The 115,343-nt window shown below is 61.5% G+C and carries 98 protein-coding genes and 1 pseudogene (2 of these 99 only partly in view); 49 read left to right on the plus strand and 50 right to left on the minus strand.

Features of this window, described 5'->3' with window-relative positions; translation table 11 throughout:
• On the minus strand, nucleotides 1-564 hold the 5' portion of the coding sequence (locus tag AB8B31_RS18230) for a hypothetical protein (protein ID WP_131703332.1). The gene continues 12 nt to the left of window position 1, outside the view; the window shows 564 of its 576 coding nt (coding positions 1-564); it begins with the start codon at nucleotides 562-564; its stop codon lies beyond the left edge, outside the window.
• Between the two features lie 153 nt (nucleotides 565-717).
• Entirely contained in the window at nucleotides 718-1,953 is a 1,236-nt protein-coding gene (locus AB8B31_RS18235; RefSeq protein WP_131703333.1) for a tyrosine-type recombinase/integrase, read from the minus strand.
• A 376-nt stretch (nucleotides 1,954-2,329) separates the two neighbouring features.
• Here AB8B31_RS18235 and AB8B31_RS18240 point away from each other — a divergent pair, with 376 nt between their 5' ends.
• The 3 genes from AB8B31_RS18240 to AB8B31_RS18250 all read left to right on the plus strand — a co-directional run bounded on the left by AB8B31_RS18240 (nucleotide 2,330) and on the right by AB8B31_RS18250 (nucleotide 5,060).
• Nucleotides 2,330-2,524: a hypothetical protein gene (locus tag AB8B31_RS18240; protein WP_018243545.1), complete on the plus strand. Its 195-nt coding sequence runs from the start codon at nucleotides 2,330-2,332 to the stop codon at nucleotides 2,522-2,524.
• A gap of 554 nt (nucleotides 2,525-3,078) precedes the next feature.
• Nucleotides 3,079-4,122 (plus strand): porin, encoded by a 1,044-nt coding sequence (locus AB8B31_RS18245; protein WP_018243546.1) that lies wholly within the window; start codon nucleotides 3,079-3,081, stop codon nucleotides 4,120-4,122.
• Nucleotides 4,123-4,565: 443 nt separating this feature from the next.
• Nucleotides 4,566-5,060: a hypothetical protein gene (locus AB8B31_RS18250; protein WP_020572931.1), complete on the plus strand. Its 495-nt coding sequence runs from the start codon at nucleotides 4,566-4,568 to the stop codon at nucleotides 5,058-5,060.
• A 156-nt stretch (nucleotides 5,061-5,216) separates the two neighbouring features.
• Here AB8B31_RS18250 and AB8B31_RS18255 read toward each other — a convergent pair whose 3' ends face one another.
• Nucleotides 5,217-5,942 carry a hypothetical protein gene (locus tag AB8B31_RS18255; RefSeq protein ID WP_026188526.1) on the minus strand — a complete coding sequence of 242 codons (726 nt, stop codon included), beginning with the start codon at nucleotides 5,940-5,942 and terminating at the stop codon, nucleotides 5,217-5,219.
• Nucleotides 5,943-6,176: 234 nt separating this feature from the next.
• On the opposite strand from AB8B31_RS18255, the gene AB8B31_RS18260 reads away from it, so the two are divergent.
• On the plus strand, nucleotides 6,177-6,689 hold the full coding sequence (locus AB8B31_RS18260) for an MgtC/SapB family protein (RefSeq protein WP_018243549.1): 513 nt from the start codon (nucleotides 6,177-6,179) through the stop codon (nucleotides 6,687-6,689).
• Nucleotides 6,690-6,745: 56 nt separating this feature from the next.
• Here AB8B31_RS18260 and AB8B31_RS18265 read toward each other — a convergent pair whose 3' ends face one another.
• Both AB8B31_RS18265 and AB8B31_RS18270 read right to left on the minus strand, forming a co-directional pair.
• Nucleotides 6,746-6,928 (minus strand): hypothetical protein, encoded by a 183-nt coding sequence (locus AB8B31_RS18265; RefSeq protein WP_018243550.1) that lies wholly within the window; start codon nucleotides 6,926-6,928, stop codon nucleotides 6,746-6,748.
• Nucleotides 6,929-6,987: 59 nt separating this feature from the next.
• Nucleotides 6,988-7,218 (minus strand): hypothetical protein, encoded by a 231-nt coding sequence (locus tag AB8B31_RS18270; RefSeq protein ID WP_018243551.1) that lies wholly within the window; start codon nucleotides 7,216-7,218, stop codon nucleotides 6,988-6,990.
• Nucleotides 7,219-7,572: 354 nt separating this feature from the next.
• Here AB8B31_RS18270 and AB8B31_RS18275 point away from each other — a divergent pair, with 354 nt between their 5' ends.
• A complete protein-coding gene (locus tag AB8B31_RS18275) occupies nucleotides 7,573-8,664 on the plus strand; it encodes a DUF475 domain-containing protein (protein WP_018243552.1) in 1,092 nt (363 codons plus the stop codon).
• 94 nt (nucleotides 8,665-8,758) lie between these two features.
• On the opposite strand, the gene AB8B31_RS18280 is transcribed toward AB8B31_RS18275, so the two are convergent.
• The 7 genes and pseudogenes from AB8B31_RS18280 to AB8B31_RS18310 all read right to left on the minus strand — a co-directional run bounded on the left by AB8B31_RS18280 (nucleotide 8,759) and on the right by AB8B31_RS18310 (nucleotide 15,324).
• Nucleotides 8,759-8,929, minus strand: a complete 171-nt coding sequence (locus tag AB8B31_RS18280; RefSeq protein ID WP_018243553.1) for a hypothetical protein — start codon at nucleotides 8,927-8,929, stop codon at nucleotides 8,759-8,761.
• A 260-nt stretch (nucleotides 8,930-9,189) separates the two neighbouring features.
• Nucleotides 9,190-10,707: a tripartite tricarboxylate transporter permease gene (locus AB8B31_RS18285; RefSeq protein ID WP_018243554.1), complete on the minus strand. Its 1,518-nt coding sequence runs from the start codon at nucleotides 10,705-10,707 to the stop codon at nucleotides 9,190-9,192.
• Nucleotides 10,708-10,795: 88 nt separating this feature from the next.
• Nucleotides 10,796-11,287 (minus strand): tripartite tricarboxylate transporter TctB family protein, encoded by a 492-nt coding sequence (locus tag AB8B31_RS18290; RefSeq protein ID WP_018243555.1) that lies wholly within the window; start codon nucleotides 11,285-11,287, stop codon nucleotides 10,796-10,798.
• Entirely contained in the window at nucleotides 11,284-12,228 is a 945-nt protein-coding gene (locus tag AB8B31_RS18295) for a Bug family tripartite tricarboxylate transporter substrate binding protein (RefSeq protein WP_018243556.1), read from the minus strand. The genes AB8B31_RS18290 and AB8B31_RS18295 overlap by 4 nt, the downstream gene beginning before the upstream one ends.
• 379 nt (nucleotides 12,229-12,607) lie before the next feature.
• Nucleotides 12,608-13,654 (minus strand): ABC transporter substrate-binding protein, encoded by a 1,047-nt coding sequence (locus AB8B31_RS18300; RefSeq protein WP_018243557.1) that lies wholly within the window; start codon nucleotides 13,652-13,654, stop codon nucleotides 12,608-12,610.
• Between the two features lie 95 nt (nucleotides 13,655-13,749).
• A pseudogene (locus AB8B31_RS18305) lies at nucleotides 13,750-14,271 on the minus strand (GNAT family N-acetyltransferase); the annotation flags it as partial.
• A gap of 183 nt (nucleotides 14,272-14,454) precedes the next feature.
• Entirely contained in the window at nucleotides 14,455-15,324 is an 870-nt protein-coding gene (locus tag AB8B31_RS18310) for an ornithine carbamoyltransferase (protein ID WP_026188527.1), read from the minus strand.
• A 434-nt stretch (nucleotides 15,325-15,758) separates the two neighbouring features.
• On the opposite strand from AB8B31_RS18310, the gene AB8B31_RS18315 reads away from it, so the two are divergent.
• The 14 genes from AB8B31_RS18315 to AB8B31_RS18380 all read left to right on the plus strand — a co-directional run bounded on the left by AB8B31_RS18315 (nucleotide 15,759) and on the right by AB8B31_RS18380 (nucleotide 39,773).
• Nucleotides 15,759-17,627, plus strand: coding sequence for an adenylate/guanylate cyclase domain-containing protein (locus AB8B31_RS18315; RefSeq protein WP_018243560.1), 1,869 nt, complete (start codon nucleotides 15,759-15,761; stop codon nucleotides 17,625-17,627).
• Between the two features lie 97 nt (nucleotides 17,628-17,724).
• Nucleotides 17,725-18,402, plus strand: a complete 678-nt coding sequence (locus AB8B31_RS18320; RefSeq protein ID WP_017967883.1) for a response regulator — start codon at nucleotides 17,725-17,727, stop codon at nucleotides 18,400-18,402.
• The gene (locus AB8B31_RS18325) at nucleotides 18,399-19,781 is read left to right on the plus strand and encodes a sensor histidine kinase (RefSeq protein WP_018243561.1); all 1,383 of its coding nucleotides are present in this window, start codon (nucleotides 18,399-18,401) and stop codon (nucleotides 19,779-19,781) included. The genes AB8B31_RS18320 and AB8B31_RS18325 overlap by 4 nt, the downstream gene beginning before the upstream one ends.
• 103 nt (nucleotides 19,782-19,884) lie before the next feature.
• Nucleotides 19,885-23,211: a DUF2126 domain-containing protein gene (locus AB8B31_RS18330; protein WP_018243562.1), complete on the plus strand. Its 3,327-nt coding sequence runs from the start codon at nucleotides 19,885-19,887 to the stop codon at nucleotides 23,209-23,211.
• A 37-nt stretch (nucleotides 23,212-23,248) separates the two neighbouring features.
• The gene (locus AB8B31_RS18335) at nucleotides 23,249-25,666 is read left to right on the plus strand and encodes a circularly permuted type 2 ATP-grasp protein (protein ID WP_018243563.1); all 2,418 of its coding nucleotides are present in this window, start codon (nucleotides 23,249-23,251) and stop codon (nucleotides 25,664-25,666) included.
• A 5-nt stretch (nucleotides 25,667-25,671) separates the two neighbouring features.
• Nucleotides 25,672-26,550 carry a transglutaminase family protein gene (locus tag AB8B31_RS18340; RefSeq protein WP_032980791.1) on the plus strand — a complete coding sequence of 293 codons (879 nt, stop codon included), beginning with the start codon at nucleotides 25,672-25,674 and terminating at the stop codon, nucleotides 26,548-26,550.
• A gap of 115 nt (nucleotides 26,551-26,665) precedes the next feature.
• On the plus strand, nucleotides 26,666-27,892 hold the full coding sequence (locus AB8B31_RS18345; RefSeq protein ID WP_018243565.1) for a TadE/TadG family type IV pilus assembly protein: 1,227 nt from the start codon (nucleotides 26,666-26,668) through the stop codon (nucleotides 27,890-27,892).
• Between the two features lie 277 nt (nucleotides 27,893-28,169).
• Nucleotides 28,170-30,632: a glycogen/starch/alpha-glucan phosphorylase gene (locus AB8B31_RS18350; RefSeq protein ID WP_018243566.1), complete on the plus strand. Its 2,463-nt coding sequence runs from the start codon at nucleotides 28,170-28,172 to the stop codon at nucleotides 30,630-30,632.
• Entirely contained in the window at nucleotides 30,629-32,836 is a 2,208-nt protein-coding gene (glgB, locus tag AB8B31_RS18355; RefSeq protein ID WP_018243567.1) for a 1,4-alpha-glucan branching protein GlgB, read from the plus strand. The genes AB8B31_RS18350 and glgB overlap by 4 nt, the downstream gene beginning before the upstream one ends.
• Before the next feature lie 19 nt (nucleotides 32,837-32,855).
• Complete coding sequence (glgC, locus tag AB8B31_RS18360) at nucleotides 32,856-34,118, plus strand: glucose-1-phosphate adenylyltransferase (RefSeq protein ID WP_018243568.1); 1,263 nt, start codon at nucleotides 32,856-32,858, stop codon at nucleotides 34,116-34,118.
• 3 nt (nucleotides 34,119-34,121) lie between these two features.
• Nucleotides 34,122-35,564 carry a glycogen synthase GlgA gene (gene glgA / locus AB8B31_RS18365; RefSeq protein WP_018517635.1) on the plus strand — a complete coding sequence of 481 codons (1,443 nt, stop codon included), beginning with the start codon at nucleotides 34,122-34,124 and terminating at the stop codon, nucleotides 35,562-35,564.
• A 6-nt stretch (nucleotides 35,565-35,570) separates the two neighbouring features.
• Nucleotides 35,571-37,202, plus strand: a complete 1,632-nt coding sequence (locus tag AB8B31_RS18370; protein WP_065278073.1) for an alpha-D-glucose phosphate-specific phosphoglucomutase — start codon at nucleotides 35,571-35,573, stop codon at nucleotides 37,200-37,202.
• A 12-nt stretch (nucleotides 37,203-37,214) separates the two neighbouring features.
• Complete coding sequence (glgX, locus tag AB8B31_RS18375) at nucleotides 37,215-39,194, plus strand: glycogen debranching protein GlgX (RefSeq protein WP_115157155.1); 1,980 nt, start codon at nucleotides 37,215-37,217, stop codon at nucleotides 39,192-39,194.
• 90 nt (nucleotides 39,195-39,284) lie between these two features.
• The gene (locus tag AB8B31_RS18380) at nucleotides 39,285-39,773 is read left to right on the plus strand and encodes a MaoC family dehydratase (RefSeq protein WP_018446055.1); all 489 of its coding nucleotides are present in this window, start codon (nucleotides 39,285-39,287) and stop codon (nucleotides 39,771-39,773) included.
• Between the two features lie 15 nt (nucleotides 39,774-39,788).
• Here the strand turns inward: AB8B31_RS18380 and AB8B31_RS18385 are convergent, their stop codons facing one another.
• Genes AB8B31_RS18385 through AB8B31_RS18410 form a run of 6 tightly spaced genes read right to left on the minus strand, consistent with a single transcriptional unit; the run spans nucleotide 39,789 to nucleotide 45,771 of the window.
• Nucleotides 39,789-40,187, minus strand: coding sequence for a VOC family protein (locus AB8B31_RS18385; RefSeq protein WP_028733969.1), 399 nt, complete (start codon nucleotides 40,185-40,187; stop codon nucleotides 39,789-39,791).
• A gap of 44 nt (nucleotides 40,188-40,231) precedes the next feature.
• A complete protein-coding gene (locus AB8B31_RS18390) occupies nucleotides 40,232-40,780 on the minus strand; it encodes a sarcosine oxidase subunit gamma (protein ID WP_130653059.1) in 549 nt (182 codons plus the stop codon).
• A complete protein-coding gene (locus AB8B31_RS18395) occupies nucleotides 40,773-43,766 on the minus strand; it encodes a sarcosine oxidase subunit alpha (protein WP_018446053.1) in 2,994 nt (997 codons plus the stop codon). Before AB8B31_RS18395 ends, AB8B31_RS18390 begins: the two co-directional genes overlap by 8 nt.
• Nucleotides 43,763-44,104: a sarcosine oxidase subunit delta gene (locus AB8B31_RS18400; RefSeq protein WP_018446052.1), complete on the minus strand. Its 342-nt coding sequence runs from the start codon at nucleotides 44,102-44,104 to the stop codon at nucleotides 43,763-43,765. Before AB8B31_RS18400 ends, AB8B31_RS18395 begins: the two co-directional genes overlap by 4 nt.
• Nucleotides 44,105-44,116: 12 nt before the next feature.
• A complete protein-coding gene (locus tag AB8B31_RS18405; protein ID WP_018243576.1) occupies nucleotides 44,117-44,518 on the minus strand; it encodes a hypothetical protein in 402 nt (133 codons plus the stop codon).
• On the minus strand, nucleotides 44,518-45,771 hold the full coding sequence (locus AB8B31_RS18410; RefSeq protein ID WP_018243577.1) for a sarcosine oxidase subunit beta family protein: 1,254 nt from the start codon (nucleotides 45,769-45,771) through the stop codon (nucleotides 44,518-44,520). The genes AB8B31_RS18405 and AB8B31_RS18410 overlap by 1 nt, the downstream gene beginning before the upstream one ends.
• A gap of 252 nt (nucleotides 45,772-46,023) precedes the next feature.
• Here AB8B31_RS18410 and AB8B31_RS18415 point away from each other — a divergent pair, with 252 nt between their 5' ends.
• Nucleotides 46,024-47,040, plus strand: a complete 1,017-nt coding sequence (locus AB8B31_RS18415; protein WP_018446051.1) for a FecR family protein — start codon at nucleotides 46,024-46,026, stop codon at nucleotides 47,038-47,040.
• A 5-nt stretch (nucleotides 47,041-47,045) separates the two neighbouring features.
• On the opposite strand, the gene AB8B31_RS18420 is transcribed toward AB8B31_RS18415, so the two are convergent.
• A complete protein-coding gene (locus AB8B31_RS18420; protein WP_131703335.1) occupies nucleotides 47,046-49,217 on the minus strand; it encodes a CHASE2 domain-containing protein in 2,172 nt (723 codons plus the stop codon).
• Between the two features lie 275 nt (nucleotides 49,218-49,492).
• Here AB8B31_RS18420 and AB8B31_RS18425 point away from each other — a divergent pair, with 275 nt between their 5' ends.
• From AB8B31_RS18425 to AB8B31_RS18445, 5 genes are all read left to right on the plus strand, one after another.
• Nucleotides 49,493-51,094: an adenylate/guanylate cyclase domain-containing protein gene (locus tag AB8B31_RS18425; protein ID WP_018243580.1), complete on the plus strand. Its 1,602-nt coding sequence runs from the start codon at nucleotides 49,493-49,495 to the stop codon at nucleotides 51,092-51,094.
• 178 nt (nucleotides 51,095-51,272) lie between these two features.
• Nucleotides 51,273-51,485 carry a 30S ribosomal protein S21 gene (gene rpsU / locus AB8B31_RS18430; protein ID WP_003585885.1) on the plus strand — a complete coding sequence of 71 codons (213 nt, stop codon included), beginning with the start codon at nucleotides 51,273-51,275 and terminating at the stop codon, nucleotides 51,483-51,485.
• Nucleotides 51,486-51,619: 134 nt separating this feature from the next.
• Nucleotides 51,620-52,489, plus strand: coding sequence for a tetratricopeptide repeat protein (locus AB8B31_RS18435; protein ID WP_018446048.1), 870 nt, complete (start codon nucleotides 51,620-51,622; stop codon nucleotides 52,487-52,489).
• A gap of 447 nt (nucleotides 52,490-52,936) precedes the next feature.
• Complete coding sequence (locus AB8B31_RS18440; RefSeq protein WP_131703336.1) at nucleotides 52,937-54,592, plus strand: sensor histidine kinase; 1,656 nt, start codon at nucleotides 52,937-52,939, stop codon at nucleotides 54,590-54,592.
• A 100-nt stretch (nucleotides 54,593-54,692) separates the two neighbouring features.
• Nucleotides 54,693-55,175, plus strand: a complete 483-nt coding sequence (locus AB8B31_RS18445; RefSeq protein ID WP_018243583.1) for a DUF992 domain-containing protein — start codon at nucleotides 54,693-54,695, stop codon at nucleotides 55,173-55,175.
• Nucleotides 55,176-55,263: 88 nt separating this feature from the next.
• Here AB8B31_RS18445 and AB8B31_RS18450 read toward each other — a convergent pair whose 3' ends face one another.
• The 6 genes from AB8B31_RS18450 to AB8B31_RS18475 all read right to left on the minus strand — a co-directional run bounded on the left by AB8B31_RS18450 (nucleotide 55,264) and on the right by AB8B31_RS18475 (nucleotide 62,034).
• Entirely contained in the window at nucleotides 55,264-56,658 is a 1,395-nt protein-coding gene (locus tag AB8B31_RS18450; protein ID WP_018243584.1) for an NAD(P)(+) transhydrogenase (Re/Si-specific) subunit beta, read from the minus strand.
• A 6-nt stretch (nucleotides 56,659-56,664) separates the two neighbouring features.
• Entirely contained in the window at nucleotides 56,665-57,063 is a 399-nt protein-coding gene (locus tag AB8B31_RS18455) for a proton-translocating transhydrogenase family protein (protein WP_003542949.1), read from the minus strand.
• Complete coding sequence (locus AB8B31_RS18460) at nucleotides 57,063-58,211, minus strand: Re/Si-specific NAD(P)(+) transhydrogenase subunit alpha (protein WP_130653060.1); 1,149 nt, start codon at nucleotides 58,209-58,211, stop codon at nucleotides 57,063-57,065. Before AB8B31_RS18460 ends, AB8B31_RS18455 begins: the two co-directional genes overlap by 1 nt.
• Nucleotides 58,212-58,366: 155 nt before the next feature.
• Entirely contained in the window at nucleotides 58,367-58,591 is a 225-nt protein-coding gene (locus AB8B31_RS18465; protein ID WP_018243586.1) for an aa3-type cytochrome c oxidase subunit IV, read from the minus strand.
• A gap of 244 nt (nucleotides 58,592-58,835) precedes the next feature.
• Nucleotides 58,836-59,588 carry an N-acyl amino acid synthase FeeM domain-containing protein gene (locus AB8B31_RS18470; protein ID WP_003542957.1) on the minus strand — a complete coding sequence of 251 codons (753 nt, stop codon included), beginning with the start codon at nucleotides 59,586-59,588 and terminating at the stop codon, nucleotides 58,836-58,838.
• A 142-nt stretch (nucleotides 59,589-59,730) separates the two neighbouring features.
• Nucleotides 59,731-62,034, minus strand: coding sequence for a putative bifunctional diguanylate cyclase/phosphodiesterase (locus AB8B31_RS18475; RefSeq protein WP_439007486.1), 2,304 nt, complete (start codon nucleotides 62,032-62,034; stop codon nucleotides 59,731-59,733).
• 329 nt (nucleotides 62,035-62,363) lie between these two features.
• On the opposite strand from AB8B31_RS18475, the gene AB8B31_RS18480 reads away from it, so the two are divergent.
• Entirely contained in the window at nucleotides 62,364-62,903 is a 540-nt protein-coding gene (locus AB8B31_RS18480; RefSeq protein ID WP_047622406.1) for a TRAP transporter small permease subunit, read from the plus strand.
• Between the two features lie 21 nt (nucleotides 62,904-62,924).
• Complete coding sequence (locus tag AB8B31_RS18485; protein WP_047622405.1) at nucleotides 62,925-64,418, plus strand: TRAP transporter large permease; 1,494 nt, start codon at nucleotides 62,925-62,927, stop codon at nucleotides 64,416-64,418.
• Between the two features lie 84 nt (nucleotides 64,419-64,502).
• Here the strand turns inward: AB8B31_RS18485 and AB8B31_RS18490 are convergent, their stop codons facing one another.
• A complete protein-coding gene (locus tag AB8B31_RS18490; RefSeq protein ID WP_018243590.1) occupies nucleotides 64,503-65,609 on the minus strand; it encodes a TRAP transporter substrate-binding protein in 1,107 nt (368 codons plus the stop codon).
• Nucleotides 65,610-65,902: 293 nt separating this feature from the next.
• On the opposite strand from AB8B31_RS18490, the gene AB8B31_RS18495 reads away from it, so the two are divergent.
• A complete protein-coding gene (locus tag AB8B31_RS18495; RefSeq protein WP_018243591.1) occupies nucleotides 65,903-66,682 on the plus strand; it encodes a gamma-glutamyl-gamma-aminobutyrate hydrolase family protein in 780 nt (259 codons plus the stop codon).
• Between the two features lie 69 nt (nucleotides 66,683-66,751).
• Here AB8B31_RS18495 and AB8B31_RS18500 read toward each other — a convergent pair whose 3' ends face one another.
• The 3 genes from AB8B31_RS18500 to AB8B31_RS18510 all read right to left on the minus strand — a co-directional run bounded on the left by AB8B31_RS18500 (nucleotide 66,752) and on the right by AB8B31_RS18510 (nucleotide 69,390).
• Nucleotides 66,752-67,708, minus strand: a complete 957-nt coding sequence (locus AB8B31_RS18500) for a 2-hydroxyacid dehydrogenase (protein ID WP_166480792.1) — start codon at nucleotides 67,706-67,708, stop codon at nucleotides 66,752-66,754.
• 29 nt (nucleotides 67,709-67,737) lie between these two features.
• Complete coding sequence (locus tag AB8B31_RS18505) at nucleotides 67,738-68,760, minus strand: LacI family DNA-binding transcriptional regulator (RefSeq protein WP_003542973.1); 1,023 nt, start codon at nucleotides 68,758-68,760, stop codon at nucleotides 67,738-67,740.
• A gap of 117 nt (nucleotides 68,761-68,877) precedes the next feature.
• Nucleotides 68,878-69,390 carry a MarR family winged helix-turn-helix transcriptional regulator gene (locus AB8B31_RS18510; protein WP_018243593.1) on the minus strand — a complete coding sequence of 171 codons (513 nt, stop codon included), beginning with the start codon at nucleotides 69,388-69,390 and terminating at the stop codon, nucleotides 68,878-68,880.
• Nucleotides 69,391-69,475: 85 nt separating this feature from the next.
• Between AB8B31_RS18510 and AB8B31_RS18515 the strand changes: the two genes are divergently transcribed.
• From AB8B31_RS18515 to cysE, 5 genes are all read left to right on the plus strand, one after another.
• Complete coding sequence (locus AB8B31_RS18515) at nucleotides 69,476-70,264, plus strand: creatininase family protein (protein WP_166480791.1); 789 nt, start codon at nucleotides 69,476-69,478, stop codon at nucleotides 70,262-70,264.
• Nucleotides 70,265-70,412: 148 nt separating this feature from the next.
• Nucleotides 70,413-71,525 (plus strand): CobW family GTP-binding protein, encoded by a 1,113-nt coding sequence (locus tag AB8B31_RS18520; RefSeq protein ID WP_018243595.1) that lies wholly within the window; start codon nucleotides 70,413-70,415, stop codon nucleotides 71,523-71,525.
• On the plus strand, nucleotides 71,525-72,514 hold the full coding sequence (locus AB8B31_RS18525; protein WP_166480790.1) for a WD40 repeat domain-containing protein: 990 nt from the start codon (nucleotides 71,525-71,527) through the stop codon (nucleotides 72,512-72,514). Before AB8B31_RS18520 ends, AB8B31_RS18525 begins: the two co-directional genes overlap by 1 nt.
• A gap of 15 nt (nucleotides 72,515-72,529) precedes the next feature.
• Nucleotides 72,530-73,027 (plus strand): GNAT family N-acetyltransferase, encoded by a 498-nt coding sequence (locus tag AB8B31_RS18530; protein WP_047622400.1) that lies wholly within the window; start codon nucleotides 72,530-72,532, stop codon nucleotides 73,025-73,027.
• Nucleotides 73,028-73,123: 96 nt separating this feature from the next.
• Nucleotides 73,124-73,942: a serine O-acetyltransferase gene (gene cysE / locus AB8B31_RS18535; protein ID WP_047622399.1), complete on the plus strand. Its 819-nt coding sequence runs from the start codon at nucleotides 73,124-73,126 to the stop codon at nucleotides 73,940-73,942.
• A 96-nt stretch (nucleotides 73,943-74,038) separates the two neighbouring features.
• On the opposite strand, the gene AB8B31_RS18540 is transcribed toward cysE, so the two are convergent.
• From AB8B31_RS18540 to odc2, 4 genes are all read right to left on the minus strand, one after another.
• Nucleotides 74,039-75,196 (minus strand): GGDEF domain-containing protein, encoded by a 1,158-nt coding sequence (locus AB8B31_RS18540; RefSeq protein ID WP_047622398.1) that lies wholly within the window; start codon nucleotides 75,194-75,196, stop codon nucleotides 74,039-74,041.
• Between the two features lie 163 nt (nucleotides 75,197-75,359).
• Nucleotides 75,360-76,388: a serine hydrolase domain-containing protein gene (locus AB8B31_RS18545; protein WP_047622396.1), complete on the minus strand. Its 1,029-nt coding sequence runs from the start codon at nucleotides 76,386-76,388 to the stop codon at nucleotides 75,360-75,362.
• A gap of 228 nt (nucleotides 76,389-76,616) precedes the next feature.
• Nucleotides 76,617-77,207 carry a GNAT family N-acetyltransferase gene (locus AB8B31_RS18550; RefSeq protein WP_018243601.1) on the minus strand — a complete coding sequence of 197 codons (591 nt, stop codon included), beginning with the start codon at nucleotides 77,205-77,207 and terminating at the stop codon, nucleotides 76,617-76,619.
• Nucleotides 77,208-77,301: 94 nt separating this feature from the next.
• A complete protein-coding gene (gene odc2, locus AB8B31_RS18555) occupies nucleotides 77,302-78,435 on the minus strand; it encodes an ornithine/lysine decarboxylase (protein WP_018517632.1) in 1,134 nt (377 codons plus the stop codon).
• Between the two features lie 527 nt (nucleotides 78,436-78,962).
• Between odc2 and AB8B31_RS18560 the strand changes: the two genes are divergently transcribed.
• From AB8B31_RS18560 to AB8B31_RS18570, 3 genes are all read left to right on the plus strand, one after another.
• Nucleotides 78,963-79,856, plus strand: a complete 894-nt coding sequence (locus AB8B31_RS18560) for a LysR family transcriptional regulator (RefSeq protein WP_018446032.1) — start codon at nucleotides 78,963-78,965, stop codon at nucleotides 79,854-79,856.
• 242 nt (nucleotides 79,857-80,098) lie between these two features.
• Complete coding sequence (locus AB8B31_RS18565; protein ID WP_166480789.1) at nucleotides 80,099-80,740, plus strand: DUF1007 family protein; 642 nt, start codon at nucleotides 80,099-80,101, stop codon at nucleotides 80,738-80,740.
• On the plus strand, nucleotides 80,734-81,810 hold the full coding sequence (locus AB8B31_RS18570; RefSeq protein WP_018243605.1) for a nickel/cobalt transporter: 1,077 nt from the start codon (nucleotides 80,734-80,736) through the stop codon (nucleotides 81,808-81,810). The genes AB8B31_RS18565 and AB8B31_RS18570 overlap by 7 nt, the downstream gene beginning before the upstream one ends.
• 59 nt (nucleotides 81,811-81,869) lie before the next feature.
• Here the strand turns inward: AB8B31_RS18570 and AB8B31_RS18575 are convergent, their stop codons facing one another.
• The 4 genes from AB8B31_RS18575 to AB8B31_RS18590 form a co-directional block, all read right to left on the minus strand.
• On the minus strand, nucleotides 81,870-82,076 hold the full coding sequence (locus tag AB8B31_RS18575) for a hypothetical protein (RefSeq protein ID WP_130653064.1): 207 nt from the start codon (nucleotides 82,074-82,076) through the stop codon (nucleotides 81,870-81,872).
• Nucleotides 82,073-82,768, minus strand: coding sequence for a GNAT family N-acetyltransferase (locus AB8B31_RS18580; RefSeq protein WP_130759031.1), 696 nt, complete (start codon nucleotides 82,766-82,768; stop codon nucleotides 82,073-82,075). Before AB8B31_RS18580 ends, AB8B31_RS18575 begins: the two co-directional genes overlap by 4 nt.
• 145 nt (nucleotides 82,769-82,913) lie before the next feature.
• Nucleotides 82,914-83,633 carry a tellurite resistance TerB family protein gene (locus tag AB8B31_RS18585; RefSeq protein ID WP_112905199.1) on the minus strand — a complete coding sequence of 240 codons (720 nt, stop codon included), beginning with the start codon at nucleotides 83,631-83,633 and terminating at the stop codon, nucleotides 82,914-82,916.
• 112 nt (nucleotides 83,634-83,745) lie between these two features.
• Nucleotides 83,746-84,384 carry a 2-dehydro-3-deoxy-phosphogluconate aldolase gene (locus AB8B31_RS18590; protein WP_166480788.1) on the minus strand — a complete coding sequence of 213 codons (639 nt, stop codon included), beginning with the start codon at nucleotides 84,382-84,384 and terminating at the stop codon, nucleotides 83,746-83,748.
• 154 nt (nucleotides 84,385-84,538) lie between these two features.
• On the opposite strand from AB8B31_RS18590, the gene AB8B31_RS18595 reads away from it, so the two are divergent.
• The 4 genes from AB8B31_RS18595 (at nucleotide 84,539) to trhO (ending at nucleotide 87,530) form a co-directional block, all read left to right on the plus strand.
• Nucleotides 84,539-85,027, plus strand: coding sequence for a CYTH domain-containing protein (locus AB8B31_RS18595; protein WP_018243610.1), 489 nt, complete (start codon nucleotides 84,539-84,541; stop codon nucleotides 85,025-85,027).
• Nucleotides 85,005-85,913 carry a CHAD domain-containing protein gene (locus AB8B31_RS18600; RefSeq protein ID WP_166480787.1) on the plus strand — a complete coding sequence of 303 codons (909 nt, stop codon included), beginning with the start codon at nucleotides 85,005-85,007 and terminating at the stop codon, nucleotides 85,911-85,913. The genes AB8B31_RS18595 and AB8B31_RS18600 overlap by 23 nt, the downstream gene beginning before the upstream one ends.
• A gap of 138 nt (nucleotides 85,914-86,051) precedes the next feature.
• Entirely contained in the window at nucleotides 86,052-86,528 is a 477-nt protein-coding gene (locus AB8B31_RS18605) for a VOC family protein (protein ID WP_166480786.1), read from the plus strand.
• Nucleotides 86,529-86,600: 72 nt separating this feature from the next.
• Nucleotides 86,601-87,530, plus strand: a complete 930-nt coding sequence (gene trhO, locus AB8B31_RS18610; protein ID WP_026188529.1) for an oxygen-dependent tRNA uridine(34) hydroxylase TrhO — start codon at nucleotides 86,601-86,603, stop codon at nucleotides 87,528-87,530.
• A gap of 50 nt (nucleotides 87,531-87,580) precedes the next feature.
• Here the strand turns inward: trhO and AB8B31_RS18615 are convergent, their stop codons facing one another.
• Complete coding sequence (locus AB8B31_RS18615; protein ID WP_166480785.1) at nucleotides 87,581-89,794, minus strand: putative bifunctional diguanylate cyclase/phosphodiesterase; 2,214 nt, start codon at nucleotides 89,792-89,794, stop codon at nucleotides 87,581-87,583.
• A 112-nt stretch (nucleotides 89,795-89,906) separates the two neighbouring features.
• On the minus strand, nucleotides 89,907-91,280 hold the full coding sequence (locus tag AB8B31_RS18620; RefSeq protein WP_166480784.1) for a GH1 family beta-glucosidase: 1,374 nt from the start codon (nucleotides 91,278-91,280) through the stop codon (nucleotides 89,907-89,909).
• Between the two features lie 251 nt (nucleotides 91,281-91,531).
• Between AB8B31_RS18620 and AB8B31_RS18625 the strand changes: the two genes are divergently transcribed.
• Nucleotides 91,532-91,936 (plus strand): DoxX family protein, encoded by a 405-nt coding sequence (locus AB8B31_RS18625; protein ID WP_018243616.1) that lies wholly within the window; start codon nucleotides 91,532-91,534, stop codon nucleotides 91,934-91,936.
• A 76-nt stretch (nucleotides 91,937-92,012) separates the two neighbouring features.
• On the opposite strand, the gene AB8B31_RS18630 is transcribed toward AB8B31_RS18625, so the two are convergent.
• The 5 genes from AB8B31_RS18630 to AB8B31_RS18650 all read right to left on the minus strand — a co-directional run bounded on the left by AB8B31_RS18630 (nucleotide 92,013) and on the right by AB8B31_RS18650 (nucleotide 98,368).
• Nucleotides 92,013-93,200, minus strand: a complete 1,188-nt coding sequence (locus tag AB8B31_RS18630) for a Gfo/Idh/MocA family protein (RefSeq protein ID WP_018243617.1) — start codon at nucleotides 93,198-93,200, stop codon at nucleotides 92,013-92,015.
• A gap of 223 nt (nucleotides 93,201-93,423) precedes the next feature.
• A complete protein-coding gene (locus tag AB8B31_RS18635; protein ID WP_012759029.1) occupies nucleotides 93,424-94,476 on the minus strand; it encodes a sugar phosphate isomerase/epimerase family protein in 1,053 nt (350 codons plus the stop codon).
• A 250-nt stretch (nucleotides 94,477-94,726) separates the two neighbouring features.
• Nucleotides 94,727-95,674, minus strand: coding sequence for a substrate-binding domain-containing protein (locus tag AB8B31_RS18640; RefSeq protein WP_018072728.1), 948 nt, complete (start codon nucleotides 95,672-95,674; stop codon nucleotides 94,727-94,729).
• 84 nt (nucleotides 95,675-95,758) lie between these two features.
• Nucleotides 95,759-96,763 (minus strand): ABC transporter permease, encoded by a 1,005-nt coding sequence (locus tag AB8B31_RS18645; protein ID WP_018243618.1) that lies wholly within the window; start codon nucleotides 96,761-96,763, stop codon nucleotides 95,759-95,761.
• 78 nt (nucleotides 96,764-96,841) lie between these two features.
• Nucleotides 96,842-98,368, minus strand: coding sequence for a sugar ABC transporter ATP-binding protein (locus tag AB8B31_RS18650; RefSeq protein ID WP_018446022.1), 1,527 nt, complete (start codon nucleotides 98,366-98,368; stop codon nucleotides 96,842-96,844).
• A gap of 170 nt (nucleotides 98,369-98,538) precedes the next feature.
• Between AB8B31_RS18650 and AB8B31_RS18655 the strand changes: the two genes are divergently transcribed.
• On the plus strand, nucleotides 98,539-99,570 hold the full coding sequence (locus AB8B31_RS18655; RefSeq protein WP_003543025.1) for a LacI family DNA-binding transcriptional regulator: 1,032 nt from the start codon (nucleotides 98,539-98,541) through the stop codon (nucleotides 99,568-99,570).
• 81 nt (nucleotides 99,571-99,651) lie between these two features.
• Here AB8B31_RS18655 and xylA read toward each other — a convergent pair whose 3' ends face one another.
• From xylA to AB8B31_RS18680, 5 genes are all read right to left on the minus strand, one after another.
• A complete protein-coding gene (gene xylA / locus AB8B31_RS18660) occupies nucleotides 99,652-100,962 on the minus strand; it encodes a xylose isomerase (RefSeq protein ID WP_018243620.1) in 1,311 nt (436 codons plus the stop codon).
• A 154-nt stretch (nucleotides 100,963-101,116) separates the two neighbouring features.
• Nucleotides 101,117-102,571 carry a xylulokinase gene (gene xylB, locus AB8B31_RS18665; RefSeq protein WP_166480783.1) on the minus strand — a complete coding sequence of 485 codons (1,455 nt, stop codon included), beginning with the start codon at nucleotides 102,569-102,571 and terminating at the stop codon, nucleotides 101,117-101,119.
• A 21-nt stretch (nucleotides 102,572-102,592) separates the two neighbouring features.
• The gene (locus AB8B31_RS18670) at nucleotides 102,593-103,618 is read right to left on the minus strand and encodes a LacI family DNA-binding transcriptional regulator (RefSeq protein ID WP_018446020.1); all 1,026 of its coding nucleotides are present in this window, start codon (nucleotides 103,616-103,618) and stop codon (nucleotides 102,593-102,595) included.
• Nucleotides 103,619-103,826: 208 nt separating this feature from the next.
• On the minus strand, nucleotides 103,827-105,425 hold the full coding sequence (locus AB8B31_RS18675; RefSeq protein WP_166480782.1) for a DHA2 family efflux MFS transporter permease subunit: 1,599 nt from the start codon (nucleotides 105,423-105,425) through the stop codon (nucleotides 103,827-103,829).
• Between the two features lie 129 nt (nucleotides 105,426-105,554).
• Nucleotides 105,555-106,772 carry an HlyD family secretion protein gene (locus tag AB8B31_RS18680; protein ID WP_028733938.1) on the minus strand — a complete coding sequence of 406 codons (1,218 nt, stop codon included), beginning with the start codon at nucleotides 106,770-106,772 and terminating at the stop codon, nucleotides 105,555-105,557.
• Nucleotides 106,773-106,923: 151 nt separating this feature from the next.
• Here AB8B31_RS18680 and AB8B31_RS18685 point away from each other — a divergent pair, with 151 nt between their 5' ends.
• The 5 genes from AB8B31_RS18685 (at nucleotide 106,924) to lysS (ending at nucleotide 112,847) form a co-directional block, all read left to right on the plus strand.
• A complete protein-coding gene (locus AB8B31_RS18685; protein ID WP_018446017.1) occupies nucleotides 106,924-107,604 on the plus strand; it encodes a TetR/AcrR family transcriptional regulator in 681 nt (226 codons plus the stop codon).
• Nucleotides 107,605-107,811: 207 nt separating this feature from the next.
• Nucleotides 107,812-108,651, plus strand: a complete 840-nt coding sequence (locus tag AB8B31_RS18690; protein WP_166480781.1) for an AraC family transcriptional regulator — start codon at nucleotides 107,812-107,814, stop codon at nucleotides 108,649-108,651.
• Nucleotides 108,652-108,866: 215 nt separating this feature from the next.
• Nucleotides 108,867-109,616, plus strand: a complete 750-nt coding sequence (locus tag AB8B31_RS18695) for a TerC family protein (protein WP_026188530.1) — start codon at nucleotides 108,867-108,869, stop codon at nucleotides 109,614-109,616.
• A gap of 245 nt (nucleotides 109,617-109,861) precedes the next feature.
• Entirely contained in the window at nucleotides 109,862-111,328 is a 1,467-nt protein-coding gene (gene gltX, locus AB8B31_RS18700) for a glutamate--tRNA ligase (protein ID WP_018243629.1), read from the plus strand.
• A gap of 22 nt (nucleotides 111,329-111,350) precedes the next feature.
• Entirely contained in the window at nucleotides 111,351-112,847 is a 1,497-nt protein-coding gene (lysS, locus tag AB8B31_RS18705) for a lysine--tRNA ligase (protein WP_018243630.1), read from the plus strand.
• Between the two features lie 168 nt (nucleotides 112,848-113,015).
• On the opposite strand, the gene AB8B31_RS18710 is transcribed toward lysS, so the two are convergent.
• Entirely contained in the window at nucleotides 113,016-113,765 is a 750-nt protein-coding gene (locus AB8B31_RS18710) for a hypothetical protein (RefSeq protein ID WP_018243631.1), read from the minus strand.
• Nucleotides 113,766-113,944: 179 nt separating this feature from the next.
• Between AB8B31_RS18710 and AB8B31_RS18715 the strand changes: the two genes are divergently transcribed.
• Together AB8B31_RS18715 and AB8B31_RS18720 are read left to right on the plus strand one after the other, a co-directional pair.
• Nucleotides 113,945-114,853: a LysR family transcriptional regulator gene (locus tag AB8B31_RS18715; protein ID WP_018446011.1), complete on the plus strand. Its 909-nt coding sequence runs from the start codon at nucleotides 113,945-113,947 to the stop codon at nucleotides 114,851-114,853.
• A gap of 117 nt (nucleotides 114,854-114,970) precedes the next feature.
• Nucleotides 114,971-115,343, plus strand: partial view of an ABC transporter substrate-binding protein gene (locus AB8B31_RS18720; RefSeq protein WP_130653079.1) — the beginning only. It continues 788 nt past the right edge of the window; the window shows 373 of its 1,161 coding nt (coding positions 1-373); the start codon lies at nucleotides 114,971-114,973; the stop codon falls past the right edge of the window.

The raw sequence follows: 115,343 nt of genomic DNA on the forward strand, positions 1-115,343 counted from the left end.
GGTGGGATGCAGCAGCGCCACGTCTTCGAGCTTGCGGTTGAACGGCGGTAGGTCGAGGTAGTGCCGCCACTGGAGCCGCAGAACATTATCGGGCTTCAGCTCGACGACGGTCGCTTCGAACCAGCCTTCGAGTGGATCCTCGGTGGCGAGCACCAAACTGCCGACGAGGATCTTCGACCAGTTATCCGGCACGTTGCTCGGAGTCGCAGAATGTCCCTGCTGCGAAACATCAGCAGGTGCGGCTCGGACTTCTTCCGCCCTTGCCCGGTCGGCCTCGGGCAGGTGAGCGGCTATCTGCTTATAGAGGTCCTGCTTCACGAACGGCACGAAGGCCTTGCCGCTATCGAACAGCTTTCCCTTCGGCAGTTTCGGCAGCAGGGAGCGAACAGCATCATTATCGACCTTGAGCGAAAACATTCCCATCAAGCTCGCGGCACGGGATGCGGGTTGGGCATTGGTCGCCGGGAAGAACGACGCGTGGGCTTTGCCGTTGTCGTCACGGCCGAGGATGATGACGGGGTGGGGCAGGCTAATACCGTTAGCGGCAGTTGCAGTCGCGGTCATACAGATCTCCGAAATTAAAGAGGGGCCCAAGGCCCCTCATGATCGAGCCGTGAATTCGGCCCGCATTAACGTTATATCAGAACAATTATAGAAAATCAATTCCAGGTTGAATTTGATCGCTTGAAGCAACCTTTTGATGGCTCTTGAAGCTGCTTATTCGGGCTGTTGTTTTTGCAGCGGTAACTTGCCAAGCATCTGCCGTGCCAGCGACGATGAAGTGGTATCCGCGGCTGCTTTTACCGGATTTGCGGCAAGGTGCGAATATCGCTGCGTTGTTTGCTGCTGACTATGACCGAGTAGCTTCCCCACGATATATAGGCTCTGTCCAGAAGACACCGCTTCGCTCGCGAAATTGTGCCTCAAATCGTGAAGGCGAATATCTGAAATTGCCGCCGCTTTGCATGCCTTTCTCCAGATCTTCTGGATACTGATCGGAATATTGCCTCCTGCTGACGATGGAAACACAAGCGGGCTGTCGGTGCGTCGGGGAATGGTGTCGAGTAAAGAAAGTGCAGCTTCGCCAAGAACTAGGATCTTCTGACCCGTCTTGCTGTCGGGGAGCTTAGCTATGCCGTTTCTCTTGTCGATCCACGGCCATTGTAGATTTAGGGCCTCCCCGCGTCGGCAACCCGTTAGAGCCAGGAAACGAAGTGCGCCGATCGCGAACTCACTAACGCCGTCCGCCGCCAAAGTTGCCAAAGCCTCACCGAGCCGACCAAGCTCTTCTTCCGTCAATTGTCGGTCATGGGTTTTCAGTTTGAATTTTTTCACACTGCGCGCGGGATTTTCCGGTCGTACATCCACGGCGACGGCAAACGACAGCATTGAAGAGAGCAAATCCAATGTTCGATTTGATGTTCCCCTCCCTCCTTTGACAATCGCCCTCCCTCTCGCCTTCGTTTTTTCATCTGCAGCAGTGTCGCCTTTCGCTACTCGCTGATGGAAAAGCTGCACATCAGAGGTTGTTAGGTCAGCGACAACTTTATTTCCCAGAAGAGGCAGGATATGTCGTTTCATCAGCCCCCGCTCGACATCAAGAGTAGATGGCTTTTTGTGATGATTAGCCTCGTTCCAATATCGCTCAGAAAGTTCCCGGATAGTGATGCCTCTGACCCGGGCCGCTTTCTTTTCAAGCACCGGATCTTTCCCGCGCGCAAATTGAGAAAGTAAGCTGAGTGCCTCTTCGCGCGCTTGATCGACGGACCAAGGACTCCCAAACTCGCCGATCGTAGCGCGCCTCGTCCGACCATTCAAACGCGTCTGAACAACAAAGACCTTCTTTCCCTTTGCTGTAACTTTCACTCCGAAACCCTTCGGGCTTTCATCCCAGTAAAATCTATCGGCCGCCTCCGCGTCCAAACCCTCGACAAACTTTTTCGTCAGCTTCATATCCGACCCCGTTGCAGTAAGCACATAGTAAGCGAAATAGCGGGACGTACACAACTCATCGCCGACGAAAATCGTAAATCGATCGTTGACATCGTTGCGTTTTCTTGACTAATCGAGAACTTGAAGGAACGTAGACCATTACATTGACATCGTAGGGGTCACAGGTTCAATCCCTGTCACGCCCACCATCCGATCTCCCTGACATCGTTGACAAATCCCCGCCTTGGGGATTTTCTGTTTCCTGAACCTGGCACGCGATCGAGATCCAGCACTTTGCGCAGCGAGGGCTTGTACGTGATTGGTCCGCGACCATGATCCGGGGGCCGGATTTCAATGGCTGTGGGATAGCCCCCACACGCGGGAAATAGGAGGACGTATGACGCAAAGGACGCGGACACGTAAAGCGATATCCATAATCCTCGGCCTCGCCCTGGCTGGGGCTGGCCTCCTCGGTTTCGGTTATATGCAGTTTCATGTCGTCGAACCCATTAGCATCAAGCTTTGGCTAATTCCGATCACGATCCTCGCGGCTGGGGTAGCGATCCTCTGGGACGATTTCAAAAATCCCTAGCGAGACGACTGCTCTCCCCGTTCGACGCCCGAGCGACCGGCGGCAAGCTGGTGAAAGAGGGCAAATTGAGCAGTTCCAGCAAAAGCGCGTCTTCGTTGCTTCCCGTCGAGGCGACATTCGCCAGTCACCGATCACTGCCGGTGAGAAGCTGTGGCCCGACATCGGTATGTCCTGGGGCATTGTTCGGCTTTGTCCGATTCGTGCAGATTGCAGCGATGGCGTTTTCGCATATGAGGACGTGCTCACGCGATCATCAATTGCATACCGTTGCCGAAGTTCAGCCCCTCGTTGCTCAAGCATTCGGAAGCGCGAGCTTTGTGACGGACAGATGACGGGTTTATGACAAAATGCGTGTGATTTCAGCAACATAGCAGTGACAGCCTGCTGTCACGATCGACAATGTCGTTGCAGTGCAACATCCCCTATGTAACTTCCGCGGCGAGGCAGGCACCGACCCAAAAAGGTGCCGCTTCGGTCACACGGGGTGAAGACACGTAGGGACTGCCGAGCGCAGACGGTCTTCATCCTCTTGCATCTGAACTGGAGGTTATTCCATGAACATCAAGAGCCTTCTTCTCGGCTCCGCTGCTGCACTTGCAGCAGTACCCGGCGCTCAGGCAGCTGACGCTATCGTTGCTGCCGAACCGGAACCGGTTGAATACGTTCGCGTCTGCGACGCCTACGGCACCGGCTACTTCTACATCCCGGGCACCGAAACCTGCCTCAAGATCAACGGTTACGTCCGTTTCCAGGTTGACGTGGCTCCGCACGCCAGCTCGATCGGCGCCGCCGGCGGTGGTTCTGTCGCCAACGACTCGGACTGGGATGCCCGTACGCGTGGTCAGGTTCAGTTTACGGCCAAGAGCGACACCGAATATGGTCCGCTGACCGGCGTCATCGTCATGCAGTTCAATGCTGACAACGCTTCTGCCCAGAAGGCCCAGCTGGACTCTGCTTACATCGACATCGCAGGTTTCCGCGCTGGTCTCTTTTACTCCTGGTGGGACGATGGTCTCTCCGGCGAAACGGACGATATCGGTTCTCCGGTAACGCTGCACAACTCTATCCGTTATCAGTACGAAACCGACGCCTTCTACGCTGGCATCAGCGTCGACGAGCTGGAAGACAGCCCGTTCTATGATGGCGAAACCGCTAACAACTTCGGCGTTGCAGTCGGTCTCGGGGGCAAGGCTGGAGCATTCAGCTACCAGATCACTGCTGGTTACGACACCGACAACGAAGAAGGTGCCGTCCGCGCTATGGGTACGGTTGCTGTCGGTCCGGGCACGCTCGGCCTCGCAGTCGTCTACGCGACCAACCCGAACGCCTATTACAACAAGGCTGAGTGGGCCATCGCTGCTGAATACGCAATCAAGGCGACCGACAAGCTGAAGATCACCCCGGCCGTTCAGTACTACGACAATTACGGCATCACTGCTGGCGAGTTCAACGACGACGTTAACGCCTGGAAGGCCGGCGTAACGATCGACTACCAGATCGTTGAAAACCTCTCGGCAAAGGTTTCGGTTCAGTACCTCGATCCGGACAATGCTGAAGACGTAACCTCGGGCTATTTCCGCCTGCAGCGCGCGTTCTGACAAAAGGCTGCCGGCTAGAACAGGATGTCGTCCGAAAACCGCTCATACTTTTCGGCATCATGCTCTGGACCGGCAGCTACAAATTCCTGATCTGACTGACCTCCGATCGGGAAAGAATGGGCCTGGACTTCCCTGCCTGGGCCCATTCCCCTTGACCAGAAGTGCGTCCAAGATGGCAGGCGCGCGATGAGCGCCTTGCTACGGTCGTGTCACATCGGTTCGTTGCCGATGTCCGGCAGCCTATGTCATTGCTGGACCCTGTAACCAGCAGGCTCAACCAACTTTTGACTCACCTGCCGCCGATCGCCGAGCCCGCCCGGCGGCCGACGAAATTTTTGTGCCTCTGGAATAACGGAGCCAAATTCGGACACAGAGCCATGCCATGGCGAACCGAGCATGAGGTGGTGATTCGCCTCGACAGGACATGGGGTTTTGAGATCGAAATGAAGTTATCCGCGCGTGCCGCCGCCGCAATTTTTTCCGCTGCCTTCGCCTTGCCGGCCTCTGCCGCGCCAGCCGCACCCGCCGAGACTTTTCCCGGCGCGCCTGGCGTCATCACGCTTTCCGGCAAATGCGCCAAGCTTGTTGTCGCCAAGTTCGACGCCACCAAGGGCTGCAAGAACGAGCTTGCCAGCGTCACCCTGGTCAATGGCCTGGTGACCTTCATCTTCACTTCGGATGGCAAGGCGCTCGGCTTCCAGGGCGACGGCGGCGGCATCAAGCCCGCCTCCAACGGCAATGCCCGCCTGCCGCTCAGCCTCGTCACCACGGGTGTCGGCAACAAGATGACCGGGGAGGTCAAGGTTGCCGGCTTCTGCACCTTCGGCAATCCCTATGCCGGTAAGCCGATTGCGATCGAATGCACCGCAGAAAGCAAGGATTCCTCCTTCACCGGCAGCTTCCGCACCGGCGGCAAGCTGGTGAAAAAAGGCAAATAGCCAGAGCAACTCCAGCAAAACTGCGCAGCGGTTTTGCGTCGGGAATCGCCTGAAAACAAAGCGAGAGCGTTTCCGTGCATTCGAGAATGGAAATGCTCTACAGCGCCGCGCGTCTTTTCAGACGCGCAAAGGACGCTGTAGCATTTTGAATTGCCGTCAGGCGCACCAGGCGCTACCGGCAGCCCCCGGCTTGCGTGCCAGTCCCTCATTGATCAGTTGCGCGCCGAAAGAGCGCCCGTCGCGCGAGACGACGCGCGGTGCGCCTGAGGACTCGGTCTTGCCCGCGGCATTCATCGTGAAGGGTCCAGCGTTCAGAAGTGCCAGCAGCCGTGACTTGGCGGCAAAGGCCACCCTGCGTTCGCCGTCACAGCGGGCCTGGTCGACGACAGGGCTTGCCATGTCGGCGATCACGATCTTCTCGCCCTTGTACCAGAACACGCCGCCATCGCCGACGCAATTGATATGGGCGCCCTGCCCGCAATAGCCGAAAGCGACCCTCCCGGTTTCCGAAACGGCAGGAGAGGCCGGGGACGGCACTGCTTTTATCGGCTGGATCATCGGCGTCGGGATCGCGGCCGGCGGCAGCGGCTGCGACTGTGGCACCGGCGATACGGCTTTCGGCATGGGTGCGGCAAGCGCCACCTGCTTCGGAGGCACGTCCTTCCTGACGAGGGGTTTCGGCTCCGCCGTTTCCCGCGTGATCGGCGCCGATTGCCTTGCAAGCATCGGCTGGATGCTCTTCCAATGGTCGTGAGCGACGATGCCACCGATCGCGGCAATGCCGATCACCGCCCAGGGCAGCAATCCGCCACCGCTGCTGCGCGCTTTGCTCTTTCCTCTGGCCGGCGCCTTGCGGCGGCCGCGTGTCGCTGTCTTGGCCATCTGTCCGATTCCCGTGAGGCCGGGATTATCGCTGCCCAATCCTTTCCGAAAGGTTGGCGCGGCGACAGGATGATGCCTGGTTCGGCGATCTTTTCCTCCAATGACAGGAAAGCGCCGGGGCGCACCAGCGGGGCCTGTGCGGCGCCTGAAACACACGACGAGGAAAAAGCTGAACAAATTCCGCGCTTACACGTTAGCCAGCGAAAAATTCCATCTATTCTAGGGGAAAAATCCATGGATCTCATCATCGCCGACATGATACCGGCGTCGCGCATCCACTATCCGGTCATCTTCGCCCGTCTGCTCGGCGCCATCGTCTTCGGCGCACTGATCGGCTTCGAGCGCGAGGCACGCGACCGCCCGGCAGGCTTCCGCACCCATATTCTGATCAGTCTTGCCGCGGCCCTCTTTGCCATCATCTCGATCGAGGCCGTGCACATGCCGGGTTTCGCCGATGACGAGCAGGTGCGTATCGATCCGCTGCGTGTCATCGAAGCCGTAACCGCCGGCGTCGCTTTCCTTGCCGCCGGCATGATCGTCTTTGCCAGAGGTCGGGTGCACGGGCTGACGACGGGCGCCGGCATGTGGCTCTCCGGCGCGATCGGCCTCGCCATGGGCTTCGGCTATTGGCCGATCGCCTTCTTCACGACGCTCGCCGCCATCTGTGTGCTCTTCGCTTTCGGTAAGCTCGAGCAACGATTCGGCTTTAACTCCGGACAGCGTATCGATCGGGATGACCATCAATAGAAAACAAAACGCCCGGCATCATGCCGGGCGTTCGTATCAGCGTGACTGTCTGCTGGTCATTCGGAGCGTGCGGCCGAAGGATCGTTTTTCCCAACCGATGCCGTACCGCCGATGGACGAAAGCGGCTTCTGGCGTTCGCCGATGCCGATATTGATGCGCTCGTCCGCCGCCTCGCGTACGGCCTGCCATTCACTTTCGTGCCGGATGAAGATCTCGCGGGGCACAAAGTTGATCGTCATATGTTTCTCACCCTGTTTCAAATCTACCGTCAGCGCCAAAGAGGCCTCCGGAATATCCGTTATTTCTTGGTGTCAGCATTGCCTTTAATGTCGGGACCACCCTTGGAAAGGTCTGCGCCGGTAACATGGGCGGGCACGTGAATGTCGTGATAGACGCCGGGCGTCAGGGTCAGATCGACATGATGCGGCGGCAGCACCTGCGCCTTCTGCATGCGGTTTGGCTTCGCCCGCTTCATGCGGTCGGACGCCTCCGTGCGCTTGTCGGGAACATGGGTCGAAGTGTGCATCATCGGCCTCCTTTTTTAAGCTCAACAGTGCCCAACGGACGGGCATCAGGATGGTTCCAAAAAAAATTACCCAATCTCGATATGCCTGTCGGCCTTGACTGGCCCGGGAAGCTCATTACCTAGAGCCTATCCTGCAGCCTCCCAGACATCGGCTGACGGGGGAACTTTGGTGCCGGGCCCCTCTGGCGAGAGTTTTTACGGCGCTCTCGTGATGTCGGTACCGCCTGCAGCTTAGCCGGCGGATTTTTCATCGATGAACAAGCTCACCATGCCTGACCCGCATGCCCGTTATGGCATGTCGCGTTTTTCCAATATATCACCCCTCTTCAATGCGATTTGCGGCCGCGAGGTGCGGCCATGAACCAGTCCGTGACCCATAAATCTTCGCTCAGCTATTTCCGCTGGGCTTTCATCGTTACTGCCCTCGGCCTCGTTCTCGGCGCCGTGCTCGGCTGGCAGACGACGGGCACCATCGGCGGCATGGCAACCGTCTTCTTCATCTGCACGGTGCTTGCAGTGCTGGAGATATCGCTTTCCTTCGACAATGCCATCGTCAACGCCAACAAGCTGAAGGAGATGACGCCGGTCTGGCAGAAGCGCTTCCTCACCTGGGGCATCATCATCGCCGTCTTCGGCATGCGCATCGTCTTCCCGCTGGCGATCGTCGCGATCGCGGCACAGATCGGCCCCTGGGATGCTCTGGTGCTTGCCGCCCGCGAGCCGGCCGAATATGCCCGCATCATGAACGACGCGCATCTGCCGATCGCAGCCTTCGGCGGCACCTTCCTGATGATGGTCGGGCTCAACTACTTCTTCAATCACGAGAAGCAGGTGCACTGGATTGGCGGTCTTGAAAAGATGATGGCACGTTCCGCCACCATCAAGGGTATTGAGATCGCCTTCGTGTTGGCGCTGATGCTGGTTTTCTCCTGGCTGATCGGCGGCGAGGAAGCCACCGTCTTCGTCCATTGCGCCATCTACGGCCTGCTTACCTTCCTCGCGGTCGAGGTGGTCGGCGGGCTGCTCGATGCCTCGCAGCAGACGATGAGTGCTGCCGCCAAGGGCGGCCTCGGCGCCTTCATCTATCTGGAGGTGCTGGACGCCAGCTTCTCCTTCGATGGCGTCATCGGCGCCTTCGCGCTGACGCAGAACCTCTTCGTCATCGCCATCGGCCTTGGCATCGGCGCCATGTACGTGCGCTCGATGACGATCATGCTGGTGGAGAAGGGAACGCTTGCCGAATACCGCTATCTCGAACATGGCGCCTTCTACGCCATCCTGATCCTCTCGGTGATCATGTATGCGCAGACGATGGTGCACATCCCCGAAGTCATCACCGGCCTCGGCGGCGCGGCGCTGATCGGCCTGTCCCTCTGGTCATCCATCCGCCACAACAGGCGCGAAAAGGTCGAGGGTCACGTCGCCCGGCAGGAGGAACTTCACGCCTGACAATGCAAGCCGCTGGGCGGCACCCATAGGGATAAAAATAAAGCCCGCGACCATCCGGTTGCGGGCTAATTCATTCATGCATGGCTTGCAGGTGTTAGCGGGAGACCTGACCGAAGGAGGCTGGGTCGATACCGAGCTCCCTGAGGTCGCCGGCACGCGGGCGACGGCCTGCTTCAACGGCGGCGCTGACCGCGTTTGCAGCACCAAGGACGGCGAATGCGCGGCCAAAGAAACCCGTACGGATTGAATTGCGGAGTGCGGACATTGTCCTTTTCCTTTTGCTCTATGATTGACCACTCATAGATGGCATCGCGCACAGACCTCCACAATGCTCAGAAAATCACCTCAGCCATGCAAAAAACAGCAGGCCGGCACATGTCTCCATAGCCGGCCTCGAGGGAGGGGGTGGGTCGTCTTTTTCTTCTTAGAGCGCCGTGCGTCCTTTCGGACGCACAAAGGACGATCTCATTTTGAAATCTGCGCATCGTGCTTTCCGAAAATCGATTCCGATTTCGGGCCGATGCGCTAGTCTTCGTTTGCCGCCAGTTGCGACAGCACCTGGCCCCTGCCACGCAGCCGCAGAATCAGCGGGATGAGGAAGGCGGCGGCTGCAACGATGAGCAGACCCGCCGCGATCGGCGACATCACCAGCGTCGTCACATCGCCCTGGCTGATCGCCAGCGCCCGGCGCAGCTGCTGTTCGGCAAGCGGCCCGAGGATCAGGCCGACGACGGTAGGCGCGATCGGATAGCCGAAGAGCCGCATCACATAGCCGAGCAGGCCAAAAGTGAGCAGCATGCCGAGCTCGAACACGGATGGATTGGCGCCGATTGTCCCAAGCGTCGCAAACAGCAGGATGCCGGCATAGAGCCACGGCTTTGGAATGGTCAGCAACCGCACCCAGAGCCCGATCATCGGCAGGTTCAGCACCAAAAGCATCGCATTGGCGATGAGCAGGCTGGCGATCAGTCCCCAGACGAGCTGCGGATTGGTGGCAAACAGCAGCGGCCCCGGCTGCAAGCCGTATTGCTGGAAGCCGGCGAGCATGATCGCCGCCGTCGCCGTCGTCGGCAGGCCGAGTGTCAGAAGCGGCACCAGCGTGCCGGCGGCCGAGGCGTTGTTCGCCGCCTCGGGACCGGCCACGCCTTCGATTGCGCCATGGCCGAACTCTTCCGGGTTTTTCGCCAGCCGCTTTTCGGTCGCATAGGAGAGGAACGTGCCGATTTCGGCGCCGCCCGCCGGCATCGCGCCGATCGGGAAACCGATCAGCGTGCCGCGCAGCCAGGGCTTCCACGAACGCGCCCAGTCCTCAGCGGTCATCCAGAGCGAACCCTTGACCGCCTCGACCTTCTCCGCGATCCGGTTGCCCTGCGCGGCGATATAAAGCGTCTCGCCGATCGCAAACATCGCCACGGCAAGCGTCGTCACCTCGACACCGTCGAGCAGGTCCGGGATGCCGAAGGAAAGTCGCGCCTGCCCTGTCTGCTGGTCGATGCCGACCATGGCGAGCGCAAAGCCGATGAACAGCGAGGTCAGGCCCCGCAAGGCGGAGTCGCCGAAGGCCGAGGAGACGGTGACGAAGGCAAGCACCATCAGTGCGAAATATTCGCGCGGCCCGAAGACCAGCGCCAGCTTGACGATATAGGGAGCGATGAAGGCAAGCCCGAGCGTCGCAATCAGGCCGGCGACGAAGGAGCCGATCGCCGCCGTCGCCAGCGCCGGTCCGCCGCGCCCGGCGCGCGCCATCTTGTTGCCCTCGAGCGCGGTGACGATCGAGGCGCTTTCACCCGGCGTGTTGAGCAGGATCGAGGTCGTCGAACCGCCATACATGCCGCCGTAATAGATGCCGGCGAACATGATCAGCGAGCCGCCGGGATCGAGTTTGTAGGTGACGGGCAACAGCAGCGCCACGGTGAGTGCCGGGCCGATGCCGGGAAGCACGCCGACGGCGGTGCCGAGCGTCACGCCGACCAGCGCATAAACCAGGTTCATCGGCTGCATCGCAACCAGGATACCCTGCCATAGGAATTCGAATGTGCTCATCTTGGTGTCCCAAGCGGCGTTCCCGACCGTCCGATTTCGGGGTCAGGCGCCGCGCAAAATCAAAAGAGCTGACAGCGCGTCCGCGCGGTCAGAAGAACAGATGTTCGAGCGGGCCGGCCGGCAGCGTCAATTGCAGCAGCTGCGAGAAGATCGCCCAGACGACGAAGCTAAGGACGATGCCCAGCGGCAGCGAGATCCAGAGCTTACGCTTGCCGAAGCCGCGTGCCGTCAGCGCGAAGAGGATGCCGGTCGCGATCGAGAAGCCGGCGGCGCGCAAAAGCAGCATCTGGCCGGCAAGACCGGCGACGATCCAGATGACGGGCGCCACTTCCTGCCGGTCACGTTCGGGAAAATCGCCGCGCCAGGCTTCGAAGGCAGTCCAGATCCCGAGACAGAAGAGGCCGAACGCCACCACTTGAGGTACTGTTGCCGGACCGATGCGGTCGTATTGCGCAATCGTTTTCAGATGCAAGGCATCCCAGGCTATCACGCCGGCGACGACGAAGAGGAAAACGGCAATGATGAACGCCGCCCAATCAGGGCGACGCTCGGTTGCCGAGGAGGTGTTATCCTCGCTCATTGAACAAGTCCGATATCTTTGAGAATGCCTTCAGTGGCCGAGACATCCTTCTCGAGCTGCGCCTTGAAGGCATCGCCGGAGAGATAGGTGTCGGCCCAGCCCTTGGTCTTCAGGGTTTCCTGCCAGGTTGCGGAGCTGTGCAGCTTCTCGAAATCGGCAGTGACGCTTGCCACCTGCTCGGCCGACAGGCCGGGGGCTGCGGCGACCATGCGCCAGTTCTGGATGGTGACGTCGGTGCCGGCTTCCTTCAGCGTCGGGGCATCGACGCCGTCGATACGCTTATCGCTGGATACGGCGAGAAGACGGAGCGTGCCCGACTTCACCTGCGATTCGAACTCGCTATAGCTCGACACGCCGGCCGTGACCTGGCCACCGAGAATGGCGGCGAGGGCTTCACCGCCGCCGGAGAAGGCGACATAGTTGATCTTGGTCGGATCGACGCCGGAAGCCTTGGCGATCAAGCCGACGGTGATGTGGTCGGTGCCGCCGGCAGAACCGCCACCCCAGGAAACCGCACCCGGATCCTTCTTCAGCGCCGCGACCAGATCGGCCATCGTCTTGATCTCGGACGCGGCAGGAACAACGACGGCCTCATACTCGCCGGTCAGACGGGCAATCGGCGTGACATCCTTGAGCGTCACCGGCGACTTGTTGGTAAGGATCGCGCCGACCATGACATAGCCGCCGACGATCAGCGAATTCGGGTTGCCGGCAGCCTGGCTACTGAACTGCGCAAGGCCGATGGTGCCGCCGGCGCCGGGGACGTTCTGGACCTGCACGTTGCCGGAGATCTTCTCCTGCTGCAGCGCGGTTTGCAGCGAACGAGCCGTCTGGTCCCAGCCGCCGCCCGGAGCGGCCGGCGCGATGATGGTGTAATCGGCCGCATAGGCCGGCAGCGCGATAGTCGCGGCAAGAAGAGTTGCGATGAACGTATGCTTCACGATGTGTCCTCCGTGGCGGCTGAGCAGACCGCCTGTTGTTCTCTGGGAATCGGGAGGAATGGGCCGGCCAGCGGACGCAAGGGTCCTGAATGACGAGCGGAATACCTCCCAAGGCTTCAGCTCTCCGCCTCCACGGAGAAGAAGTAGCCAAAGCGACCACAACAAGCTGTCATTTAGCTGACATCGGCGAGATATCCAGAAGGACAGGACACTTTTTTGCCGTAATTGGCGGACGGCGGTCTCATTCCGGTTCTTCGCTGCCGCATGGCCAGCACCACTGGCCGCCGCGAAGCATGGCCGCGAGCCTTTCTGATAAGAGCTACGGGCGCAGCGACCCAAAGCTCTCTAAGGAGGGCCAGCCCGCCGAAAGCTGACGCCTTCACTGCATCCGTAGAACCTCGTTCCAATGCGCGATCAGCCGTGCTCGCTTCACCTGATCGAGATAGACCATCAGCCCGGGACTGACCGGCACCGGCCGAAGTTGGGCGCCGAGCAGTTCCTGCAGCGTGTTGGCGGTATTCTCCCCCGCGACCTCCGGGCTCACGGCCGGAATCTGCAGTTCGCGCGCCAGGATCGTCTGCCCTTCCCTCGACATGAAGAAGGTGAGATAGCGCCGCCCGAGCTCCGGCTCGGCGGCCGCCTGCGGCACCAGCCCGATCCGCGACATCACCACGGTATAATCCTTCGGCAGCACGATGCCGACGTCGGGATTCCGCGAGGCCCAGTCGGCCGCATAGGAACCGAGAATATTGTAGCCGAGCACGAAGCGCCCGTCGGCAACGCGTTCGAGAATCGCCGAACTCGTTGAATAAAGCTTGACGCCGGCAGCCCCCATCGCCCCGATCACTGACCAGATGTCGCCGAACTGTTCCTGGTCGCGCGCCATGAAAAGAAAGCCGACGCCGGAGCGCTCGATATCGTAGGTGCCGATCCGCCCATAGACCTCGTTGCCCTTGCGCTTCAGATAATCGACGAATTCAGCCCGCGAGCTCGGCACCGGCTCGTGCGCAAAGCTCGGCTTGTGATAGACGAACACCGCCGGCTCGAAGGTGAGCGCATAGGCGGTGTTGCGCCAGTTCGCCCATTTCGGCCATGCAGCGCTCATCGGCAGGTTGCTGACCTGCGCATATCCGTCGTTGGAAAGCTTCACCTGCAGGTCCATCGCCGAGGAAAAGGCAAAATCCGCCGTCTTCTTGCCGGCATCCGTCTCCTTGACGATCCGGTCGTAGATGTCGCCAGTCAGCATGTCCTCGTATTTGACTGCGACATCGGGATTGGCCTCCAGGAAACCCCGGATCATCGGCTGCGCCAACGGCTCGTCGAGCGAGGAATAAACCGTCAGTACCGGCGCATCGGCATTGCCGGATTTTGCCGTATAGAACACCTGATCGGCCAGGGCAAAGCCCGGCCAGAGCGCCAGCAGCAAGATGAAAACTCTCCTCATGCAGCAACAATGCCCGAGCGCGCCGGGAGGAGCAAGGGCGCCGGCCAGACGGTGGCCTCGCTGCCTGTTTTGCGGGGTCAGAGATCGCGCTCGAAGAAGAGCAGGATCTGCTCGAGTTCCGGCGGGACCGGATAATAGGCATCCCGTTCGCGGAAGCCGAGGCGGCGATAGAGCCCCTGCGCTGCCGTCTGCAGAATGCCGGTATCGAGCCGCATCGACAGATAACCGTCGGCTTTTGCCCTTGCCATCGATGCCTCGCAGAGTGCCGCAGCGACACCGCGACCGCGTGCCGCCGCCGAGACGAAAAGCCTTTTCATCTCTGCAATGCCCGGCGCTTGCTCTTGATGCATGACGCAGCCAACAGGCTCTCCATCAAGCCGCGCCAGGAAGATTGCACCCTTCGGCCTTTCGTGAATCTGCGGCAGGCCGGCGAGCAACGCCTCGAATTTTTGCGGATTGTAATAGAGATCGACTACCGGCCGATGCTGGGGGTAGTTGTCATAGAGCCATTGCCGGAATGATCGGCAGAGATCCCGCACCGCGGCAACCTCCGTCGGGCTTTCCGCGAGTTCGATCGTCAACTCTCCCATCCGCCCAACCTCCCGATCCCCGCCCTTCTATCACGAACCTGTTGCGCAAGTGGAGATCGAAGGCCGGATTAGAGCAATTCCAGGCAAAGCGCGAAGCGGTTTTCCCAGGCAAAGCGCGAAGCGGTTTTGCCGGGAATTGCGTAAAAACAAAAGGCTGGAGCGGTTCTGCGCTTCCCTGAAAGCTGAACCGCTCTAGGTCGCGACCCACTCCATCAGCGCATTTTGCGCATGCAGCAGAAAGGCCTTGGCGGCGCGGCTTTGGCAGAGCGGATGCTCCATCGCTTCGGCCGTCACCTCCTCGCCGCGCCGAACCGGCGGGCATGGCAGGAAGATCGCATCCTCCCCCAGCCGATCGAGCAGATCGCTCCCGATCCGGTAGCTGGTAAGCGCGTCGCCAACAGCGTCACCCGGCCATGAATCGGTGATGACGATGTCGGCATCCAGCACCTCGCCCATATCGGTGCTCACGCGAAAACGTCTGTTGAACAGCGCGGCGTCACAGATGTGCCAGCGTTCGGGATAGACCTGCACCACCTCGATCGGCAATACGATCGACGCTTCGGCCCAGGAGCGGAGGATATTTGCGTCCGCCGCCACGCCAACGACCTTCAGCCCGTCGATCGAGCCGCGCCGGCTCTTGATATAGGCAAGGTCGCCGAGCGTCTCGCAGGGATGGTTGGAGCGTGTGCGCGCATTGATGACAGGCACCGGCGAGGCCGCCGCCACCGCCTTCAATGTCGCAAGCTCCTTCGTGCGGATCACCAGCATGTCGAACCAGTTGCCGAGATAACCCGAGAGATCGCCGGTTTCCTCCCTGGTATTGAAGGCGATCGGCACTTGCACGCAGATACCACCCATCGCCTGGATGCCGAGATCGAAGGCGGTCGTATTGCGCCAGCCGCCGTCGTCGACAATCAGCGCGACGCGTTTTTCCGCAAGGCTCTGTGGCATCGCACGCTCATCCCAGGCTTCGGCGAGCTCGCCGGCGCGAGCGACAATCGATCGAAGCCCGGCCTCCGGAATATCATGAAACTCCAGAAAATTCCGGGCCGAACCTGTCATCTAAAATCTCCGTCAGGCATGAAACGTCGCCACAATACCCTTCGCTGGCCTCACGGCAATCGCCGAAGCAACCGCGAATCACATTGCATACCGCGTTGGATACCTCGCGATTCGTCGTCCAAGCCATGCCCCTGGGTCCGGCTCAAGCCTTAATCGATCCGCGATAGGTTTAATGATGCCGATCCCGGAAGCATCGACCAAAGCAGAACACTCCCGCTTTCTCCGATTAGAATCCCCTTTTCATCACAAAGGATTAGAGGCTGGCTCCATCCTTCACCCATTTAGAGTATTGATGAAGATCGACGACGTTATATGGTCGCGCTGCCGTATTAAAAACGTCGAAACCGCCCGAATTTCTTATTCGGGGGACGACTCTACGCGACAAAAACTCTATAAAAAGCTAGACTAATCTGGGAAGATCCATGGGAGGGGTCATGGAACGACGACTGAGCGCTATTCTCGCTGCGGATGTCGTCGGCTACAGCCGACTGATGGGCATCGATGAATCCGGCACGTTGCAGGCGCTGAACCGCCATCGCTGCGAGCTGGTCGATATTCGTATTTCAGACTACAAGGGCCGGATCGTCAAACTCACCGGCGACGGCATTCTTGCCGAATTCCAGAGCGTGGTGAACGCGGTCGCCTGCGCCGCCGAAATCCAGCGCAGCATGGCCGCCCGCAACGAGAACGTGCCCAAGGACGAGCGCGTCGAATTCCGCATCGGCATCAATCTCGGCGACGTCGTGGTTGAGAACGGCGACATATTCGGAGATGGCGTCAATCTCGCCGCCAGGCTTGAACGTATCGCAGCGCCGGGCGGCATCGCCGTGTCGGCCTCGGTGCGCGATCAGGTCGGCTCACGCCTCAATCTCGGCTTCGAATTCATCGGCGAACATATGCTGAAGAACATCAGGCAGCCCGTTCAGGTCTATACCGTCAGCTTGGCGCCGCCCACCTCCGCCAGATTGGTGGCGCAGAACCGCAATACCTGCTTCATCGCGGTACTGCCCTTCACCAATATGAGCGGTGATGCAGATCAGGATTACTTCTCCGACGGCATTACCGAAGACATCATCACCGATCTCTCCAAGATCTCCAGCCTGCACGTCGTGCCGCGCAATACCATCTTCACCTACAAGGGCATATCGGTGAAGGTGAAGCGGCTCGCCCAGGAGCTTGGCGTGCGCTACGTGCTCGAGGGAAGCGTCCGCATCTCCGGCAATCGTGTGCGCATTTCCGGCCAGCTGATCGACACCGCCAATGGCGACCATCTCTGGGCCGAGCGTTACGACCGCGACATGACCGACATCTTCGCCATCCAGGACGAGATCACCCATGCGATCGTCGGCCAGTTGAAGGTGCGTCTGTTGCCGGAAGAGAAGAAGGCGATCGCGACGGAGCCGACCGCCAATGTCGAGGCCTACACCTATTATCTCAGGGGCCGCCAGCTCTCCCACACCTGGACCAAATCCTATCTCCAGCTCGCAAGGCGCATGTTCTGCAAGGCGGTCGAGCTCGACCCGGATTATGCTCGCGCCTATGCCGGCATTGCCGATTGCGACGCGGCGATCCGCGATTGGGCTCCTGATGACGTGCCGCTGCGGCGCATCCTCGACATGAGCGCTCGTGCCCTGGCGCTTGATCCCGACCTCCCCGAGGCCCATGCCTCGCACGGCCTGGCCCTACATCAGAGCGGTTATGATGATAGGGCGGCGGCGGCCTTCGAACGTGCCCTGGCGCTCGACCCGAACCTCTTCGAGGCGAATTTCCACTATGCCCGGTTCTTCTTCATGCGGGGTAACTTTGCTGAATCCGTTCAATATTTCACCCGCGCTGCCGAAATCCGTCCGGATGACTATGTCTCACCGATCCATCTGATGTCCGCCTACCGCTCGCTCGGCCGTATGGTGGACACGGAAAACTGGGCAAGCCTCGGCCTGCTGCGCGCCGAACGCGCCCTGAACCTCAATCCGGAAAATTCCGGCCCGGCCCATCGCGGCGCGCTGGCGCTTGCCCATCTCGGCGACGCGGCGAGGGCACGCGACTGGGCTGCCCGCGCGATCGCCATCGATCCCGATGACATCGTCGCGCAGTATAATCTCGCCTGCGTCTATTCCGTCCTCGGCGATGTCGACCAGTCGATCGACCTTCTTGAGAGGCTGCTGCCGAACAGCTCCGTCTACCATATCAAATGGTTCAACAATGATTCCGACCTCGACAACATCCGCGACGATCCCCGCTTCCGGAAACTCCTCGCCGCCGCGATGACACAGCGCGAGCGGATCGAAAGAACCGGGAGCTGAAATCGAGGCTTTCCCGGCCGTTCACCGAATCTTCAAAATCGCTGTGACATCGCTCCGCCACCTCTGTAATCTCCTTTGAAAAACAGGGGAAACATCCGTGCGCATCCTGCTCACCGAAGACAATATCGCGCTGGCCGACGGCCTGTCGGCGATCTTGCGCGGCACGGGTCATGCCGTCGATGTCGTCCATGATGGGGCGTCTGCCAATGCGGTCATCGCCGCGGAAAATTTCGATCTGGTGATCCTCGACCTCAACCTGCCCGAGATGGACGGGCTCGACGTGCTGCGCGCCATGCGCGCCCGGCAGAACCAGGCGGCCGTTCTCATCCTGACCGCGCGCGGCACGCCGGAAGAACGGGTGAAGGGCCTCGATCTCGGCGCCGACGACTATCTGATCAAGCCCTTCGACATCGCTGAATTCGAGGCCCGTGTGCGCGTGTTGCTGCGCCGCCAGGCCGGGCTGCGCTCGGCGACGGTCAGCTTCGGCGGCATCTCCTTCGATCTCAATTCCCGCACCTTTTCATCGGGCGCCACGCCCCTCGATATTCCCGCTCGCGAGCTCGGCCTGCTCGAAATCCTCTTCATGCGGGCCGGCAAGGTCGTCGCCAAAGAGGCGATCATTCAATCGCTGACCGCCTTCGACGACGACATTTCCGCAAACGCCATCGAGCAATATGTCAGCCGCCTGCGAAAGCGCCTCTCGCCGCACGGCCTGACCGTCAAGACCGCCCGAGGCATCGGCTATTATCTCGACAAGCTGCCCGAGGCCTCATGAAAGCCGCCTATTCCCTCAGGCGCCGGCTGCTTTTCTGGCTGCTCGTCTCGACAGCCGTCATCGGCACGCTGGCGCTCGCCGATACCTATCGCGAGGCGGTCCAGACCTCGAACATCGTCTCCGACCGCGTGCTCGCCGGCTCAGCGCTAGCGATCGCCGAGCGGGTCGTCGTCGCCGAAGACGGCACGCTGCAGGTCGATATCCCCTATGTCGCGCTTGAAATGCTGACCTCGGCCGCGCAGGATCGCGTCTTCTACCGCGTCGACGGCCCGCCGGGCCAATTCATCACCGGCTACCAGTCCCTGCCGGTGCTGGACAAGACGCCAGGCGGTGTGGCCGCTTTCGCCGACGACACGTTCCGCGGCGAGCCGATCCGCGTCGCCACCCTCGAGCGCTCCGCCTCGACGGGCATCCGCTCCGTGCCCTTCGCCGTAACGGTCGCCGAAACCACCATCGGCCGCCGGCAACTGGCGCAGGCGATCCTCGTCCGCTCCGCACTCCGCCTCGCCTTCATGATCGCCGGCGCGGCCGTCATCGTCTGGATCTCGGTCACGGTGGCTCTGCGCCCGCTCTACAAGCTCGGCGACGCCATCGGCGAACGCAGCCCCGATGACCTGCATCCGATTAAGCAGACCGTGCCGAGCGAGGTCGAACCACTGGTCGATACGGTAAATTCCTTCATGGTCCGCCTGCAATCGGCGCTCGATGCGCTGCGCCATTTCACCGGCAATGCCAGCCATCAGTTGCGCACGCCGCTGGCGATCATCCGCACCCAGCTTGCCCTTTCCGCCCGCGCCGGCTCGCTTGATGAGGCCCAGGCGGCGGCACTGAAGGGCGACCAGGCGGTTGCACATGCCGAACGCATCCTCGCCCAGCTTCTCCTGATGGCCAAGATCGACGCCGCCACCGCCAAGGAGGCACTGACCGCCTCCGCCATCGATCTTGCCGCCATCGCTCAGGAAATCACCGGCGAGCAAATCCCGACGGCCGCCGTCGCCGGCATCGATCTCGGCTTCGAGGGCGAAAGCCCGGCGATGGTCCGCGCCGAGCCGCTGCTGATCGGCGAAATGCTGCGCAACCTTGCCGGCAATGCCATCGCCTATGCCGGCAAGGGAGCTGAGGTCACCGTCCGTATTATCGCCGCGTCAGAGACGATCCGCCTCGAAGTCGAGGACAATGGCCCCGGTATTCCCCGCGAGAAGCTGGAGGCGGTGCGCCGGCGTTTTTCGCGCGGCAATGAGTCCGGTGCGCCCGGTGCCGGCCTCGGCCTGCCGATCGTCGAAGAAATCGCCAATCTTTTCAACGCCGACCTGACACTGGAACCGGGCGCAGATGGCAAAGGCCTGAAAGCGGCCGTCACCTTTGCCAAGGCGGCGTAAGAGCCGTCGACCTTTCCGCCTTGCTTTCTTTCGCTGCATTGCACACACTGATTTTCGGGAACAGCAAGCCGCACGACGATGCGCGCCGGATAAAAAGAGAAATATGTCGATCAAAGCCAGCATCTATCATCTGACGCATTACACCTATGACAAGCCGGTCCGCCTCGGCCCACAGATCATCCGGCTGAAACCTGCCTCGCATTCGAAGACACGGGTGCTCAGCCATTCGCTGAAGGTCACGCCCTCCAATCATTTCGTCAACCTGCAGCAGGACCCTTACGGCAATTACCTTGCCCGTTACGTCTTTCCGGATCCGGTGTCGGAATTCAAGATCGAGGTCGATCTCGTCGCCGACATGACGGTCTACAATCCCTTCGACTTCTTCGTCGAGGAAGAGGCGACCAAGTGGCCCTTCGGATACCCTGAAACGATCCAGGAGGATCTGTCGATCTACATGACGCCGGAGCCGGCCGGTCCGCGCTTGAAGGCGCTGCTGCCGACTCTCGACTGGTCGCCCGACCAGCCGACGGTCGATATGATCGTCGGCCTCAATGCCCGCCTGCAGCGGCAGATCGGCTATGTCATCCGCATGGAAACCGGCGTGCAGACGCCGGAGGAAACGCTGGAAAGCGCCAAGGGCTCCTGCCGCGACACCAGCTGGCTGCTCGTCCAGATCCTTCGCCATCTCGGCCTCGCCGCCCGCTTCGTCTCCGGTTATCTCATTCAGCTGACGCCGGACCTGAAGGCGCTCGACGGCCCCTCCGGCACCGAAGTCGATTTCACCGATCTGCACGCTTGGGCAGAGGTCTATCTGCCCGGCGCCGGCTGGGTTGGCCTCGATCCGACGTCCGGCCTGCTGACCGGCGAAAGCCACATCCCGCTTGCCGCAACGCCGCATTATCGCAACGCCGCCCCGATTTCCGGCGGTTATTTCGGCGAGGCCGAAACCGAGTTCGCCTTCGACATGAAGGTCTCGCGCGTCGCCGAGCACCCGCGCATCACCAAGCCCTTCTCCGATGAAAGCTGGGAGGAGCTCAACGAACTCGGCGAGAAGGTCGATCGTGTCCTCGAAGCCGAGGACGTGCATCTGACGATGGGCGGCGAGCCGACCTTCGTTTCGATCGACGATTTCCAGTCGGAGGAATGGAACACCGCCGCAGTCGGCCCGACCAAGCGCGAAAAGGCCGACATCCTGATCCGCAAGCTGCAAGAACGTTTCGCCCCCGGCGGTTTCCTGCATTACGGCCAGGGCAAATGGTATCCGGGCGAAAGCCTGCCGCGCTGGACCTTCTCGCTCTACTGGCGCCGCGACGGCAAGCCGGTCTGGCAGAACCTCGATCTGGTCGCCACCGAAGGCAAGGATACCGGCGTCACCGCCGAAGATGCCGAGAAGCTCCTGACGGCGATCGCAAAGGAACTGGCGATCAAACCTGAGATGGTGCAGCCGGCCTATGAGGATCCGGCCGACTGGATCATCAAGGAAGGCAACCTTCCCGAAAATGTCGATCCGGCAAATTCGAAGCTGAAGGATCCCGAGGAACGCAACCGCATCGCCCGCGTCTTCGCCCGCGGCCTCACCGTCGCGACCGGTTACGTCCTTCCGGTCCAGGCCTGGAACGCCAAGGCAGCGGAAAGCCGAGTCTGGATCAGCGAGAAATGGCGCACCCGCCGCGGCAAGATCTTCCTCGTCCCGGGCGACAGCCCGATCGGTTATCGCCTGCCGCTCGGCACGCTGCCCTATGTCCCCCCGGCGCGTTATCCCTATATCCACCCCGCCGATCCGACGATCCCGCGCGGACCGCTGCCAGATGTCTTCGTACCGGCCGGCCGGGCCATGCCGGAAGCCTCTTTCCATGCCGACGAGAGCAATCGCGGCCGGATCGAACAGACGCTCGGCGAACTTCGCGGTGCCGTGCGCACCGCCATGTCGGTCGAGCCGCGCGACGGCAGGCTCTGCGTCTTCATGCCGCCGGTCGAGCGCATCGAGGACTATCTCGAGCTGATCGCGGCTGCCGAAAACGCCGCAGCCGAACTCAAGCTTCCGGTCCACATCGAGGGTTACCCGCCGCCGCAGGACGAGCGCATCAACGTCATCCGCGTCGCTCCGGATCCCGGCGTCATCGAGGTCAACATTCATCCTGCCTCGAACTGGAAGGACTGCGTCGACATCACCACGGCGATCTACGAGGAGGCGCGCGCCACCCGGCTCGGCGCCGACAAGTTCATGATCGACGGCCGTCATACCGGCACCGGCGGCGGCAACCACGTCGTCGTCGGCAGCGCCAATCCGAACAACAGCCCCTTCCTGCGACGTCCCGATCTCTTGAAGAGCGTCGTCCTCCACTGGCAGCGCCATCCCTCGCTCTCCTACCTCTTCTCCGGCATGTTCATCGGGCCGACCAGCCAGGCGCCGCGCATTGACGAGGCTCGTCACGACAGCCTCTACGAGCTGGAAATCGCCATGGCGCAGATCGCCGCTCCCGGCCGCGGCCAGCAGCCGCTGCCCTGGCTCGTCGACCGCCTGTTCCGCAATCTGTTGACCGACGTCACCGGCAACACCCACCGTGCCGAGATCTGCATCGACAAGCTGTTCTCGCCCGACGGCCCGACCGGACGGCTCGGCCTCATCGAGTTCCGCGGCTTCGAGATGCCGCCGAACGCACGCATGTCGCTTGCCCAGCAATTGCTGGTGCGCGCGCTGATCGCCCGCTTCTGGGTCAACCCGGTCGACGGCAAATTTGTCCGCTGGGGTACGACCCTGCATGACCGTTTCATGCTGCCGCATTTCGTCTGGGCCGATTTCCTCGACGTGCTTGCCGACCTTCGTGAAAACGGCTTCGACGTCAGCCCGGAATGGTTCAAGGCCCAGCTCGAATTCCGCTTCCCCTTCTGCGGCGAAGTCGAATATGAGGGCTCGAAGCTGGAACTGCGTCAGGCGCTGGAGCCTTGGCATGTCATGGGCGAGGAAGGCGCGCCGGGCGGTACCGTCCGTTACGTCGACAGCTCCGTCGAGCGCCTTCAGGTGCGGCTCGAAACCAGCAATACCGCGCGTTATACCGTCACCTGCAATGGCCGCACCCTGCCGCTGACGCCGACCGGCACCGCCGGCGTGTCGGTGGCCGGCGTCCGCTACAAGGCGTGGCAACCGTCCTCCGGCCTGCATCCTGTCCTGCCGATCAACACACCTTTGACCTTTGACATTTATGATACATGGTCGAAGCGTTCGATCGGCGGCTGCATCTATCATGTTGCCCATCCGGGCGGCCGGACCTATGACACCTTCCCGGTCAACGGCAACGAGGCGGAAGCAAGGCGGCTCGCCCGCTTCGAGCCGTGGGGACATACGGCGGGCGGTTATATCCCGCGCGCCGAGACAGGTTCGCTTGAATTCCCGCTGACGCTGGATTTGAGGCGGCCCGCCGGAATTTAAGGCCGAGGATTGGGGCCGGGGGTAAGGCTGAATTTTGATGGGTAAGAGGCCGGCAGCGGAGCGCAGGGGAGAGGCAGAGGAACGTATCATCAAGGATGCGGCCTTCGACTATGCGCCGCTTCCTGGTTCCGCCGACGAGATGGTCGACAACAAAGGCGCTGTCCGCCCGGTCTGGCAGCGTTTCCTCTCGCATCTGAGCACGATGCCGGAAAAGGATCTCGCCGAGCGTTTCGCCCGCGCCGACCGCTACCTCCGGGATGCGGGAGTCTTCTACCGCGCCTATGGCAGCAAAGGCACCGGCGAACGCGCCTGGCCGATCTCGCATATCCCGGTGCTGATCGACGAGCGCGAATGGAAGACACTGTCGGCGGGCCTCGTCCAGCGCGCCGACCTGCTGGAGGCGATCGTTGCCGATATCTACGGCGACAACCGACTGGTGGAGGAAGGCGTCCTGCCGCCGGCGCTGATGGCCGCCAATCCCGAATTCCAGCGCCCGCTCGCCGGCATCCGGCCAGGCTCCGGCCATTATCTGCATTTCTGCGCCTTCGAGATCGGCCGCGGACCTGACGGCAACTGGTGGGTGCTGGCCGACAGGACGCAGGCGCCCTCAGGCGCCGGTTTCGCGCTGGAAAGCCGCGTCGCGACAACCCGGGCCTTCTCGGATATCTACGCCGAAACCCCGGTCCACCGTCTCGCCTCCTTCTTCGGTGCCTTCCGCGACGCGCTTCAGGGCATGAAACATTCGGGCGACGACCGCATTGCCGTGCTGACGCCCGGCCCCGCCAACGAGACCTATTACGAGCACGCCTACATCGCCCGCTATCTCGGCTTCATGCTGCTCGAGGGCGAGGACCTGACCGTCGTCAAGGGCCGCGTCATGGTGCGCACCGTCGCCGGTCTGAAGCCGATCGGCGTACTCTGGCGCCGTCTCGATTCGGCCTTTGCCGATCCGCTGGAGCTGAACCAGAATTCGCATATCGGCACGCCCGGCCTGGTGGAAGCGCTGCGCGCCGAAAGCGTCACCATCGTCAATGCGCTCGGCACCGGCGTTCTCGAAACCCGGGCGCTTCTGGCCTTCATGCCGACCATCTGCCACCGTCTGCTGGGGGAGGATCTGCAACTGCCCTCGATCGCCACCTGGTGGTGCGGCCAGAAGGAAGAGCGTGAGCACGTCGCAAAGAATATCGAGAAGATGGTCATCGGCCCGGCCTATTCCCGGGCGCCCTTCTTCGACGACAACGGCGAATCCGTGCTCGGCTCCTCGCTGCGTGCCACCGCCAGGGATTCCATCACCGACTGGCTAAATTCGGATGGCCCGAAACTGGTCGGCCAGGAGGTCGTCACGCTGTCGACGACGCCGGCCTGGGTTGACGGCAAGCTCGTGCCGCGGCCGATGTCGCTGCGCGTCTTCGCCGCCCGCACCGCAAATGGCTGGCAGATCATGCCCGGCGGGTTTGCCCGAATCGGCTCCGGCGCCGATGTCGCAGCCATCGCCATGCAGTCGGGCGGAGCGGCCGCCGACGTCTGGATCGTCAGTGACAAGCCGGTCGAGCGCCACACGCTGCTGCCGGCCGAGGGCAGCTTCACCCGCAACATGCCGGGCAGCCTGCCGAGCCGGGCAGCCGATAATCTGTTCTGGCTCGGCCGCTACATCGAACGCGCCGAAGGGGCGCTGCGCATCCTGCGCGCCTGGCATGCGCGTTACGCCGAAGCTGCCGATCCGAACCAGCCGCTGCTCGCCGATGTCTCCGAGTATCTCACGGCCGTCGATATCGATACCGCCGAGGCCGTGCCGGAAACGCTTTTGCGCAACATCGACAGCGCCGTCTATTCGGCGAGCAACATCCGCGACCGTTTCTCGCCGGACGGCTGGCTGGCACTCAACGATCTCGCCAAGACCGCCCGCCGCTTTCACGTCACCGTCGCTGCCGGCGACGATGCCAGCCATGCGATGACGATCCTTCTGCGTAAACTCGCGGGCTTCGCCGGCCTTGTGCACGAGAACATGTACCGCTTCACCGGCTGGCGCTTCCTCTCGCTCGGACGCTATATCGAGCGCGGCCTGCACATGACGCGCCTGCTCGGCCACATGTCCGGCCCGGAAGCGCCTGACGGCGCCCTCGACATGCTGCTCGAGATCGGCGACAGCGTCATGACCCACCGCCGCCGCTACAACGTCAACACGGCGCGGCTGACCGTCACCGACTTGCTGGCGCTCGACCCCCTTAACCCCCGCTCGGTCCTCTTCCAGGTGAACGAGATCCACCACGAGGTCGAGCAGCTGCCGAATGCCCTGATCAACGGCCAGATGTCGCCCTTCTACCGCGAGGCGATGCGGCTCCATTCCGGCCTGGCGGTGATGACGCCGGAGGGCATGGGGGTCGAGGTCTATCAACGGCTCGAACGCGAATTGGAGCAGCTTTCCGATCTGCTCGCCCAGACCTATCTCGGGTGACGGCGATGCTCTACGATCTCTCCCTCCACATGGGTTACATCTACGACGTGCCGGCCTCCGGCGCCCGCCACGTCATGCGCCTGATGCCGCTGTCGCTGCCCAACCGGCAGCGCCTGGTCGCCGGCTCGATCACCATCTCGCCGACGCCGGACGAGCAGTCACATTTCGTCGATTTCTTCCATCATCCCACCACCTCCTTCATGCTGCGCGCGCCGCACGAGACGCTCGACATTCGCATGCAAGCCCGCGTGCAGGTGGAAAGCCAGCCGATCGCCGCCGATTTCTCGCCGCTGCTTGCCGACCTGCCGGAGGAGATATCAGGCATCTGGTCGTTGGCGCCGGATTCGCCGCACCACTTCCTTGGCGATAGCCCGCGCCTGACCCAAGCGCGCGAGATCGCCGACTATGCGCGAAGCTGCGCCATGCCTGATCTGACGGCGATGCAGATCGCCCATGCGCTCTGTGCCCGCATCAACAAGGATTTCACCTACGACCCCGACGCGACGACGGTGGACACGACGCCGCTCGAGGCGTTCAAGTTGAAGCGCGGCGTCTGCCAGGATTTCACCCACATCATGATCCTGGCGCTCCGAAGCCTCGGCATTCCGGCCGGCTACGTCTCCGGTTTCCTGCGCACCATCCCACCCCCCGGCAAGGAGCGGCTGGAAGGGGCGGACGCCATGCATGCCTGGGTCAGGATCTGGTGCGGTGAGACGATCGGCTGGATCGAACTCGATCCGACCAACAACATCCCCGCCGGCATGGACCACATCGTCGTCGCCTATGGGCGGGACTATTCCGACGTCGTTCCCGTCATCGGCGTATTGAAAAGCTATGGCGGCCAACGCGCCGTCCAGGCGGTCGACGTGATCCCCCTGAAATAATCCCAAAACTGGAAAAATCCGACGATTCGTTAAAATTCTATTGACGCCGTAAGGACAGCGGAAAGGAGGGGCGTGCCTAATATCACCTCACAGGGCCTCCAGTTGGGTGAACATGATGAGCACCTCCTTTCTACAGACTCCCTGCCTGCGTCGCATGCTTGGCGACCGTGGCGGTAATTTCGGTATGATGACGGCGATCCTGCTGCCCGTCCTTTTTGGGGCGGCCGGCATGGCGATCCAGGTGGGCGATATGCTGCTCTCGAAGCAGCAATTGCAGGAGGCCGCCGATTCGGCGGCGCTCGCAACCGCTACCGCGCTAGCGAACGGCACGATCCAAACGTCGCAGGCCGAGGCCTTTGCGCAGAATTTCGTTGCCGGGCAAATGGCGAACTACCTGCAGAGCGGCACCGATATCAAGGACACGACGAGCGTCAGTGTCCAGACAACGACATCGGGCAAGTCGACATCCTATCAGGTGACGGTTTCACCGAGTTACGACCTTACGGTCAACCCGCTGATGCAGGCGGTCGGCTTCAAGACGCAGCATCTCTCGACCTCTGGCACGACGGTCGGCGGGCATTCACAGACCCAAGGCTCGATCTCTATGTTCCTCGCACTCGATAAATCGGGGTCAATGGGAGAACCGACCGCCACCGTCATGACGGAATCATACACCTATAAATGCAACCCTCACCTCAACCAAAACGGTAAGACGACAATCTACGACACCTGCACCGGCACGCGTACGCGTTATTATACAAAAATAGAAGCACTGAAGCTCGCTGCCGGCAATCTTTTTGATCAGCTCAATAGCGCGGATCCCAATGCCGAATATGTACGCACAGGCGCGGTATCCTACGATCTCGTTGAGTACACGGCGAGCAAGCTCGCTTGGGGAACCACCGCTGTCACGAGCTATGTCAACGCGCTTCAGTCGGGAGGTGGCACGAATTCGAGCGGCGCAGTGAACACGGCTTACACGTCTCTCACCGCCAAGAACGCCGCGGGCAATGACGCCGAAGACGCCGCCCACCAGCAGAAGACCGGGCAAGTGCCCAAGAAGTACATCGTTTTTATGACAGACGGCGACAATAACAATGATAGCAGCGGCGGCCGTTCCTACGACACCGCGACCAAGAAGACATGCGACGCCGCCAAGTCCAAGGGCATCGAAATCTATACGATCGCCTTCATGGCACCCGCGGGCGGACAGGCGCTGCTGCACTATTGCGCTTCCGATGACGCGCATTATTTCCAGGCGGAAAAGATGGAAGACCTGCTGGCCGCCTTCGAGGCGATCGGAGCGAAGGCCTCCGCACAGCTGACGCGCCTGACGAACTGACGATCGGTCCCGGCGAAAAGCCGAACAAAAAAGCCGCTGCGGAACAAACCGGAGCGGCTTTTCGTTATCCTCGTTCGGCCCATCAGATCGAGAAAAGCGATTGAAATCAACCCCCTCAACCCGTGTGAATATGAAGGTTTCGCAAATTTTTCGTTTGCCCAAATCCCTTGTTGCAAGTGCTTAGTAACGATGCATAAACTGTCGGCTGCGCAAGCGACAAATTGATTGAATCAGGCATAACATCCTGAAACAAAATTAAAATTGGCGAGACCTGACGATGAACACTGTTTCCAAGCCGATCATCCCCTCCCCCGCCCCTCGCAGTTCAAGGCCGGAAATTCTCGCTGAAGAAATCATCGAACGTCTGACCTACCGCATCGGCAAGGATGCCAAGGTGGCAAAGCCGCATGACTGGCTGACGGCGACGATCCTGGTGGTGCGCGACCGCATCATCGACAGGTGGATGGCATCCACTCGCGAGGTTTATGCAACCGGCGCCAAGCGCGTCTATTATCTTTCTCTTGAATTCCTGATCGGCCGCCTGATGCGCGACGCCGTTTCCAACCTCGGCCTGATGGAGGAGGTGCGCGATGCGCTCGCCTCGCTCGGCGTCGACGTCAACGTCATTGCCGGCCTGGAGCCGGATGCCGCACTCGGCAACGGCGGCCTCGGCCGTCTGGCTGCCTGTTTCATGGAGAGCATGGCGACGGTCGACGTTCCGGCCTATGGCTATGGCATCCGCTATGTTCACGGCCTCTTCCGCCAGCAGTTGGCCGACGGCTGGCAGGTGGAACTGCCGGAAAACTGGCTCGCCCATGGCAATCCCTGGGAATTCGAGCGCCGCGAAAGCTCCTATGAAATCGGCTTCGGCGGCGCCGTCGAATTCATCACCACCCATGACGACCAGCCGCGCTACGTCTGGAAACCGGCCGAGCGCGTCATTGCCGCCGCCTTCGACACGCCTGCCGTCGGCTGGCGCGGCAAGCGCGTCAACACGCTGCGCCTCTGGTCGGCGCAACCGATCGATCCGATCCTGCTCGATGCCTTCAACGCCGGCGACCACATCGGCGCGCTCCGCGAAAGCAACAAGGCCGAAAGCCTGACCCGGGTTCTCTATCCTGCCGACGCCACCCCGGCCGGCCAGGAACTGCGCCTGCGCCAGGAATTCTTCTTCTCGTCGGCCTCGCTGCAGGACATCCTGCGCCGCCATCTGCAGCAATATGACGATTTCACCTCGCTGCCGGACAAGGTGGCGATCCAGCTGAACGACACCCACCCCGCCGTCTCGGTTGCCGAACTCGTGCGCCTGCTCTGTGACGTGCATGGCATGGACTTCGATCAAGCCTGGGAAATCACCCGCCATACCTTCTCCTACACCAACCACACGCTTCTGCCCGAAGCGCTGGAAAGCTGGGCGGTGCCGCTGTTCGAGCGTCTGCTGCCGCGCCATATGCAGATCATCTATGCGATCAATGCCAAGATCCTGATCGACGCCCGCAAGGGCAAGAACTTCTCCGATGGGGAAATCCGCTCGATCTCGCTGATCGATGAAAGCGGCGACCGCCGCGTGCGCATGGGCAACCTGGCTTTCGTTGGCTCGCATTCGATCAACGGCGTCTCGGCCCTGCACACCGACCTGATGAAGGTCACCGTCTTCGCCGACCTGCACAAGCTCTATCCCGACCGCATCAACAACAAGACCAACGGCATCACGCCGCGCCGCTGGCTGCAGCAGTGCAATCCCGGCCTCACCGGCCTGATCCGCGAGGCGATCGGCGACGAATTCCTCGATGATGCCGAGAAGCTACGCGCGCTCGACGTGCATTCCTCCGATCCGGCTTTCCAGCAGAAGTTCGCAGCGGTAAAGCGCGCCAACAAGGTGGCACTCTCCAACCTCGTCGCCAGCCGCATGGGTGTGAAGCTCGATCCGTCGGCGATGTTCGATATCCAGATCAAGCGTATCCACGAATATAAGCGCCAGCTGCTGAACATCATCGAGGCCGTCGCGCTCTATGACCAGATCCGCTCGCATCCCGAGCTTGACTGGGTGCCACGCGTGAAACTCTTCGCCGGCAAGGCGGCGCCGAGTTATTACAATGCCAAGCTCATCATCAAGCTGATCAACGACGTCTCCCGCACGATCAACAACGATCCGTCGGTACGCGGCCTGCTGAAAATCGTCTTCGTGCCGAACTACAATGTCTCGCTCGCCGAAGTCATGGTTCCGGCCGCTGACCTCTCGGAGCAGATCTCGACCGCCGGCATGGAAGCGTCCGGCACGGGCAACATGAAGTTTGGCCTGAACGGCGCGCTGACAATCGGCACGCTCGATGGCGCCAATGTCGAGATGCGCGACAATGTCGGCGAGGACAACATCGTCATCTTCGGCCTCAAGGCCGACGAGGTGTCGAAAGTCCGCAGTGATGGCCACAATCCCCGCGCCATCATCGAGGGATCGCGCGAACTCGCCCAGGCGCTTGCCGCTATCGGTTCCGGCGTCTTCTCGCCCGATGACCGCAATCGCTACACGGCGCTGATCGACGGCATCTATTCGCATGACTGGTTCATGGTCGCTGCCGACTTCGACGCCTATGCCCAGGCCCAGCGGGAAGTCGACCAGATCTGGACCAACCAGTCCGCCTGGTACACCAAGACGATCAACAATACGGCGCGAATGGGCTGGTTCTCTTCCGACCGAACCATCAGGCAATATGCAGACGAAATCTGGAGAGCCGGATGAAAACGCCGAAGACCGTCCCTGAAGTAAAGCTTTCCTGGGAAATTTCGGCAGATGAAATCACGGCGATCCTTGCCGGCTCGCATTCCAATCCCTTTGCCGTCCTGGGTGTGCACCAGGCCGGTGACGCCTTCGTCGCCCGGTGTTTCATCCCGGGCGCGGAGGAGGTGACCGCCATGACGCTCGACGGCAGCGTCATCGGCGAGCTGAAACAGCTCCATGCCGAAGGCGTCTTTGCCGGCCCGGTTTCCCTCACGAAGCTCCAGCCGGTGCGTTACCGCGCCCGGCGCGGCGATGCCGAATGGGCAGTCACCGATCCCTATAGTTTCGGTCCGGTGCTCGGACCGATGGACGATTATTTCGCCCGCGAGGGCTCGCATCTGCGGCTGTTCGACAAGATGGGCGCCCATCTCATCAAGCATGACGGCGCCCAGGGCATCCATTTCGCCGTCTGGGCGCCGAACGCACAGCGCGTTTCCGTCGTTGGCGATTTCAACAATTGGGACGGCCGTCGCCACGTGATGCGCTTCCGCTCCGATAGCGGCATCTGGGAAATCTTTGCCCCTGACGTACCGATCGGCGTCGCCTACAAGTTCGAGATCCGCGGCCAGGACGGCGTATTGCTGCCGCTGAAGGCCGATCCCTTCGCGCGGCGCAGCGAGCTGCGACCGAAGACCGCCTCCATCGCCGCCGCCGAACTGGTGCAGGATTGGGAAGACGAGGCCCATCTGAAGCACTGGCGCGAGACCGACAAGCGCCGCCAGCCGATCTCGATCTACGAGGTGCATGCCGCCTCCTGGCAACGCCGGCAGGACGGCACGATGCTGTCCTGGGACGAGCTCGCCTCCAGCCTCATCCCTTATTGCGCCGACATGGGCTTCACCCATATCGAATTCCTGCCGATCACCGAGTACCCCTACGACCCCTCCTGGGGTTACCAGACGACCGGCCTCTACGCGCCGACCGCGCGTTTCGGCGAGCCGGAAGGTTTCGCCCGTTTCGTCAATGGCTGCCACAAGGTCGGCATCGGCGTCATCCTCGACTGGGTGCCGGCGCATTTTCCGACCGACGAGCATGGCCTCGGCTGGTTCGACGGCACCGCACTCTACGAGCACGAAGACCCGCGCAAGGGCTTCCACCCGGACTGGAGCACGGCGATCTACAATTTCGGCCGCACCGAGGTTGTTTCCTATCTCGTCAATAACGCGCTCTACTGGGCCGAAAAATTCCATCTCGATGGTCTGCGTGTCGATGCCGTCGCCTCGATGCTCTACCTTGATTATTCCCGCAAGCACGGCGAATGGATCCCGAACGAATATGGCGGCAACGAGAACCTCGAAGCGGTCCGTTTTCTGCAGGATCTCAACATCCGCCTCTACGGCAATCATTCCAACGTCATGACCATCGCCGAGGAATCGACCTCCTGGCCGAAGGTCTCGCAGCCCGTCCATGAAGGCGGCCTCGGCTTCGGCTTCAAGTGGAACATGGGCTTCATGCACGATACGCTGAGCTACATGAGCCGCGATCCGATCTACCGCGGGCACCACCACAACGAGCTCACCTTCGGCTTGCTCTACGCCTATTCGGAAAATTTCGTCTTGCCGCTCTCGCATGACGAGGTTGTTCACGGAAAAGGCTCGCTGATCGCCAAAATGCCGGGCGACGACTGGCAGAAATTCGCCAATCTGCGCGCCTACTACGCTTATATGTGGGGCTATCCCGGCAAGAAGCTGTTGTTCATGGGCCAGGAATTCGCCCAGTGGAGCGAGTGGAGCGAGGAGAAGTCGCTCGACTGGAACCTGCTTCAGTATCGCATGCACGAGGGCATGCGGCGTCTGGTGCGCGACCTCAATTTCACCTATCGCAGCAAGCCGGCACTGCATGAGCGTGACTGCGAGGGCGAAGGTTTCGAATGGCTGGTCGCCGACGACCACCAGAATTCCGTCTTTGCCTGGCTGCGCAAGGCGCCGGGCCAGAAGCCGGTCGCCGTCATCACCAATTTCACCCCTGTCTACCGCGAGAACTACTCGATCCGCCTGCCGTCCGCAGGCCGCTGGCGGGAAATCCTGAACACCGATGCCGACATTTACGGCGGTAGCGGCAAGGGCAACGGCGGGCGCGTGCAGGCCGTCGATGCCGGCGGCAAGATCACCTGCTCGATTACCTTGCCGCCCTTGGCGACAATCATGCTTGAACCTGAAAATTAGTGACTGGTGGGAGGAGAAAATGGTAGAAAAACGCGTTCAGCCACTTGCCCGCGATGCAATGGCTTATGTCCTGGCGGGCGGTAGGGGAAGCCGTCTCAAGGAACTCACCGACCGGCGTGCCAAGCCGGCCGTCTATTTTGGCGGCAAGGCCCGCATCATCGATTTCGCCTTGTCGAACGCCCTGAATTCCGGCATCCGCCGCATTGGCGTCGCGACGCAATACAAGGCGCACTCGCTGATCCGTCACATGCAGCGCGGCTGGAACTTCTTCCGCCCTGAGCGTAACGAGAGCTTCGATATCCTGCCCGCCAGCCAGCGCGTCTCCGAGACGCAATGGTATGAGGGCACGGCCGACGCCGTCTATCAGAACATCGACATCATCCAGGATTACGGCGTCGAATACATGGTCATTCTTGCGGGCGACCACGTCTACAAGATGGACTACGAATGGATGCTGCAGCAGCACGTCGATTCCGGCGCCGACGTCACGATCGGCTGCCTGGAAGTGCCGCGCATGGAAGCGGTCGGCTTCGGCGTCATGCATGTCAACGACAAGGACGAGATCATCGCCTTCGTCGAGAAACCGGCCGATCCACCGCCCATTCCCGACAAGCCGGATTTCGCTCTCGCCTCGATGGGCATCTACGTCTTCCACACCAAGTTCCTGCTCGATGCGCTACGCCGCGACGCCGCCGACCCGACCTCGAGCCGCGACTTCGGCAAGGACATTATCCCCTATATCGTCAACAACGGTAAGGCGGTCGCTCACCGCTTCGCCAAGTCCTGCGTCCGTTCGGATTTCGAGCACGAACCCTACTGGCGCGACGTCGGCACGATCGACGCCTATTGGCAAGCCAATATCGACCTGACGGCGATCGTTCCGGAGCTTGATATCTACGACAAGTCCTGGCCGATCTGGACCTATGCCGAGATCACCCCGCCGGCGAAATTCGTCCATGACGACGAGGATCGCCGCGGCTCGGCCACCTCCTCCGTTGTGTCAGGCGATTGCATCATCTCGGGCGCCATGCTGAACAACAGCCTGCTCTTCACGGGTGTCAGGGCCAACTCCTTCTCCAAGATGGAAGGGGCGGTCATCCTGCCGAACGTGAAGATCGGGCGGCGCGCGCAGCTCAAGAATGTGGTGATCGACCATGGCGTCGTCATTCCGGAAGGTCTGGTCGTCGGCGAGGATCCCGAGCTCGATGCCAAGCGCTTCCGGCGGACGGAAAGCGGCATCTGCCTGATCACCCAACCGATGATCGACAAGCTGGATATCTAACTTATGAAAGTTCTTTCGGTTTCGTCCGAAGTCTTCCCTTTGATCAAGACAGGGGGTCTGGCCGATGTGTCCGGCGCCCTGCCGATTGCTCTGAAAGCCTTCGGGGTCGAGACCAAGACCCTTCTACCCGGCTATCCCGCCGTCATGAAGGTTATTCGCGACCCGGTCGTCAGGCTCGAATTCCCCGACCTGCTCGGTGAGCGGGCGACCGTGCTCGAGGTCCAGCACGAGGGCCTCGACCTGCTCGTCCTCGATGCGCCGGCCTATTACGACAGGCCCGGCGGGCCCTATCTCGATCCGCTCGGCAAGGACTATCCCGATAACTGGCGTCGGTTCGCCGCCCTGTCGCTCGCTGCCTCCGAGATCGCCGCCGGCCTGCTGCCCGGCTGGCGGCCGGATCTCGTCCACACCCACGACTGGCAGGCGGCGCTGACGTCGGTCTATATGCGCTATTATCCGACGCTGGAACTTCCGAGCGTACTGACCATCCACAACATCGCCTTCCAGGGCCAGTTCGGTTCCGAGATCTTTCCCGGCCTGCGCCTGCCTGCCCATGCCTTCGCCACCGAAAGCATCGAATATTACGGTACTGTCGGCTTCCTCAAAGGCGGCCTCAAGACTGCGCATGCGATCACGACGGTCAGCCCGACCTATGCCGATGAGATTCTGACGTCGGAATTCGGCATGGGGCTGGAGGGCGTCATCGCCAGCCGCATCGACGATCTGCATGGCATCGTCAACGGCATCGACACCGATATCTGGAACCCGGCGACCGATCCTGTCGTCCACACCCATTACGGCCCGACGACGCTGAAGAACCGCGAGGAGAACCGTCGCTCGATCGCCGAATTCTTCGGCCTCGACAATGACGACGCCCCGATCTTCTGTGTCATCAGCCGTCTCACCTGGCAGAAGGGCATGGATATCGTCGCCAATGTCGCCGATGAGATCGTCGCCATGGGCGGCAAGCTCGTCGTGCTCGGCTCCGGCGAAGCTGCACTTGAAGGCGCGCTGCTCGCCTCCGCCAGCCGCCATCCCGGCCGCATCGGCGTCTCGATCGGCTATAACGAGCCGATGTCGCACCTGATGCAGGCCGGCTGCGATGCGATCATCATCCCCTCGCGCTTCGAACCCTGCGGCCTGACCCAGCTTTACGGCCTGCGTTACGGCTGCGTGCCGATCGTCGCCCGCACCGGCGGTTTGAATGACACGGTGATCGACGCCAATCACGCCGCACTTGCGGCGAAAGTCGCAACCGGCATACAATTTGCGCCCGTAACCGAAACAGGCATGCTACAGGCAATCCGCCGTGCGATGCATTTTTATCAGGACCGAAAACTCTGGACCCAATTGCAAAAGCAGGGCATGAAATCGGATGTCTCCTGGGAGAAGAGCGCCGAACGCTACGCTGCCCTCTATTCAAGCCTCGTCTCGAAAGGCATGTGAACTAAAATGATCAAGTCCGTCCCCACCACGCCCTATCTGGACCAGAAACCCGGCACGTCGGGCCTGCGCAAGAAGGTTCCGGTCTTCCAGCAGTCGAACTATGCGGAGAACTTCATCCAGTCGATCTTCGATTCGCTGGAAGGCTATCAGGGCAAGTGCCTCGTCATCGGCGGCGACGGACGCTACTACAATCGCGAGGTCATCCAGAAGGCGGTCAAGATGGCCGCGGCCAATGGCTTCGGCAAGGTCATGGTCGGCAAGGGCGGCATCCTGTCGACGCCGGCCGCTTCCCACATCATCCGCAAATACAAGGCTTTCGGCGGCATCATCCTCTCCGCCAGCCACAATCCCGGCGGGCCGACCGAAGACTTCGGCATCAAATACAACATCAACAATGGCGGCCCGGCGCCGGAAAAGATCACCGACGCGATCTATGCGCGCTCCAAGACGATCGACAGCTACAAGATTGCTGATTTCGCAGACGTCAATCTCGACCGCATCGGCAAGGACGAGCTTCCAGGCGGCACGATCCTCTCAGTCATCGACCCGGTCGAGGACTATGCTGCGCTGATGGAAGAGCTGTTCGATTTCGGCGCCATCCGCAATCTGATCAGCCTCGGCTTCCGCATTGCCTTCGACGGGATGAGCGCCGTCACCGGTCCCTATGCCAAGGAAATCTTCGAAAATCGTCTCGGCGCTCCCTCGGGCTCGGTGCGCAACTTCATGCCGCTGCCGGATTTCGGCGGCCATCATCCCGATCCGAACCCGGTTCACTGCAAGGAACTCTTCGATGAGATGATGGGCGATGACGCGCCCGATTTTGGCGCCGCTTCCGACGGCGACGGCGACCGCAACCTCATCATCGGCCGCGGCATCTTTGTCACCCCTTCCGACAGCCTGGCGATCCTTGCCGCCAATGCCAATCTCGCCCCCGGCTATTCGGGCGGCCTTGCCGGCATCGCCCGCTCGATGCCGACATCAGGCGCGGCCGACCGTGTCGCCGAAAAGCGCGGCATCGGCATGTATGAAACGCCGACCGGCTGGAAGTTCTTCGGCAACCTGCTCGACGCCGGCATGGCGACGATCTGTGGTGAGGAAAGCTCCGGCACCGGCTCCAGTCACGTCCGCGAAAAGGATGGCCTCTGGGCCGTGCTGCTATGGCTGAACATTCTTGCCGTGCGTGGCGAGAGCGTCGCCGATATCGTCACCCAGCACTGGCAGACCTACGGCCGCAATTATTATTCACGCCACGACTACGAAGGCCTCGACACCGATGCCGCAAACGGCCTGGTGGACAATCTGCGCAGCCAGCTTTCCACCCTGCCCGGCAAGAGCTTCGGCAACCTGAAGGTCGAGAAGGCCGACGACTTCGCCTACCACGATCCGATCGACAAATCGGTGAGCGAGCATCAAGGTATCCGCGTGCTCTTCGAAGGCGGCTCCCGCGTCGTCTTCCGCCTGTCCGGCACCGGCACGTCTGGCGCAACCTTGCGCGTCTATATCGAGCGCTACGAGCCGGATTCGACTCGCCACAACATCGAAACGCAGGAAGCGCTCGCCGATCTGATCGCGGCCGCCGAAAGCATTGCCAGCATTCAGGAACGCACGGGACGCGACGCGCCAACCGTGATCACCTGATCCGGGGGGAACATGCGGGGAAGCAGTTCGGCGCAAGCCGGCGCGATCGTCTTCGAGACCGGCGTCGAATTTGCCGTGTGGTCGCATCATGCCGCACAGATCGAACTCTGCCTCTTCGAGGATGACGGCAACAGGGAATTCGCGCGCCTGCCGATGGCGCGCGACAGCGACCACATCCATCATCTGTTTGTCGACGGACTGAAGGCGGGCGCGCGCTACGGCTATCGCGCCGACGGTATCTACGCGCCCGACAACGGCCTCTGGTACGATCCTTCCAAACTGCTGATCGATCCCTACGCCAAGGAGATCGATAGGCCGTTCCGCTATGATCCCCGCCTCGGCATCTATGGCGAGGACAGCCAGGATCTGATGCCGAAGGCGATCGTCACCACCGATACCCCAGCCGCGATCAGCAAGCCGCTCTTCAAACCGGGCGGCTTTATCTATGAGGTGGCGGTGCGGCCCTTCACCATTCTCCATCCCGACGTGCCGGAGGCCCAGCGCGGCACGGTCGCAGCGCTTGCCCATCCCTCCGTCGTCGCGCATCTGAAGCGGATCGGGGTCGATGCCGTCGAACTGATGCCGATAACCGCCTGGATCGATGAACGCCACCTGCCGCCGCTCGGCCTTACCAACGGTTGGGGCTACAATCCCGTTGCCTTCATGGCGCTCGATCCGCGGCTCGTCCCCGGCGGCATGACGGAATTGCGCGAGACGGTCGCGGCTCTCCATGCCGAAGGCATCGCCGTCATCCTCGACCTCGTCTTCAACCATACCGGCGAGAGCGACCGCTACGGCGCGACGCTGTCGCTGCGCGGACTCGACAACCTGCACTATTATCGCCACGCCCAGAATTGGCCGGGCGAACTCGTCAATGACACGGGCACCGGCAACACGCTCGCCTGCGATCATCCTAAGGTCCGCCGCCTCGTCATCGACAGTCTGCGCCACTTTGTGCTCAACGCCGGCATCGACGGTTTTCGCTTCGATCTCGCCCCAGTGCTCGGACGCACCGCGACAGGCTTCGAGCGCGACGGCGGAACACTTGCCGCGATCCTGGCCGACGATGTGCTGGCCGACCGGATCATGATCGCCGAACCCTGGGATATCGGCCCGGGCGGTTACCAGCTCGGCAATTTCCCGTTGCCCTTCCTTGAATGGAACGACCGGGTTCGCGACGACCTGCGCTGCTACTGGCGCGGAGACGATTGGAAGACCGGCTCGCTGGCAACCGCCCTCGCCGGCTCCTCCGACATCTTCTCCCGCAACGACGGCAAGGAAACGCGCAGCGTCAATTTCCTCGCCGCCCATGACGGCTTCACGCTGATCGATCTCGTCTCCTATGCCGGAAAGCACAACGACGCCAACGGCGAACACAATCGTGACGGCCATAATGAGAACCACTCCTGGAACAACGGCGTCGAGGGAGAAACCGTCTACCCGACGATCCGCAAGCGTCGCCAGGACGATGTGATGGCGCTGATATCAACGCTCTTTGCCACCCGCGGCAGCATCATGCTGACGGCGGGCGATGAGGGCGGCCGCAGTCAGCACGGCAACAACAACGCCTATTGCCAGGACAACGAGATCACCTGGCTGGACTGGAAGGCGTTGGACGAGGGTCTCATCGCCCATACTGCCTTCGTTGCAGGGTTGCGTCGCCGCTTCACCGTCTTTTCCGAAATGGGCTTCCTGGCGGGAAATGGCGATGTCGAATGGATTTCGCTTTCCGGCGAGCCGATGACCGTTGCCGAATGGAAGACGCCGTCGCTTTCCACCCTCGGAATGTTACTATCGACCGGCGACCGCTCCGCGCGCGGCAGGCAGACCCGGCTTGGCGTGCTTTTCAACCGCTCGGGGAACCGCCAATTTTTCACGCTTCCCTCTACGGGCGAACCGGGCTGGCGCCAGTTGACGTCGGATGGAGCAAAGAAAACTACTGGCCCCGTAACCGTCGAGCCACGCTCCGTCGCCTTTTTCGTAGAAAATTGACCGCCTCCCCTCCCTCACCCAAATCCTTGTCGCAATCGTCACAAATGCACGATAAGGCTTTGCCGCAGCGGCTTGTTTCACGAGGAATTAATGGTCACGGAAATTTCACTCTCCGACGTGCGGGGATTGATCGGCATGGAAACGGGCCTTTCGGATTGGGTCACCGTCGACCAGACGATGATCGACGCCTTCGCGTCGGCGACTGACGACCATCAGTTCATCCACGTCGATCCTGAGCGAGCGGCGGCCGAGAGTCCCTTCGGAGGAACCATCGCCCATGGCTTCCTGACACTGTCTCTGCTGTCGACGATGAACTACAACTGTCTGCCGAAAGTGCGCGAGCAGACCCTCGGCATCAATTACGGCTTCGACCGCGTCCGCTTCATGACGCCGGTGAAAAGCGGCGCCCGCGTCCGCGGCCGCTTCCTGCTCGCCGAAGCCCGCTTCCGCGGCGCCGGCATGCTGATGACCACCTATGACGTCACGATCGAGATCGAAAACGAGAAGAAGCCGGCGCTGACAGCAAAGTGGATCACCATCATCCAATTCGACCCGAAGGACCGTCCCGACGACGTTTGAGCAAAACTGCTTTTGTTACTCGGCCGAATTGAACACGGCTTCGAGCGCGTGTCCGTCGGGATCCATGACGAACGCCGCATAATAGTGCTCACCGTAATGGGGCCGCAGGCCGGGACGGCCATTGTCACTGCCGCCTTGCGCGATTGCCACCGCATAAAACTGATCGACTGCCTGGCGGCTCGGCGCGGCAAACGCCAGATGAAAACCCGGGCCAGGCGCACGCTGGCCGTCCGGACGATGCTTGATCGCCAGTTTGTCCCCGCCGCCGGGAAGGCCGTAGCCGATTGCCTGCCCTGTTTGCCCCGGCCTGATATCGTCCCAGACCCTGATATAACCGAGCGCGGCAAGGGCAGCATCGTAAAATGCCGCCGACCGCTCGATATCGGAAACGCCGAGCGAGGCATGGTGCAGCATTCGTTTACCTCTTAAATGAGCGCACGCCGGCGATTCGCTGAGGCTCAGTGCCTCACGTCTTCAGCCGCCTCGTTCAGCAGCCCGAAGACATAATCCGAAAACGACCGCCAGCATTCCACCCGGAACGTGTCTTCTTCCGTGCGGAAAAGCACAATTTCCGCCTTGCCGAAAACGGTGCGCGATGCAGCCCCGACCGGAAAGGAAGAAAGCGACAGATCCTGCGGGCAGCCGGCCGAAAGCGTCGCCTCAGCACCCGGTCCCGAGACGATGATCGCGAGATTGCGGTGGGAAACGTCGGTCGCCGAATGCAGCGTGCCGACACCCGAAAGTGTTGCCATCAGATCGGCACTGGCCTCGTCGATCACCAGCCACTCGTCCGGCCCAATCCAGAGCGCCGATCGGGCGCCGGCCCGGCCGGATGTCTTCGGGGCATCCGGCAACGTCAGGCCGAGTGCCGAGGAAAGTGCCGAGAGCGATTCCGCCGGCGCGCGTAGCGCCACCCGGCTGGCAGTGGGAGCGGTCGTCAGCCGCACCGTTGCGGAGCCGCCGAGACGTCCGGCAAGCGCCGGTTTGCGAATTGCGACATCAGCCATGGATGCGGCCCCCTTCCTTGTCAAAGAACACCAGATCCGTCACCTCGACGGCGATCGTCCTGTCCGGCATCGGTACATAGAGCGTCTCGCCCATCCGCGCCCGGCCGCCGGCGACGAGCGCAAAGGCGATCGACCTGCCGCAATTTTCCGACCAATAGGCAGATGTGACGTGGCCGAGCATGGTCATCGGCTTCGGCTCGTTCGGGCTTGCGACAATCTGCGCGCCTTCTTCGAGCACCAGCTTCGGGTCCTTGGTGACGAGGCCGACGAGCTGCTTGCGCCCGTCCTTGACGAGATCCGGCCGCTTCAACCCGCGAATACCGACGAAATCCGTCTTTTTCTTCGAAACCGCCCAGGAAAGTCCGGCATCATCGGGAGTTACGGTCCCATCGGTATCCTGCCCGACGATGATGTAGCCTTTCTCGGCGCGAAGAACGTGCATCGTCTCCGTGCCGTAGACGCAGGCGCCGAGCGGTTCGGCATTGGCCCAGACCGCTTCGAGTACCGACTGGCCGTAATCGGCCGGCACATTGATTTCGAAACCGGTTTCGCCGGTGAAGGAGACGCGGAAGAGCCGCGCCGGCACGCCGCAGACCGTGCACTCGGCAACGCTCATATGCGGGAATGCCTCGTTCGAAAGATCGAGCCCTTCCACCAGCGGCGCGACGATCTCGCGCGCCTTCGGCCCCTGCACGGCGATGACAGCCCATTGTTCGGTCACCGAGGTCAGCCATACCTTCAGATGCGGGAATTCCGTCTGCAGGTAATCTTCCATGTGATGGAGAACGCGCGGCGCGCCGCCGGTCGTCGTCGTCACATGGAAACGGTCGTTTGCCAGGCGTCCGACAACGCCGTCGTCATAAACGAAGCCGTCCTCGCGAGTCATGATGCCGTAGCGGGCCTTGCCGGGCTTCAGCGTGTCCCAGGCATTGGTGTAGATGAGGTTGAGGAATTCCGCCGCATCCGGCCCCACCACCTCGATCTTGCCGAGCGTCGAGGCGTCGAAGATACCAGCCGCCTCGCGAGCCGTCCGGCATTCGCGAGCGACCGCCTGGTGCATGCTCTCGCCGGCCTGCGGATAGAACCAGGCACGCTTCCAGTTGCCGACATCCTCGAAGACCGCGCCATGCGCTTCTTCCCAATCGTGCAGCGGCGTCTTGCGTGTCGGGTCGAACAGTTCTCCGCGCGAATGGCCGATCAGCGTACCGTAGGTGACCGGCGTATAGGGCGCGCGGAAAGTGGTGAGTCCGACCTGCGGGATTTCCTTGCCGAGCATTTCGGCGGCAATCGCCAGGCCATGCATGTTGGAGAGCTTGCCCTGGTCCGAGGCCATGCCGTTGGTCGTGAAACGCTTGATATGCTCGATCGAATGCATGCCCTCGCGCACGGCAAGGCGGATATCCTTGGCGCAGACGTCATGCTGGAAATCGATGAAGGCCTTGGCGTTGGTCTTCGGCCCGGCGCCTTCGGCAGCACCGATCATGCCGCCCGTCCAGTCATAGGCTTGCTCGGCCGAAATTGCGATCTTCTCACCGCTGCTTCTGCCGGTGGCCTGCGCCATCAGCTCTCCGGCGGCAAGCGACTCTTCGATCGTCCGCTGCAGGTCGTCGGTGCCGTTGCAGGCGCCGACCGAGAGGCAGTCCTGGGCATAGGAGCCGGGCAGGAATCGCTGACTTTCGGCATCGAAGGCCACTTTGCCGCGCGACTGCGAGAAGAGATGGACCGACGGCGTCCAGCCGGCCGAAACCAGCAGCGCATCGACCGTGATCTTGCGCGGCGAACCGCCGCCGTTGCGCGCCACCGTCATCGAGGAGATGCGCAGCCGCCCGGCCGTGTTGACGACCGATTGGCCGGCCAGAACATCAATACCGAGTGCACGCGCCTCGGCCAGCACCGCCGCTCCCGGCGCCTGCCTGCTATCGACGATGGCGGCGATCGAAACACCAGCCCGCTTCAGATCGAAGGCCGCCTCATAGGCCGAGTCGTGCGCCGTGTAGATGCCGACCTTGGCCCCGACCGCGACGCCGTAATGATTGAGATACATCCGCCCCGCTGAGGCCAGCATGATGCCCGGCCGATCGTTGTTCGGAAACACCATGTGACGCTCGATCGCGCCGGTGGCGAGGATCACGCGCTTTGCCCGGACCTGCCAAAGCCGCTCGCGCGGCAGATCACGGGAAGGCTTGGCGACATGATCGGTGACGCGCTCGGCAAGACCAACGAAATTGTGGTTGTAGTAGCCGAAAGCGGTCGTGCGGACCAGCACTTCGACATTGTCCATCGCCTCCAGCCGCGCCACGGCCTTCTGTGCCCAGCTATTGCCGTCCTGTCCGTCGATCGTCACGCCGGTATCATAACGCAACGCCCCGCCCGCTTCCGCCTGCTCGTCGCAAAGCATCACCCGGGCACCGGTCTCGGCGGCGGCGAGCGCCGCCGAAAGCCCGGCCACGCCGGCGCCGACCACCAGCACGTCGCAATGGGCATAGCGGCTGGCATAATGGTCCGGATCCTCCTCCGTCGGCGCGACGCCGAGGCCGGCGGCACGACGGATGAGCGGTTCGTACACGTGTTTCCAGGCGGCGCGCGGCCACATGAATGTCTTGTAGTAGAAGCCAGCGGCGAAGAACGGCGACATCAGATTGTTGACCGCGCCGACATCGAAGGCAAGCGAGGGCCAGCGGTTCTGCGAGTTGACGATCATGCCGTCAAAAACTTCCTGCACCGTGGCGCGCACGTTCGGCTGCTTGCGCGCCGTATCGCGGGCAACGTCGATCAGCGCGTTCGGCTCTTCGGCCCCTGCAGACAGAATACCGCGGGCCCGGTGATATTTGAACGAACGGCCGACGAGATGCACGCCGTTGGCAATCAGCGCCGAGGCGACGGTATCGCCTTCGAGCGCCGTATAGCTCTTGCCGTCGAAGCTGAAGCGCGCGGTTCTGGCCGGTGTCAGGCGCCCCTTGCCGGCGATACGGTTCACGCCGCTCATTGCGCCTCTCCTTCCACGGCTTCATATGTTTCGACGGGCCCATGCTGCTGGGCCGCCGCGCCGATCTCAGGCTTCGGTTCACCCGCCTTGTAGGTCATGATGAACTTGTCGGTTACTGTATCGCGCGCTGCATTGAAGAAGCGCCCGCAGCCGTGAATGTGCCGCCAGCGTTCGAAGATCAGCCCCTTCGGATTGTCGCGCAGAAAGAAATAGGCTTCGAATTCCTCGTCCGAGATCGAGGCGATGTCGGTGGGCCGCGCGATATGCGCGTCACCTGCGCCACGGAATTCGAGCTCGGAGCGCTCTTCCTGACAGTATGGGCAATAGATCAGCAGCATGTGTTACCCGTCTTAGAGTTCCGATCCGGAAACATTGGTTCCCGGAGGTTGATTGCAGAGACGCTTTCCCATCGTTACGTAGGGAATGAGGCGCTTGAGAAGCTGTTCGAAATTGTCGTAGGGCTCCAGCACATCGGTCATGCCGATATTCGCAAAAGCCATCTTGGCGATATCGTTGTCGATCACGAAGGCACGTCCCGGCGTTCCGCCGACCTCAGGCACGAAATAGACGGCTGGTTTGCGCAGGATCATCGCGCAAAGCAGCGTGCCGCTCTCGGCGACAAAGGGCCACTCGCTTTCGCCGGCAGCCCTGTGGATCTTCTGCAGGCGGAAATCCTCGGCGCCGGGAAAGACGTCACCAGCCGGCATGGCCGCGCCGTCGATCCCGATTGCGAGGAGAGCCGCCGTCCACATCAGTGCGCCACCGCCGCCGCCGCCGCCTCGTCGATCAGCCGGCCGCTGCGGAAACGGTCCAGCGTCAAGCCGGCATTGAACTTGTGCGGCTCGTCGCGGGCAATCAGATGCGCGAAGAGATTGGCCGAGCCCGGCGTCGCCTTGAAGCCGCCGGTGCCCCAGCCGCAATTGACGTAAAGCCCGGGAACCGGCGTCTTCGACTGGATCGCCGAACGATCCGGCGTATTGTCGACGATGCCGCCCCATTGCCGCATCATCTTGACGCGCCGGAACATCGGGAAGAGCTCGCAGATGGCGTCGAGCGTGTGCGTGATGATCTGCAGCCCGCCGGTCTGGGAATAGGAATTATATTGGTCGGTGCCGGCGCCGATGACGAGTTCTCCCTTGTCGGACTGGGAGATATAGGCATGCACCGTGTTCGACATGACGACGCAGGGAAAGATTGGCTTCAGTGGTTCGGAAACCAGCGCCTGCAGCGGGCTCGATTGCAGCGGCACGCGCACGCCAGCCATCTGCATGACAGTGGTCGTATGGCCGGCCGCCGACACCGCCACCTTCCTGGCGCCGATGAAGCCACGCGAGGTCTCGACCCCGGTCACCCGTCCGTCCGGACCGCGCCGGATACCGGTCACTTCGCAATTCTGAATGATGTGCACGCCGCGGTCTGAAGCCGCCCGCGCATAACCCCAGGCAACGGCGTCGTGCCGCGCCGTACCGCCCCGCCGCTGCAGTGCCGCCCCGTTGATCGGGTAGCGCGCGCTGGCCGAGATATCGAGCGGCGGACAATAGGCCTTCGCCTGCTCCGGTGTCAGCCATTCATTGTCGATGCCGTAGAGCCGGTTGGCATGGATATGCCGCTTGAAGGATTGCTGGTCGTGAATATTGTGCGAGAGCATCATCACGCCGCGCGGCGAATACATCACATTGTAGTTGAGCTCCTGGGAAAGCCCCTCCCAGAGCTTCATCGAATGCTCGTAGATGTGCATGCTCTCTTCGTAGAGATAGTTCGAGCGGATGATGGTGGTGTTGCGCCCGGTATTGCCGCCGCCGAGCCAGCCCTTCTCGATCACCGCCACATTGGTGATGCCGTGCTCCTTGGCGAGATAGTAGGCAGCACCCAGCCCGTGGCCGCCGGCACCGATGATGACGACGTCGTATTCGGCGCGTGGCTCAGGCGAAGTCCACTGCTTCTCCCAACCCTTGTGGCCACGAAGGGCCTCCCGTGCCACGGCAAAAACCGAATATTTCCGCATCCGCCTTCTTCTCCTTCGGGAAAGGGCTTGTTCTCCGCGCTCATACAAATCGCAAATCCAAATGCGGCACAACGGTTCTTTTGCGACGCGCGAGAGCTTTGGTTTCGACACGCCGAAGAGAATGCCGCTTCAAGCGGAAGACGCAAGCCGCGGCATTTCCGCTAACCGTCGGCCGGCGACCTAACCCAATAGGGTTAGAAGACAAGCAATTGCTAAAATGTTAACAATCGCGTGTTCCGGGGTACGTGTATCATGTGGGGTTGGCGCTCAGTATCAGTCGCGACGCTTTGCATCGCGTTAAGCAGCGCATCGCCGGCACCCGCCGCCGAGCCGGTCGGCCAGGCTGTCGTCATCAAGACGGAAGTGACGGGACAGAGCGGCCCGATCGAGGTCGACACCAGCGTCCATCGCAACGAGCGCATCAAGACATCTCAATCCGGGCTTGGCCAGTTCCTGTTTCGTGACGGCACGAAGCTCGCGGTCGGCTGGGGTTCGTCGGTCGTCATCGACAAATATGTCTTCGATGATTCCCAATCGGTCAAGAAACTCACCATCAGGGCGGCAAAGGGTACATTCCGCTGGGTCAGCGGCAGTTCCAATTCTTCGGCCTACCAGATCCTGACACCGGCCGGCACGATCGGCGTACGCGGCACCGCTTTCGATTTCTACGTCGGCCCGGATGGCACGACCGCCGTCGTGCTGCTGAACGGCGCAGCCCGCTTCTGCGGTCCGGGCGGCTGCCGGCAGTTGCAGCAGCGCTGCGATTGCGTGGTGGCCAAGCCGAACGGCGATATGTCGGCAGCACGCCGGGTCGATCCCAGCATCCTCGAGACGCTCGGAAATCAGCGCGCCCTCCCCTTCCTCTCCGGCAATCAGCGGCTTGCCGGCGGCATCGGCATGCTCGGCGGCTGCAATATGGCCTCCGTCGCGCCGGAAAGAAAAGACAGAAACCGCCCCCCGCCTCCTCGCGATCCGGCGCCGGCACCCAGTCCGCAGAGGCAAGATCCGCCGCAGCGGCAGGCCGAGCCGCAGAAGGAGCGGCCGGCCACGCCTGACAAGCCTGACAAGCCGCATCACGACAAACCGGATAAACCCGACAAGCATGATGGCCGTGGCCGGCATGAACATCACGATCAGCACGATGATCACGACTATCACGATAAAGGGCATCATCGAGATCGTGACCGTGACCGCGATCACGACAAGGATCGCGATCGTGATGGGGACCGGAACCACGATAGGGGCCGGAATTTCAATCGCAACCGCTGATGCCGTCAATCGGCGACGCTCTTCTCGAAGCCATCCGACACCTCGCGGAAGTGATCGCTTCTGCCGGATATCCGCTGGTAGAATTCTGCCAGCCCGCCGATCACCTGCGCCGCCCTGAGCTTTGCCGTGCCGATAAGCTTGCGCGTGTTTTTCGAATGCGAATGCAGCGCCTGCGTCAGCTGCTCGTGAACGACCGTAAGCGCGGCGAACTCCGCGGAGGCTGCGACGCGCTCGTCGCCGACAACGGCGAGAATCTGCGTTCGGCTACTCTTTCCCTTGAGCGGGATGGCGCCGGCCTCGATCAGCGCCATTCCCTGCACCGATCTCGCCGTGCTGTCTGATATGAGGATATCGAAGCCCACCTCCTTGCAGCACGACTCCAGGCGCGCCGCGACATTGACGGCATCGCCGACCGCCGAATAGTTGAAGCGGGTCTTGGCGCCCATGTTACCGACACAGGCGAGACCGGTATGGATGCCGATGCCGATGCCGACTTGCTGTCCAGGCCCGAAGCCGAAGGCGTCGCCGGCGTTCAGTTCGGCCAGCGTTTCACGCATGGCAAGCGCTGCGCGAACGGCCTTGATTTCATGATCCGCCACATCGACGGGTGCATTCCAGAACGCCATGATCGAATCGCCGATGAACTTGTCGAGCGTGCCTTCATTGGCCACCACATGGCGGCTCAGCGCATCGAGCAAGGTATTCAGGAACGCGACCACGGCAGTCGGCGCCAGCCGCTCGCTGATTTCGGTAAAGCTTCTGACATCGACGAACATGACCGTCAGCTCGCGATCGTCTCCGCCGAGGCGCAACGCGTCGCGGGAATGCTCGATGCGATGGAGCAGCGACGGGGAAAGATAATGCCCGAAGGCGCGCCGCACCTCGCGCCGCTCCCGGTCGATCACCAGGATCCGGAACGAGGTCGAGGCGAAATGGGTGATCGATCCGCTGATGATCGGAGCCAGGGGATCGAGGAGAAGCCCCGCATAAAGAAACGAGAGCCAGGACGCCACCAGCGCCATGGCTGTGATCAGCAGGCCGCAGGCCAGCGCGACGGCCGGACTGACGAAGGTCGTCACCCCGACGAGCAGGCATCCGAGCACGGCGATCATCAGGATTTCCAGCCCGTCCGCCCAGTCGGGCCGCGAGAGAAAGCGGCCCGCAAGGATCTGCTCGACGGCCTGCGCATGCAGCGAAACGCCGGGAACGTTCTCGCCGAGCGCGGTGACGCGGATGTCCTGCAGGCCGGCCGCCGATGTCCCGACGAAGACGATGCTGCCGGCGACGGCGGCGGCGACATCTGGAGAGGCCCCTTCGGCCGCAAGCACCTGCCGGGCGGATATATAACGCTCCGCCCGGTCGGGGGTGACATAGAGCCAAAGCTCACCCGCCGCCGTCAGCGGCACGACGAAATCCCCGATCTTTACCGATGTCATGATGCCGGCGCGATCGGGTGCGCCTGATAGCACGTAGGTCGATGCCCCCTGTGCGACACGCAGCGCTTCGATCGCGAGATTCGGATAGAGCTGCTCGCCGTCGGTCAGGAACAGTGGGACCGCCCGTACCACCGGCGAGGGATTGCCGGGATTGAGGCTGATATGACCGAGCCCCGCCGCATTGGCTTCCAACTGCGGCCGCAACGGCGTCGAAGCACCGAGATAGGGGGGGGCTGAGACGGGGCTTTCGCCGGTGAAGGCGAAACCCGCCTTGACCGGCGGCCGGTAATTGCCCTCGTTGGAAAGTCCGAAGCCGAGCACGACGGGCTTTTCGGCAATTGCACGGGCGAATATCTCGTCGTTATCAGGCAGTTTCTCGGCAAGGGAAGGATCGACCCCGGCGACCTCGCGAACGACATTGCGCGGCGACAGCCGGTCCGGCTCGGCGAAGAGAATATCGAAGGCGATGGCCGAGGCGCCCATTTCCGAAAGCCGGTCCACCAGCAGCGCCATCCGGTCCCGCGGCCATGGCCATTGGCCGAATTCGTGCAGCGAAGTCTCGTCGATGTCGATCACGCGGACCGGCATCGGCTCGAAGGTCCTGGGAACCAGCCGCTGATACTCGTCGAAGGTCACGCCGCGGATCAACTTGAAGATCCCGGGATCACTTGCTCGAAGGATCGTAAGCGCAGTCACGATCGCCAGACCGAGAACGACACCGATTTGCTGCGCGCGCGTCATGATCTCACCGGGTGTCCCCTCCCACGGCCGGCAGGGCGACCCGCACCTGCCGGCGGACAGGCTACGCCGCTTTCCATCCAAATGCCATTCGCACCTGCGTTCCGGGGCACTCTCCTTTCGGTCACCTCCGCCGGGCGGCGGAGAAGCGCCATGAATACGGCTACGCCTCCAGTTTTCACCCGGCTTTTGCCTGGACGACGAGGCTTCGACCTTGCCCGGTGCGCGGCGAAATGTTCTTGTAACGATCGAAAATCGGATGCTTTTTCGAGAGAAGAATGAAGGTCGCCGTGATTTCCGAAACCGCCGCGCGTCGCAGCGGCTATTGGCTGATTGTCGTCGTGCTGGCAATGCTCGCAGGCCTGCCGCTCGCCGTCTGGCTTGATATCAGCGATCTCTCGGGAAATACCCTGCGCCGCCAGGCCCGCGATATGAGCTCGCTGATATCGAGCATCCGCTCCTATTATTCCACGAATGTCGTGGGGCGCGTTCTGGCCGCTCACGCCAACGGCACGACTGAGGGCACGGTCGTCTCTCACAATTATGCGAATATTCCAGGCGCCATCCCGCTGCCGGCCACGCTTTCCCTGGAGCTCGGCGACGTCATCAAGGAGCAGCAGGCCAATATCACCTACCGTTTCGTCTCCGACCTGCCGTTCAAAAGCCGCGCATCCCACGAGCTCGACGACTTCGAAAAGAATGCGCTCGCTGCCTTGCGCGCCAATCCGCAGCAGACGCTGAACGACCTCACCCGTGTCGGATTGACCGATACCTTGCGGCTCATCACCCCTGTCGTCATGGGCCAGGCCTGCGTTGCCTGCCACAATGGCCATCCCGAAAGCCCGAAGACCGATTGGAAGGTGGGCGATGTGCGCGGCATTCAGGAAGTCATCATCCGGCAGCCCTATGCGAGCAACGTCTTCGCCTTCAAATACCTGCTCTGCTATTTCCTTTTCGTCGCCTTCATCGGCATCAGCTTCATTGTGCTCCAGCGGCAGCAGACGCGCACCATCCACAGCGCCAACCGGGATCTGGAAGCGGCGAACGAATTCCTCGCCAGCGTTTCCCTGAAGATCTCGCGCTATCTCTCACCGCAGATCTACAAGAGCATCTTCTCCGGGCAGAAGGACGTGGTCGTCCATACCGAGCGCAAGCGTCTGACGATCTTCTTCTCCGACATCAAGGATTTCACGGCGACCACCGAGCGTCTGCAGCCGGAAGCCCTGACGGAGATGCTCAACGAATATCTGACCGAGATGTCGAACATTGCCCTGGAGCATGGCGGCACGGTGGACAAGTTCATCGGCGACGCGATGCTGGTCTTCTTCGGCGATCCCGAAACCAAGGGGCCGGAGGAGGACGCGAAAGCGTGTTTGCGCATGGCCGTCGACATGCAGCGCCGTCTCGGCGAACTCAAGGACAGATGGCGCAGAAATGGCACAGAAGAGCCTTTCGTCGTCCGCATGGGAATCAACAGCGGTTATTGCAACGTCGGCAATTTCGGCAGCAGCGACCGCATGGACTATACGATCATCGGGGCGGAGGCCAATCTCGCAGCCCGGCTGCAATCGATCGCCCAGGGAGGAGAGATTGTCATCAGCTATGAAACCTTTGCGCTGGTGAACGAAATCGTCGACGCCCATCCGCTGCCGCCGATCACGATGAAGGGCATACAGCGCGAGATCGTGCCCTATGCAGTGGATGGGCTGACCCTCGGTGCGGACCACAAGAGCCGTGTTCTCAGCGAGCATCTCTCGGGCCTTGACCTGCATCTGGATATGAGCCGGCTGGAGCCTGCCGACCGCCTCCGGGTCAGAACCGCTCTCAAGGAGGCAATTGCCGCGCTGGATGAAGCTGCGCCCGAACCGGCCCGATCATGACCGGATATCAGGCGAAGCGTGATTTTTCCGCCGCCGCCCATATCCCGTCTAGACTTCCCGTACCCAATCTGCTATTTCGCATCACCAATCGCAAGGCCCCGGCCGCGCGAACGTTATTGTTTTGCCTCTGGCCGCTGCGCCGCCTCCGGCATCAACCAACCAAAGGAACGTGATTCTCGTGCAGGTACTTGTCCGCGATAACAATGTTGATCAGGCTCTCCGCGCTCTCAAGAAGAAGATGCAGCGCGAAGGCATTTTCCGCGAAATGAAGATGCGCGACTACTACGAGAAGCCGTCGCAGAAGCGTGCTCGCGAGAAGGCCGAAGCCGTTCGTCGCGTTCGCAAGCTGGCCCGTAAGCGCGCCCAGCGCGAAGGTCTGGTTGCACGCTGAGCGTTTCCGTCGTTTTTTCGACGTTTTCAGATGCATTGTGGCGGGGGCGATGGGTTCGCCGCCGCTTTTTTAGTTTGCCGCTGAAGATCGCATATCCGCGCACCGGATATGCCGCATGGGGAAAGCGAGCCCGAATGGCTGTCAACACCTTCAATCCGTCCCGCGCTTTGCGCTTGCAGAAAACGGCATTCCTGCCCGCTTTGGCGCTGGCGGCAATGTTCGGCCTCGCCGGCTGCGAGACGACCAATACCTCGGATGCCGTGATCCGCATCGATAAGGCGCAGGGTTCGGAAGAGAATATCGCTTCCCTGACGGCGGTTATCAACGCCAATCCGAGGGATCCGGAAGGTTACAACGTCCGTGGTTCCGCCTATGGCCGCGCCGGCCAGTTCCGCCCGGCGCTGAACGATTTCAACACGGCGCTGCAGATCAATCCGCGGTTTTTCCAGGCTTATGCCAACCGCGCTCTCGTCTATCGCAATATGGGCCAGCAGGCCCAGGCGATTGGCGACTACAATGCCGCCCTGCAGATCAATCCGAGCTACGATGTCGCCTATATCGGTCGCGGCAATGTCTACCGGATGGCCGGCCAGGACGATCAGGCTTTCAATGACTTCGACAAGGCGATCCAGCTCGGCACCACCGATGGCCGCGCCTATCATAATCGTGGCCTGATCTATCAGAAGCGTAATCAGCAGGATAAGGCAATCGACGATTTCTCGAAAGCGATCTCGCTCGCGCCGAATTCACCTGAGCCCTATAATGGCCGCGGCATTTCCTATATTGCGCTGAACGACGACGACAACGCCTTTGCCGATTTCAATCATGCGATCGAGCTCAACGGCAACATCGCCGAATCCTGGGCCAACCAGGCGCTCGTCTACGAACGCCGCGGCGACAAGGCAAAGGCCGCCCGGTCCTATCGCCACGCGATCGGCCTCGACCCCAAATACCAGCCGGCTCGCGACGGCCTTGCCCGCGTCGGCGTCGCCCCAGCCGGCTAAAGATATAATTGGGCGGCCCTGAGCATCGGGCGGCCCGCAACCGCCACCTGCCGGTCGCACCACCCATCGGACGCCGGCAAAGGCCCTGATGATTCAATCGAATCTTCCGGCTCTGGATATCATCGAGGTGATATCGTGCCACGCCAGGCAGTGGAAGCGACGTGGCGCAAAGGCGGCGCACCGACATTAAGACGAGACGCCGAAAAAGCGTCCGTCGTCGTCGATGCCTGTCATAGTATGTTGCAACCTGCTCTTGCTCCCCCTAACATGGACCTGCTTCGATAGCCCGCTATCGAGCGGTCGAACACGTGTTGGGGGCGATTTGCGAGAGATGCGGATCTTTGCTGTCCTGGCCGCAAGCGAAAACCGTTGCGGGCCACGCGCATTACAGCGCCGCGAGTCTTTTCAGAGGCGCAAAGGGCGCTGTAACATTTTGAATTGCGACAGATGAAGATCGTCGCGCTGTTCTTTCCGAAAGCCTCGATCGGAACCTACCTCGTCGCCATGGCGGTGGCGATCGCACTGCCGATCTTCGCCTTCGTGGCGCTGCTTCTGCTACAGCTGGAGGACAACCAGCGTTCGACGCTGAAGCGCGAGACGGCCCAGGATGCGCTTGCCCTTTCACGCATCATCGACCGCCAGCTTCAGGACATGGCGACGACCCTGCGGCTGCTTTCGAGTTCGCCCGAGCTTGAAAACGGCAATCTCGCCTCCTTCCACGAGCGCACGGAAACGGCCCTCAGAGACAACACGCTTTTCGTCATTGCCGTCGACCGCACCGGCCAGCAGCTGTTGAACACGCGTCGGGCGTTCGGCACGCCGCTTGGCAAGACGGCGAACATGACAGCCCTCGAAGCGGTCATGGCTTCTGGTCGCATCGAGGCATCAGACGTCTTTCGCGGCCGGACCAGCGGCGAATGGGTCTATAACGTCACCCTGCCACGGAAGAATGATCCGGTCGCGGCCCTTATCATCACGCAGGACGCCAAGGATCTGGGCAAGCTCGTGACCACCGAGGGCCTTGCGCCCGGCTGGTCGGCCGCCGTCATAGATGAGAGCGGCCACGTCGTCGCGGCCACCGGCCCTGCCAACCTCGAACCCGGCACGCCCTTCGACCCGCGCATTCTGCCGGCGCTCACCGTGTCCCGCGGCGTCTTCCAAGACGAGACAATCCTGCCGCACATGCTCCTCGGTTATGCCCAAATTCCCGGTTGGTCGTGGAAGACGGTGATCTGGGGACCGATCGCCCAGGCATCGATCCTCAGCACCTGGCGTTTCCTCATCATCGGCGGCGTGGCACTGGTGCTCGTCGCCGTGCTAGGCGCTTATGCCGTCGCAAGACAGGTGCGCACCACCATCCGCGATATCGCCGACATGGCGAACCGCATGGGCGAAGGCCATATCGTCTCGCCAGTCGAGACCAGCGTCATCGAGGCGAACCAGGTGGCGATTGCCCTTTCGAATGCCTCTTTCGATCGTAGCCAGACCGAGGACCGGCTGCGTTTCGTCATGCACGAGCTCGTCCACCGCACCAAGAATCTTCTGACGCTTGCCCAGGCAATGATGCGCCAGCTCGCCAAGCAGTCCGACAGCGTCGAGTCCTTCCGCGCCGCCGTCGCCGACCGGCTCGAGGGTTTGGTGCGTTCGATCGAGCTCCTGACCAGCGAACAATGGGGAGGCGTGTCGCTGCGGCGGGTCGTCGACATCCATCTGCAGGCCTTCCCGCAATCGCGCGAGCAGATCGACATCAGCGGCAAAGACTTCGTGCTGAAGCCGGATGCCGTGCAGAATCTCGGCCTCGCCTTGCATGAACTCGCCACCAATTCGGTAAAATACGGCGCGCTCTCCGTAGCGCAAGGCCGGGTCCGCTTCGCATGGCGCGACCTCAAGGAGGAAGACAAGCCGGATGCCCTGCTCCGCTTCACCTGGGAAGAGCAAGGCGGCCCGCCGGTCACGGAGCAGCCATCGCGCTCGGGCTTCGGCACGACCGTTATCAAAGCCCATGCCGCCTCCGCCTTTCGCGGCACGGTTGAGATCGATTTCCGGCCCGAAGGCCTGTTATGGGTACTGACGGCGCAGCGCGCCACGCTGGAGCGGGAATAGAGCGCCGCGCGTCTCTTCAGACGCGTTAAGTTTGAATCCGCGCCCGGAACATTCGCTACCTCCACCCGTTTCGGACAGGTCGTTCCAAAGGAGAAAGACCATGTTCAAGCAAACGATGATCGCAGCCGCGGCACTGACGGCCGCTGCCTGGGGGAGCCCGGCGGGCGCGGAAAACTATGTCACGCTTGGCCGTCTTGTCTGCGGATCGGATGGCGGCCAAGGTCTGATCGTCACCTCGCAGAAGAACCTCATCTGCACCTATACGCCGGCGGCCGGCGGCGCCAAGGCGGTCTATGCCGGCAAAATCGAGAAATTCGGCCTCGATATCGGTCAGACCGGCAAGAGCGTCATGATCTGGCAGGTGCTGGCAAAGACCGGGACGGATATTCCGCAATTCGCCCTTGCCGGCGAATATTACGGGATCGGTGCCGATGCGAGCATCGGTGCAGGGGCCGGCGCCAAGGTCATCGCCGGCGGCAATAACAAGGCCTTCATGCTGCAGCCATTGAACGTCCAGGCTCAGGAAGGCCTGAACCTGGCGATCGGCGTCGAAAAGATGACGCTCGTGCCGGGGGAGACCTGACGAAAGCGGCCGGCCCGGCCAAGGCAGACTGCCGTGGCCTGCCGCATGAATCAAACAGCCGCCCGAAGGGCGGCTGTATCTGCGTCGATCAGTGCGCGATCGCCTTGTTGATATCCTCGGTCATCTTCTTCGCGTCACCGAGCAGCATCATCGTACCGTCCTTGTAGAACAGCGTATTGTCGATGCCGGCATAACCCGAGCCGAGCGAGCGCTTGACGAAGAGGCAGGTCTTTGCCCGGTCGACGTCGAGGATCGGCATGCCGTAGATCGGCGAGGTCTTGTCGTCGCGCGCCGCCGGATTGGTGACGTCGTTGGCACCGATGACATAGGCGACGTCGGCCTGGGCGAATTCCGAGTTGATGTCCTCGAGCTCGAAAACCTCGTCATAGGGAACATTCGCTTCGGCGAGCAACACGTTCATGTGGCCGGGCATACGGCCCGCCACGGGGTGGATCGCATATTTCACCTCGACGCCGTTCTTCTTGAGATTGTCGGCGAGCTCGCGCAGCGCATGCTGGGCCTGGGCGACCGCCATGCCATATCCCGGCACGATGATGACCTTCGATGCGTTTGCCATCAGATAAGCCGCATCCTCGGCCGAGCCGAGCTTGACCGTCCTGTCTGATGTGTCAGGTCCGCCAGACGCCGTCTCGCCGCCGAAACCGCCGAGGATGACGGAGACGAAGGAACGGTTCATACCCTTGCACATGATGTAGGAGAGGATCGCGCCGGAAGAACCGACGAGCGCGCCCGTGATGATCAGCGCCAGATTGCCGAGCGTGAAGCCGATGCCGGCCGCGGCCCAGCCCGAATAGGAATTCAGCATCGAGACGACGACCGGCATATCGGCCCCGCCGATCGGCACGATCAGCAGAACGCCGAGCGCCAGCGACAGCGCCACGACGGCCCAGAAGTCGAAATGGCTTTCAGTGACGGCAAGCCCGATGATGAAGAGCACGATCAGCACCAGCAGGCTGGCATTGATCACATGCCGATAGGGCAGCAGGATCGGCTTGCCGGACATGCGTCCGTCAAGCTTCAGGAAGGCGATGATCGAGCCGGTGAAGGTCAGCGCTCCGATTGCCACGCCGAGCGCCATCTCGATGCGCGCCTCGGTGTGGATGTGGCCGATCTCGCCGATGCCGAAGGAAGCAGGCGTGTAGAGCGCGGAGGCCGCGACCAGCACGGCGGCAAGGCCGACCAGCGAATGGAAACCCGCGACGAGCTGCGGCATCGAGGTCATGGGGATGGTGCGGGCGACATAGGCGCCGACGCTGCCGCCGATGGCAAGGCCAAGGATGATCAGCACGAAGCCGCCGAAATTCGGGGTCGCCAGCACCAGCGTCGTCAGGATCGCGATCCCCATGCCGATCATGCCGTAGAGATTGCCCTTGCGGCTGGTGGCCGGATGCGACAGGCCGCGCAGCGCCAGGATGAAGAGCACGCCGGAGACGAGGTAGAGGAAGGCTGCGATATTGGTCATCAGTCCTCACCGGTCCTTCTTGCGGTACATGGAAAGCATCCGCTGCGTGACGAGGAAGCCGCCGAAGATGTTCACCGAGACGAGCACGAGAGCCACGAAGCCGAAACCGGTCGCAAGCCCGCTGGTCGAGATGCCGACCGCCAGGAGCGCGCCGACGACGATGACGGAGGAGATCGCATTGGTGACGGCCATCAGCGGCGTATGCAGCGCCGGCGTCACCGACCACACGACGTAATAGCCGACGAAGATCGACAATACGAAGATGGCGAGCTGGAAGACGAAGGGATCGATCGCCCCGCCGGTCGCAGCACTTGCCGCTTCCGGTGCCTGGGCCGCCGCCGTGATGACGGCGGTCACCGCCTGGTCGAGCTGCTCCAGCGCTCTGTCCATTGCTTCACTGGCCATCAGATGTCTCCCTTCTTCGCGCCGCCGAAGGCGGGATGAACCACGTCGCCGGCATAGGTCAGCATCGTCGCCTTGACCAGCTCGTCGTCGAGATTGACGACGACGCTCCGGGTTTCCTTGTTGACCATCGTCTCGAGGAAGGTGACGAGGTTCTTGGCGTAGAGCGCCGAGGCGCTGGCCGCAACCCGGCCCGGCATGTTGGCGAAACCGATCACCCTGACGCCTTCGATATCGGCGATCTCGCCGGGGACGACACCCTCGATATTGCCGCCGCGCTCGACCGCAAGGTCGACGGCGACCGCACCTGATTTCATCGAGGCGAGCATGGTGTGCGAAACGAGCCGCGGCGCCGCACGACCGGGGATCAGCGCGGTGGTGATGACGATATCCTGCTTGGCGATGTGTTCGGCGACCAGAGCCGCCTGCTTCGCCTGATAGTCGGCGGACATTTCCTTGGCATAGCCGCCGGCCGTTTCCGCCGCCTTGAACTCCTCGTCCTCGACGGCGATGAACTTGGCGCCCAGCGAGGCGACCTGCTCCTTGGCGGCGGGCCGAACGTCAGTGGCCGAGACCGCCGCGCCGAGGCGGCGCGCGGTCGCGATCGCCTGAAGACCCGCGACGCCGGCGCCCATGACGAAGACCTTGGCGGCCGGCACGGTGCCGGCCGCCGTCATCATCATCGGCATGGCGCGGTCATAAACCGCCGCCGCCTCGATGACGGCCTGGTAACCGGCGAGATTGGCCTGGGACGAAAGCACATCCATAGACTGGGCGCGGGTAATGCGCGGCATCAGTTCCATCGCGAAAGCCGAAAGCCCCGCGCTTGCCAAAGCCGCGATCGCTTCGTCATTGCCGTAGGGATCCATGATGGCGATGACGACCGCGCCGCTTTTATAGCCGGAGATTTCCGATCCGCTGGGCCGGCGCACCTTCAAGACCACGTCGGCGGAGGCTGCATCCGCAAAAATGCCGATCCTGGCACCCGCGGCCTCGAATTCTCCGTCCGGAATGCGTGAAGCTGCACCAGCAGCGGCTTCGACGATGACGTCGAAGCCGAAACTCTTCATCTTCTTCACGGTCTCGGGGGAGGCGGCGACACGTGTCTCCTCGCCCGTGATTTCCCTTGCAACGAAAACGATATTGCCCAACTGCCCCCTCCTCCGGGTCAGCCAGACCGCCGCAGGCTCCCCTGCGCGGGCCAAGCATCTAATTCACAAAGCTTCAGAGAAGCTCTCCTCCCCTCAGAGCGCCGTGCGTCCTTTCGGACGCACAAAGGACGCTCTGACCCTCTGAATCCACGCGGTCAGCGGAACAGGAAGATGCCGGCGGCGAGAAGAATGATGAAGACGAAGAGGCCGCCGAGAAGGCCGGCGCCGCCGAAGAAACCGGCGGTCATCGCAAGCAGGAGGACGATGAGAAGCATCGAGCCGTATTTCGCGCCGGCGATGAACATGTCGTAGGTCTTTTCATGTTCTTTGTAATCCATCGGCGCGCCGGTCTCGACCGGTCCGGTATGATGTTCGGCCATAAATATCGTCTCCCTGAAATGCCTCTGCGCTGCCTAATTTCCCTCTAGGCGAGGGAAATCCCTACGTGCAGGGATTACACAATGACAGGCAAAAGCGCAATGCATGAGAATGCCGCAGGCGCGTGTGGCAACCGCCATGTCAGAGGCCCGGAATATGACCTGAGGACGGCCGATATCGCCTGCGTCCGCCGTCCACGTCATTTTGCCTCGGCGAAGATCTCTCGCCGTCGGGGACGAGGGCAAATTACAGCGGCAGGTCGGTGCCGAGTTCGCCTTGCGGCACGAAACGCGCCGTCGGAATGATGGTGAGCGGCGGCAAGGTGTCGTTGGGATTGCGCGAAAACATCATGCGCTGCTCGCTGGCGCTGGAGATGAAGAAGGGATAGCGCGTCAGCAGCTTTCGTCCGACCTCGATCACATTCGTCGCCATCAGCGTCATGTCGATCCCGTAATTTTTCGCCAGCCGGCCGGGCACGACCGTATCGGCATAAAAGACCCGCTTGTAGAAGGCCGCATGCGGCGGCCGAACGAATTGAAGAACGCGGTCGGCACGGAAATACGCCGCCGCCACGATGGTGGGCCTCAGCGTCAGATAGGGAACCCACGGCAGATCGGCGGTGAGCTCGGGGTCGGCTGCGAAACGCGCCGGATCGATCAAGGTCAGCCCCGCATCCAGAAGTTCATCCATCGCCTCGGGAAAGGCGCCACCGGACTGACTGAGACGATGTTCCGGTGTCACATAATGAACCCGGATCGTACTGACCAGTTCCCCATAATAATACAGACCGAAGATATAGGCGTGGCTATCGAAATCGCTGTCGTCCAGCAGCCCTTTCGGGGCGAGCGCCAGCACGTCATGGGCCTTATAGGCCTTGTAGCGCAACCGTTCTACCTGCTCCATGTCTTCGCTGCTTTCGACGCGGCGATACTCGACATGATCCAAAACTTCCAAAATTTTTGTGCTGAAATCACTACGCTTGAACAGTGTCTCTGACATTTCTCGATCCGCTCGTTAACGGATCATTAATCATACGCCAGCAACATTTAGGCAAGGAAATCCGATAATTTCGGCCGTTTTTAAATCGTTAAGGTTAACGCGGAACGCGCTCTTCAGGGGGAAAACTGTCCGTTGAGACCGCTCAGGCGACCTTGCTGCGGCGGCGTTGCACGACGCGGCGGCCGATGCCGTGTTGCAACAGCGGGATATTCTGGGAAGGCACCGGCGGCGAGAAAACGTAGCCCTGAACAAGATCGGCGCTGCGGTGCTTGTTGAGCAGTGCGAGCTGTTCCTCGGTTTCGACGCCTTCGATGACGATCTTCAGGCCCAGTTCGCGAGCGAGATGGACCGTGCCGCGCAGCAGCTTCAGGCGGCGGTTATCCTCGACGATGTTGCGCACGAAGGAGCGATCGATCTTGACGATATCGAGCGGCAGCGTGTCGAGATAGCTGAGGCTGGAGAAGCCGGTACCGAAATCGTCGATAGCGATGGTGATGCCGCGGGCCCTGAGCTCCGCCAGGATGGCGCGCACGGCCGCCGGCTCGTCGATCAGGCAGCTTTCGGTGACTTCGAGATGCAGCCGCGCTGCGTCGAGGCCGGAATGGGCAAGTGCTTCGGCGACCACCGAAAGAATATCGGCATCGCGCAGATCCCGCGCCGAGAGATTGACCGAGACGGCGATATGTTCCGGCCAGTTCATGCATTCGCTGCACGCCTTGAACAGGACGAAGCGGGTGATGTCGGAGATGATGCCCATATCCTCGGCGAGCCGGATGAAGACGTCGGGCGGAATCGAGCCCTTCTCCGGATGAACCCAGCGCGCCAGCGCCTCGGCGCATTCGATCCGCGAGCCGTCGGACCGGAACATCGGCTGGAAGGCGAGATGCAGCGCCTGCGCCGAGACCGCATCGCGCAGATCCGCCTTCAGCTTCTGCTGCTCGATATAGCGGCCATCCATCTCCCGCTCGAAGCCTGATATGCCGCCCTTGAAGCGCGACTTGCTTTCAAACAGCGCCAGATCCGCCTTGACGCTCCATTCATCCATCGCAAACGCGGCACTTTCGAGAATCGCGTAGCCGGCGCTGAGCGAAACCAGGAAGGTCAGCTCGTCGACCGCGAAATTGCCCTGGATTGCGGCGTGCACGCGGCGGATCTCGACGTCGAGCGAAGCCGGTTCCTTGGCATGCGGGAAGAACAGGATGAACTGGTCTCCCATCAACCGGCCGAGGATGGCGTTCCCGGAGGCCTGCTTGATGCGGGCGGCGATGGCGCAGAGCAGGTGGTCGCCCGTAACGTGGCCGCGCATGTCGTTGACATGTTTGAATTCGTCGATATCGAGGACCATGAAGCCGAGCGGCCCGGACTTCCTTTGATGTTTGGCGAGATACTCCTGCACCAGCTGGCCGAAATATTCGCGGTTCGGCAGGCCCGTCAGCGCATCAAAGCGAACCATGTGCATGATCTTCTGCTCGGCCTTCACCCGGCTGGACACGTCCTCGAAGATCAGCACGGCGCCGCCGTCGGCCCTTCGGCTCGCGGAGAATTCGAGCGACAGGCCCTCGGGGAAATGAATGAGCGTCCGCGATAGGTTACCTTCGGCCACCTGGGTGAGCTGGCGCAGAATGAGCTCCGGCTGCGAGGCGTCCATGAAGCTGTAGCGCGCACCGTAGCGCAGCACGGCGCCAAGTTCGCGATCCTTCAACCGCTCCGGCGCACCGATCTTCAGAAGCTCGCAGGCCTTCCGATTGACGACCTGAATACGGTTTTCGGCATCGACCATGACCAGGCCATGCGGCATGTTGTTGAGCGCCGTGTCGAAGCGGTCGGCGATGATGGTGATTTCCCGGCGCGCGATGACATTCTCATAGAGGAACTCGCGCACGCCGTTCGCCATGGCCCGCGTCGTCAGCCAGAACGGAATGAGGAAGATCGACAGCAGGCCACGATAGAAATCCAGCGCCAACAGGCTGCAGACGATCATCGGCAGACAGCAGGAGAAGGTCTGGAGGTCGACCGCCAGGCGCGAACCGTAATTGCGGCCGACAACGGAAACCATGGTCGCCATGGTGACGGCAATGCAGGCAAGTTCCGCAAAGGAATCGTGGACCACGAAGATGGCGTATCCGCTGGCGATGCCAAGCAGCGCGGTGGTGCAGGCCGCACCGGCAACCAGGATCCTTTCCCAACGCTCGATCCCGACGTGCGACAGGCTCTCCTTGTCGACGCGATCGAACTGCCGGAAGACGACCATGCGAACGCAGAAGACCAGGAGGAAGGCGACCGACAGCAGGATGTAGACGAAGGACTGCGTCTTGGCAGCAACGGCAAGGCAGGTCGCAACATGCACGATCACGCCAGCAAGCAGCGTCATGCGGTTCCCGGAAAGGGAACTCACAAACGACAGATACACATCTAAAGGGACCCTGTTCGGGTTATCTGGCTTCATCCACACTTTCCCTGTGCGCGGGAATTCTAAGCCCAACCCTTTAAAAATTGATTTCAATGGAATCAAACATTTGGTCAAATTTTCTAAAACCATAGGATGAACCGCACAGCTTACGCGCGTCAATACAGCCTACTGGCGAGATTATTGAAATAATTTATCCACGCCTGGGTTGTCGAAATATTTGATGGCCATACCGCGGGGCCGGTGCATCTAAGACTATACTCCAACGCGAGGCATTTATCCTTCCAATTTCAAAGGCCGTGGTCTACATCGATTGCAAGAGGGAAAAGCTGCCGGAAAACCGGCAGGACAAGAACAAGGGGAGGCGAATGTCGGTACTTCTGGCAGCAAGCCGGCTGATCGATTCGATCAGTCAGTTCATGGGCAAAATTTCCGAATATATGGTGCTGTTCTGCTGTCTGATCAGCGCCGGAAACGCCATCGTCCGCTATGCCTTCAACTACAGTTCGAACGGCTGGCTTGAGATCCAGTGGTATCTCTTCGCCTTCGTCGTCATGCTCGGCGCCTCGCATGCGTTGCGCAACAACGAGCATGTCCGCGTCGACCTGATCTATGGTTCGGTTTCCGACAGGGCGAAGATCTGGATCGACATCGTCGGCCTCATCCTCTTCCTCCTTCCCGCATGCGTCTTCCTCACCTGGATCTGCTGGCCGTTCTTCGCACTGTCCTACCAGCAGGGAGAAATATCGGGCAACGCCGGCGGGCTCATCCGATGGCCCGTCAAGCTGATCCTCGTCGCCGGCTTCGCGCTGCTTTCCCTTCAGGGGGTTTCCGAACTGATCAAGCGGATCGCAGCCGTTACCGGCCATATCAGCATCGATACAAAATACGAAAAACCGCTGCAGTAGCGCGGGCTGGGAGAAACGGACTTGTTTGATTTCGGCATCATCCCGCCGGCCATGTTCCTGGGCATGGTCATCTTCATGCTCTACGGCTTTCCGGTCGCCTTTTCGCTCGCCGCCGTCGGCCTGTTTTTCGGCATCGTCGGCATCGTCACCGGCCATTTCGGCGAAGTCTTCCTGCAGGCTCTGCCGCTGCGCTTCTTCGGCATCCTTTCCAACGACCTCCTGCTCGCCATCCCCTTCTTCACCTTCATGGGCGCGATACTGGAGCGCTGCGGGCTTGCCGAGGATCTGCTCGAAGGCACCGGCAAACTCTTCGGCGGCGTTCCCGGCGGCCTCGCCTATGCCGTCATCCTCGTCGGCGCCGTGCTGGGCGCGATCACCGGAACGGTTGCCGCCTCCGTCATCACCATGGGGGTGATCTCGCTGCCGATCATGCTGCGCTATGGCTACAATCCGCGCCTTGCCACCGGCGTCATCGCCGCCTCGGGCACGATCACCCAGGTGATCCCGCCCTCGCTGGTGCTCGTCGTTCTTGCCGATCAGCTCGGCAGGTCGGTCGGTGACATGTATCTCGGCGCGATCGGCCCCTCGATCCTGCAGGTGACGATCTTCGTGCTCTTCATCCTGGTGTTGTCGATCATCAGGCCGAAATCGATGCCGCCGCTGCCGAAGGAGGTGCGCGGCGACTTCAACTGGGCGCTGCTCGTGAAAGTGCTGATGGGCATGGTGCCCTCGATCGTCCTGATCTTCCTGGTGCTCGGCACGATCTTCATGGGCCTTGCGACGCCGACAGAGGCAGGCGCGCTCGGTGTCGTCGGCGCGATGCTGCTTGCCGCCATGAACCGGCGCCTCACCTGGCCGCTGATCCGCGAGGCCATGGCATCGACCACGCACATCACCTCCATGGTGGTGATGATCCTGATCGGCTCCACCTGTTTCAGCCTGGTTTTCCAGGGCATGGACGGCTCGCGCTGGATCGAGCACATGCTGTCGGGCATTCCCGGCGGCCCGGTCGGCTTCCTGATCTTCGTCAACATCTTCATCTTCGTGCTCGCCTTCTTCCTCGATTTCTTCGAGATCGCCTTCATCGTCATCCCGATGCTCGCACCGGTCGCCTCCAGTCTCGGCATCGACCTGATCTGGTTCGGCGTCCTGATCTGCGTCAACATGCAGACGAGCTTCATGCACCCGCCCTTCGGCTTCGCGCTCTTCTACCTGCGCTCCATCGCCAGCAAGGACGTCAAGACCTCGGATATTTACATGGGTGCTCTCCCCTGGGTCGGCATGCAGCTGATCCTGGTGGCGATCGTGATCTTCTGGCCGCAATCGGTAACCTATTGGCTGGATCACGGTCCGAAGGTCGACCCGAACTCGATCAAGATCGAAGTCCCGGGCTTCGGCGGCCAGCTCGGCCTGCCGCCGATGGGCGGCGGCGGCAATGGCTCACCGCAGATCCCCGGCCTGACCCTGCCGCCACTGAACGGCCTGCCGGGAGCACCGCCGCCACCGGCAAAATAGTCCAGCAAAAACAAAACCCCGGACGGAAATCCGGGGTTCTGGCATCGCATTCGTCTGAAGCGCCGAGCCTGCCGGCGGAAAGCCTTAAAGCTTCCCGGCCCGCTGCTGGATCATCATGAACGTGTCAAAGGTGTATTCCGACAGCTGCATCCAGAGATAGGCATCCCGCTTGAAGGCGGTCTGGTCGTCGTAGATCTTCTTGAAATACTGGTTCGTGCCCGAGATTTCGCTGTAGATGCCCGTCGCCGCCTGGAAGCAGGCTTCCATGATCTCTTGACTGAACGGGCGCAGCGTCGCGCCTTCCGCCACCAGCTGCTTCAGCGCGGTCGGGTTCTTCGTGTCGTACTTCGCCAGCATGTTGGTGTTGGCGAAAGCGCAGGCGTCAGTCAGCGCTGCCTGATAATGCTTGGGCAGGCTGCTCCATTTTTCGAGATTGAAGAACCCATGCACCGTCGGGCCACCTTCCCACCAGCCGGGATAATAGTAGTACTTCGCCACCTTGTGGAAGCCGAGCTTCAGGTCGTCGTAAGGGCCGACGAATTCCGCCGCATCGATCGTGCCTTTTTCCAGCGCCGGATAGATGTCGCCGCCGGCGATCTGCTGCGGGATGACGCCGACCTTCTCCATGACGCGGCCGGCGAGACCGGCAATACGCATCTTGACACCCTTGAGGTCATCGAGCGTGTTGATTTCCTTGCGGAACCAGCCGCCCATCTGCGCACCGGTATTGCCTGCCGGCAGCGCATACATGCCCTGTGTGGCATAAAATTCGTTCATCAGCTTATTGCCGTTGCCTTCATAGTACCAGGCATTGGTCAGGCGGCTGTTCAGCCCGAACGGAATGGCCGTTCCGATGGCATAGGTCGGGTCCTTGCCGACAAAATAATAGGAAGTGGTGTGGGCTGCCTCAACCGTACCGGCGGCAACGGCATCGACGGCCTGCAGGCCGGGCACGATTTCACCGGCCGCGAAGGGCTGGATCGTGAAATTGCCGTCCGTCGCGGCGGCAACATGCTTGGCGATATCCTCGGCTCCGCCATAGATCGTATCCAAGCTCTTCGGAAACGACGACGTCATGCGCCACGCGATCTTCGGATTCTCCTGCGCGATCGCAGGCGCTGCCAATGCCGTTGCGGCAACCGCACCGGCGCTGGCGGTTCCCGCCTTCTTGAAAAACGAACGACGATCCATCAAAAACCTCCCATATAGATGACACTGCGCGGCCAATCTCACCCCTACCCGCAGCAAGGGCAAAGCTAAGCATGGCGCAAGCCGCGATTCAAGCTTTAGTCTATTAGCCTTTGGCATCAAGACGGCAATAAGGCAACGCGCACGTATCCATCAGAATCAGCGGCTTAGCGGTAAACCGGAAAGGCAGAGCGCCGCTTCCGTCGCAATTTGGCCGCCTGATACAGCCAAGCGTTGACTTGACGGCCGTTCAGGCGGAAGAAACGACGAGAATAAAGATTTTGACCGGGGCTGATATGACGAAACCGATCGTTGCCATTCCTGCCGATATCCGCAGCTTCGACGGCGCGACCTGGCATGCCGTGCAGCATCAATATCTGCGCGCCGCATTGAACGCATCCGGTGTCATGGCCTTCATCATCCCCGCTTTCGAGGAGGGCTACGATACCGACGCGATCCTCGACCGCGTCGACGGCCTGCTGGTCTCGGGTTCGGCCAGCAATGTTCATCCCTCCCTCTACGGTGCCGAGGCGAATGACAAGGACGGCCCCTTCGACCCCGCCCGCGACGCCACCAGCCTGCCGCTCATCCGCCGCGCCATCGACCGCGCCATCCCGCTGCTCGCCATCTGCCGCGGCATCCAGGAGCTGAATGTCGCCCTCGGCGGCTCGCTGGCAAGCGAGATCCAGGAGCAGCCCGGAATCTGGGACCATCGCCGGCCGGAAGGCGTCGACCGGGACGGCATGTACGCCATTCGCCAGACCGTCCACGTCAAGGAAGGTTCCTGCATCGCAGGCATTCTCGGTCCGGGCGAGATCCGCGTGAATTCCCTGCATCGCCAGGCAATCGCCAGAACCGCCCCACGCCTGCAGGTGGAAGCGATCGCCGAGGACGGCACGGTGGAGGCCGTTTCCGTTATCGACGCCAAGGCTTTCGCCGTCGGCGTGCAATGGCATCCGGAATATTGGGCTGAAACCGACAAGTCCTCGAACCAGCTGTTCGCCGCTTTCGGCGACGCCGTCCGCGCCTATGCCGCTGCCAAGCTGCCGGTCATCTCCGCGCAGGCGATCGCCTGATTCCAGGCGCCCGCGAAGCGCTATGTCTGTTGCTTGGCAGCAAGCATCGTCCGCCGAACCAACCCGCGCCTAAGCCTTCTGCGGCGTCTCCGGCACCGGCGTCAAAGCCGCACCCTTCTCGAACCAGGCAATGAGATTGTCGGCGACGAGATCGGCCATCGCATTGCGCGTCGGCACGGATGCGGAGGCGACATGCGGCAGCAGCACGGCGTTGGTCGGTTCCAACAGGTCGGCCGGCACGGTCGGCTCTTCATAGAAGACGTCGAGGCCGGCAGCCCCGAGCGCGCCGGAGGCAAGGGCGGCACTCAGCGCCGCCTCGTCCACCGTCCAGCCACGGCCGACATTGACGAGAATGCCGTCAGGGCCGAGTGCTGCCAGAATATCCGCATCGATCGTCTTGTGCGTCTGCGGCGTCTTCGGAACGATGGCGATCAGCGTATCCACCGCTTCCGCCAGCCCCTTTAACGTCGGGTGATAATCGTAGGACACGTCGGCATGGCGCGAACGTGCGTGATAACTGATCTTCACCTTGAACGGCTCCAGCCGCTTGGCGATTTCGAGCCCGATGCGGCCAAGGCCATAAAGCCCGACATGGCGGCCCTTGAGCGAGAAGCGCGACAGCGGATAGGCCGTGCCCGGCTTCCAGTTGCCCGCACGCAGCCAGGCTTCGGCCCGCGGCAGTTCGCGAACCGTGTTCAGTAGCAGGCCGATCGCCGTATCGGCGACCTCGTCGTTCAGCACATCAGGCGTATTGGTGACGATGATGCCCCTTTCGGCAGCATGTTTCACGTCGACGCCGTCATAACCGACACCGAAATTGGCGATCACTTCAGCATGCGGCAGCTGCTCCATCCAGGCGCCCGGGAAGGAGCCGGAAACGGCGACGCCGCGGATACGGCCGGCGGTCTCGCTGTCCAGCGCAAGCTTCTCCTCGCGTGCGACGGCAATAATCTCAAAACGATCCTTCAGCCTTTCGAGAACACGCTCATGTATCTTCCCAGGAACGAGAATGGCGATGCGGGACATGGCTTTTCCTCTTGGATGGCGGTCGTGGTTCAGGCGCGGGGCCGATGGGGACTGGTGGACTGGCGAATGCGCATTTCCGGCTTGATCAGATGCATGCCATCAGGCTCATGGCTGCCGGCAAGGCGATCGAGCAGCGCCCGGGCTGCCAGGCGCCCGACCTCGGCCTGACCGTTCCAGACGGTCGTCAGCGCCGGGGTGGCGATCGAGGCCTCCTCGAGATCATCATAACCGGTGACGGAAATATCGCGTCCCGGCACCAGGCCCGCGCGTGCAATGCCGTTCATCAGGCCGATCGCCACGAGATCGTTCCAGCAGACCGCTGCGGTCGGCTTCTGCGGCAGCGAAAGGAAATGCACTGCAGCCTCGAAACCGCCCTGCTTCGAGCGCGGACCTGGAATGCGCAGGTTCGGATCGACCTCGATGCCGGCCTTGCGCAGCGAATTGACATAACCCTGGTAGCGATCACGGCCGGTGGATGTCTGGTCCGTGCCGCCGATCATGGCGATCGAGCGATGACCCAGGCCGATCAGGTGGTTGGTGGCAAGCGAGATGCCATAGCTGTCGTCGCCGCGATAGGTCGGCAGGTCCTGTCCTTCCATCGAGCGGGCGACGAGGATCGCCGGCATGCCGTTGTCTTCCGCCAGCTGCACGTCCTCAGGCGGCGTACCGATCGCCGGCGACATGATGACGCCGTCGCCGCCGAGCTGCAGGAGCGTCTCGATGAAGGTGCGCTGCTTCTCGACATTGTCGTAATGGTTGGAAAGGATAAAGGTGTGGCGGCTGCGGTCGAGCTCGCTTTCGATCGCCTTCAGGATCTCCCCATAGAAGGGGTTCATGATGTCGTGCACGACGACGCCGATGATGCCGGAGCGCGAGGTGCGAAGACTGGCGGCACGGCGATTGTAGATATAGCCGAGCGCGCGCGCCTGCTCCTTGATCTTCTCCCGGGTATTGCCGGCGACGAGCGGACTGTCGCGTAAGGCTAGCGATACGGTCGCCGTTGAAATGCCGAGCGTTTCGGCAATAGTCGAAAGCTTGATCTTCTGGACCACGTGTCCTCCTCCAGGCAGCACGTAAGCAGCAAGACCCCGCCGTCAAACCGGCGCGGCCCTTAAAATGTTTAATTAAAAGATTTAATCGGTGGAAGCAATTCGTCTTTCGGGGAAATTTCAGTCTTCGTCCGGTTCTTCGATATGAATGGCTTCGGCTTGCAGATTGGCATCGATCGCCTTCAGCAATCGGACAAGATTGCGAATTTCCTTCTCGGAGAACTCCTGCGTCGCCAGCATGTCGCAGGCCGAAGCCGCCATCTCGATCCCCTGCACGCTGCCACGGCCGAGGTCGGTGAGGTAGACCTTGGTCAGGCGTGCATCCTCGGCATCGGGCTTGCGCTCTAGAAAGCCCTGCGCCTCCATGCGGCCGATCGTGCGCGTCATCGTCGGCGCCTTGACGCCGAGCTTCTGGGCAAGGCCGCCGGCCGTCATACCATCGCTCTCGGCAAGCAACAGAATGACACCATCCTGGCCGGCATAAAGGCCGCTTTCCAGCAGGTTGCGCGACAGCACCGTCCGCATGGAACGCGCCGCCTGGGTCAGAGCCGGGGAGAGATCGACGAGCGTATACTCGGTCTGGTCCTTCTTCTTGGACTTGTTCTTTTTGCCGTCCTTGCGCTTCTTTCCCATAGCCATCCCTTTGATCTTTAAGCCCCGACGCCGCTGCGATATGACATTGCGCAGGATCTCGTCATAAACAAGAGGTAACGACCGGATGATGACACCTTCGCCGCGCTTCGAGGACGGCAACCCGGCCTTTGCCCCTGATGGGCGCAACCTGATCGCCGTGCTGCCGCTTGGCGCCCATGAACAGCACGGCCCTCACCTGCCCTTCGAAACCGACACGCTGATTGCCGAAGGCATTGCCGGGCGATTGAAGATAGCCTTGCCCGCCGGCCTGCCGGTCACCTTCCTGCCCGCCGAAGCCATCGGCTATTCCATTGAGCATATGGACGTTGAAGGAACGAAGACGCTTGCCTTCGACGAAGCGGTAAACCGCTGGCTCGGCATCGCCGAAGGCCTGGCGAAGCAGGGCATCCGTAAATTCGTGATGCTGAATGCCCATGGCGGCAATTCATCCGTCATATCAGTCGTCGCGACCGAGGCGCGGGTCCGCTTTGCCATGCTGGCGGTGGCAACGAGCTGGACCCGTTTCGGCGTGCCGGATGGCGTGATCACGTCGGAGGAAAAGGCGATCGGCATCCATGGCGGCGATATCGAGACCTCGGTGATGCTGGCGCTTCATCCCGACAAGGTTGATATGGCGAAGGCGGCGGACTTTCCCTCGCGACAGACGGAATTCGCCGGGCGCTTCAAGCATCTGCGCGCCTACGGGCCGCACGCCTTCGGCTGGAAGATGTCGGATCTCAACACGGAAGGCGTGGCGGGCAACGCCGCGGCTTCGACGGCGCAAAAGGGTGAGGCGCTGATTGCGCATTCGGTCAAAGGATTGGTGGAACTGCTGGAGGATGTCGATGCATTCGACATCACTCAACTGCGGTAAATATGGGTCGTCAGCGCCGTGCAAACGATGTGATCTTATAACATTATAAAACCCTTTGAACTGCCACGCTCAAGCCATTATATGAGACCAACCGTTCAAGCAGCCGATCCCAAGCCGCTCGGCCGCACGCCTAATCCTAGAGGTTCTCATGACCGACGCGATCTCCACCCTGAAGCCTATTCCCGTTACCGTGCTCACCGGTTATCTCGGCGCCGGCAAGACAACGTTGCTCAACCGCATTCTCTCCGAAAATCACGGCAAGAAATATGCGGTCATCGTCAATGAATTCGGCGAAATCGGCATCGACAACGACCTGATCGTCGAGTCGGACGAGGAAATCTATGAGATGAACAATGGCTGCGTCTGCTGCACGGTGCGCGGCGACCTGATCCGCGTCGTCGAAGGCCTGATGCGCCGTCCCGGCCGCTTCGATGGCATCATCGTCGAAACGACGGGCCTTGCCGATCCGGTGCCGGTGGCCCAGACCTTCTTCATGGATGACGATGTACGCGCCAAGACCGAACTCGATGCCGTCGTCGCCCTCGTCGATGCCAAGCACCTGCCGCTGCGCCTGAAGGACAGCCGCGAGGCCGAAGACCAGATCGCCTTCGCCGACGTCGTCATCATCAACAAGAGTGACCTGGTGACCCCGGAAGAACTTGATGTGATCGAGGATATCGTCCGCGCCATCAACCCGGCTGCCCGCGTCTACAAGACCAGCCGCTCCGGCGTCGATCTCGCCCGCGTGCTCGATCAGGGCGCCTTCAACCTGGAACGCGCGCTCGAAAACGATCCGCATTTCCTCGAGCAGGGCCATGACGACCATGTCTGCGGCCCCGATTGCGATCATGACCACCACCATCATGACCATGATCATCACGGTCATCAGCATGATGACCACGGTCACGACCATCATCACCATGGCGCCCATCAACATGGCGCGATGTCAGCGATTCACGATGTGACGGTGCAGTCGGTGTCGCTGCGCGGCGGCGAGATGAACCCGGAGCGCTTCTTCCCCTGGATCCAGAAGATCACCCAGACGCAGGGGCCGAATATTCTGCGTCTCAAGGGCATCATCGCCTTCAAGGACGATCCCGAGCGTTACGTCGTTCAGGGCGTGCACATGATCATCGAGGGTGATCACCAGCGTCCGTGGAAGGAAGGCGAAAAGCACGAGAGCCGTCTCGTCTTCATCGGCCGCGAACTCGACCGCGAGAAGCTCGAAGCCTCCTTCAAGGCCTGCGGGGCAGCCGCCTGATGCCGACAGTTGCACCGCTTGATCTCGACGGCCACGTTCTGGCCGTCGAATTTTTAGGTGATGTTCCCTTCTTCGCAAGCGCAAACGGTACTTTCCACCGGCTGGATGGCGGCGACAGGGTTTCCGAAGCCCATCAGGGCATGCTCACCGCCATTCGTGATCCCTACAGCGAGAGCCTGATCTCGGGCGGCGAGGACGGTAAGGTGCTGCGCGTTGCCGCCGACGGCAGCGTCAGCGAAATCGCGACCGCGCCTCGCAAGTGGATTTCGCAGGTCGCAGCCGGCCCGCAGGGTGCCGTTGCCTATTCCTACGGCAAGAGTTCGCTTGTCCGCCTTGCCGACGGCACGACCAAGGAATTCCCCGAGGAGCGCACGGTTGAAGGCCTTGCCTTTGCGCCGAAAGGTCTGCGCATCGCGGCGGCGCGCTACAACGGCGTGTCGCTGCACTGGATCGGCATGAACGCCAAGCCGGTCGATCTTGAATGGAAGGGTGCGCATACCGGCGTCACCTTCTCGCCTGATGGCAATTTCCTCGTCACCTCGATGCAGGAAAACGCACTGCACGGCTGGAAGCTTGACATCAAGCCCGGCACCGAAGCCCGCCACATGCGCATGACCGGCTACCCCTCCAAGGTGAAATCGCTCTCCTGGTCGGTCAAGGGCAAGTGGCTCGCGTCTTCAGGTGCGCCTGCGGCAATCGTCTGGCCCTTCCAGGGCAAGGACGGTCCGATGGGCAAGGCGCCGCTGGAGCTCGGCACTCGCGCCAATATCATGGCGACAGCGGTGAAGTTCCATCCGCTTGAGGATATCCTCGCCATCGGCTTCATCGACGGCATGATCTTGGCCGTGCGCATCGCCGACAGCAAGGAAGCGCTGCTGCGCCGACCTGGCAAGGGCGCGATCACGGCGATGAGCTGGAGCAAAAACGGCAAGCTGCTCGCCTTCGGCTCCGAAGCCGGCGACTGCGGCGTCATCGATATTTCGGCCTGAGCCCCGCTGCCGGTAATGGACGACGCCCTGACGGAACCCGAAATCGTGGCGCTGACGGCCGACCACATGCAAGCCGCAGCTGAAATCAGACGTGTCGCCCTATGCCAGCGGCTGCCCTGGCTGCCGGATGTGCATACACCCGAGGAAGAGGAGCAGTACTGGCGCATGCATCTGCTGCCGAATTGCTCGATCCTCGGCGCTGCCATGGGCAACCGGCTCGTCGGTGTCATCGCTTATGGCGACAACTGGATAGAGCAGCTTTACGTTCTTCCCGACTTTCAGGGCATGGGCATTGGCTCCTTGCTTCTTGGCTGCGCCAAGGAAGAGATGGACGAGATCAGGCTCTGGACGTTCCAGCGCAATGCGGGCGCTCGTGCGTTCTACCAACGGCACGGCTTTACCGCCGAAGAGGAGACCGATGGCGCCGACAACGAAGAACGGGAGCCGGATGTGCTCTATCACTGGCGCAGGCTTCCGGAGCGGACACCTGACCTGCGACCGTCGGACGGCTAGACTATAATCGGGGCTTGCCAAACGCCTGGCCCAGGCGAAACATGAACCACACCGGAAGCGCTTTGCGCGCCACCCTGGCTGACAGAGGAAACGGGAATGTCGAAATCGACCGGCCTCGGTTTGACCGAACAACAGCCGCAGCCTTTGGGCGATGCATCTGTCTGGACCGTGATCCGCGCCGAGGCGGCCGAGCTTGCCGCACGCGAGCCGATATTGCAGCAGCTGCTTGCCGCTCAGGTAACGGACACCGCTGGCAACGATGAGATCATCGCCCGCGTGCTGGCCGCGCGGCTCTCCGTGGCGCAGGTGGAAACCGGTGATCTGTTCGATCTCATCCTGTCCACACTTGATGGCGATATCATGCGGAAGGTCGAGGCCGATCTCATCGCCGTGCGCGAGCGCGATCCGGCCTGCACGACATTTCTGCACGCGCTTCTCAATCTTAAGGGCTTTCATGCGCTGCAGACGCATCGTATCGCTCATGCGCTCTGGGTCTCCGGCCGTCCGGAGATCGCCAGTTGGCTCGCCAATCTCGTTTCGCTGGTCTTCGGCCCGGATATCCATCCGGCGGCACGGATCGGCGCGTCCATCATGCTCGACCACGGTTCGGGCATCGTCATCGGCGAAACGGCTGTCATCGAGGATGAAGTGTCCATCCTGCAGAACGTCACGCTCGGCGGCACCGGCAAGGAGACCGGCGACCGCCACCCGAAGATCCGCCACGGCGTGATGATCGGCGCGGGCGCGAAGATCCTCGGCAATATCGAAATCGGCGCCTTCAGCAAAGTCGCCGCCGGCAGTGTCGTGCTGAAGCCGGTCCCCGAGCATTGCACCGTCGCCGGCGTGCCGGCAACGCTCGTGCGCGTCCACCGCGCGGACGAGATCCCGGCCGAAACGATGGACCAGAATATCTAGAGCAATTCCAGCAAAAGTGCGCAGCGGTTTTGCATCCGGAATTGCGCAAAGGCAAAAAGATAGGGCCGCTCCGAGATAGGAACATTCGCCCCGTTCCTACGCGGCCTGCTGATTTTCCCCGAAGACTTCGACCCGGTTGCGGCCTTCGCGCTTCGAACGATAGAGCGCCTCATCGGCCTTCTGCACCAGCCGTTCAAAATCTCCGCCGCTTTCCGAACGCGCGGCAACGCCGATGCTCAGCGTCGGAAAGACTACCAGATCCGGCCGCTGCATGACGGCGGCGGCGAAGGCGAGACGAATGCGCTCGGCAATCGCCACTGCATCCTCCCGGGAAACATTTTTCAGCACCGCCAGGAACTCATCCCCACCTTGACGGGCAAGCAGGTCGTCGGAGCGCATGATGCCCCTCGAAACACTGGCGAAAAGCCGCAGGATGTCGTCGCCGGCGGCATGGCCATGCCTGTCGTTCAGTTGCTTGAAATGGTCGATATCGATGATCAGCAACGATACCGGCTGGGAACCGAGAGCCGGCAGATGTTGGGCAAGGCCACCGCGATTGAGGGCGCCGGTCAGCGGATCATGGTGAGCGAGTTCCGTCAGCTGATTTCGGCTGCGCTCGGCAGCCATCAGCACCATCGCCATGCTGCGAAGCATGATGAACGCGACCGCCGATACCGCCATCCAGCTGTGAATTGTACTACCGCCGAAAGGATCCGGCCCACCGATCTCACCGGTCGCCGCGAGAATGCTGCGAACCGCAAAGATCGCCGCAGTGCAAATATAGAGGCCGACAAGCAGGGCTGCCGAATACAGCTTTTCGCGCCGGACAATGCTGATTGCCTCCCTTGCGACGGCAAGATCGCAGAGGCAGCAGATGACGGAGACGTAGAGGAGCCTCGCCGAGACTGCCGATGGATCGCTGACGATGAGGACGACAGGAACGCTGACGAGCAAGATGGCAAGCCAGAAAGTGCGTTGGTCGAGCGCCCGCCCCGAAAACACCCGCACGGCAAAGAACATCAGCATGTAGCCGGCGATGGTGACGATATTGCCGCCGTCGATCGAGACGGAGTAGGGAACGAGATTGCGCAACGCGACGAGGAAGGACCCGACGCCGACAAGAAGGTTGCTCAAACCCCACCAAAGCGGCCACCTCTCGAAGCGGCCGGTCGCGTAGGCAGCAAGCTGGAGGATGCCCAGCACGAAACAACTCACGGCAACAATGAAATAGATTGTCCTGAGATCCAGCAGCATGGCGCTTTCCCGAAATTCTTGCAGAATTTACAGGAAGCGTTTTGCGGTTTGATTGGGCGCTTCGCTAAGAATTTAACGATCGCGAGGTTTTCCTGCGGCATAATGCAGCAATTCAAGCGTTACAGCGTCCTTTGCGCGTCTGCAGAGACGCGCGGCACCGTCGTCAGGCAGCCCGCACCGCGCCGATAATGTCCGCCAACAGATCGTGCAGCAAGTCCCTGTAGCCGTTTCGGGCAGATGGACCGCTCTCTTCCGAGGTCATGACGACGGTGAGATCGAGCGACGGCACGATATAGAGCATCTGCCCGCCATAACCCCAGGCGAAATGCACCTGCTCGCCGCCGATCTGCCGCGTGAACCAGCCATAGCCATATTCATCGCCCGAGAAGCGCGAGTTTGTGCGCTGCTGCCACGATTGCGAGATCCAGTCGGCAGGGACGATCTGGCGGCCGTCGGCGGTCTTGCCGCCGTTGCGGTAGAGTTCGCCGAAGGCAAGCAGCGACCGGGCGCTCATCGCCATCTGGTTGCCGCCGAGATAGATGCCCTGCGGATCGCGTTCCCATGCGCCAATGCGGAAGCCTTCGACAGGACCCAGCCATTCGTGCGCCAGCGCCAGCGTCGACTGCCCCCCGACCTTGGTGAGAATGGCCGACAGCAGATGGGTGGATGCGGTGGAATAGAGCATCTCGCCACCGGGTTGATCGATGAAAGGCTGCGAGAGCGCAAAGCGCACCCAGTTGCGCGAAGAGACCCAGCGGCCATAGTTCGGCCCCGACATGCGATCGAGCCCAGCCTGCATGGAGAGGAGATTGCCGATGGTGATGTCGTTGATGCGCGGGTCTGGCGTTACCGGGAGATCGGCCTTCAGGATCGGCGCGATCTTCTGATCCGGCCCCTTCAGCAGGCCTTTATCGATGGCGATACCGACCAACGCCGAGATGATCGATTTCGAAGCGGATTTGATATTGGTCGATTCCGAGGGCGAATGACCATGGAACCCGCGTTCGCCGAGCACTCGTCCGTCGCGAGCGACGATCACCGTCTTGAGAGGCCTCATCGCGGGGTCGCTCGCCGCGTGGTCGAGACGCGGACCAAGCCCGCTGACGCCGGAAGCAGTGCTCTGGGCAGCCGCCGGCCTCGTTGCGGCAAGCGGCAGGCAGAAAAGAAGCAGAAGGGAGAGAAGGCGGATCATGCGGAGCAAGATAGGATATCGCAGCGATTTGTTCGCGTGCCGGCGCCACTTTTCACGCGATTGTGTTTTCGCGTGCGACGCTTACCCAGCTGACCACAGCCGCGCACCCGTCAAAAGACAATCCGCGCCGCACCCACGACAGGCCCGCCTGCCTCCATGGTCAAGCGGCGCGGACATTGCCGGCCAGGAGGGAAAGATTCCCAACCCCGACCGGCCGATCGGCACAGCTCAAGCTGCGCGGCGAACCGGCGCGCTGGCTAGCATGCGTCCCGAAGGGACGATCATGCCGGCCGCGCCGTCAAGCCAGCCTTCCGTGAGTTCGAGCGCAAGAAAGCGCGAACGTTCGAACGGACCCGGCATGACAAGATGGCGAGCCCTCTCGGCAAAGAAGCCGAAACGCTCGTAATAGGCAGCATCGCCGACGAGCAGGACGGCGCCATGCCCGCGCTTCTTCGCTTCGAGGATCGCTGCGCGCATCAGCGCCGAGCCGATGCCCTTGCCGCCGTGATGGGGCGCAACGGCGAGCGGTCCAAGCAGCAGCGCATTGATCGGCGTGCCTTCGTCATTGACGCCGGCCTCGATGTTCCAGAGGCGCACCGAGCCAATGACATGGCCGTCGCGATCGCGCGCCACCAGCGCAAGGCCCTCGGCCGGAACGCGGTTGCGGCGGATCTTCTCCGACGACTTTTTGCGGCGATCCGGGCCCATGACGCGGTCGAGCAGGTTTTCGCGAGCAACGACATCCGAGGGATTTTCGGCGTCGATGGCGAAAGTGGTAGGCGCAAAGAATGCGCGGACAGAATCAAGAACAGCGGCCATCTTGGCCTCCCGTACCCAATACCGTTATCAGCGGCGATGAAAGAAAATTGTGAAGTTGCCGCCCCGATTGGTTACGGGGCCGACGGAAACGACCTTAGATGATGTAGGCCTTCAGCGGGTCGAAACCGTTGAAAGCGACCGCCGAATAGGTCGTCGTATAGGCGCCGGTGCCTTCGATCAGGACCTCGTCGCCGATCGAAAGGGAGATCGGCAGCGGATAGAGGTTCTTCTCGTAGAGCACGTCGGCCGAATCGCAGGTCGGGCCGGCGATGACGCAGGGCTCCATCTCGTCGCCGTCGTGATCCGTGCGGATCGGATAGCGGATGGCTTCGTCCATCGTCTCGGCGAGACCGCCGAATTTGCCGATGTCGAGGAATACCCAACGGGCATCGTCATTGTCCGACTTCTTCGAAATCAGCACGACTTCCGCCTTGATCACACCGGCATTGCCGACCATGCCGCGGCCCGGCTCGATGATCGTCTGCGGGATCTGGTTGCCGAAATGCGTGCGCAGCGCCTGGTAGATCGACTTGCCGTAAGCTTCTGCGGACGGAACGTCACGCAGGTACTTGGTCGGGAAGCCGCCGCCCATGTTGACCATCTGCAGGTGGATGCCCTGCTTGGCAAGCGATACAAAGACGCGCTTGGCATCGGCGAGTGCCGAATCCCAGGCATCGACCTTGGTCATCTGCGAACCGACATGGAACGAGACGCCATAGGACTGCAGGCCAAGCTGATGGGCGTAGACGAGAACGTCGACAGCCATCTGCGGGACGCAGCCGAACTTGCGCGACAGCGGCCATTCAGCGCCTTCACCATCGGTGAGCACGCGGCAGAAGACACGGGCGCCGGGAGCGGCGCGCGAGATCTTCTCGACTTCCTCGTGGCTGTCGACCGCAAAGAGGCTGACGCCGAGCGCATGCGCGCGGGCAACGTCACGTTCCTTCTTGATCGTGTTGCCGTAGGAGATACGGGCGGCGGTCGCACCGGCTTCAAGCGCCATTTCGATTTCGGCAACGGATGCGCAATCGAAATTGGAGCCGAGGCCTGCGAGCAGCTTCAGCACTTCCGGAGCCGGGTTGGCCTTGACGGCGTAATAGATGGCGCTGTCCGGCATAGCGTGACGGAAGGCGTGGAAATTGTCGCGAACGACGTCGAGGTCAACCACGAGGCAGGGACCATCGGGACGTCGGGTTGCGAGAAAGTCGCGGATGCGCTGGGTGGTCATATCGATTCCCTCTTCCAATTCCAGAGCTCCGGCATGAACCGGAGGACAAAGGGCATACGATAGCTCGCATTGGAACCAGCCGGTGGAGACCCCGGAACCATAGCAAGCGCTCGATGCGCGGATGGTGAACCAACGCCGCGGTGCGGTGTAAGTTCGGCTTTGTCTGCCATGGATTGGAGGGAGAGTCCCAACCGCACTTCCGGCAATGATGGTGTGCCTCTTCAGTAACCCCCGCTGATGGAAAGCAGGGAGAGAACAAAAAGGCCCGCACCGTCGTTGCTTCAGGCGTCCTCGCATTTTCCGGTTGGCCGGAATAGCGACTGGAGGGGTTAATTCCAGGTACCTTACCGATTTCCTCACCAATTCGAGGGTTCGGCGGACACCCATGGGCACGTGCGACTTTGGGCTGAGTGGGAAATAAGAATATTCGCCTTCATAATCAAGCGATTTTTTGATCTCGGGCTAAAAAAATAATTGAACAAGACGAGCCAATTTGTTCAACATTCCGAAACAGCCTGAGGGGTGCCATGGATACCTTGACCCGCATACGTGCCTTCATCGATGTCGTCGAGGCCGAAGGCTTCTCCGCCGCGGCAAGACGCACCGGCCGCTCAAAGGCGCTGCTCTCCAAATATGTGCGCGAACTGGAAGATGAGCTCGGCGCCCTGCTGCTCAACCGCACCACCCGGCAATTCTCCATGACCGAAGCCGGCCATACCTATTACCGCACCGCCTCCGATATCTTAAAGGAGATCGACAACCTCGCCGATCTCGTGCGTGAGAACAATGCACAGCTCAAAGGACGGCTACGCATTTCCGTGCCGCGCACCTTCGTTGATGCCGATGTCGGCCAGTCGCTGATCGATTTCGCCAAGGAGAACCCGGATCTTTCACTGGAGATCGCCGCCGATGACCGGTTCGTCGATCTGATCGAGGAAAGCTTCGACGTGGCGATCCGCATCACCAAGCTCGAAGATTCCGGCATGATCGCCCGCAAGATCTCGGATTTCCGCATCCATATCTGCGCCACCCCCGAGTTTCTCGAGCGTCATCCCAACCTCGAGCATCCGACGGACCTTTCCAACGTCCCCTTCATCGTCGACACCAACGCGCGCACCCAGGCGAGCATCCGCTTCCACAATCCCGACAACACCTCATTCGCCGTCGCCGTATCCGGACCGATAGAGGTCAACAGTCCGCATGCAACATTACGCGCAGCACTCGCCGGCATCGGCATAGCCTTCATCCCGGATTTCATCGCCCGCAAGCCGATCGAGAGCGGCGAACTGGTCACGCTGTTCAACGATTACATCCCGACCGACCGCGGCATTTATGCCGTCTATCCACACCGGCGCTACCTGCCGGCCAAGGTAAGGATCTTCGTCGACTACCTGCACAACTGGTTCAAGAAGCATCCGTAGAGCATGTCGCGCAAAAGTGTGCAGCGGTTTTGCGCTAAAGGCATGCGAAGAACCAACGATGCAAAGCGTGGCAAGCGAATCTGAAAGATCGCGACATGCTTTAGCGCAGTGCCCTTGCGAAGCGATGCGACATTCCGCCCTGCATCAACATCCGGCCCCGCGAAACCGATGCCGAGCCCGGTCCCAATTCCGTCCCAATTTCTGGCAAGAAGTCAGGGGCAGCGAACAGGGCAGCGAGATAGATGAGACATTCGAAGATACTGATCGCCGCGCTTCTTTCGCTGGCGCCGACCGCCGCCTTTTCTCATCCGCACATCTTCGTGGAGGCGCGTCTCGAAGTCGTGGCCGGCAAGGACGGCAGTGTCGAGGAACTGCGCAACGTCTGGCGCTTCGACGAGGTCTTTTCGTCCTCCGTGGTCATGGATTTCGACAAGAACACCGACCTGAAGCTGGAGCCGAACGAGCTGACCGACGTCGGCAACACGGTCAAGAAGTCGCTTGCTGATTACGACTACTACATGAACCTGACGATCAACGGGAAAAACATCACCGTCCAGAAGCCCGACATCATCCATGTCGACTACAAGGATGGCCAACTGCTGATGTTCTTCGCGGTAAAGCCGGTGGAAAAGATGCCGCTGAAGGGCAGGCTCACTTTCGGCGTCTACGATCCGACGCTCTACACCTCGATCGATTTTCCGACAGACAACGAGCTTGCGATCGTCGGAGACGGCTTCAAGGCCTGCAAACATCAGGTGGTGCGGCCGGATGCCGACGAGGTGATCTCGCAAAACAAACAGTCGCTGACGGACGCCTTCTTCAACGATCCCACCGGCACCAACATGTCCAAACTCTTCGCCACCCGGCTGGAGGTCACATGCTGACGAAACGCCTGCCCCTCATCCTTTCCGCTGCGACCCTTGCGCTGGTAACGGCTGCAAGCCTCGCTCATGCGCAATCGCCGCTTGGCATCGGCACGGCGGAGCCGAGTTTCCAGCCGACTGGCGGGCCGTTTGCGCCACTATTTCTCTACGTCAATTACGAGCAGCAAGCCTTCTACCGGGCGCTGACCGGTGCCTTGAAGGCGATGCGCCAAGACCCCTGGCAGCTGGCATCGCTGATCGGCCTCTCTTTCGCCTATGGCGTCTTCCATGCCGCCGGCCCGGGCCACGGCAAGGCGGTCATCTCCTCCTACATGATCGCCAACGAGGTGGAGCTGAAGCGCGGCGTGGTGATTTCCTTCATTTCGGCCTTCGTCCAGGGCGTGATGGCGGTGGCGCTGGTCGGAGGCGCCTGGCTGGTGCTGCGCGGCACCGGCATTACGTTGACGGCGGCGACCCACGCGATGGAGATCTCAAGCTTCGTCATGGTCATCCTCTTCGGCGGCTGGCTGCTGTTCCGCAAACTGCGGTCGCTGGTGGGCAACATGCCGCGCCGCCGGCTGATGGCGACGCCGGCCGGTCCGGTCAGCATGATGCTCGACTGGAAGGACAATGCCGCCGAACGCCAGGCCTATGCCTTCAACGGCAAGGCGCAGGCTGTGGAAGCCGGCCACACCTTCGTTCCCGGCATGGTCTGTGAGACCTGCGGCAATGCCCATGTGCCTGATCCGTCCCTGCTCGCCGGCGACAGGTTCAGCGCCCGCGAGGCCTGGTCGGCGATCGTGGCCGTCGGTCTGCGCCCCTGCTCCGGCGCATTGCTGGTCATGACCTTCTCGCTGCTCAACGGGCTCTATCTCGGCGGCGTGCTTTCGGTCGCCGCCATGTCGCTCGGCACGGCGATCACCGTTTCCCTGCTTGCCACACTTGCCGTCACCGCCAAGAGTGCGGCCGTCCGCCTCTCCGGACGCGGCTCGACCGCCTCGATCTGGATCGGCAACGCCATCGAAATCCTCGGCGCCGTGCTCGTCATGCTGATGGGCGCCCTGCTGCTCGGGGCCTCGCTGCAGGGCTAGAGCAATTCCAGCAAAACTGCGCAGCGGTTTTGCGTCCGGAATTGCGCAATGCTGTAGACTTATTTCCCCCGGCTGCGCTGGTAGCGCGCCCGCAGCCAGAAAACTGCGAAAAACGCCATGATCAGGCAGATGCCGACGACGATCGCCAGCGTCGGCGAGAAATTGCCGATCCACAGCACGATGGTCGGCAGGAAATAGATGACGAGGGCGGCGCCAAGCAGGATGATGCCAGCGGCGGTCGCCTGCGAGCGGCTTTCCGGGCTCATACCAGCCTTTCCTTTTCAAGATCGGCGCGGATGTCCTGCAGGCGGCGGATCTGGTTGCCCTCGGCATCGAAATTCTCAGGCGAAAGCCAGGCTTCGAAGGCATCGTTGATCAGCGGCCATTCACTGTCGATCATCGAGAACCATGCGGTGTCGCGGTTGCGATGCTTGGAGATCATGTGCTGGCGGAAGACGCCTTCGAAGCTGAAGCCGTAACGGGCGGCCGTCGTCTTGCTCGCCTCATTCTTATTGTCGCATTTCCATTCGTAGCGGCGGTAGCCGAGATCCTCGAAGACATGCTTGGCCATCAGATAATGCGCCTCGGTCGAAAGCGGCGACCGCTTCATCTCAGGCCCATGTGCCACCCCGCCGATCTCGACGACGCCGTTTGCCGGGTCGGCGCGCATGTAATTCGCCATGCCCACAATCTTGCCGGTGGCATTGTCGCGGAAGATATGGGTGATCCAGCCGGACTTGGTGTTGACGGTTTCCAGCCAGCTGGCGAAATCGTCGATACCGGAGAAGTCGTCCTGCGCGAAATAGAGAAGCAGCGGATTGATGCCCATGCCGCCAAGCCCATCCCACAGCGCCTCAAGATGTTCGGCGCGCCGATAAGGCTCGACGGTGACGAAATGGCCCTTCAGCGTGACCGGCTTCGGCGCCGGGCAGCCCTTGAAATTTGCAAGATCGCGCATGTCCACTCCCCTTTTCGGAAGAGTGGATAGGCCAGCCGCCCGACAAAGGCAACCGGCCTAAAGCGCGTTGCGCTTTAGGCCCTTATTTCAACGCATGTCGTTGTCGCAAAACCGCTGCACACTTTTGCGCGACATGCTTTAGATGTCACTGTGACAAGGTCACCTTGGCGGAGGACACCGTTGCCTCGATATGGTCGACCAGCTGGTCAGCAAGTCCGAGGCGGCCGGCAAGCAGATCGAGATAACCGCGCTCGGCGCGCGAATCCGGGTCGATGGTGAGCCGCGAGGCGGTGTAAAGCTCGACACGCTGTTCTTCCGTCGTCGCGGCAGCAACGAGCGCATCGATATCCGTCGGCGAAGCGAGTTCCTGCTCGATGAAGGCCGCAGCCTCGCCGCTGACGTCCGCGGCCTTGACCTTGTCCATGATGAGGGCGCGTTCGGCATCGTCGATATGGCCGTCGGCCTTGGCGGCGGCGATCATCGCCCGGATCAGCACCAGCACGAATTCGTTGCTGCCGGCAGGCGACGCCGGCCCGAAACCGGACTCGGCAGGCGGCGGCAGGAGAACCGGGTTGTTTGCCGACGGCGCATCCGAGGGGGCTGCCGGCGCCTGCCCCGCCTGGTAATTCTTGTAGGCCTGGTAGCCGAGACCGGCAATGGCGGCAAGACCGCCGATCGCCAGTGCATTGCCGGCAATACCGCGGCCGGTCTTGGTGCCGAGAAGTACGGCGGCAATGGCGCCAGTCGCCAGCGGATTGTTCTTTGCCGTCTGCACGGCGTCGCCGGCCCTGTCGCGGACGGAACCGCCAAGACCCGGCATCTGTGAACCCAAGAACTGGTCCAGAAGCTTCTTTGCGTCGAACATTCCTCGTCGTCTCCCTGTTTGAAACTGGAGGAGAACATAGGTTTGCGACGGCTGAAATACAAATAGGGGGAGCGGGATTGAGCCGTGAGGTTCGCCCGCCCCCTGCCAAAACTCAGGCCTTCAGCGCTGCCGCCTCTGCCGCGAGCTTGGTAATGCCAGCCCAGTCGCCAGCTGCAACCAGTTCCTTCGGCGCCACCCAGGAGCCGCCGACGCAGATGACGTTCGGCAGCGAGAGATAATCATGGGCGTTCTTCAGCGAAATGCCGCCGGTCGGGCAGAACAACGTGCCTGCAAGCGGCGAGGACAGCGCCTGGAGATAAGCGGCGCCACCGGCCTGCTCCGCCGGGAAGAACTTCAATACCTGGTAGCCTTCTTCCCGCAGCGCCATGACTTCGCTGGCGGTCGCGGCCCCCGGAAGCAGCGGCACGTCGGAATCGGCGGCGGCATCGAGCAGCTCTTGCGTCGTGCCGGGGCTGACGATGAACTTCGAACCGGCGGCGACGGCGGCTTCCCAATGGGCGACATTCAGGATCGTCCCGGCGCCGACTTCGGCGCCCTCGACCTCGGCAGCGACGGCGCGCACGGCTTCGAGTGCCGCCGGCGTGCGCATGGTGATCTCGATCGCCTTCAGCCCGCCCGCGACGAGCGCGCGGGCGAGCGGCACCGCTGACTTCGCATCGTCGACGATCAATACCGGAACGACCGGCTGGAGTTTCAGGATGGAAAGGAGCTTCTCTGTTTTCTCGCCCATGGTCGTGCGACTTCCTTGAAACGATTGAATTTGCATCCCGAATAACGCCCCCGCGGAACCTTGTCGAGATAAAACCGGACCGCATCACAAGAAGGGTATGAAATGCCTGGAAAGTGGGCTACCGTGCCGCAATCGTCACAAAAGGTTCACCGGCATGGCGAAAGAAATCGAGCGGAAGTTTCTTGTACGCAGCGATGGATGGCGTTCCGCCGTCGAGACGAAGTCTGTCCTCAGGCAGGGTTACATCGCCTCGATGGACGACCGTTCCGTGCGGGTGCGCATCCTCGACGGCAGGAAGGCGAGATTGACGATCAAGATCGGCCGCAGCACCATCACTCGTGACGAATTCGAATACGATATCCCAATCGCCGATGCCGAAGAGTTGCTGCTGAACGCGATCGGCGTCGTCATCGAGAAGACGCGCTACCGCGTTCCGCATGAGGGTTTCGTCTGGGAAGTCGACGTCTTTACCGGCGAGCATCGCGGACTGGTGATCGCCGAGGTGGAGATGACGGCGGAAACCGACGATCCGGCCCTGCCCGCTTGGCTCGGCCGCGAAGTAACCGGGGACTTCCGCTATTCCAACCAGGCCCTTGCCACAGAATACGGGCACGACAGGCATGGCCTATCGCATTCGGCCTGACGCCGATTTCACCGAAGCGTTCCGTAGCGTCGCCACCAAGCAGCTGGAACACGCCATCACTGTCCTCAGGAAGCGCCCGGACGGCGCGCATGAGGCGATCCATTCCTTCCGCAAGAACCTGAAGCGACTACGCTCGCTCTACCGCCTCGTGGCCCGCGAAATTCCGGATTTCCAAGCCCAAGAAAATGCGAGGCTGCGCGATGCCGCACACTCGCTTTCGGCGATCCGCGACGCTACCGCCCTCATCGGCACCGCCCAATATCTGCAGCATGCAGCCCGCGGGAACGAGGAGAGCGAGGCGCTCGGCCGCATCGTCACCATCCTCGAAGGCCGCCGTGATTGGATGGCGGAAGCCGAAAGCGGCCTGGAACAGCGGCTCGCGGAAACCTCCGACGTTCTGAAGGAGGCGATCGCCGCCTTAGACGCCGTCTCCTTTGATGGCGGCCACCGCAAAAATGCACGCATGCTGGCGAAGAGCTGGCGCCGCATCGCGCGGAAGGCCAAGACCGCGCTTACAGCCTGTCACGGCGAGGCATCGGCCGACGATTTCCACGATCTGCGCAAACGCACCTACGACTATCGGCTCTACCATGCTCTTTTGCGCGACATCTGGCCGGGCGCGATGAAGGCTAAGCGCGATGCGGCCAGCGAACTCGTCGAGGATCTCGGCCACATCCATGATCTCACCGTACTCTCCGAACTGGTAGAGGCAGAACCGCAGCTCTTCACTCGCAATGACGACCTGACGCATCTGCTCGACATCATCATCTTCCGCCAGCAGGAAGACCGGCGGCAAGCGCTGATCAAAGCCGAAGCCGTCTTCGCCGATGATGCCGACGAGGAAGCCCAGCGCATCGAGCTTCTCTGGCTGTTGGCCGGGAGTTGAGAGACAGCGAAACCGGAAGTGCCTGCGCGTTGCTCTGCATTTCCTGCAATATCACAAAGAACCCTGTTGACCTCAACCAATCTTGAGGTCCTAGCTTGCGGTGGTCAAACAAGCAGAGACCTGATCCGCGAGGAAAAAATGACCGCCGAAAATGCCGCGATGCCGAAGGTACTCGGGCTCTACGAAACACATCTGACCGTTGCCGATCTCAAGACCTCCACGGAATTCTACCGCGATGTCGTCGGGCTCGAACTCGCAGCGTCGTTCGAGGAGCGCAAAGTCACTTTCCTCTGGGTGGACGACAGGAAGACCGGTATGCTCGGCCTTTGGGAAACCGGAACCGGGCCGCTGAAGATGCGGCTGCACATCGCCTTCCGCATGACCGCCGATGGCGTGCTGCAGGCGCCTGACATTCTCAGGGCAAAGGGCGTGGAACCTCTCGGCTTTACCGGTGAACCGGTAACGGAGCCGGTGGTTCTCGGCTGGATGCCGGCGCTGTCGATCTATTTCAAGGATCCGGACGGGCACTCAATCGAGTTCATCAGCGTTCTCGACGCCCACCCCGACCGGAGCTTCGGCGTGCAGCCGTTTTCCGAATGGCAGGCGCAGGGATAATCGATTACCTGTCAAGGCCGCCACCGGCGAAGGCAATTGCGCCGCCCGCTGATTTTCTGTATTTCCGGGCCCATGACCGACAGCCTGACACACACCAGCCCGTTCCTCGTGGCCGCACTTTACCATTTCGTTTCCGTGCCGCGCTTTGCCAGCCTGCAGGCACCGCTGCAGACGCTTTGCGAGGAGAATGGCGTCAGGGGAACGCTGCTTCTGGCGCATGAAGGCATTAACGGCACGATCGCAGGCCCGGATGCCGGCATTCAAGCCGCGCTCGCCTTCCTGCGCGCCCAGCCGGAATTTTCGGGCCTAGAGCACAAGGAAAGCCGCGCCTCGAAAATGCCCTTCCTGCGCATGAAGGTGAAGCTGAAGAAGGAAATCGTCACCATGGGCGTCGAGGACATCGACCCCAACAAAGTGGTCGGAACCTATGTGGCGGCCAAGGACTGGAATGCGCTGATCTCCGATCCCGATACGATCGTCATCGACACCCGCAACGACTACGAGACGGCAATCGGCACTTTTCGCGGCGCGCTCGACCCGAAGACCAAGACCTTCCGTGAATTTCCCGATTGGGTGCGCAACAATCCCGGCCTGCACAACAAGCCGAAGGTCGCCATGTACTGCACCGGCGGCATACGTTGCGAGAAGGCCACCGCTTTCATGAAGGCTGAGGGCTTCGACGAGGTCTATCATCTGAAGGGCGGCATCCTGAAATATCTGGAGGAAGTGCCGCAAGAGGAAAGCCTCTGGGATGGCGCTTGCTTCGTCTTCGACGAGCGCGTCTCCGTCGAGCACGGTCTGAAGGAAGGCGAACACAGGCTGTGCCACGCCTGCCGCAACCCGATCACCGCCGAGGAAATCACCTCGCCGCTCTACGAGGAAGGCGTTTCCTGCAGCCACTGCTATCATAAGCGCACGGAGGAAGACCGGCTGCGTTACCGTCAGCGGCAGCACCAGATCGCCCTCGCGAAAAAGCGCGGCCAGCGACATTTCGGCAGCTAAGCCGGGATTCCGGTTGGAACAGCCTTGCTGTCTGAGGATCAGGCCACCGGTCAGACAGCGCCGATGCGGCGCCGAGCTTCCGGCTCCGCTGCACGCCGCTCGTTCAGCATCTCGGTGATAAGGTCTGATGTCACAGGCTTTCCGAACCAATAGCCCTGCAGGCAGTCGCAGCCGAACAGGCGCATGGCTATCGCCTGCTCCTCGGTCTCGATGCCTTCGGCCGTCACCGGAATGTCGAGCGAGCGGGCAAGCGCTACCGTCGCCTGCAACATCTCGCGCTGGCGTTTGTCCTCGTTGACACCCATGACCAGCGAGCGGTCGATCTTGATGCGGTCGAAGCCGAACTGCCTGAGATAACCGATCGAGGAGAAGCCGGAGCCAAAATCGTCGAGCGCCACCTTAACCCCCAGCCCCTTCAACCGTTCGATCGACTGGCGGGTGCGCTGCGGATTCTGGATCATGTAGCCTTCGGTGATCTCGAGCGTGATACGACCGGCCTCGATCTCCGTCTGCTTCAGCACGTAGCGCACATAGTCGGTAAAGGCGGGATTGCGGAACTGGCCGGGCGAGACGTTGACCGAGACGTTGAGGTCCGGCCATTGCTTGGCTGTCTCACAGGCTTTGCGCAGCACGAACAGACCAAGTGATTCGATGAGGCCGCTGGTCTCGGCGATCGGGATGAACAGCTCGGGCGAAACAGGGCCATGGCCCGGACGGTTCCAGCGCACCAGCGCCTCGACGCCGGTCATGGCATGCGTCGCCGCATCGATCAGCGGCTGGTAGGCAAGCGTCAGGTCGCCGCTTTCGATGGCGATCCGGAGATCGAGCTCCAGCGCATTGCGCTGCTCTCGATCGGCGTCCATCGACGGGTCGTAGAGCGTCATGCGCGCGCGGCCGGCCTCCTTCGCCTTGTACATGGCAAGGTCGGAACGGCGCACCAGCTCCTCACGCCCGATCGCCCCGAAAGGCGACATGGCGATACCAATGCTTGCCCCAACCACGACGACACGGCGACCGATCTCCAATGGCTCGACGAGAAAATCGAGGATCTGCTCGGCAAGCTGCAGGGCAGCGGCATTCTCGCTGTCGGAGAGAAAGGCGATCGCAAATTCATCGCCGCCAATACGGGCAAGAACCGCACCTTGCGGAATGAGCACGTCGAGCCCGGCCGCGACCGCGCGGATCAACTGGTCACCGGTGCCGTGGCCATAGCTGTCATTGACTTCCTTGAAGCCATCGAGGTCGAGATAGAGGAGCAGCACGTTGCGCTTGGTCTGGCGCGCCTCGACGACAAAACGATCGACGGCGAGACCGAGGCCGTCGCGATTGGAAAGGCCGCTCAGCCTGTCGCGCAGCGCCTCCTCGCGGGCGCTGCCTTCCTCCGCCTTCAGGCGGCGGCCGGCAAGCCAGCCGATGACCAGCAGCACTGCGAAAAACAATCCGACGAGGCCGAGCGCCTGGATGACCATCGGTCGCACCTGTGCATAGGCGATATCGCCGGGTGAACGCGAGGCCCAGACGAGCTTGCCGAGCGTTGCCCCCGTCGGATCGACGATCGGTACGCGATAGTCGGCCGCAAAGCTCGGCGGCGCCAGCCTCAGCCCGCCGATGACATAGGTCTGGCCGAGAGCAGTCACCCTGTCGTCATCGAGATGGCGGGCGAAAACGAGGTAGCGGTGCTGGCCGGCGGGCACATCAAGCGCACCGGACTTTTTCCGAACCAATGCCACGCCGACAGCGGCAATGCCCCGTTTGGTGGTGACGAAACCGACCGCTTGAGGACGATCGGCCGGACCGGCCGCCTTCACCGTGTCGAGCAGGCTCCAGAGCGACGGCGCGAAGAAATCCGTGAGCGGCTCCTCCATCGGCTTGCCGTCGCGATAGGCCATGATCGCCTGCTTCTCACCATCGATGACAATCGCCATGTCGAACAGTGAGCTGTTGACCGACATCTCGCCGTAATTGCTCACCGTCCAGGCCATACCGTCAGGCGCGTAGACGTTGACGGCGGCGTCGTCCCAGGCGGCGTAATCGTCAAGCGTCGCGCCGAGCTGATCCTCGAAGGTCTTTAACGCGCCGATAGTCGTTTCGCGCGAGCGCTCGTCATCGAGGAGATTGGCATTTTCAGCCACGCGTTCGAGCGCCGTCAGCACCATGATGGTGACGACTGCGACGATGACCGCGAAGGAGAAAAGCACGCCGGTGACGGTGATGTGACGGCTTACTCCCGATCCTTTGCTCTGCGACTTTCCGGCTGTCTGCATTACGACTCCCTGACCGTCGGACTTTGCCAGCCAAGGGTTCAAAAACGTTTAAGCAACCGGCTGTTGCAGGTTTCTGACGAGCTATTTTTGTGCCCCGCCTGAGGACGCACCCCTAACCCGGCTTATGATTGCCCTTCGGGAACTTGGCCGCGAGTTCGCGATACCATTTGCCGCTCTTTTTTACCGTACGCACCTGGGTCTCATAATCGACATGGACTAAACCGAAGCGCATGCGGTAGCCTTCCGCCCATTCGAAATTGTCCATCAGGCTCCAGGCGAAATAGCCGCGTAGGGGATAGCCGTCCTTGATGAGGCCGGCAACGATTTCGAGGTGATCGCTGACATAGTCGAGGCGCATCGTGTCGTCGACCTCGCCGTCGATGACATCGGTGTTGTCGCAGGCGCCGTTCTCGGTGATGTAGCATTCCGGCAGTTCGTAGCGACGGTAGAGGTCCTCGACCGAGAGCTTCAGGCCCGGCGCATAGATTTCCCAGCCGATATCGGTCTTGACGTCGCTTGCCGGCGGCGCTTCCACCGTCCAGGGGAAATCGCCTTTGCGTTCGGCATCATCAGTGACCCGCTCGGGCTTGTAGTAGTTCAGGCCCCACCAGTCGAGTTTCTGGCTGATAAGCTTCAAGTCGCCATCTTCGATGACAGGCATGCGGTCGCCGAGCGCCTCGACGAATTCCTTCGGATACTCGCCCTTGAAGACGGGATCGAAGAAGGCGCCGTTGTGGAACTGATGCGCACGCTCGCCGGCGGCAAGATCGGCCGGGCTGTCGGAGCCGGGAATGATCGAGGCGGCGTTGAGCACAAGCCCGACGGGCACATTTGGGGCTTCCGAGCGGATCACCTCGACGCCGAGGCCGTGGGCAAGGTTCATGTAGTGCATGGCGTGAAGGGCGGCCTGCATGTTGCGCTCGCCCGGAGCATGGATGCCGTAGAGATGGCTGAGCCAGACGATGCACCAGGGTTCGTTGAAGGTCGCGACCCGGTCGAGGCGATCGCCAAGGCGGTTCATCACCGTCTTGGCATAGCGCTGAAACGCATAGGCGGTCGAGCGCGCCGTCCAACCGCCCTCGCCGGCGAGCAACAGAGGCAGATCCCAGTGGTAGAGCGTCGCGAAGGTCTTGATGCCGCGCGCCTTGCAGCCGTCGACCAGCCGATCGTAGAAATCGAGGCCGGCCTCGTTCACCGGACCCGTGCCTTCGGGGATAATGCGCGGCCAGGCAATCGAGAACCGATAGGCTTCGACACCCATTTCCTTGATGAGATCGAGGTCCTGTTCCAGCCTGTTATAGTGATCGCAGGCAACGTCGCCGTTATCGCGATTATGGACGCGGCCGGGCATATTGCAGAAAGCATCCCAGATGGATGGCTTGCGGCCATCGGCTTTGCTGGCGCCTTCGATCTGGAAGGCAGCGGTGGCAACGCCGAAAGTGAAGTCGCCGGGAAAGCGCTCCGCGAGTTTCTTCGGATCGATCATCTGTAAATCCTATCTCTCAGGTTGAGCCGTTTGCGCCGGATTTAGCCAAGCCTGAAGGCAAAGTACAGGCTGGCCGGAAGAAAAACTGCAACGTTGCAGGAGGAAAAACAGAACAGCTGCAACGGCGTTGCAGCCGCCCCTCCCCCACCACGGAGCTGCCCTCATAACGGCAATGTCAGCAGTCGTGATTTGGCCGTTGAGACCGCGATCCTTACACGGGGAAATGGCATCACAAATATGAAAGGAATCCAATGCTCTCTTCGGTCCATTCGCTGCAGCCTCATCTGCTGAGCCTGTTGCGCATTGTCTCGTCACTTGTACTTTTCAGCTACGGAACACAGAAGATCCTGCATTTTCCGGCTGCGGCAAGTGTGCCGCCCGCGGGCTCGCTCTCCTGGATTGCCGGGCTGCTCGAACTCACCCTCGGCTTCCTGGTCCTGGTGGGATTCCAGACCCGTATCGCAGCCTTCGTGCTCTCCGGCCTGATGGCCTTCGCCTATTTCATCGGGCATGCCTCGAAGGGCATATACCCCGCCCAGAACGGCGGCGTTGCGGCGATCCTGTTCTGCTTCGTGTTTCTTTATCTGGTGGCGGCAGGCGCCGGACCCTTGAGCGTCGATAACCTACTGAAGCGTGGCCGCACCGCTGCTGCCTGACCGAAAATAAAATAAAACGCCGAGGCGACTTGAGATCGCCTCGGCGTTTTTCATTGGGCCACGCGGATCGGTACATTCAGACCTTGATCCAGGCGCCGTTCTTCTTCGAAGACGCGACACAGGCTTCGACGAAGGCCACACCCTTCACGCCGTCATCGACTGTGGGATAGACCACCGCCTTGTCGACGGCCTTGCCCTTCTTGCGGGCGTTGATCGCATGCGCGGCTTCCGTATAGATCGTCGCAAAGGCTTCGAGATAACCTTCCGGATGCCCTGATGGCACGCGCGTGACACGGCCGGCAGCAGCGCCTGAACCCGCGCCGCCCCGAGTGATCAGCCGCTTCGGCTCGCCGAAAGGCGTGTACCACAAGTAATTCGGGTCCTTCTGGGTCCATTCCAGCCCGCCCTTGGTGCCGTAGACACGCACCATCAGGCCGTTTTCATGGCCGGGCGCCACCTGGCTGCACCAGAGCATGCCCTTTGCCGGCTTCTCCGAGCCCTTCGCCTTGAAGCGCAGCATGACATGCGCATTATCGTCCAGCCGGCGGCCCGGAACGAAACTGTCGAGATCGGCGGCAAGGCTGTCGAGCTCCAGGCCAGTGATGAAAGCGGCGAGATTGTAGGCATGCGTGCCGATATCGCCGGTCGAGCCGCCGACGCCGGACTGCGCCGGATCGGTGCGCCAGGCGGCCTGTTTCTGGCCGGTTTGCTCGACTGCTTCCGTCAGCCAGTCCTGCGGATATTCGGCCTGGACGACGCGGATGTCGCCGAGTTCGCCATTCGCAATCATCTCCCGCGCCTGGCGGACCATCGGATAGCCGGTGTAATTATGTGTCAGCACGAAGAGCGCGCCGCTCTCGTCGGCGATCTTCTTCAGCTTCTTCGCATCGGCAAGGTTGGATGTCAGCGGCTTGTCGCAGATGACATGAATGCCGCGCTTCAGAAATTCCTTGGCCGCATCGTAATGAACATGGTTCGGCGTGACGATAGCCACCGCCTCGATGCCATTCTTCAGCTTCGCCTCGCGGATCGCCATCTCGCGATAGCTGGAATAGGTCCGCGACGGATCGAGGCCGAGGTCGCGGCCGGATGCGATCGCCTTTTCGGGCGAAGCCGACAGCGCGCCGGCGATGAGATCGTACTGATCGTCGATACGTGCCGCGATACGGTGCACCGCGCCGATAAACGCGCCCGCGCCGCCGCCCACCATGCCGAGCCGGATGCGCGGCTCGCGTGTCTGTTCGGATGATGCTTCGATTGCCATTGATTCCTCCTGAATTTTTCTTCCCTTCTCCCCTGGGGGGTTCGAAGGACGGGTTGAGCCCCGTGGCTCAACCCCGGTCGGTGGCCCGGAGGGCCGGATGAGGGCGCCTGGCGACAGATATGCCTTTCGCTTGTCGCTCAAGGCATTCGTGGCTATCGCTCCTCATCCCCCTCATCTGCCCTTACGAGCATCTTCTCCCCACTCGGGAGAAGGGAATAGAAGCTTAGAGCCCCAGCATCCGCCGGTTCGCCGCCTGATCCGTGCCGCTGCCGGCGAAATCGTCGAAGGCTTTTTCGGTGACGCGGATGATATGGGCGGCAACGAATTCGGCGCCTTCGCGGGCACCGTCCTCCGGATGCTTCAGCGCGCATTCCCATTCGACCACGGCCCAGCCGTCGAAATTATTCGCCGTCATCTTCGAGAACACCGCGCCGAAATCGACCTGGCCGTCGCCGAGCGAACGGAACCGGCCGGCGCGTTCGACCCAGCCCTGATAGCCACCGTAGACGCCCTGGCGCCCGGTCGGATTGAACTCAGCATCCTTGACGTGGAACATCTTGATGCGGTCTTTGTAGATGTCGATGTTGTCGAGATAATCGAGGCACTGCAGGACGTAGTGCGAGGGATCGTAGAGCATGTTGGCGCGCGGATGGTTCTTCACCCGCTCCAGGAACATCTCGAAGGTGATGCCGTCATGGAGGTCTTCGCCCGGGTGGATCTCGTAGCAGACGTCAATACCGTTCTCGTCCGCATGGTTGAGGATCGGCGTCCAGCGGCGGGCGAGTTCGTCGAAGGCGGTCTCGACCAGACCGGCAGGACGCTGCGGCCAGGGATAGATGAAGGGCCAGGCAAGCGCGCCGGAGAAGGTCGCATGCGCCTTGAGCCCGAGGTTTTTGGATGCCGTCAGCGCCATCTTGACCTGCTCGACAGCCCATTCCTGACGCGCCTTCGGATTGCCGCGCACCTCCGGTGCGGCAAACCCGTCGAAGGCTTCGTCATAGGCCGGGTGAACGGCGACGAGCTGTCCTTGCAGATGCGTGGAGAGTTCGGTGATCTCGATGCCGTTTTCGCGCGCCTTGCCGGCGAATTCGTCGCAATAGTCCTTGGACGTGGCGGCCTTCTTCAGATCGATCAGCTGGCTGGCCCAGGTCGGCACCTGGACGCCCTTGTAACCGATGTCGGCCGCCCATTTGGTGATCGCGTCCCACGAGTTGAAAGGAGCAGTATCGCCCGCGAACTGGCCAAGGAAAAGGCCGGGGCCCTTGATCGTCTTCATGTCAGATTCCTCCCTGAATATCGACCGTAAACGTTTCTGAAGTGTTGTAGCACGCAATTTGACGGGAGCAAGGCGCCTCCTCGCCCTTGGCTCGTGATTTGGCGCGAAGCCAGATGCGATATGGCGGCGAGCTAATCATGATGGGCTTTGGCGGGCAAGAGGTACGTGCAGCATTTTCGGCCACCCGCTCTATTGAAGCATAAAAAATGCGCCCATCCTTTCGAATGGGCGCACATCTCCAATGAATGGATCAGAACGGAGAATCCGGGAAGTAGAAGTCCTTGGCATTGTCCTTGGTGACGAGCGTCGCGTCGAGGATGTAGCTGCCGTGAACCGGGACCTGGTCGTAAAGTGCCGCCGCCGTCAGCTCCATCGCTGTGCCGACCATTGCCGGCGGATAGAGAACGTCGACCGGGATCAGCTTGTCGCCATCCATGACCTTCTTGACCATGTCCTTTGAGCCGGCGCCGGCGACGACATACTTGATGTCAGTGCGCTTGGCCTGCTCGATCGCCTGCAGAACGCCGACGGCCATGTCGTCGTCCTGGCACCATACGACGTCGATCTTCTGGTACTTGGTCAGGTAGTCCTGCATGACCTTGAAGGCATCGTCGCGGTTCCAGTTGCCGTACTGGCGGTCAAGAACCTTGACGTTCGAGCCGGCAATGCCCTTGTCAAAGCCATCCTGGCGCTGCTGGTCGATCGGGATCGGCAGACCGCGGATGATGACCACTTCGGCATCCGGCGTGGTGTCCTTGATGTACTTGCCGGCGACTTCGCCGAGAGCTGGGTTGTTGCCGGCGACATAGAGATCGCGCACGGAATTGTCGTTGTTGCTCGGCGCACGGTCGACGAGGGCGACGAACTTGCCCTTGCCCTTGACTTCCTTGATGGCGTTGACGAGCGGATCCGGATCCGACGGCAGGATGACGAGGGCGTCGATGCCCTGCGTATCGAGATCCTGCACGGCGTTGGCCTGGCTTGCGGCGTCCGGCGAGGTCTTGACGATGACGTTGAGACCGGGATGTTCGGCCATCAGCAGCTTGGCAACGCGTTCGGCATGGAACACCACGCCCGACGTCCAGCCGTGGTCGGCGGCCGGAATGGACACGCCGATCGTGAATTTCTTGTCCTGGGCGTGAGCGGCGCCGGCGAAGGTCACCGCCGCAACCGCCAGGCCCAACATCAATTTACGCATGCTATTTCCTCCCAATAATTCAGGGACTTTTCCATATCGGGACCGGACGCCCTGTAAGCCCGATCAATTGCAAGCCCGGTCAATTCATGATTTGCGCACCAGCGAGCGCTGGACGAACATGGCGATGATGATGATCGCACCCTGGATGGCGCCGATCAGATATTCGCTGATGAAATTCGAAAGCAGCATGATGTTGCCGACCAGTTCGAGAATGAAGGCGCCGCAGATCGTGCCCCAGACCCTGCCCGCGCCGCCCTTGAGCGCCGTGCCGCCGACGACGACGGCCGTGATCGCCTGCAACTCCCACAGGATGCCCGTCGTCGCCGACGTCGAGCCGAGACGGGGAACATAGAGCAGCACAGCGATGGCGACGCACAGTCCCTGGATGACGAAGGCGATCGTCCTGACGCGATTGACCGCGATACCTGAATAGCGGGCGACATCGCTGTTTGATCCCACAGCGACGACGTGGCGCCCGTAGCGGGTGCGATAGAGGATGAAGGCCGCAACCGCCGTCACTGCCAGGATCACCACGATCGGCACGGGTATGCCGGCGACATTGCCGAAATAAGCAGGGCGATAGAGCGTCTGGATATCGGCGGAGCGAAGCGTGATCGCGCCGCCCTGCGACAGCCATGTCGTCAGGCCGCGATAGATACCCATCGTGCCGAGCGTCGCGATGAAGGGCTCGATCCTGCCCACCGTCGTGATCAGGCCGTTTGCCAGACCGCAGAGCGCGCCGGCGACGATCGTGAAGACGACCGCGACCGTCAGCATCAAAGCCGGGTTTGCGATGGCGCCCGAATTCATCAGCAGGATCATCAGGCTGGCGACGAAGGCCACCATCGAGCCGACAGACAAGTCGAGATCCCCTGCTGATATCACGAAGGTCGCACCGACCGCGATGATGGCGATGAAAGCGCTGCGCGTCGCGACATTGGCAAGGTTGGTAATGCCGATGAAATTCGGATTGACCAGGGCTCCGACGATCAGCAGCAGCGCAAGGGCGACGAAGGGTGCGACCGCACGCAGGTCGACATCCCGCCAGGATCGGCGCCGGATTTCCCTGGTCTCCTCGTTGACACTCATTTCCAAAACCAACCTCCCGTCCCATATTTTCTGGGCATCTTATGTGTCCTCCTGATCGGCAAAGCCCTGCTTCAGCCTTCAGGCGGCCGCCTTCTTCTTGAGCCCGGCGGCGTAACGCATGATCTCCTGCTCGGAAATCTCGTCTCCTTCGAGCACGCCGACGATACGCCCTTCGCGCATCACCGCCACTCTCGTGCAGAGGCCGATGACCTCCGGCATCTCCGAGGACACGACGATGATCGACCGGCCGTCCCGGGCGAGCGCCGAGATGAAATGATAGATCTGCTGTTTGGTGCCGACATCGATGCCGCGCGTCGGCTCGTCGATGATGATGATCTGAGGCTCGGTCTCCATGACCTTGGCCAGCAGCAGCTTCTGCTGGTTCCCCCCCGACATCCGGCCGGCGACGATATTACCGTCGCGAACCCTGATATCGAAGCGGCGCTTGGCCTTTGCCATCGCGGCCGCTTCGCTGCCCGGGCTCAGATAGCCGTGACGAGCGTGCCTTCCGAGCGATTGCAGTGTCAGATTGGTCACCATGCCGGAGCGCAGCAGCAGGCCTTTCGACTTGCGGTCCTTGGTCATGTAGGCGAGCCCGCAGCGATTGGCGGCATGCACGTCGCCGGAGGGAACAGTTTCCCCCTTGATGACCACCTCGCCCTCGAGACGGGTCCGCAATCCGGCGATCGCTTCCATCAGTTCGGTGCGGCCCGAGCCGATCATGCCGGAAAAACCGATGATCTCGCCCTTGCGCACCTCGAAGCTCGCATCCTTTACATACCCCGTCGACACCGAGGCGACGCTGAGGACGATCTCCTCGTCGACATCAGGCTCGACCTTGGCGGGATAGAGGCTGGAAAGTTCGCGGCCAACCATCAGCTGTGCGATCGATTCCCCGTCCAGAATGGACGTCGCCGAAGTCTTGATCCACTGGCCGTCGCGCAGCACCGTGACGCGGTCGGTCAATTCCATCACCTCGTCGAGCTTGTGGGACACGAAGACGAAGCTGGTACCCTGGTCGCGAAGCTTGCGAACCTGCTTGAACAGCATATTGGTCTCTTCCCGCGACAGCACCGCGGTCGGCTCGTCCATGAACACCACCCGCGCATCGCGGCTGATCGCCTTGGCGATTTCGACCATCTGCTTGTCGGCGATGGAAAGCGTGCTGATCAGCGCATTCTCATCGACATGCGAACCGAGCACGTCGAGAACCTTGCGTGTCTCCGACCGCATATATTTGCGGTCGAGCATGCCGAAACGCGTGACTTCGCGCCCGAGAAAGAGGCTCTCCGTCACGGTCAGATGTTCGGCAAGGTTAAATTCCTGGTGAATGATGACGATGCCGAGCGCCTCGGCGGCGCCGTTGGGCGGCAGGACGACGGGCTTGCCGTCGAGCAGGATTTCACCGGAACTCGGCTGTTCGAAACCGGACAAAACCTTGACAAGCGTGGATTTGCCGGCGCCATTTTCACCCATGAGCGCATGGATTTCGCCAGCGCGGAGATCGAAGTTCACGCTGAAGAGGACCTGCACTCCACTGAAGGATTTGCATATGCGCCTGGCGGACAGCACCACGGGTGCGGTGTCGGCGATCTCCACGGTCATCTGATCCTCCCCAAAGCGGCTCCCCGTCCGCTCTGAAGCCTTATGTAAACCTTTACATACATCGTGTAAAGGTTTACATCGTTGATTTACACAGATCAGTTGAAGCCTGCCTTTGACCTCTCGACAAGTCTGTGTAGTGTCGCGGCGAAGACAGCCCAAGGCAGAGCTCAGTGTCGAATTCCACGCCCGCAACCATCGAAGACGTCGCCCGGATCGCCGAGGTCTCTATCGCGACGGTTTCCCGGGCAATCCACATGCCGGAGAAGGTCGCCAACTCCACGCGCCTCAAGGTCAACCAGGCGATCGCCATCACCGGCTATACCACCAATGCCATGGCGCGCAGCCTGAGGCTCGGCCGCTCCAACATGATCCTTGTCGTGGCGCCCGATATCGGCGATCCCAATTTCTCCAACATTCTCGTCGGGCTGGAGAACGAAGCGCGCGCGCACGGCTACGGCATCCTGATCGGCCACACGCAGAACGATGCCCAGCGCGGTCTGGAATATCTGAAATTCTTCAATTCCAACCAGGCGGCCGGATTGATCCTCTTCACCGGTATCCTGCCCTTCGGGCATCAGACGATGACCGCACGGCTGCCGCCGAGCGTCGGTGTTTTCGAGCCCGTCTTCAACGGCGGCATTCCCTATGTGGGCGTCGACGATACCGAGGGCGCTCGGAAAGCGGTGGACCTGCTGCTGGCCGAAGGGCATCGCAAGATCGCCTTCATCGGCGATTCGCGCACCCGGCTTGCCTATACCAGGCGCCGGATGGGTTACGATGCCGGTCTCGACGCCGCCGGCATCCCGCCCGACACCAGGATCGTGCTCGAAGGTGACGGCACGATCGAAAGCGGGCGGCATGCGGTCGAACAGCTTTTCATGCGCGACACGCTTCCGACGGCCTTCATGTGCGTCAACGACCAGACGGCGATCGGCGTTATGGTCGGGCTCGGCGCGCGAGGCTACGATATTCCGCGGGATTTCTCGGTGACCGGTTTCGACGACGTGCCGCAGGCGGTCTTCATATCGCCGCCGCTGACCACGATCCGCCAGCCGAGAACGGCAATCGGCAAGCAGGCGATGGCTCTGCTGCTGGAACTCCTGTCCGATGGCCGGCCGACCGAAACGGAAATCCTGCTGCGGCCGGATCTGGTGGTTCGAAACTCCGTCTCAGCCCCATCCCGCAACTGGTCGAAACGGTAAACCAATAGAGGCTGAAGGCTTTGCGCCCTCGCCGGGCCGAAGAGGCTTGCGCCGGCGGTCGATGACCGCCGGCGCGCTTCATCAAACGTAACGGTTGACGACGTTCTCCAGCAGTTCCTGCTTGCCGGATCTCGGCTGCGGGTTCACGTCGTGGCTTTCGACATAGTGGGTGATCTCATCCAGCGAATACTCGCCGCGGAAGAGCTTCTGCGCCTCGGCGGATTCCCAGCCGGCATAACGATCGGCGAGCGGCTGCGACAGAGCCTTGTCCTCGATCATCTTGGCAGCGGCCTTCAGGCCGCGGGCGCAGCAATCCATGCCGCCGATATGGCCGATCAGCAGATCCGCCGGGTCGAGAGACTGACGGCGAAGCTTCGAGTCGAAGTTGGTGCCGCCGGTCTTGAATCCGCCACCTGCCAGAACATGGTAATAGGCGAGCGCCATTTCCGGAACATTGTTCGGGAACTGGTCGGTATCCCAGCCGGACTGGTAGTCGTTGCGGTTCATGTCGATCGAGCCGAAGATGCCGAGTGCATTGGCAAGCGCCAGCTCGTGCTCGAAGGAGTGGCCGGCAAGGATCGCGTGGCCCTGCTCGATATTGAGCTTCACCTCGTTTTCAAGGCCGTGCTTCTTGAGGAAGCCATAGACGGTCGCGACGTCGTAATCATACTGGTGCTTGGTCGGCTCCTGCGGCTTCGGCTCGATCAGGATCGTGCCCTTGTAGCCGATCTTGTGCTTGTATTCGACCACGAGGTTGAGGAAGCGGCCGAGCTGGTCGAGCTCGCGGCCGATATCGGTGTTGAGCAGCGTCTCGTAACCTTCGCGACCACCCCAGAGCACGTAGTTTTCGCCGCCGAGCTTCTGCGTGGCATCGATGCAGGTCTTTACCGTCGCAGCTGCGAAAGCGAAGACATCGGGATCCGGATTGGTCGCAGCGCCCGACATATAGCGGCGGTGGGAGAAGAGGTTCGCCGTGCCCCAGAGCAGCTTGGTGCCGGTTGCGGCCTGCTTCTCGGCGAAATAATCGACGATCTCGTTGAGGTTCTTGGTGTTTTCGGCGAAACTCTTGCCCTCAGGACGCACGTCGGCGTCATGGAAGCAGTAGTAGGGCGAGCCGAGCAGCGAGAAGAATTCGAAGGCGACGTCGGCCTTGAGCTTGGCGGCCTTCATCGTGTCCTCGAACCACGGACGCAGGAAGGTCTGGCCACCGAACGGGTCGCCGCCCGGCCAGGTGAAGGTGTGCCAATAGGCCACCGCAAAGCGCAGATGGTCTTCCATGCGCTTGCCCATGACGATCTCGTCCGGCTGGTAGTAGCGGAAGGCCAGCGGATTGGTGCTGTCCGGGCCTTCGTATTTTACTTTCTGGATATCGCCGAAAAATCCGGTGCTCATGTTGGTTCTCCTTGGGTTCACTCTTGTCTGTTGTTCCGTGTGGCCCCCTCACCCTACCCTCTCCCCGCTGGCGAGAGGGAAAGAGGCGCCGCTGCTGGTCTCTCCTCCCCTTGGGGAGAGGGTGCAGGCAGGCGGATCGGCGGCTGCCCAAATATCAATGCGCCAGCGACTTGATCGCCGGGTAGAGCGCGCGGTAGCGCTTGTAAGCATCCTCATAAGCGCCGCTCAGTGCCGACACCGGCTCGATCGTTCCGGCTGTTACCGGCGGCGTGCAGACGGCAATGGGATCTGCCCCCGTTGCTGCGATCAGGCCGAGGCGGGCTGCGCCAAAGGCCGCGCCGAAATCGCCGTCGGCCGGCAGGTCGACCGGAACGCCGAGCGCGGTCGCGATCGACGCCAGCCAATAACGCGAGCGCGAACCACCGCCGATCGCCGTGACCCGGGATATACCGGTGCCGGCCGAGCGCAGCGCTTCGAGATTGTCGCGAATGGCGAAGGCGACACCTTCGAGCACTGCCTGGGTGAGAACGACACGGCTGCTTTCGTGTTCGAGGCCGATGAAGGCGCCGCGGATGACGGCATCATTGTGCGGTGTGCGCTCGCCGGAGAGATAAGGCAGGAAGGTGACACCGGTGGGCGCCTTCAGCGTGTCGCCGACCTCGCCGGTAAGATCGGCGGCCGATCTGCCGGTCACACCGGAATGCCAGTTCAGTGCATCGGTCGCCGACAGGATGACGCCCATCTGGTGCCAGGTGTTCGGCAGCGCGTGGCAGAAGGCATGCACGGCGCTTTCCGGCTTCGGCAGATACGAGCCGTTGGCGGCAAAAAGTACGCCTGATGTGCCGAGCGAGACAAAGGCGGCGCCATCGCTGACCGTGCCCATGCCGCAGGCCGAAGCCGCATTGTCGCCGGCACCACCGGCGACGACGACATCACCTGATATACCCCATTGCGCCGCCAGTTCGGACCGCAGCTTGCCGGCCTGCTCGGTGCCTTCGACAAGCGCCGGCATCTGCTCCTCGGAAAGCTTGGTGGCGGCGAGCAGTTCGGAGGACCAGGCGCGTTTGCCGGTGTCGAGCCAGGAAGTGCCGGCAGAATCCGACATTTCCGAGATATATTCGCCAGTCAGCCAAAGACGCAGGTAGTCCTTCGGCAAGAGCACCTTGGCGATCTTGGCGAAGACATCGGGCTCATGTTTTGCGACCCAGGCGAGCTTCGGCGCCGTGAAGCCGGGGAAAACGATGTTGCCGGTGAGCGCGCGAAAGCGCGGATCGGCATCGAGTGCCGCGGCCTCGACGTAGCTCCGGGTGTCGTTCCAGAGGATGCAGGGGCGCAGGACCTTGTCGGAGGCATCGATGAGCGTTGCGCCGTGCATCTGGCCGGAAAGGCCGATGCCCTTGACCGCAGCTAACTCCTTCGGATGTTTTGCCTTGAGGCCGGCGACAGCCTCCTCCGTGGCGCGCACCCAGTGGGCCGGCTCTTGCTCCGACCAGCCGGAATGCGGACGCGAGACGTCGAGCGAACCATTGGCCGAGCCGACGATCTTCTGATCACCGTCGATCAGCATCGCCTTGACGCCGGAGGTTCCGAGATCGAGACCCAGATACATGTGGTATTTCTCCCTTTGCCGTTACGGCAGATTGTCTTTCAGGAATATGTCGAGGCGGATGCGCTCCTGCGCTTCGATGACGGCAAGCCCGTCCGCCTTGGCTTTCAGCACGCGGATTGCGCTGCGCACCTCATGGCCGGCATCCTGGTTGAGGATCGCATCGATCGTGTTGTCGATGAGTGCCGCCCGCGTATGGGCGGTCAGCTCGTGGGCAATCACGGTCAGTATGCGGTCGACGGCCTTCTCCTTCAGCGCCCGGATCAGGCCGCGATTGCCGGCGCCGAGGCTGTAGACGCCGATGATCCCGGCATTCCTCGAAAGCGCGTCAGCGACGAGCATGTGGGCGACCTCGGGGTCGTCGCGGCCTTCGAGAACCGGCAGGATCGCCAGATCAGGAAATTCCTCGGCCATGACTGCGCTAAAGCCCTCCAGCCGCTCGCGATGATCGCGCACGAGCATGGAGCCGGCGAGCACAGCGATCTCGCCCTTTCGCCGCCCAAGAAATCGACCGAGCAGTCGGGCGGCTGTACGGCCGGCCGCGATATTGTCGACGCCGGCATAGTGATGGCGCAGCGAGCCCGTGAGATCGGAAACCAGGGTAACGATGGGAAAGCGCTCGCGCACCAGCCGGTCGACGGCGGCGCGCACCTCAGGCGCATCGGTCGCGACCAGTGCGATGCCACAAGGTTTTTCCTGGGAAAGCCCTTCGAGCACGGAGACGAGGGCGGCCGGATCGAAGGCCGGCACCTCGATGGTGCGGATATCGGTACGCTCGGCCGGCGAGCGGAGAGCGGCCTGCCGGATTTCGGCATTGAGCCCGTACATGAAGGAATTGTCGCTGGCCGGAAGGATGAAGACCAGCGGATAGGTGCGCCCCTTGGCAAGATTGGCGGCGGCGACGTCTCTGACATAACCGAGCTCGCGGATCGCGGTCTCGACCTTTTCCCGCGTGACGTGGCGCACACCGGGGCGCTGATTGAGAACCCGGTCGACAGTCGCGAGACTGACACCGGCGGCAGCGGCGATATCGTGAACTGTTGGCCTCATCATTCCTCCTGACGAGACCATTAGCGCCATTTTTGATGTACGTAAATCAAAAAATCGAATAGGCCAATTTCCGCTTTGTTTTCCGGTATTGCCGTCCGCTTCGCACCGATCCGGCCAGCGCTTATCTGGCTGATGGCACGGAGGCCAGAAAACGGCAAACAAAAAGGCCCTCCGAAGAGGGCCTTTTCAAGGGGCGGCAGGCCGGAGGTCAGTGGCCGCCACCGCCTCCCCCGCCTTGCGGCGCGGGTTTCTTGATCATCGCGACACCGAGGATCATCGCAAGGAAGAGTGCGGTCAGGATCAGGAACACGTCGCTGAAGGAGAGGATGATCGCCTGCTTGGTGGCAAGCCCGACCATCTGCTTGATCGCGACCGAGGCGCCATCCATGCCATAGGTATTGAAATTCGCGGCCATGTTGTTCATCTGGTCGATCGCCGCCGGATTGCCCCAATCCATATTCTCCCGCAGCCGCTCGTAATGCACGTCCTGCCGATTGGTGAGCACGGTGTTGATGACGGCAAGGCCGACGGCGCCGCCGAGGTTTCTGGTCAGATTGAACAGGCCGGACGCGCCGCGCATGCGCGAGGGCGGCATCGTGCCGAGCGCGATGTTGTTGATCGGCACCATGCACATCATCAGCCCGAAGCCACGCAGGATCTGCGGGATGAACAGTTCGTAGAAATCCCAATCCGCCGTCAGATGCATCATGATGAAAGTGCCGGCAGCGAAACTGACGAAGCCGATCACCATCATCAGGCGCAGGTCCATCTTGGTCGACAGCCGGCCGGCGATCGGCGCGGTGAAGAACATCGCAAGTCCGGAGACGAACATCGTCTCGCCGATCATCAATGAGTCATATCCACGGATGCGCCCGAGATAGACCGGATAGATATAGGTGAGGCCATAGAGGCCGATGCCCATGACGAAAGAAAACACCGAGCCGAAGGAAAAATTCCGGTTCGCGAAAGCCTTCAGGTCGACGACGGGGAAATCCACCGTGAAGGCGCGATAGAAGAAGACGATGGCTGCAACGCCGGAGGCAACCGCTGCGATGGTGATGGAACTGTCGCTGAACCAATCGTTCGAATTGCCCTCTTCGAGCACATATTCCAGCGCGCCGAGGAACACACCCATCGAGATCAGCCCCCACCAGTCGAACTTCTTGAAGAGCGACAGTTCCGGCTTGTCGAAATCGATGAAGTTCCAGGTGACGATCGTGACGATGATGCCGGGAACGATATTGACGAGGAACAGCCAATGCCAGGAGAAGGCGTGGCTGAGATAACCGCCGACCGTCGGGCCGATAGTCGGCGCCAGCGTCGCGATCAGGCCGATGATCGGCGAGACGATGCTACGCTTCGACGGCGGGAAGATGGTGAAGGCGGCCGCGAAGACCGACGGGATCATGCCGCCGCCGATGAAGCCCTGGATGACCCGATAGACGATCATCTGGTCGATATTCGTCGCCGTCGCCGCCAGCGCGCTCGCCATGGTGAAGCCGGCGGCCGAGATCGCGAAGAGATAACGCGTCGAGATGATGCGCGCCAACGTGCCAGACAACGGGATCATGATCACTTCCGCGATCAGATAGGACGTCTGCACCCAGCCGATCTCGTCGCTGCCGGCCGAAAGGCCAGCCTGGATCTCCGCAAGCGAGGCCGAAACGATCTGGATGTCGAGGATCGACATGAACATGCCGAGCACCATCGCGAAGAAGGCGATGAGCTTCTTCGGGTCCATGCGCTCGTCGGCATGAGCAGGCGCTGCCGGAATCGTCCCCGCTGTTGCTGTCGCGCTCCCGGCCATCAGACCACCTCCGCCTTTCCAGACCAATTCCGTTTTTCTTCGAATTACGGAATTGCTCTATCTCTTCGTTTTCACGCAATTCCGGGTGCAAAACCGCCTGCACACTTTTGCAGGTCTTGCTCTAAAGGCTTACTTGCTCGGCGCCGTACGGGTGTCGACGTCGACGACGACGCTCAGGCCCGCGCGCAGACGCCCGCTGTCGAGCGCATCCTGCGGCAGCGCGATGCGCACTGGCACCCGCTGGATCACCTTGGTGAAATTGCCCGTGGCGTTTTCAGGCGGCAGCATCGAAAACACCGAGCCGGAGGCCGGAGAGATCGATTCGACGGTGCCGACAACAGGATGATCGCTATAGGCATCGACCTGGACGTTGACCTTCGAACCCGGCACCAGATGCTGGATCTGCGTTTCCTTGAAATTGGCGTCGATGTAGAGCTGGCGCACCGGAACGAGTGCCATCAGGCGCTGGCCGGGAGAGACGAGGTCGCCTTCCTGGACGGAGCGGTTGCCGACAATGCCGTCATAAGGCGCCTTGAGCACGGTGAAGGAAAGGTCACGGACGGCCTTGTCGCGCGAGATTTCCAGCGAACGGACCGAGCCTTCCGCTTCCTTGCGCTGGGCCTGGAGGATGGTGATGTTGGCCTGTGCAGCGGTGATGTTGGCGTCGCCGCCGGCAAGATTGGCCTTGGCCTGGTCGAGGGCGATATTGGCGTTGTCGAGATCGGCGGCGGTGCCGACCGACTTCGCCTGAAGGTCGCTCTGGCGCTTCTGAGTGATCTCGGCACCGCGAACGGCCGCTTCGAGTGCCACCTTCTGCGCCTGCGCCTGCACGAGGCTCGCATTCGCGCCTTCGATCTGCGCGTCGATACGCTGCAGCGAAAGCTGTTCGGTGACGATCTGGGCCTGGGCCAAGTCGAGGGCGTTCTGATAGTCGCCGTTATCAAGCGTGGCAAGCACGTCGCCCGCTTTGACTTCCTGGTTGGCGACAACGTTCACCTTCGCGACGTAGCCCGTGACCTTCGGCGAAATCGTTGCGATATCGCCTTCGATATAGGCGTCGTCGGTCGACACCATGAAGCGGCCGTTCGTCCACCATTCGTAACCATACCAGCCGCCGCCTGCGAGAAGGGCGAGCACGACGATCGGCAGCACCGGGCTGCGGCGCTTCTTTGCTGCCGCAGGTGCGGCGGCGACCGAAGCCGGCGCCGACTGCGCGGGAGCGGAAGGTACTTCGCGGGCTTCCGCCGTCGGAGCTTCTGCAACGGCCGCAACCTCGGCCTTTACCTCTTCGGTCCCGGCGTTTTCGCTGACGATACGCGCGACGTTGCTCTTCTGGTTGCTCGACATAACCACTTTACCGATCTTGGAGTAAATAATCGAACTGAACGGTTCGGTTCAGTTGACTTAAACCTGTTTTATCGTCATATCAAGATGTATAGAACCAATCGGTTCGATTTCTTTAAAGAAAATGCGAAACCGTAAACACGGTTAAGAGGACATGACGCTGAAACTCGACCACGCCGCTGTATTCAGCCCTCCCGCTGCCGGAGGCCGATTTGCCGCAGGCGAAGATCCGGCCAAGCGCCAACAGATTCTCGCCGGCGCCAAGCGCGTCTTCATGAAGATGGGTTTCGACGCCGCCAGCATGAATGACGTGACGCGCGAGGCCGGAGTCTCCAAGGGAACGCTCTACGTTTATTTCACCAACAAGGAAGAGCTGTTTTCGGCGATGATCGAGACCGAGCGCGCCGCCTTCGTGGCGGCCGTGCGCACGGCACTTGCCGAACATGACGATCCCGAAGCCGGCCTGTACGAATTCGGGATAAGCTTCGTCACCCACATGACCGATGAGAAGGTCATCAACGCGATGCGCACCGTTCTCGGCGTTCGCGACCGCATGCCGGTGCTCTGTCAACGCTTCTTCAAGGGCCCGGTAAACCTGCGCACCATCATGCGCGACTTCCTGGAACGGCACATCGCCGAAGGCAGGCTGGAGATCGACGACATCGATCTCGCCGCCGGCCAGTTTCTCGATCTCGCCAGCGGTAGTTTCTTCAAACTCCGCCTGTTTGGAAGCATGGAAGAGCCGCCGCCGCGTGACGAAATCGAGCGCGTCATCCGCGGCGCCATCCGGGTCTTCATGGCCGCCTATGGCGTGCGCCGGCACGAGACCGCCTGACCACACCCTAGACCGCCGCACTCATCGGCCAAAATCCCGCAATAGCGATCAAATCCGGCTGCCGGCTTTTCTTTAAGGAAGAAGCTGCAACACTGCATAATTCCTTAAATCGGAATCGATTTAAGGATAAAATTATGCAGCACTTCAAAGTGTTACAGCGTCCTTTGCGCCTCTCAAAAAGACGCGCGGCGCTGTAGGAGAGTGAGGATGAGCGCCGTCGGACGGGCGATCTGGTTCATCGAGAGCCATTTCGAAAGCGATATATCGCTGGAAGAGATATCGGAAGCAGCCGGATTGTCGCGCTACCATCTGTCGCGCGTCTTCGGGCTCGTCACCGGTCACTCGATCAGCGGCTATATAAGAGGGCGGCGCCTCAGCCGCGCCGTGCCCACACTGGTCGGCGGTTCATCCACCATTCTCGAGGTTGCGCTTTGCGCGGGCTACGGCTCGCACGAGGCCTTCACCCGTGCCTTCCGCGACCAGTTCGGCATGACGCCGGATGCGGTGCGCAGACAGGGGCACGCCCGTAACCTTGTCTTGCTGGAGCCGATCAGAATGGACCCTGCCCACCTCAACGACCTCGAACCGCCCCGCTTCGAAACCCTCCAACCGATGCTGTTTGCCGGCTTGCAGGAGATTTACCCCTATGGCGGCAACGCCGCCATTCCCTCTCTCTGGCAGAAGTTCAATGCCCATTTCGGTCATATCTCCGGTCAGAAAGGCAATGTCGCCTACGGCATCTGCACGCATATCGACGGCGAAGCGGAGAAATTCCGCTATATGGCCGCGGTCGAAATCTCCGATGCCGACGATCTGCCGGGAGATTTTGCAACGCTCAAGCTTCCAGGTCAGCGCTACGCCGTCTTTGCCCATCGCGGCCACGTCTCCGGCATTCCGGCGACGATGAACCGGATTTTTGGCGCATGGTGGCCGACCTCGGGCCTGGAGCACGGCGAGACACCCGACATGTTCGAACGCTATGACGAGCGCTTCGACCCCTATACGGGCATGGGCGTCACCGAAATCTGGTTGCCGATCAGAGCATGATGCCGAAAAGTGCGAGCGGTTTTCGGACGACGTCATGCTCCAACTCTTTAATTTAGAACAGGATTCAAATTTAAGGCCGACCCGGCCTTAAATTCTGTTCTAGGGAATAAAAGTCACATCGGTTTCGTATACCCCTTGCTGCGCTTGCTTGGCAGGCCGGCAACATTACATTGCGAGCGTCATTCACGCATGTGACGCGAAAGGGATATACGCTGATGCAGGAAATCATGACGCTCATTCAGGATCCGGCCGCCTGGGTGGCGCTCATCACGCTGGTGGTGATGGAAGTCGTTCTCGGGATCGACAACCTGATCTTCATTTCCATTCTCACCAACAAACTGCCGCCTGAGCACCGGGAGAAGGCCCGCAAGATCGGCATCGGTCTTGCGCTCGTCATGCGTCTCGTCCTGCTCGGCACCATCGCCTGGATCGTGCAGCTGACCGAACCGCTGTTTGAAGCCTTCGGCCACGGCTTCTCCTGGAAGGATCTCATCCTGATTGCCGGCGGTCTGTTCCTCGTCTGGAAGGCCACCAAGGAAATTCACCACAGCGTCGACCCCGTGGACCATGAAGAGGATTTCATCGCCAAGTCGGCCACGACAGGCTTTGCATCGGCCATCGGCCAGATCCTGTTGCTCGACCTCGTCTTCTCCGTCGACAGCATCATCACCGCCGTCGGCATGACGCCGCATCTGCCGATCATGGTGGTCGCCGTCGTCGCCGCTGTCACCGTCATGCTTGTTGCCGCGACCCCGCTTGCCAACTTCATCGAGAGGAACCCGACGATCGTCATGCTGGCGCTCGCCTTCCTGCTGATGATCGGCACGACGCTGATCGCCGAAGGCATGGGCTTCCATGTGCCGAAGGGCTACGTCTATGCCGCCATGGCCTTCTCGGCGCTGGTCGAGGTACTGAACATGATCGCACGCAACGCCCGCAAGCGAAAACGCGACGCCGCGCATTGAGGCTTGGGCACGAGGGCGCGGCGGAACCGACGCGCCCTCACGCACCACCATCAGGCCTTTGCAGGCGTGGTTTTTCTTGACGCGCCCGGTTGAATATGGCCTAAGGCCAGCCGAACGGACGATCGGTGGATAGTGCGGGCGCATGCCCTTTTCCGGCCGGTTTGCCGATGAAGATATCTGCATCCTTCCGGCCGAACGTCGCTTTCTCCATGAAAGCCGTCCGGCATTATTGACGGGCACACACAATGACAGTTTCCGGGACAGCTACCGGCGTCCGCGTTCGCATCGCTCCCTCGCCGACCGGCGAGCCGCATGTCGGCACCGCTTACATCGCTCTCTTCAATTACCTTTTCGCCAAGAAGCACGGCGGCGAGTTCATCCTGCGTATCGAGGATACCGATGCGACGCGCTCGACCCCGGAATTCGAGACGAAGGTGTTGGACGCGCTGAAATGGTGCGGGCTGGAATGGAAGGAAGGCCCCGATATCGGCGGCCCCTACGGCCCCTATCGCCAGTCCGACCGCAAGGAAATGTACCAGCCTTACGGGCAGGAATTGCTGGACAAGGGCCATGCCTTCCGCTGCTTCTGCACACCCGCGCGGCTGGAGCAGATGCGCGAAACCCAGCGCGCCGCCGGCAAGCCGCCGAAGTACGATGGTCTCTGCCTCAACCTCACGGCCGAGGAAGTCACCTCGCGCATGGCCGCCGGCGAGACGACCGTCATCCGCATGAAGATTCCGGCCGAAGGCTCGTGCGACTTCACGGACGGCGTCTACGGCGATGTCTCCATTCCGTGGGATTCGGTCGACATGCAGGTGCTCATCAAGGCCGACGGCATGCCGACCTATCATATGGCCAACGTCATCGACGACCATCTGATGAAGATCACTCACGTCGCACGCGGCGAAGAATGGCTGGCCTCCGTGCCGAAGCACATCCTGCTCTATCGCTATTTCGACTGGGACCAGCCGGTCTTCATGCACTTGTCGCTGATGCGCAATGCCGACAAGTCGAAGCTGTCGAAGCGCAAGAACCCGACCTCGATCTCCTATTATTCCGCGCTTGGCTACATTCCCGAAGCGTTGATGAACTTCCTCGGTCTGTTCTTCGTCCAGATCGCCGAGGGCGAAGAGCTCCTGACGATGGACGAGCTCTCCGAGAAGTTTGACCCGGAAAACCTCTCCAAGGCCGGTGCGATCTTTGACATTCAAAAGCTCGATTGGCTCAATGGCCGCTGGATCCGCGAGAAGCTGTCCGAAGAGGAGTTCCAGGCGCGTGTGCTGACCTGGGCGATGGAAAACGACCGTCTGAAGGAAGGTCTGCGCCTGTCGCAGACGCGCATTTCCAAGCTCGGCGAACTGCCCGATCTCGCCGGCTTCCTGCTGAAGTCCGATCTCGGCCTGCAGCCTTCCGACTTCGCCAAGATCAAGTCACCGCCGGAGGAGATCCTGGAGATCCTCAACACCGTTCAGCCGGATCTCGAAAAGATCCTGGAATGGAACGTCGAGACGATCGAGGCGGAGCTGCGCGCGATCGCCGACCGCATGGGCAAGAAGCTGAAGGTCGTGGTCTCGCCGCTCTTCGTCGCCGTATCCGGCTCATCGCGTTCCCTGCCGCTTTTCGATTCCATGGCGATCCTCGGGCGGTCCGTCGTGCGTCAGCGTCTGAAGCTCGCCTCGCAGGCGGTCGCCGCCCTCGTCGGCTCGAAGTAAGAACAGTCAGAGGATTTCGACAATGGCTGACAACAAGACCGAAAACACCCTTTCCTCCGACGCGACGGAAGTGCGCGCCCAGAAGCTGAAGCTGCTGCGCGAGCAGGTCGGCGAGGTCTATCCGGCGCATTTTCACCGCACGATGGGCAATGCCGAGCTTACCGCGAAATACGAGAGCCTGGAGCCGGACACCGAGACGCAGGATGTCGTCACCGTCGCCGGCCGCGTCTATTCCTCGCGCAACTCGGGCATGTTCATGGATCTCCATGACGCCTCCGGCAAGATCCAGATCTTCTCGCACAAGGATGTCACCGGCGAGGAAGCCCGCGCCCTGCTGCCGATGATCGACATCGGCGACATCATCGGCGTCACCGGCATCGTGCGCCGCACCAAGCGTGGCGAGCTGACGATCAACGCGCAGACGATCACCATGCTGACGAAGTCGCTGCTGCCGATGCCCGAGAAGTGGCACGGTCTCTCTGACATCGAGCTGCGTTATCGCAAGCGCCATCTCGACATCATGACCAACGAGGATTCGAAGCTCCGCTTCCAGCAGCGCTCGAAGATCCTCTCTGGCATCCGCCGCTTCATGGAAAATGACGGCTTCATGGAAGTCGAGACGCCGATGCTGCATTCGGTCTATGGCGGCGCCACCGCCGAGCCGTTCAAGACCCATCACAACACGCTGAAACTCGACATGTACCTGCGCATCGCGCCGGAACTGTTCCTCAAGCGCACGCTGGTGTCGGGGCTGACCGACAAGGTCTTCGAGATCAACCGGAACTTCCGCAACGAAGGCGTCTCCACCCGGCACAATCCCGAATTCACCATGATGGAGTGTTACTGGGCCTATGCCGATTACGAGGACATCATGGACCTCGTCGAGCGGTTGTTCGAAAACCTGGCGCTCTCCATCCACGGCGCGACGGAATTCCCCTTCGGCGACAAGACCATGTCCTTCAAGGGTCCGTTCAAGCGCGTGCCGATGCCCGATGCCGTCAAGGAAGCGACCGGCATCGACTTCCTCGCCATCAAGACCGATGAAGAGGCGCGCGCTGCCGCCAAGGCTGCCGGTTTTGCGGTCGAGAAAGATTGGACCTGGGGCGAATGCCTCGCCTTCATCTTCGAGGAAAAGGTCGAATCCACCCTGATCCAGCCGTCGCATGTCACGCATTTCCCGAAGGACATTTCGCCCTTCGCCAAGGAAGTGCCAGGCGAGCCGCGCCTGGTCGAGCGCTTCGAGACCTATTGCAACGCCTGGGAACTGGGCAACGCCTTCTCGGAGCTCAACGATCCCGAAGAGCAGCGCCGCCGCATGGTCGAGCAGCTCGAACAGGCGCATGCCCGCGGCGAAAAGGAAAAGCAGCTGGACGAGGAGTTCCTCGACGCCATCGACCAGGGCATGCCACCGGCAGGTGGCCTCGGCATCGGCGTCGACCGTCTCATCATGCTTCTGACCAACGCGCCGTCGATCCGCGACGTCATCCTCTTCCCGGCCCGCCGCAGCAAAGCCGACTGACCGGAAGAAAAGCAAAAAATCGAAGCGGGGTGCAACTGCATAATTCCTTAAATCGGGATCGATTTAAGGACAAATTATGCAGCAACTCAAAGTGCTACAGCGTCCTTTGCGCGTCCGAAAAGACGCGCGGCGCTGTAGCCGGCGCTCCGCTTTTTTCATGCTGTTCGTTCAATGGGCCTGAGATGGTGCAGTTTCCGCCGGCGGCTCTTCGGCCGGCGCTTCCGCCACCACATCGGCACCCGCGTTCTCGGCAGGCGCCGCTTCGCTTTCGGCTGCCGGTGCTGCGCCATGTGCGCCGCCTGCCGGCTTCTTTTCCTTGCCCTTTTCCCCGTTCTTCGTCGAGCCAACCGCGACCGGGTCGACGCAATCCTCGGGGTCCTTGAAACCAGCGCTGATCATGGCGATCTCGTCGAGTGGCATCTCAATCCGCTCGCCGAAGAACAGCCCGTTTTCACTGGCCTTGCCGTCGTAGTAGCGCGCCGTATAGGACTTGTCGTCGAGGCCGGGAACGGTCTTGTCGGGATGCGGGATATAGACGACATCGGCGCCGATCGCCCGGCCGCGAATATCCGCACGCAAGGTCGGGCCGTTCTCGTCGAGCACCACCACCTGGACCAGATCCGGCTTCTGCGCGGCATAAACGGCCTGGGCGACACGAAGCGCGGTCTTGACGCGCGTCATCCCGTCGGTCGGTTCGGTTTTGATGTATTTGCGCACCCAGACGTGGTCCTGCTTCCGGATCGTCACCAGGTTGACGTCGCTGCATTCGAGCCCGTAGCCACCACCAGTTGCACCGATCAGCCTGTCCTTGCCGACATAGACCGCCGCACCGCCGGAAACGCCCGCCAGAAGAGCGACTCCACCGATGATGATTGCCAATTTCCGGGAAGGCCGGAAGATGCGCAGTAAGGCCTTCACGCCAACTGCTCCGCCATCTGAAACTCCAACGCAGGACAAGTGTTGAGAACGCTAAAGAAATGACGTTTCCGAAAGTTTAAGTGGGCGTGTGAAGCCTGCGCCATTTTGAGAAAACACCAAAAAAGGTCCGCTTTTTTGGGTCGCTTGCCACGGCCTATTCCGCCATGCTCTAAACGCCCATGGCCTTCACGCTTCGCCAGGTTCAATATTTCGTCGCCGTCGCCGAACAGGGTTCGGTGACGCGAGCCGCACAGAACCTTTCGATCTCGCAATCCTCGGTGACGGAAGCACTAAAGGAGCTCGAAACCGACCTCGGCGTCGAACTCTTCGAGCGCCATCCGCGCGGCCTGACGATCACCCATAACGGCCACCAGTTCCTGCGTCATGCGACGAAGATCCTGGCCTCCGTCTCCGATGCAAGGACCAGCTTTTCCGGCCAGCAAAGCGCCCTCTCCGGCACGCTGAACATCGGCGTCACTTCGCTCGTCGCCGGCTACGTCCTCTCCGACCTGCTGGCGCGATATCGGCGCGCCTGTCCGGGCATCGAGGTCAGCGCCATCGAGGACAATGGTGGTTACCTCGAACATCTCCTGGTCGGCGGCGAACTTGATGTCGCCGTCATGGTGATATCAAACCTGCGCGACCGCATGGCGCTGCAGGCGGAGATCTTGGAAACCTCGCCCTATCGACTATGGCTGCCGATGGGCCATCCCTTGGTATCGGCTGACATCATCTCGGTCGCCGACATCGCCCGCGAACCGCTGATCATGCTGACGGTCGACGAAATCGAGGAGAATACCGGCAAGCTGCTCTCAGCACTCGGCGCCCGTCCGCATGTCGCCTTCCGCACCCGTTCGGTGGAGGCGGTGCGCAGCCTGGTTGCAACAGGCGCTGGCGTGGCCCTGCTTCCCGATCTCGTGTACCGTCCATGGTCGCTGGAAGGCGACCGCATCGAGAGCCGCGACGTCTCCGGTTCGCTGCCGGTCGTCCAGGTCGGCATGGTCTGGCGCAAGGGCTCCAGCCTGCCGCAGGCGGCGCGCGACTTCGTCGGTATCGCCGAAACCTTAAGATCCGGCCGCATCCGCTGATATCGGAATTTCCGATACCGTCTTTCTGATAAATGAATTTGCGAAAGCGGCTTTTTCGCGTCACCTTTTCATCCGGGAACAAACCGCCACAGAAAGTGGCAAACCGGGAGACGGATGATGACGAATCTGTTGAAATCCTGCACGGCGGCGCTCACCTGCCTGAGCTTCGCGACGCAGGTGATCGCCGCCGAACCGCTGAAGGCCTTGGGCAAGGGCGAAGGCGCGGTCAGCATTGTCGCCTGGGCCGGCTATATCGAACGCGGCGAAACCGACAAGAACTACGACTGGGTCACCGATTTCGAAAAGGAGACCGGCTGCAAGGTTTCCGTCAAGACCGCCGCCACTTCGGATGAAATGGTGTCGCTGATGAACGAAGGGGGCTTCGATCTTGTCACGGCATCGGGCGACGCCTCGCTCCGTCTCATCGCCGGCAAGCGTGTCCAGCCGATCAACACCGATCTGATCCCGAGCTTCAAGACCGTCGACGAGC

This window comes from Rhizobium sp. 62_C5_N11_2, from assembly GCF_051811185.1.
In the GTDB taxonomy this organism is placed as follows: domain Bacteria; phylum Pseudomonadota; class Alphaproteobacteria; order Rhizobiales; family Rhizobiaceae; genus Rhizobium; species Rhizobium leguminosarum.

Excerpts from the sequence above, each read along its gene's own strand:
- AB8B31_RS18235 (WP_131703333.1), bottom strand. The coding sequence starts at position 1,953 with ATGAAGCTGACGAAAAAGTTTGTCGAGGGTTTGGACGCGGAGGCGGCC.
- AB8B31_RS18240 (WP_018243545.1), top strand. The coding sequence starts at position 2,330 with ATGACGCAAAGGACGCGGACACGTAAAGCGATATCCATAATCCTCGGC.
- AB8B31_RS18245 (WP_018243546.1), top strand. The coding sequence starts at position 3,079 with ATGAACATCAAGAGCCTTCTTCTCGGCTCCGCTGCTGCACTTGCAGCA.
- AB8B31_RS18250 (WP_020572931.1), top strand. The coding sequence starts at position 4,566 with ATGAAGTTATCCGCGCGTGCCGCCGCCGCAATTTTTTCCGCTGCCTTC.
- AB8B31_RS18255 (WP_026188526.1), bottom strand. The coding sequence starts at position 5,942 with ATGGCCAAGACAGCGACACGCGGCCGCCGCAAGGCGCCGGCCAGAGGA.
- AB8B31_RS18260 (WP_018243549.1), top strand. The coding sequence starts at position 6,177 with ATGGATCTCATCATCGCCGACATGATACCGGCGTCGCGCATCCACTAT.
- AB8B31_RS18265 (WP_018243550.1), bottom strand. The coding sequence starts at position 6,928 with ATGACGATCAACTTTGTGCCCCGCGAGATCTTCATCCGGCACGAAAGT.
- AB8B31_RS18270 (WP_018243551.1), bottom strand. The coding sequence starts at position 7,218 with ATGATGCACACTTCGACCCATGTTCCCGACAAGCGCACGGAGGCGTCC.
- AB8B31_RS18275 (WP_018243552.1), top strand. The coding sequence starts at position 7,573 with ATGAACCAGTCCGTGACCCATAAATCTTCGCTCAGCTATTTCCGCTGG.
- AB8B31_RS18280 (WP_018243553.1), bottom strand. The coding sequence starts at position 8,929 with ATGTCCGCACTCCGCAATTCAATCCGTACGGGTTTCTTTGGCCGCGCA.
- AB8B31_RS18285 (WP_018243554.1), bottom strand. The coding sequence starts at position 10,707 with ATGAGCACATTCGAATTCCTATGGCAGGGTATCCTGGTTGCGATGCAG.
- AB8B31_RS18290 (WP_018243555.1), bottom strand. The coding sequence starts at position 11,287 with ATGAGCGAGGATAACACCTCCTCGGCAACCGAGCGTCGCCCTGATTGG.
- AB8B31_RS18310 (WP_026188527.1), bottom strand. The coding sequence starts at position 15,324 with ATGACAGGTTCGGCCCGGAATTTTCTGGAGTTTCATGATATTCCGGAG.
- AB8B31_RS18315 (WP_018243560.1), top strand. The coding sequence starts at position 15,759 with ATGGAACGACGACTGAGCGCTATTCTCGCTGCGGATGTCGTCGGCTAC.
- AB8B31_RS18325 (WP_018243561.1), top strand. The coding sequence starts at position 18,399 with ATGAAAGCCGCCTATTCCCTCAGGCGCCGGCTGCTTTTCTGGCTGCTC.
- AB8B31_RS18330 (WP_018243562.1), top strand. The coding sequence starts at position 19,885 with ATGTCGATCAAAGCCAGCATCTATCATCTGACGCATTACACCTATGAC.
- AB8B31_RS18335 (WP_018243563.1), top strand. The coding sequence starts at position 23,249 with ATGGGTAAGAGGCCGGCAGCGGAGCGCAGGGGAGAGGCAGAGGAACGT.
- AB8B31_RS18340 (WP_032980791.1), top strand. The coding sequence starts at position 25,672 with ATGCTCTACGATCTCTCCCTCCACATGGGTTACATCTACGACGTGCCG.
- AB8B31_RS18345 (WP_018243565.1), top strand. The coding sequence starts at position 26,666 with ATGAGCACCTCCTTTCTACAGACTCCCTGCCTGCGTCGCATGCTTGGC.
- AB8B31_RS18350 (WP_018243566.1), top strand. The coding sequence starts at position 28,170 with ATGAACACTGTTTCCAAGCCGATCATCCCCTCCCCCGCCCCTCGCAGT.
- glgB (WP_018243567.1), top strand. The coding sequence starts at position 30,629 with ATGAAAACGCCGAAGACCGTCCCTGAAGTAAAGCTTTCCTGGGAAATT.
- glgC (WP_018243568.1), top strand. The coding sequence starts at position 32,856 with ATGGTAGAAAAACGCGTTCAGCCACTTGCCCGCGATGCAATGGCTTAT.
- glgA (WP_018517635.1), top strand. The coding sequence starts at position 34,122 with ATGAAAGTTCTTTCGGTTTCGTCCGAAGTCTTCCCTTTGATCAAGACA.
- AB8B31_RS18370 (WP_065278073.1), top strand. The coding sequence starts at position 35,571 with ATGATCAAGTCCGTCCCCACCACGCCCTATCTGGACCAGAAACCCGGC.
- glgX (WP_115157155.1), top strand. The coding sequence starts at position 37,215 with ATGCGGGGAAGCAGTTCGGCGCAAGCCGGCGCGATCGTCTTCGAGACC.
- AB8B31_RS18380 (WP_018446055.1), top strand. The coding sequence starts at position 39,285 with ATGGTCACGGAAATTTCACTCTCCGACGTGCGGGGATTGATCGGCATG.
- AB8B31_RS18385 (WP_028733969.1), bottom strand. The coding sequence starts at position 40,187 with ATGCTGCACCATGCCTCGCTCGGCGTTTCCGATATCGAGCGGTCGGCG.
- AB8B31_RS18390 (WP_130653059.1), bottom strand. The coding sequence starts at position 40,780 with ATGGCTGATGTCGCAATTCGCAAACCGGCGCTTGCCGGACGTCTCGGC.
- AB8B31_RS18395 (WP_018446053.1), bottom strand. The coding sequence starts at position 43,766 with ATGAGCGGCGTGAACCGTATCGCCGGCAAGGGGCGCCTGACACCGGCC.
- AB8B31_RS18400 (WP_018446052.1), bottom strand. The coding sequence starts at position 44,104 with ATGCTGCTGATCTATTGCCCATACTGTCAGGAAGAGCGCTCCGAGCTC.
- AB8B31_RS18405 (WP_018243576.1), bottom strand. The coding sequence starts at position 44,518 with ATGTGGACGGCGGCTCTCCTCGCAATCGGGATCGACGGCGCGGCCATG.
- AB8B31_RS18410 (WP_018243577.1), bottom strand. The coding sequence starts at position 45,771 with ATGCGGAAATATTCGGTTTTTGCCGTGGCACGGGAGGCCCTTCGTGGC.
- AB8B31_RS18415 (WP_018446051.1), top strand. The coding sequence starts at position 46,024 with ATGTGGGGTTGGCGCTCAGTATCAGTCGCGACGCTTTGCATCGCGTTA.
- AB8B31_RS18420 (WP_131703335.1), bottom strand. The coding sequence starts at position 49,217 with ATGACGCGCGCGCAGCAAATCGGTGTCGTTCTCGGTCTGGCGATCGTG.
- AB8B31_RS18425 (WP_018243580.1), top strand. The coding sequence starts at position 49,493 with ATGAAGGTCGCCGTGATTTCCGAAACCGCCGCGCGTCGCAGCGGCTAT.
- AB8B31_RS18435 (WP_018446048.1), top strand. The coding sequence starts at position 51,620 with ATGGCTGTCAACACCTTCAATCCGTCCCGCGCTTTGCGCTTGCAGAAA.
- AB8B31_RS18440 (WP_131703336.1), top strand. The coding sequence starts at position 52,937 with ATGAAGATCGTCGCGCTGTTCTTTCCGAAAGCCTCGATCGGAACCTAC.
- AB8B31_RS18445 (WP_018243583.1), top strand. The coding sequence starts at position 54,693 with ATGTTCAAGCAAACGATGATCGCAGCCGCGGCACTGACGGCCGCTGCC.
- AB8B31_RS18450 (WP_018243584.1), bottom strand. The coding sequence starts at position 56,658 with ATGACCAATATCGCAGCCTTCCTCTACCTCGTCTCCGGCGTGCTCTTC.
- AB8B31_RS18455 (WP_003542949.1), bottom strand. The coding sequence starts at position 57,063 with ATGGCCAGTGAAGCAATGGACAGAGCGCTGGAGCAGCTCGACCAGGCG.
- AB8B31_RS18465 (WP_018243586.1), bottom strand. The coding sequence starts at position 58,591 with ATGGCCGAACATCATACCGGACCGGTCGAGACCGGCGCGCCGATGGAT.
- AB8B31_RS18470 (WP_003542957.1), bottom strand. The coding sequence starts at position 59,588 with ATGTCAGAGACACTGTTCAAGCGTAGTGATTTCAGCACAAAAATTTTG.
- AB8B31_RS18475 (WP_439007486.1), bottom strand. The coding sequence starts at position 62,034 with ATGAAGCCAGATAACCCGAACAGGGTCCCTTTAGATGTGTATCTGTCG.
- AB8B31_RS18480 (WP_047622406.1), top strand. The coding sequence starts at position 62,364 with ATGTCGGTACTTCTGGCAGCAAGCCGGCTGATCGATTCGATCAGTCAG.
- AB8B31_RS18490 (WP_018243590.1), bottom strand. The coding sequence starts at position 65,609 with ATGGATCGTCGTTCGTTTTTCAAGAAGGCGGGAACCGCCAGCGCCGGT.
- AB8B31_RS18495 (WP_018243591.1), top strand. The coding sequence starts at position 65,903 with ATGACGAAACCGATCGTTGCCATTCCTGCCGATATCCGCAGCTTCGAC.
- AB8B31_RS18500 (WP_166480792.1), bottom strand. The coding sequence starts at position 67,708 with ATGTCCCGCATCGCCATTCTCGTTCCTGGGAAGATACATGAGCGTGTT.
- AB8B31_RS18510 (WP_018243593.1), bottom strand. The coding sequence starts at position 69,390 with ATGGGAAAGAAGCGCAAGGACGGCAAAAAGAACAAGTCCAAGAAGAAG.
- AB8B31_RS18515 (WP_166480791.1), top strand. The coding sequence starts at position 69,476 with ATGATGACACCTTCGCCGCGCTTCGAGGACGGCAACCCGGCCTTTGCC.
- AB8B31_RS18520 (WP_018243595.1), top strand. The coding sequence starts at position 70,413 with ATGACCGACGCGATCTCCACCCTGAAGCCTATTCCCGTTACCGTGCTC.
- AB8B31_RS18525 (WP_166480790.1), top strand. The coding sequence starts at position 71,525 with ATGCCGACAGTTGCACCGCTTGATCTCGACGGCCACGTTCTGGCCGTC.
- AB8B31_RS18530 (WP_047622400.1), top strand. The coding sequence starts at position 72,530 with ATGGACGACGCCCTGACGGAACCCGAAATCGTGGCGCTGACGGCCGAC.
- cysE (WP_047622399.1), top strand. The coding sequence starts at position 73,124 with ATGTCGAAATCGACCGGCCTCGGTTTGACCGAACAACAGCCGCAGCCT.
- AB8B31_RS18540 (WP_047622398.1), bottom strand. The coding sequence starts at position 75,196 with ATGCTGCTGGATCTCAGGACAATCTATTTCATTGTTGCCGTGAGTTGT.
- AB8B31_RS18545 (WP_047622396.1), bottom strand. The coding sequence starts at position 76,388 with ATGATCCGCCTTCTCTCCCTTCTGCTTCTTTTCTGCCTGCCGCTTGCC.
- AB8B31_RS18550 (WP_018243601.1), bottom strand. The coding sequence starts at position 77,207 with ATGGCCGCTGTTCTTGATTCTGTCCGCGCATTCTTTGCGCCTACCACT.
- odc2 (WP_018517632.1), bottom strand. The coding sequence starts at position 78,435 with ATGACCACCCAGCGCATCCGCGACTTTCTCGCAACCCGACGTCCCGAT.
- AB8B31_RS18560 (WP_018446032.1), top strand. The coding sequence starts at position 78,963 with ATGGATACCTTGACCCGCATACGTGCCTTCATCGATGTCGTCGAGGCC.
- AB8B31_RS18565 (WP_166480789.1), top strand. The coding sequence starts at position 80,099 with ATGAGACATTCGAAGATACTGATCGCCGCGCTTCTTTCGCTGGCGCCG.
- AB8B31_RS18570 (WP_018243605.1), top strand. The coding sequence starts at position 80,734 with ATGCTGACGAAACGCCTGCCCCTCATCCTTTCCGCTGCGACCCTTGCG.
- AB8B31_RS18575 (WP_130653064.1), bottom strand. The coding sequence starts at position 82,076 with ATGAGCCCGGAAAGCCGCTCGCAGGCGACCGCCGCTGGCATCATCCTG.
- AB8B31_RS18580 (WP_130759031.1), bottom strand. The coding sequence starts at position 82,768 with ATGCGCGATCTTGCAAATTTCAAGGGCTGCCCGGCGCCGAAGCCGGTC.
- AB8B31_RS18585 (WP_112905199.1), bottom strand. The coding sequence starts at position 83,633 with ATGTTCGACGCAAAGAAGCTTCTGGACCAGTTCTTGGGTTCACAGATG.
- AB8B31_RS18590 (WP_166480788.1), bottom strand. The coding sequence starts at position 84,384 with ATGGGCGAGAAAACAGAGAAGCTCCTTTCCATCCTGAAACTCCAGCCG.
- AB8B31_RS18595 (WP_018243610.1), top strand. The coding sequence starts at position 84,539 with ATGGCGAAAGAAATCGAGCGGAAGTTTCTTGTACGCAGCGATGGATGG.
- AB8B31_RS18600 (WP_166480787.1), top strand. The coding sequence starts at position 85,005 with ATGGCCTATCGCATTCGGCCTGACGCCGATTTCACCGAAGCGTTCCGT.
- AB8B31_RS18605 (WP_166480786.1), top strand. The coding sequence starts at position 86,052 with ATGACCGCCGAAAATGCCGCGATGCCGAAGGTACTCGGGCTCTACGAA.
- trhO (WP_026188529.1), top strand. The coding sequence starts at position 86,601 with ATGACCGACAGCCTGACACACACCAGCCCGTTCCTCGTGGCCGCACTT.
- AB8B31_RS18615 (WP_166480785.1), bottom strand. The coding sequence starts at position 89,794 with ATGCAGACAGCCGGAAAGTCGCAGAGCAAAGGATCGGGAGTAAGCCGT.
- AB8B31_RS18620 (WP_166480784.1), bottom strand. The coding sequence starts at position 91,280 with ATGATCGATCCGAAGAAACTCGCGGAGCGCTTTCCCGGCGACTTCACT.
- AB8B31_RS18625 (WP_018243616.1), top strand. The coding sequence starts at position 91,532 with ATGCTCTCTTCGGTCCATTCGCTGCAGCCTCATCTGCTGAGCCTGTTG.
- AB8B31_RS18630 (WP_018243617.1), bottom strand. The coding sequence starts at position 93,200 with ATGGCAATCGAAGCATCATCCGAACAGACACGCGAGCCGCGCATCCGG.
- AB8B31_RS18635 (WP_012759029.1), bottom strand. The coding sequence starts at position 94,476 with ATGAAGACGATCAAGGGCCCCGGCCTTTTCCTTGGCCAGTTCGCGGGC.
- AB8B31_RS18640 (WP_018072728.1), bottom strand. The coding sequence starts at position 95,674 with ATGCGTAAATTGATGTTGGGCCTGGCGGTTGCGGCGGTGACCTTCGCC.
- AB8B31_RS18645 (WP_018243618.1), bottom strand. The coding sequence starts at position 96,763 with ATGAGTGTCAACGAGGAGACCAGGGAAATCCGGCGCCGATCCTGGCGG.
- AB8B31_RS18650 (WP_018446022.1), bottom strand. The coding sequence starts at position 98,368 with ATGACCGTGGAGATCGCCGACACCGCACCCGTGGTGCTGTCCGCCAGG.
- xylA (WP_018243620.1), bottom strand. The coding sequence starts at position 100,962 with ATGAGCACCGGATTTTTCGGCGATATCCAGAAAGTAAAATACGAAGGC.
- xylB (WP_166480783.1), bottom strand. The coding sequence starts at position 102,571 with ATGTATCTGGGTCTCGATCTCGGAACCTCCGGCGTCAAGGCGATGCTG.
- AB8B31_RS18670 (WP_018446020.1), bottom strand. The coding sequence starts at position 103,618 with ATGAGGCCAACAGTTCACGATATCGCCGCTGCCGCCGGTGTCAGTCTC.
- AB8B31_RS18675 (WP_166480782.1), bottom strand. The coding sequence starts at position 105,425 with ATGGCCGGGAGCGCGACAGCAACAGCGGGGACGATTCCGGCAGCGCCT.
- AB8B31_RS18680 (WP_028733938.1), bottom strand. The coding sequence starts at position 106,772 with ATGTCGAGCAACCAGAAGAGCAACGTCGCGCGTATCGTCAGCGAAAAC.
- AB8B31_RS18685 (WP_018446017.1), top strand. The coding sequence starts at position 106,924 with ATGACGCTGAAACTCGACCACGCCGCTGTATTCAGCCCTCCCGCTGCC.
- AB8B31_RS18690 (WP_166480781.1), top strand. The coding sequence starts at position 107,812 with ATGAGCGCCGTCGGACGGGCGATCTGGTTCATCGAGAGCCATTTCGAA.
- AB8B31_RS18695 (WP_026188530.1), top strand. The coding sequence starts at position 108,867 with ATGCAGGAAATCATGACGCTCATTCAGGATCCGGCCGCCTGGGTGGCG.
- gltX (WP_018243629.1), top strand. The coding sequence starts at position 109,862 with ATGACAGTTTCCGGGACAGCTACCGGCGTCCGCGTTCGCATCGCTCCC.
- lysS (WP_018243630.1), top strand. The coding sequence starts at position 111,351 with ATGGCTGACAACAAGACCGAAAACACCCTTTCCTCCGACGCGACGGAA.
- AB8B31_RS18715 (WP_018446011.1), top strand. The coding sequence starts at position 113,945 with ATGGCCTTCACGCTTCGCCAGGTTCAATATTTCGTCGCCGTCGCCGAA.